Origin of the sequence: Brevundimonas mediterranea (genome assembly GCF_011064825.1) — a bacterium.
Lineage (GTDB): Bacteria > Pseudomonadota > Alphaproteobacteria > Caulobacterales > Caulobacteraceae > Brevundimonas > Brevundimonas mediterranea_A.
In genome coordinates, this window is record NZ_CP048751.1 from 1,570,775 (window position 1) to 1,681,051 (window position 110,277).

At 68.5% G+C, this 110,277-nt stretch carries 111 protein-coding genes and 1 riboswitch (2 of these 112 only partly in view); of the genes, 45 read left to right on the plus strand and 66 right to left on the minus strand.

Annotation, left to right across the window (positions count from 1 at the left end):
- From trhA to GYM46_RS07650, 3 genes are all read left to right on the plus strand, one after another.
- Positions 1-252, plus strand: partial view of a PAQR family membrane homeostasis protein TrhA gene (trhA, locus tag GYM46_RS07640; RefSeq protein ID WP_008261552.1) — the 3' portion only. The gene continues 462 nt to the left of window position 1, outside the view; 252 of the gene's 714 nt are visible here — the last part of the coding sequence; its start codon lies off the left edge, out of view; the stop codon is at positions 250-252.
- A gap of 103 nt (positions 253-355) precedes the next feature.
- Positions 356-991 (plus strand): polyhydroxyalkanoate synthesis repressor PhaR, encoded by a 636-nt coding sequence (gene phaR / locus GYM46_RS07645; RefSeq protein WP_008261903.1) that lies wholly within the window; start codon positions 356-358, stop codon positions 989-991.
- Positions 988-1,347, plus strand: a complete 360-nt coding sequence (locus tag GYM46_RS07650) for a hypothetical protein (RefSeq protein ID WP_008262355.1) — start codon at positions 988-990, stop codon at positions 1,345-1,347. Before phaR ends, GYM46_RS07650 begins: the two co-directional genes overlap by 4 nt.
- Positions 1,348-1,571: 224 nt before the next feature.
- Here the strand turns inward: GYM46_RS07650 and GYM46_RS07655 are convergent, their stop codons facing one another.
- From GYM46_RS07655 to GYM46_RS07665, 3 genes are all read right to left on the minus strand, one after another.
- Positions 1,572-1,994 (minus strand): hypothetical protein, encoded by a 423-nt coding sequence (locus tag GYM46_RS07655; RefSeq protein ID WP_008259054.1) that lies wholly within the window; start codon positions 1,992-1,994, stop codon positions 1,572-1,574.
- Between the two features lie 88 nt (positions 1,995-2,082).
- Positions 2,083-2,997, minus strand: coding sequence for a hydroxymethylglutaryl-CoA lyase (locus GYM46_RS07660; RefSeq protein WP_008260851.1), 915 nt, complete (start codon positions 2,995-2,997; stop codon positions 2,083-2,085).
- The gene (locus tag GYM46_RS07665) at positions 2,994-4,694 is read right to left on the minus strand and encodes an ArnT family glycosyltransferase (protein WP_008260170.1); all 1,701 of its coding nucleotides are present in this window, start codon (positions 4,692-4,694) and stop codon (positions 2,994-2,996) included. Before GYM46_RS07665 ends, GYM46_RS07660 begins: the two co-directional genes overlap by 4 nt.
- A 76-nt stretch (positions 4,695-4,770) precedes the next feature.
- Between GYM46_RS07665 and GYM46_RS07670 the strand changes: the two genes are divergently transcribed.
- On the plus strand, positions 4,771-5,508 hold the full coding sequence (locus GYM46_RS07670; protein ID WP_008260933.1) for a glycosyltransferase family 2 protein: 738 nt from the start codon (positions 4,771-4,773) through the stop codon (positions 5,506-5,508).
- 697 nt (positions 5,509-6,205) lie between these two features.
- Here GYM46_RS07670 and groL read toward each other — a convergent pair.
- Positions 6,206-7,849: a chaperonin GroEL gene (groL, locus tag GYM46_RS07675; protein ID WP_008264422.1), complete on the minus strand. Its 1,644-nt coding sequence runs from the start codon at positions 7,847-7,849 to the stop codon at positions 6,206-6,208.
- Between the two features lie 134 nt (positions 7,850-7,983).
- Positions 7,984-8,271 carry a co-chaperone GroES gene (gene groES, locus GYM46_RS07680; protein ID WP_008259448.1) on the minus strand — a complete coding sequence of 96 codons (288 nt, stop codon included), beginning with the start codon at positions 8,269-8,271 and terminating at the stop codon, positions 7,984-7,986.
- 304 nt (positions 8,272-8,575) lie between these two features.
- On the opposite strand from groES, the gene GYM46_RS07685 reads away from it, so the two are divergent.
- The gene (locus tag GYM46_RS07685; protein WP_008261117.1) at positions 8,576-9,010 is read left to right on the plus strand and encodes a hypothetical protein; all 435 of its coding nucleotides are present in this window, start codon (positions 8,576-8,578) and stop codon (positions 9,008-9,010) included.
- A 46-nt stretch (positions 9,011-9,056) separates the two neighbouring features.
- On the opposite strand, the gene zigA is transcribed toward GYM46_RS07685, so the two are convergent.
- The gene (zigA, locus tag GYM46_RS07690) at positions 9,057-10,277 is read right to left on the minus strand and encodes a zinc metallochaperone GTPase ZigA (protein WP_008259191.1); all 1,221 of its coding nucleotides are present in this window, start codon (positions 10,275-10,277) and stop codon (positions 9,057-9,059) included.
- A 96-nt stretch (positions 10,278-10,373) separates the two neighbouring features.
- On the opposite strand from zigA, the gene GYM46_RS07695 reads away from it, so the two are divergent.
- A complete protein-coding gene (locus tag GYM46_RS07695) occupies positions 10,374-10,943 on the plus strand; it encodes a DUF1826 domain-containing protein (RefSeq protein ID WP_008264383.1) in 570 nt (189 codons plus the stop codon).
- 3 nt (positions 10,944-10,946) lie between these two features.
- Here GYM46_RS07695 and pgi read toward each other — a convergent pair whose 3' ends face one another.
- The gene (gene pgi, locus GYM46_RS07700) at positions 10,947-12,554 is read right to left on the minus strand and encodes a glucose-6-phosphate isomerase (RefSeq protein ID WP_008262353.1); all 1,608 of its coding nucleotides are present in this window, start codon (positions 12,552-12,554) and stop codon (positions 10,947-10,949) included.
- Between the two features lie 101 nt (positions 12,555-12,655).
- On the opposite strand from pgi, the gene GYM46_RS07705 reads away from it, so the two are divergent.
- Entirely contained in the window at positions 12,656-13,132 is a 477-nt protein-coding gene (locus tag GYM46_RS07705) for a hypothetical protein (RefSeq protein ID WP_008259604.1), read from the plus strand.
- A 26-nt stretch (positions 13,133-13,158) separates the two neighbouring features.
- On the opposite strand, the gene GYM46_RS07710 is transcribed toward GYM46_RS07705, so the two are convergent.
- From GYM46_RS07710 to GYM46_RS07720, 3 genes are all read right to left on the minus strand, one after another.
- Positions 13,159-15,369, minus strand: coding sequence for a protein-disulfide reductase DsbD family protein (locus GYM46_RS07710; protein ID WP_008263353.1), 2,211 nt, complete (start codon positions 15,367-15,369; stop codon positions 13,159-13,161).
- 56 nt (positions 15,370-15,425) lie between these two features.
- Positions 15,426-15,872 carry an OmpA family protein gene (locus GYM46_RS07715; RefSeq protein ID WP_008263629.1) on the minus strand — a complete coding sequence of 149 codons (447 nt, stop codon included), beginning with the start codon at positions 15,870-15,872 and terminating at the stop codon, positions 15,426-15,428.
- 123 nt (positions 15,873-15,995) lie between these two features.
- A complete protein-coding gene (locus tag GYM46_RS07720; protein ID WP_008263428.1) occupies positions 15,996-16,337 on the minus strand; it encodes a YMGG-like glycine zipper-containing protein in 342 nt (113 codons plus the stop codon).
- Positions 16,338-16,477: 140 nt separating this feature from the next.
- Between GYM46_RS07720 and GYM46_RS07725 the strand changes: the two genes are divergently transcribed.
- Genes GYM46_RS07725 through GYM46_RS07735 form a run of 3 tightly spaced genes read left to right on the plus strand, consistent with a single transcriptional unit; the run spans position 16,478 to position 18,681 of the window.
- Complete coding sequence (locus GYM46_RS07725; protein WP_154726374.1) at positions 16,478-16,828, plus strand: hypothetical protein; 351 nt, start codon at positions 16,478-16,480, stop codon at positions 16,826-16,828.
- Between the two features lie 45 nt (positions 16,829-16,873).
- Positions 16,874-17,830, plus strand: coding sequence for a diacylglycerol/lipid kinase family protein (locus GYM46_RS07730; RefSeq protein ID WP_008263322.1), 957 nt, complete (start codon positions 16,874-16,876; stop codon positions 17,828-17,830).
- Positions 17,830-18,681: a metallophosphoesterase family protein gene (locus tag GYM46_RS07735; RefSeq protein ID WP_008258642.1), complete on the plus strand. Its 852-nt coding sequence runs from the start codon at positions 17,830-17,832 to the stop codon at positions 18,679-18,681. Before GYM46_RS07730 ends, GYM46_RS07735 begins: the two co-directional genes overlap by 1 nt.
- 93 nt (positions 18,682-18,774) lie before the next feature.
- On the opposite strand, the gene GYM46_RS07740 is transcribed toward GYM46_RS07735, so the two are convergent.
- The 3 genes from GYM46_RS07740 to GYM46_RS07750 all read right to left on the minus strand — a co-directional run bounded on the left by GYM46_RS07740 (position 18,775) and on the right by GYM46_RS07750 (position 19,822).
- Entirely contained in the window at positions 18,775-18,954 is a 180-nt protein-coding gene (locus GYM46_RS07740; protein ID WP_008262305.1) for a DUF1328 domain-containing protein, read from the minus strand.
- A gap of 110 nt (positions 18,955-19,064) precedes the next feature.
- Entirely contained in the window at positions 19,065-19,478 is a 414-nt protein-coding gene (locus tag GYM46_RS07745; RefSeq protein ID WP_008262661.1) for a hypothetical protein, read from the minus strand.
- On the minus strand, positions 19,478-19,822 hold the full coding sequence (locus GYM46_RS07750; RefSeq protein WP_008260669.1) for a glycine zipper domain-containing protein: 345 nt from the start codon (positions 19,820-19,822) through the stop codon (positions 19,478-19,480). Before GYM46_RS07750 ends, GYM46_RS07745 begins: the two co-directional genes overlap by 1 nt.
- A gap of 137 nt (positions 19,823-19,959) precedes the next feature.
- On the opposite strand from GYM46_RS07750, the gene GYM46_RS07755 reads away from it, so the two are divergent.
- The 3 genes from GYM46_RS07755 (at position 19,960) to GYM46_RS07765 (ending at position 22,253) form a co-directional block, all read left to right on the plus strand.
- Positions 19,960-20,613, plus strand: a complete 654-nt coding sequence (locus GYM46_RS07755; protein WP_008261151.1) for a fumarylacetoacetate hydrolase family protein — start codon at positions 19,960-19,962, stop codon at positions 20,611-20,613.
- Complete coding sequence (maiA, locus tag GYM46_RS07760) at positions 20,613-21,248, plus strand: maleylacetoacetate isomerase (protein WP_008263001.1); 636 nt, start codon at positions 20,613-20,615, stop codon at positions 21,246-21,248. Before GYM46_RS07755 ends, maiA begins: the two co-directional genes overlap by 1 nt.
- Positions 21,249-21,332: 84 nt before the next feature.
- Positions 21,333-22,253 (plus strand): aldo/keto reductase, encoded by a 921-nt coding sequence (locus GYM46_RS07765; protein ID WP_035308685.1) that lies wholly within the window; start codon positions 21,333-21,335, stop codon positions 22,251-22,253.
- On the opposite strand, the gene GYM46_RS07770 is transcribed toward GYM46_RS07765, so the two are convergent.
- Positions 22,237-24,057, minus strand: a complete 1,821-nt coding sequence (locus GYM46_RS07770) for a TonB-dependent receptor plug domain-containing protein (RefSeq protein WP_008262044.1) — start codon at positions 24,055-24,057, stop codon at positions 22,237-22,239. The genes GYM46_RS07765 and GYM46_RS07770 overlap by 17 nt on opposite strands.
- 148 nt (positions 24,058-24,205) lie before the next feature.
- A riboswitch (cobalamin riboswitch) is annotated at positions 24,206-24,389 on the minus strand.
- Between the two features lie 74 nt (positions 24,390-24,463).
- Here GYM46_RS07770 and mutS point away from each other — a divergent pair.
- Complete coding sequence (gene mutS / locus GYM46_RS07775; RefSeq protein WP_008260467.1) at positions 24,464-27,166, plus strand: DNA mismatch repair protein MutS; 2,703 nt, start codon at positions 24,464-24,466, stop codon at positions 27,164-27,166.
- 89 nt (positions 27,167-27,255) lie between these two features.
- Complete coding sequence (locus tag GYM46_RS07780; RefSeq protein WP_008261667.1) at positions 27,256-29,082, plus strand: methyl-accepting chemotaxis protein; 1,827 nt, start codon at positions 27,256-27,258, stop codon at positions 29,080-29,082.
- Between the two features lie 87 nt (positions 29,083-29,169).
- Here the strand turns inward: GYM46_RS07780 and lpdA are convergent, their stop codons facing one another.
- The 3 genes from lpdA to GYM46_RS07795 all read right to left on the minus strand — a co-directional run bounded on the left by lpdA (position 29,170) and on the right by GYM46_RS07795 (position 35,610).
- Positions 29,170-30,591 carry a dihydrolipoyl dehydrogenase gene (lpdA, locus tag GYM46_RS07785; protein WP_008258697.1) on the minus strand — a complete coding sequence of 474 codons (1,422 nt, stop codon included), beginning with the start codon at positions 30,589-30,591 and terminating at the stop codon, positions 29,170-29,172.
- Between the two features lie 123 nt (positions 30,592-30,714).
- On the minus strand, positions 30,715-32,607 hold the full coding sequence (locus GYM46_RS16945; protein ID WP_156796492.1) for a PAS domain-containing sensor histidine kinase: 1,893 nt from the start codon (positions 32,605-32,607) through the stop codon (positions 30,715-30,717).
- A 207-nt stretch (positions 32,608-32,814) separates the two neighbouring features.
- Positions 32,815-35,610, minus strand: coding sequence for a TonB-dependent receptor (locus GYM46_RS07795; protein ID WP_040349856.1), 2,796 nt, complete (start codon positions 35,608-35,610; stop codon positions 32,815-32,817).
- 239 nt (positions 35,611-35,849) lie between these two features.
- On the opposite strand from GYM46_RS07795, the gene GYM46_RS07800 reads away from it, so the two are divergent.
- A complete protein-coding gene (locus tag GYM46_RS07800; protein ID WP_008261731.1) occupies positions 35,850-36,953 on the plus strand; it encodes a phytase in 1,104 nt (367 codons plus the stop codon).
- An 18-nt stretch (positions 36,954-36,971) separates the two neighbouring features.
- On the opposite strand, the gene GYM46_RS07805 is transcribed toward GYM46_RS07800, so the two are convergent.
- From GYM46_RS07805 to GYM46_RS07825, 5 genes are all read right to left on the minus strand, one after another.
- Entirely contained in the window at positions 36,972-37,244 is a 273-nt protein-coding gene (locus GYM46_RS07805) for an HPr family phosphocarrier protein (RefSeq protein WP_008262858.1), read from the minus strand.
- Positions 37,241-37,645 carry a PTS sugar transporter subunit IIA gene (locus GYM46_RS07810; RefSeq protein WP_008262883.1) on the minus strand — a complete coding sequence of 135 codons (405 nt, stop codon included), beginning with the start codon at positions 37,643-37,645 and terminating at the stop codon, positions 37,241-37,243. Before GYM46_RS07810 ends, GYM46_RS07805 begins: the two co-directional genes overlap by 4 nt.
- Positions 37,646-37,764: 119 nt before the next feature.
- On the minus strand, positions 37,765-38,193 hold the full coding sequence (locus tag GYM46_RS07815; RefSeq protein WP_008258830.1) for an HPr kinase/phosphorylase: 429 nt from the start codon (positions 38,191-38,193) through the stop codon (positions 37,765-37,767).
- On the minus strand, positions 38,190-39,830 hold the full coding sequence (locus GYM46_RS07820; RefSeq protein WP_008264228.1) for a stimulus-sensing domain-containing protein: 1,641 nt from the start codon (positions 39,828-39,830) through the stop codon (positions 38,190-38,192). The genes GYM46_RS07815 and GYM46_RS07820 overlap by 4 nt, the downstream gene beginning before the upstream one ends.
- The gene (locus tag GYM46_RS07825; RefSeq protein ID WP_008261186.1) at positions 39,799-40,503 is read right to left on the minus strand and encodes a response regulator transcription factor; all 705 of its coding nucleotides are present in this window, start codon (positions 40,501-40,503) and stop codon (positions 39,799-39,801) included. The genes GYM46_RS07820 and GYM46_RS07825 overlap by 32 nt, the downstream gene beginning before the upstream one ends.
- 200 nt (positions 40,504-40,703) lie before the next feature.
- Here GYM46_RS07825 and GYM46_RS07830 point away from each other — a divergent pair, with 200 nt between their 5' ends.
- Positions 40,704-42,422, plus strand: coding sequence for a hypothetical protein (locus tag GYM46_RS07830; RefSeq protein WP_008261656.1), 1,719 nt, complete (start codon positions 40,704-40,706; stop codon positions 42,420-42,422).
- A 3-nt stretch (positions 42,423-42,425) separates the two neighbouring features.
- Here the strand turns inward: GYM46_RS07830 and GYM46_RS07835 are convergent, their stop codons facing one another.
- From GYM46_RS07835 to ahcY, 3 genes are all read right to left on the minus strand, one after another.
- Positions 42,426-42,788 (minus strand): zf-TFIIB domain-containing protein, encoded by a 363-nt coding sequence (locus GYM46_RS07835; protein WP_040349855.1) that lies wholly within the window; start codon positions 42,786-42,788, stop codon positions 42,426-42,428.
- 233 nt (positions 42,789-43,021) lie between these two features.
- Positions 43,022-44,230, minus strand: a complete 1,209-nt coding sequence (locus GYM46_RS07840; RefSeq protein WP_008263725.1) for an NAD(P)/FAD-dependent oxidoreductase — start codon at positions 44,228-44,230, stop codon at positions 43,022-43,024.
- 33 nt (positions 44,231-44,263) lie between these two features.
- Entirely contained in the window at positions 44,264-45,655 is a 1,392-nt protein-coding gene (ahcY, locus tag GYM46_RS07845) for an adenosylhomocysteinase (RefSeq protein WP_008261797.1), read from the minus strand.
- 146 nt (positions 45,656-45,801) lie between these two features.
- Here ahcY and GYM46_RS07850 point away from each other — a divergent pair, with 146 nt between their 5' ends.
- On the plus strand, positions 45,802-46,203 hold the full coding sequence (locus GYM46_RS07850; protein WP_008259905.1) for a Tat pathway signal sequence domain protein: 402 nt from the start codon (positions 45,802-45,804) through the stop codon (positions 46,201-46,203).
- A gap of 17 nt (positions 46,204-46,220) precedes the next feature.
- Here GYM46_RS07850 and GYM46_RS07855 read toward each other — a convergent pair whose 3' ends face one another.
- Positions 46,221-46,988 (minus strand): DUF6065 family protein, encoded by a 768-nt coding sequence (locus GYM46_RS07855; RefSeq protein ID WP_008263111.1) that lies wholly within the window; start codon positions 46,986-46,988, stop codon positions 46,221-46,223.
- A gap of 38 nt (positions 46,989-47,026) precedes the next feature.
- Here GYM46_RS07855 and GYM46_RS07860 point away from each other — a divergent pair, with 38 nt between their 5' ends.
- Entirely contained in the window at positions 47,027-47,554 is a 528-nt protein-coding gene (locus tag GYM46_RS07860) for a prolyl-tRNA synthetase associated domain-containing protein (protein ID WP_008259520.1), read from the plus strand.
- A 131-nt stretch (positions 47,555-47,685) separates the two neighbouring features.
- Positions 47,686-48,033 (plus strand): PilZ domain-containing protein, encoded by a 348-nt coding sequence (locus tag GYM46_RS07865; RefSeq protein ID WP_050771679.1) that lies wholly within the window; start codon positions 47,686-47,688, stop codon positions 48,031-48,033.
- Between the two features lie 6 nt (positions 48,034-48,039).
- Here GYM46_RS07865 and GYM46_RS07870 read toward each other — a convergent pair whose 3' ends face one another.
- Positions 48,040-48,903: an HAD family hydrolase gene (locus GYM46_RS07870; protein ID WP_008262232.1), complete on the minus strand. Its 864-nt coding sequence runs from the start codon at positions 48,901-48,903 to the stop codon at positions 48,040-48,042.
- Positions 48,904-48,944: 41 nt separating this feature from the next.
- On the minus strand, positions 48,945-49,478 hold the full coding sequence (locus GYM46_RS07875) for an S-type pyocin family protein (protein WP_156796491.1): 534 nt from the start codon (positions 49,476-49,478) through the stop codon (positions 48,945-48,947).
- 115 nt (positions 49,479-49,593) lie between these two features.
- Here GYM46_RS07875 and coaBC point away from each other — a divergent pair, with 115 nt between their 5' ends.
- Both coaBC and dut read left to right on the plus strand, forming a co-directional pair.
- Positions 49,594-50,823, plus strand: a complete 1,230-nt coding sequence (gene coaBC, locus GYM46_RS07880; protein ID WP_008262308.1) for a bifunctional phosphopantothenoylcysteine decarboxylase/phosphopantothenate--cysteine ligase CoaBC — start codon at positions 49,594-49,596, stop codon at positions 50,821-50,823.
- On the plus strand, positions 50,820-51,278 hold the full coding sequence (dut, locus tag GYM46_RS07885; protein ID WP_008261493.1) for a dUTP diphosphatase: 459 nt from the start codon (positions 50,820-50,822) through the stop codon (positions 51,276-51,278). Before coaBC ends, dut begins: the two co-directional genes overlap by 4 nt.
- A 10-nt stretch (positions 51,279-51,288) precedes the next feature.
- Here dut and GYM46_RS07890 read toward each other — a convergent pair whose 3' ends face one another.
- The gene (locus GYM46_RS07890) at positions 51,289-52,224 is read right to left on the minus strand and encodes a DMT family transporter (RefSeq protein WP_008263122.1); all 936 of its coding nucleotides are present in this window, start codon (positions 52,222-52,224) and stop codon (positions 51,289-51,291) included.
- A gap of 152 nt (positions 52,225-52,376) precedes the next feature.
- On the opposite strand from GYM46_RS07890, the gene GYM46_RS07895 reads away from it, so the two are divergent.
- Positions 52,377-52,745 carry a hypothetical protein gene (locus GYM46_RS07895; RefSeq protein ID WP_008261407.1) on the plus strand — a complete coding sequence of 123 codons (369 nt, stop codon included), beginning with the start codon at positions 52,377-52,379 and terminating at the stop codon, positions 52,743-52,745.
- Positions 52,746-52,861: 116 nt separating this feature from the next.
- On the opposite strand, the gene dapB is transcribed toward GYM46_RS07895, so the two are convergent.
- From dapB to dnaK, 3 genes are all read right to left on the minus strand, one after another.
- Positions 52,862-53,611: a 4-hydroxy-tetrahydrodipicolinate reductase gene (gene dapB / locus GYM46_RS07900; RefSeq protein WP_008261299.1), complete on the minus strand. Its 750-nt coding sequence runs from the start codon at positions 53,609-53,611 to the stop codon at positions 52,862-52,864.
- Positions 53,608-54,810 carry a molecular chaperone DnaJ gene (gene dnaJ / locus GYM46_RS07905; protein ID WP_008259508.1) on the minus strand — a complete coding sequence of 401 codons (1,203 nt, stop codon included), beginning with the start codon at positions 54,808-54,810 and terminating at the stop codon, positions 53,608-53,610. Before dnaJ ends, dapB begins: the two co-directional genes overlap by 4 nt.
- Positions 54,811-54,983: 173 nt before the next feature.
- Positions 54,984-56,885 carry a molecular chaperone DnaK gene (dnaK, locus tag GYM46_RS07910; RefSeq protein WP_008259910.1) on the minus strand — a complete coding sequence of 634 codons (1,902 nt, stop codon included), beginning with the start codon at positions 56,883-56,885 and terminating at the stop codon, positions 54,984-54,986.
- Between the two features lie 221 nt (positions 56,886-57,106).
- On the opposite strand from dnaK, the gene GYM46_RS07915 reads away from it, so the two are divergent.
- A complete protein-coding gene (locus GYM46_RS07915) occupies positions 57,107-57,736 on the plus strand; it encodes an alpha-ketoglutarate-dependent dioxygenase AlkB (protein WP_008262537.1) in 630 nt (209 codons plus the stop codon).
- Here GYM46_RS07915 and GYM46_RS07920 read toward each other — a convergent pair.
- Positions 57,723-58,532 (minus strand): siderophore-interacting protein, encoded by an 810-nt coding sequence (locus tag GYM46_RS07920; protein ID WP_035308049.1) that lies wholly within the window; start codon positions 58,530-58,532, stop codon positions 57,723-57,725. The genes GYM46_RS07915 and GYM46_RS07920 overlap by 14 nt on opposite strands.
- Positions 58,529-59,182, minus strand: coding sequence for a PadR family transcriptional regulator (locus GYM46_RS07925; protein ID WP_008263848.1), 654 nt, complete (start codon positions 59,180-59,182; stop codon positions 58,529-58,531). Before GYM46_RS07925 ends, GYM46_RS07920 begins: the two co-directional genes overlap by 4 nt.
- 108 nt (positions 59,183-59,290) lie before the next feature.
- On the opposite strand from GYM46_RS07925, the gene GYM46_RS07930 reads away from it, so the two are divergent.
- The 3 genes from GYM46_RS07930 to GYM46_RS07940 are packed head-to-tail and all read left to right on the plus strand — an operon-like array spanning position 59,291 to position 61,501.
- Entirely contained in the window at positions 59,291-60,040 is a 750-nt protein-coding gene (locus tag GYM46_RS07930; protein WP_008262482.1) for a dienelactone hydrolase family protein, read from the plus strand.
- Positions 60,041-60,096: 56 nt separating this feature from the next.
- The gene (locus GYM46_RS07935) at positions 60,097-60,585 is read left to right on the plus strand and encodes an Rrf2 family transcriptional regulator (RefSeq protein ID WP_008264260.1); all 489 of its coding nucleotides are present in this window, start codon (positions 60,097-60,099) and stop codon (positions 60,583-60,585) included.
- On the plus strand, positions 60,554-61,501 hold the full coding sequence (locus GYM46_RS07940; RefSeq protein ID WP_230307654.1) for an NAD(P)/FAD-dependent oxidoreductase: 948 nt from the start codon (positions 60,554-60,556) through the stop codon (positions 61,499-61,501). Before GYM46_RS07935 ends, GYM46_RS07940 begins: the two co-directional genes overlap by 32 nt.
- Here GYM46_RS07940 and GYM46_RS07945 read toward each other — a convergent pair.
- From GYM46_RS07945 to typA, 6 genes are all read right to left on the minus strand, one after another.
- On the minus strand, positions 61,498-61,962 hold the full coding sequence (locus GYM46_RS07945; RefSeq protein WP_008263054.1) for an OsmC family protein: 465 nt from the start codon (positions 61,960-61,962) through the stop codon (positions 61,498-61,500). The two genes, GYM46_RS07940 and GYM46_RS07945, sit on opposite strands and share 4 nt — an antisense overlap.
- A 14-nt stretch (positions 61,963-61,976) precedes the next feature.
- Complete coding sequence (locus GYM46_RS07950) at positions 61,977-62,672, minus strand: GNAT family N-acetyltransferase (RefSeq protein WP_008261766.1); 696 nt, start codon at positions 62,670-62,672, stop codon at positions 61,977-61,979.
- 75 nt (positions 62,673-62,747) lie between these two features.
- Positions 62,748-63,788, minus strand: a complete 1,041-nt coding sequence (gene trpS, locus GYM46_RS07955) for a tryptophan--tRNA ligase (RefSeq protein ID WP_008260406.1) — start codon at positions 63,786-63,788, stop codon at positions 62,748-62,750.
- 136 nt (positions 63,789-63,924) lie between these two features.
- Entirely contained in the window at positions 63,925-65,520 is a 1,596-nt protein-coding gene (murJ, locus tag GYM46_RS07960) for a murein biosynthesis integral membrane protein MurJ (RefSeq protein ID WP_008259524.1), read from the minus strand.
- 36 nt (positions 65,521-65,556) lie between these two features.
- Positions 65,557-68,259, minus strand: coding sequence for a [protein-PII] uridylyltransferase (glnD, locus tag GYM46_RS07965; RefSeq protein ID WP_008258990.1), 2,703 nt, complete (start codon positions 68,257-68,259; stop codon positions 65,557-65,559).
- 46 nt (positions 68,260-68,305) lie between these two features.
- A complete protein-coding gene (typA, locus tag GYM46_RS07970; RefSeq protein WP_008260875.1) occupies positions 68,306-70,138 on the minus strand; it encodes a translational GTPase TypA in 1,833 nt (610 codons plus the stop codon).
- Between the two features lie 225 nt (positions 70,139-70,363).
- Here typA and GYM46_RS07975 point away from each other — a divergent pair, with 225 nt between their 5' ends.
- Positions 70,364-70,669, plus strand: coding sequence for a UrcA family protein (locus GYM46_RS07975; protein ID WP_040349854.1), 306 nt, complete (start codon positions 70,364-70,366; stop codon positions 70,667-70,669).
- Here the strand turns inward: GYM46_RS07975 and GYM46_RS07980 are convergent.
- The 5 genes from GYM46_RS07980 to GYM46_RS08000 all read right to left on the minus strand — a co-directional run bounded on the left by GYM46_RS07980 (position 70,666) and on the right by GYM46_RS08000 (position 73,552).
- Positions 70,666-71,163, minus strand: coding sequence for a GNAT family N-acetyltransferase (locus GYM46_RS07980; protein ID WP_008260876.1), 498 nt, complete (start codon positions 71,161-71,163; stop codon positions 70,666-70,668). The two genes, GYM46_RS07975 and GYM46_RS07980, sit on opposite strands and share 4 nt — an antisense overlap.
- The gene (locus tag GYM46_RS07985) at positions 71,163-71,597 is read right to left on the minus strand and encodes a DUF1178 family protein (RefSeq protein WP_008261224.1); all 435 of its coding nucleotides are present in this window, start codon (positions 71,595-71,597) and stop codon (positions 71,163-71,165) included. Before GYM46_RS07985 ends, GYM46_RS07980 begins: the two co-directional genes overlap by 1 nt.
- Positions 71,594-72,433: a carbon-nitrogen hydrolase family protein gene (locus GYM46_RS07990; protein WP_008260759.1), complete on the minus strand. Its 840-nt coding sequence runs from the start codon at positions 72,431-72,433 to the stop codon at positions 71,594-71,596. Before GYM46_RS07990 ends, GYM46_RS07985 begins: the two co-directional genes overlap by 4 nt.
- Positions 72,434-72,437: 4 nt before the next feature.
- On the minus strand, positions 72,438-72,695 hold the full coding sequence (gene grxC, locus GYM46_RS07995; RefSeq protein ID WP_008262738.1) for a glutaredoxin 3: 258 nt from the start codon (positions 72,693-72,695) through the stop codon (positions 72,438-72,440).
- Between the two features lie 62 nt (positions 72,696-72,757).
- Entirely contained in the window at positions 72,758-73,552 is a 795-nt protein-coding gene (locus GYM46_RS08000; RefSeq protein WP_008259587.1) for a ComF family protein, read from the minus strand.
- On the opposite strand from GYM46_RS08000, the gene GYM46_RS08005 reads away from it, so the two are divergent.
- Complete coding sequence (locus GYM46_RS08005; RefSeq protein ID WP_008260493.1) at positions 73,551-74,465, plus strand: methyltransferase domain-containing protein; 915 nt, start codon at positions 73,551-73,553, stop codon at positions 74,463-74,465. The two genes, GYM46_RS08000 and GYM46_RS08005, sit on opposite strands and share 2 nt — an antisense overlap.
- Positions 74,466-74,485: 20 nt before the next feature.
- Here GYM46_RS08005 and GYM46_RS08010 read toward each other — a convergent pair whose 3' ends face one another.
- Genes GYM46_RS08010 through GYM46_RS08025 form a run of 4 tightly spaced genes read right to left on the minus strand, consistent with a single transcriptional unit; the run spans position 74,486 to position 77,425 of the window.
- Positions 74,486-74,665: a Flp family type IVb pilin gene (locus GYM46_RS08010; protein WP_008263592.1), complete on the minus strand. Its 180-nt coding sequence runs from the start codon at positions 74,663-74,665 to the stop codon at positions 74,486-74,488.
- A gap of 24 nt (positions 74,666-74,689) precedes the next feature.
- Positions 74,690-75,103, minus strand: a complete 414-nt coding sequence (locus tag GYM46_RS08015; protein ID WP_008263280.1) for a (deoxy)nucleoside triphosphate pyrophosphohydrolase — start codon at positions 75,101-75,103, stop codon at positions 74,690-74,692.
- Entirely contained in the window at positions 75,100-76,494 is a 1,395-nt protein-coding gene (gene argJ, locus GYM46_RS08020; RefSeq protein WP_008260229.1) for a bifunctional glutamate N-acetyltransferase/amino-acid acetyltransferase ArgJ, read from the minus strand. Before argJ ends, GYM46_RS08015 begins: the two co-directional genes overlap by 4 nt.
- 1 nt (position 76,495) lies before the next feature.
- Positions 76,496-77,425, minus strand: coding sequence for a peptidylprolyl isomerase (locus tag GYM46_RS08025; RefSeq protein WP_008264021.1), 930 nt, complete (start codon positions 77,423-77,425; stop codon positions 76,496-76,498).
- Positions 77,426-77,706: 281 nt separating this feature from the next.
- On the opposite strand from GYM46_RS08025, the gene secA reads away from it, so the two are divergent.
- Positions 77,707-80,556 carry a preprotein translocase subunit SecA gene (secA, locus tag GYM46_RS08030; RefSeq protein WP_164952638.1) on the plus strand — a complete coding sequence of 950 codons (2,850 nt, stop codon included), beginning with the start codon at positions 77,707-77,709 and terminating at the stop codon, positions 80,554-80,556.
- A 59-nt stretch (positions 80,557-80,615) separates the two neighbouring features.
- Here the strand turns inward: secA and hemW are convergent, their stop codons facing one another.
- Positions 80,616-81,788: a radical SAM family heme chaperone HemW gene (gene hemW, locus GYM46_RS08035; protein WP_008264295.1), complete on the minus strand. Its 1,173-nt coding sequence runs from the start codon at positions 81,786-81,788 to the stop codon at positions 80,616-80,618.
- On the minus strand, positions 81,781-82,383 hold the full coding sequence (rdgB, locus tag GYM46_RS08040) for an RdgB/HAM1 family non-canonical purine NTP pyrophosphatase (protein WP_040349853.1): 603 nt from the start codon (positions 82,381-82,383) through the stop codon (positions 81,781-81,783). Before rdgB ends, hemW begins: the two co-directional genes overlap by 8 nt.
- A gap of 460 nt (positions 82,384-82,843) precedes the next feature.
- Here rdgB and GYM46_RS08045 point away from each other — a divergent pair, with 460 nt between their 5' ends.
- The 3 genes from GYM46_RS08045 to GYM46_RS08055 are packed head-to-tail and all read left to right on the plus strand — an operon-like array spanning position 82,844 to position 84,359.
- Entirely contained in the window at positions 82,844-83,500 is a 657-nt protein-coding gene (locus tag GYM46_RS08045; protein WP_008263793.1) for a DUF2975 domain-containing protein, read from the plus strand.
- 23 nt (positions 83,501-83,523) lie between these two features.
- Positions 83,524-83,763, plus strand: a complete 240-nt coding sequence (locus tag GYM46_RS08050) for a helix-turn-helix domain-containing protein (RefSeq protein ID WP_008258757.1) — start codon at positions 83,524-83,526, stop codon at positions 83,761-83,763.
- Positions 83,760-84,359 (plus strand): Smr/MutS family protein, encoded by a 600-nt coding sequence (locus GYM46_RS08055; protein WP_008262312.1) that lies wholly within the window; start codon positions 83,760-83,762, stop codon positions 84,357-84,359. Before GYM46_RS08050 ends, GYM46_RS08055 begins: the two co-directional genes overlap by 4 nt.
- Positions 84,360-84,431: 72 nt before the next feature.
- Here the strand turns inward: GYM46_RS08055 and GYM46_RS08060 are convergent, their stop codons facing one another.
- Both GYM46_RS08060 and GYM46_RS08065 read right to left on the minus strand, forming a co-directional pair.
- A complete protein-coding gene (locus GYM46_RS08060; RefSeq protein WP_008261977.1) occupies positions 84,432-85,073 on the minus strand; it encodes a TetR/AcrR family transcriptional regulator in 642 nt (213 codons plus the stop codon).
- Positions 85,074-85,273: 200 nt separating this feature from the next.
- Positions 85,274-87,109 (minus strand): cation:proton antiporter, encoded by a 1,836-nt coding sequence (locus GYM46_RS08065; protein ID WP_008264369.1) that lies wholly within the window; start codon positions 87,107-87,109, stop codon positions 85,274-85,276.
- 155 nt (positions 87,110-87,264) lie between these two features.
- On the opposite strand from GYM46_RS08065, the gene GYM46_RS08070 reads away from it, so the two are divergent.
- Entirely contained in the window at positions 87,265-89,385 is a 2,121-nt protein-coding gene (locus GYM46_RS08070) for a M13 family metallopeptidase (protein WP_035310012.1), read from the plus strand.
- Between the two features lie 373 nt (positions 89,386-89,758).
- Here the strand turns inward: GYM46_RS08070 and hisS are convergent, their stop codons facing one another.
- Positions 89,759-91,249 carry a histidine--tRNA ligase gene (hisS, locus tag GYM46_RS08075; protein WP_008259771.1) on the minus strand — a complete coding sequence of 497 codons (1,491 nt, stop codon included), beginning with the start codon at positions 91,247-91,249 and terminating at the stop codon, positions 89,759-89,761.
- Positions 91,250-91,405: 156 nt separating this feature from the next.
- Between hisS and GYM46_RS08080 the strand changes: the two genes are divergently transcribed.
- Positions 91,406-91,639 (plus strand): hypothetical protein, encoded by a 234-nt coding sequence (locus GYM46_RS08080; RefSeq protein ID WP_035310016.1) that lies wholly within the window; start codon positions 91,406-91,408, stop codon positions 91,637-91,639.
- 21 nt (positions 91,640-91,660) lie between these two features.
- Here GYM46_RS08080 and hslV read toward each other — a convergent pair whose 3' ends face one another.
- Positions 91,661-92,215 (minus strand): ATP-dependent protease subunit HslV, encoded by a 555-nt coding sequence (gene hslV, locus GYM46_RS08085; protein WP_008259677.1) that lies wholly within the window; start codon positions 92,213-92,215, stop codon positions 91,661-91,663.
- A gap of 132 nt (positions 92,216-92,347) precedes the next feature.
- On the opposite strand from hslV, the gene GYM46_RS08090 reads away from it, so the two are divergent.
- The 3 genes from GYM46_RS08090 to GYM46_RS08100 all read left to right on the plus strand — a co-directional run bounded on the left by GYM46_RS08090 (position 92,348) and on the right by GYM46_RS08100 (position 94,027).
- Positions 92,348-92,758, plus strand: coding sequence for a BLUF domain-containing protein (locus tag GYM46_RS08090; RefSeq protein ID WP_155988159.1), 411 nt, complete (start codon positions 92,348-92,350; stop codon positions 92,756-92,758).
- Between the two features lie 82 nt (positions 92,759-92,840).
- Positions 92,841-93,251, plus strand: coding sequence for a BLUF domain-containing protein (locus GYM46_RS08095; protein WP_008261602.1), 411 nt, complete (start codon positions 92,841-92,843; stop codon positions 93,249-93,251).
- A 38-nt stretch (positions 93,252-93,289) separates the two neighbouring features.
- Entirely contained in the window at positions 93,290-94,027 is a 738-nt protein-coding gene (locus GYM46_RS08100) for a HesA/MoeB/ThiF family protein (protein ID WP_008259649.1), read from the plus strand.
- Between the two features lie 3 nt (positions 94,028-94,030).
- On the opposite strand, the gene GYM46_RS08105 is transcribed toward GYM46_RS08100, so the two are convergent.
- Positions 94,031-94,282, minus strand: a complete 252-nt coding sequence (locus tag GYM46_RS08105; protein WP_008262988.1) for a hypothetical protein — start codon at positions 94,280-94,282, stop codon at positions 94,031-94,033.
- 119 nt (positions 94,283-94,401) lie between these two features.
- Here GYM46_RS08105 and GYM46_RS08110 point away from each other — a divergent pair, with 119 nt between their 5' ends.
- Complete coding sequence (locus GYM46_RS08110; RefSeq protein ID WP_035308597.1) at positions 94,402-95,607, plus strand: DUF6880 family protein; 1,206 nt, start codon at positions 94,402-94,404, stop codon at positions 95,605-95,607.
- Here the strand turns inward: GYM46_RS08110 and GYM46_RS08115 are convergent.
- Positions 95,604-96,590: a 2-hydroxyacid dehydrogenase gene (locus GYM46_RS08115; protein ID WP_008262236.1), complete on the minus strand. Its 987-nt coding sequence runs from the start codon at positions 96,588-96,590 to the stop codon at positions 95,604-95,606. The two genes, GYM46_RS08110 and GYM46_RS08115, sit on opposite strands and share 4 nt — an antisense overlap.
- A 66-nt stretch (positions 96,591-96,656) precedes the next feature.
- On the opposite strand from GYM46_RS08115, the gene GYM46_RS08120 reads away from it, so the two are divergent.
- From GYM46_RS08120 to GYM46_RS08135, 4 genes are all read left to right on the plus strand, one after another.
- Positions 96,657-97,229, plus strand: a complete 573-nt coding sequence (locus GYM46_RS08120) for an SH3 domain-containing protein (RefSeq protein WP_008262295.1) — start codon at positions 96,657-96,659, stop codon at positions 97,227-97,229.
- Positions 97,230-97,306: 77 nt separating this feature from the next.
- Entirely contained in the window at positions 97,307-97,843 is a 537-nt protein-coding gene (gene fabA, locus GYM46_RS08125; protein ID WP_008263519.1) for a 3-hydroxyacyl-[acyl-carrier-protein] dehydratase FabA, read from the plus strand.
- Positions 97,844-97,920: 77 nt separating this feature from the next.
- A complete protein-coding gene (gene fabB, locus GYM46_RS08130) occupies positions 97,921-99,138 on the plus strand; it encodes a beta-ketoacyl-ACP synthase I (RefSeq protein ID WP_008262961.1) in 1,218 nt (405 codons plus the stop codon).
- Positions 99,139-99,478: 340 nt separating this feature from the next.
- Positions 99,479-100,522, plus strand: coding sequence for an aspartate-semialdehyde dehydrogenase (locus GYM46_RS08135; RefSeq protein ID WP_008262198.1), 1,044 nt, complete (start codon positions 99,479-99,481; stop codon positions 100,520-100,522).
- 18 nt (positions 100,523-100,540) lie between these two features.
- Here GYM46_RS08135 and truA read toward each other — a convergent pair whose 3' ends face one another.
- From truA to GYM46_RS08180, 9 genes are read right to left on the minus strand one after another with little or no spacing between them, the layout of a single operon-like run.
- A complete protein-coding gene (gene truA, locus GYM46_RS08140) occupies positions 100,541-101,284 on the minus strand; it encodes a tRNA pseudouridine(38-40) synthase TruA (protein ID WP_008259305.1) in 744 nt (247 codons plus the stop codon).
- Positions 101,284-102,207: a methionyl-tRNA formyltransferase gene (gene fmt / locus GYM46_RS08145; RefSeq protein WP_008264402.1), complete on the minus strand. Its 924-nt coding sequence runs from the start codon at positions 102,205-102,207 to the stop codon at positions 101,284-101,286. The genes truA and fmt overlap by 1 nt, the downstream gene beginning before the upstream one ends.
- A 27-nt stretch (positions 102,208-102,234) precedes the next feature.
- The gene (locus GYM46_RS08150; RefSeq protein ID WP_008262062.1) at positions 102,235-102,477 is read right to left on the minus strand and encodes a hypothetical protein; all 243 of its coding nucleotides are present in this window, start codon (positions 102,475-102,477) and stop codon (positions 102,235-102,237) included.
- Entirely contained in the window at positions 102,477-103,055 is a 579-nt protein-coding gene (def, locus tag GYM46_RS08155) for a peptide deformylase (protein WP_008262368.1), read from the minus strand. The genes GYM46_RS08150 and def overlap by 1 nt, the downstream gene beginning before the upstream one ends.
- 44 nt (positions 103,056-103,099) lie before the next feature.
- Positions 103,100-103,501 carry an acyl-CoA thioesterase gene (locus tag GYM46_RS08160; RefSeq protein ID WP_008260913.1) on the minus strand — a complete coding sequence of 134 codons (402 nt, stop codon included), beginning with the start codon at positions 103,499-103,501 and terminating at the stop codon, positions 103,100-103,102.
- A 33-nt stretch (positions 103,502-103,534) separates the two neighbouring features.
- Positions 103,535-104,155, minus strand: coding sequence for a hypothetical protein (locus tag GYM46_RS08165; RefSeq protein ID WP_008264269.1), 621 nt, complete (start codon positions 104,153-104,155; stop codon positions 103,535-103,537).
- A gap of 1 nt (position 104,156) precedes the next feature.
- Positions 104,157-105,329, minus strand: a complete 1,173-nt coding sequence (locus GYM46_RS08170; protein ID WP_008264281.1) for a polysaccharide biosynthesis/export family protein — start codon at positions 105,327-105,329, stop codon at positions 104,157-104,159.
- A gap of 30 nt (positions 105,330-105,359) precedes the next feature.
- Positions 105,360-106,643: a glycosyltransferase family 4 protein gene (locus GYM46_RS08175; RefSeq protein WP_008259324.1), complete on the minus strand. Its 1,284-nt coding sequence runs from the start codon at positions 106,641-106,643 to the stop codon at positions 105,360-105,362.
- 10 nt (positions 106,644-106,653) lie between these two features.
- Positions 106,654-107,646, minus strand: a complete 993-nt coding sequence (locus GYM46_RS08180; RefSeq protein ID WP_008263429.1) for a KpsF/GutQ family sugar-phosphate isomerase — start codon at positions 107,644-107,646, stop codon at positions 106,654-106,656.
- Between the two features lie 198 nt (positions 107,647-107,844).
- On the opposite strand from GYM46_RS08180, the gene otsB reads away from it, so the two are divergent.
- Positions 107,845-108,573, plus strand: a complete 729-nt coding sequence (gene otsB / locus GYM46_RS08185; RefSeq protein WP_008261823.1) for a trehalose-phosphatase — start codon at positions 107,845-107,847, stop codon at positions 108,571-108,573.
- 4 nt (positions 108,574-108,577) lie between these two features.
- Positions 108,578-110,277, plus strand: the 5' portion of a protein-coding gene (locus tag GYM46_RS08190) for a glycoside hydrolase family 15 protein (protein ID WP_008263767.1). 85 nt of this gene lie beyond the right edge of the window; the window shows 1,700 of its 1,785 coding nt (coding positions 1-1,700); it begins with the start codon at positions 108,578-108,580; the stop codon falls past the right edge of the window.

Below are 110,277 nucleotides of genomic sequence, written 5' to 3' on the forward strand. Positions count from 1 at the left end.
AGCGGCGTCTATGTGGTGTTCGGCTGGCTGGCCGTGGCCGCCCTCAAGCCCATGGTCGAGACGGTCCATCCGGTCGCCCTGGCTCTGCTGGTGATCGGCGGTCTGATCTACACCGCCGGGGTCCTGGTCTTCATCAGCCCCAAGGTGCGTTTCCGCCGGGCCATCTGGCACGGTTTCGTCGTCACCGGCGCGACCGTCCACTGGACGGCGGTACTGGTGGGCGTCGTCCTGGCCCCCGCGATGAGCCACTAGGATATCCGTCCGATCCCTGCGTGTTCAGGCCGCCGAATCCCCCCTCTGGCGCATCGCGTCGCAACGGAGGATAGTGACGCGTTGCAACATCGCGAGAACAAGCGTGGCTGACGAAAAGATCAAGGGCGGAAAACACGGTGACGGCGCCCAGGTCGTCATCAAGAAGTATGCGAACCGCAGACTCTATAATACGCGGACCAGCGCCTATGTGACGCTGGAGGACCTGGCCGCCATGGTGCGCGAGGGGACCGAGTTCGTCGTCTATGACGCCAAGACCAATGACGACCTGACCCGTCAGATCCTGACCCAGATCATCTTCGAGGAAGAGAGCCGGGGCGAAGCCCTGCTGCCGGTGCAGTTCCTGCGCCAGCTGATCGGTTTTTACGGCGGCTCCATGCAGGGGGTTCTGCCCTCCTACCTGGAGATGTCGCTGGCCAATTTCGGCCGCCAGCAGGAACAGTTCGCCAGTCAGATGAGCCGGGCCTTCGGCACGGGATCGGGCGCGACCCTGATGGAGGAGGCGGCCAAGGCGAACATGGCCATGTTCGAACGGGCCATGCAGATGTTCCCCGCCTTCGGCTATTCCCGGACCGAGTCCCAAACGGCGTCTCAGGCGGCGCCGACGGAAACCGGAGACGGGGCTCCGGCGGCGCCTGACGCCCTGGACGAGATGCGTCGCCAGATGGACGAGATGCGCGCCCAGATCGATCGTCTGGCGGGCGGGTCGAAGGCGAAATGACCGAGCGCATAGGAGCGGTCGGCGGGCCCGAGCGGATCGATCGCCGCGAAGGCGAGCGCCGGGAACGCGAGCGGCGGGCCGATCAGGAGAGGTCTCGCGCTCTGGTTCCGGTCGAACCCGCCGAACCCGAGTTCAAGCCCGAAACCGCCCCGGCAAGACCTGCCGTCCATGTGGCGGCCGACCCCGGCGCGGCGGCCTTTGTCGCCCAGCAGATGGGGCAGCGCGGACAGAAGCGCGGTCTGCGCGGCGGCCCGCCCGTGCTGGGCGCGGCCCGCGCCGCCTATATGGGCGCCGAGTATTCAGGCGAGGCGGAGCGGCGTCCTCCCGTGGGCCGGGCGGCCAAGACCGACATCTGACCGCCGCCGGGGCTGAGCGGCACGGGGTTTGCTGGGGCGGGGCCAGAACGCCTCTTTTCGGACCAGCCCATGCCCGCCCTTCATCTCGCCGCCAAGGTTTTCGACGTCGCCGTCGTCGCCCTGATCTTCACGGCTTTTTCTTAGGGGCCTATCGCCCTGTCGGGCTGCTTGAGGCCGCACGGGGTCCATCCCTCTGTCGGGCGGCCTGAGGCCTGATCAAGCCGTCAGTTCCCGAGATCGAAGTCCTTGCGGGACGAGATGATGGTGACGATGAAGCCGGCCAGGACGTCCAGCAGGATCATCACCACGATCAGGAAGAAGGTCGAGGTGGCGAAGCCGCGGATCAGCAGGAATTCGACCAGGACGACGATGAACAGGACCATCGACAGGGCGTGATTGACGATGGCGACCTTCTGGCTGGAGGTCGACTTGATCAGCTCGAAGAACAGCAGGATCAGGCCCAGGAACAGGATCAGGTCGCCCGAGCCGATATTCCACTGGGCGCCGGACGCCATCGGGATCGAGAACATCGGATCGCGCAGAATGGCGTCGGCCTGGGCCATGCCCATGTCGCCCGGCGCGCCGAACAGCACGACGATATTGTACAGGATCACCGGGATCAGCAGCAGGGGTATGGCGATCAGCATGGCGGTCCTCCCCGGCGCAACGGCTGCGCTTGTTAAGCTTGATTAACTCTATTTGTCCCGTTTCGCCACGACGGAGGTGACGGCGTGCTCAGGCGCGGGGAAATCCGCCCGCGCGGCTGAGGGCGGACGGGGCCGGGCGGCCGAGGACCTCGCCGATCCAGCGGGCCGTGGCGATCAGGGCGTCGAGGTCATAGCTGGTCTCGAACCCGCCGCGCGCCAGCATATAGACCAGGTCCTCGGTGGCGATATTGCCCGTCGCCCCGGGCGCGAAGGGACAGCCGCCGATGCCGCCGACCGAGGCGTCCAGAACGTCGATCCCGGCGTCGATCCCGGCGTAGGCGTTGGCCAGGCCGGTGTTGCGGGTGTCGTGGAAATGCAGGCGCAGCACAGCGTCGGGCGCGGCCTTGCGGGCGGCCTCGACCTTGCGGGTCACGGCCCAGGGATCGCCGGCGCCGATGGTGTCGGCCAGGCCGATCTCCGCCACGCCCAGGTCCGCCAGGGCCCCGACCATGTCCGTCACCTGATCCACCGAGACCTCGCCCTCGAACGGACAGCCCCAGACGCACGAGATCATGGCCGACAGGGACGGGGCGCCGTCCGACGCCGCCGCATTGTGCCGGCGGGCGACGATTTCGCCCAGCATGGCCAGCTGGTCCTTGACCGACAGGCCCTGGTTCTTCAGGCCGAAGCCGTCGGTGGCCGCGACCGAGACATTGACCTCGTCCACCCCCGTCGCCAGCGCCCGGTCATAGCCCTTGCCGTTCAGGACCAGGCCGATGCGGCTGCGGCCCGCCGCATGCGGCAGGGCGGCCATGACCGTTTCGGCGCCGGCCATCTGGGGCACATATCCGGGATGGACGAAGGAGACGGCCTCGATCCGGCGCGCGCCGGCCGCTTCCAGCCGCCGCACCAGATCGACGCGGACGGCGGGGTCCAGCACGGTTTTCTCGTTCTGCAGCCCGTCGCGGGGGCCGACCTCGACGATCTGGATGAACCGGCTCATGGGGCTTCGCCTGCGCCATCGCCTGCGTCATCGCCTGTTCCGGGCCGGGGCGGCGGCGCATAGACGGTCAGGGTCATCTCGTCCCCGCCCGAATAGTTGTAGCCCCGCACCACCCCGACGGCCCGGCCCGACACGCCCAGTCGTCCGGCGGCGGCGCGGAAGGCGTCGGCGTCGCGCCCTTCGACGATGGCGGGCCGGCCCTCGGCCAGGGCGCGGGCGGCGCCCTCGGCGTCGGTCAGGTCCGTATCCCGGCCGGTCAGGAAGACGAAGCTGGGCTCATGATAGGTGGTGATGGCGACGGGGCCGGGCGTGCGGCCCTGGCGCGGATGCAGGTCGGCGGCCTCCAGCGTCTTCTCCAGCTGGGGCGCGATGGCCAGGGGGCGCAGCTGGCGGATGGTCCCGGCCAGGGCGCCATGGGCCACGATGCCGAAGGCCAGGGACGCGACCAGGGCCGCGACCGGGGCCCGGTTCAGCAGCAGGAAGGCGCCCACGGCGGCTGCGGCCAGGGTGGTGACCACGGTCAGGGCGGCCCAGGTCTGGGCCGTCGAGGTGCCGTAGACCGTCAGTCCATAGACGGTGACGCCGATGATCAGCAGGGCGGCGAACAGGGCCAGAACGGCGCCGGTGATGCGCGACACCTTGCCGATGGGCCGCGCCAGGGCGGCGGCGGCCAGCAGGGCCAGCGCCCCGAAGGTCGGCAGGGTGTAGTGCCACAGCTTGGTCGGGGCCAGTTCGAACATCAGCCAGCCGGGAACCAGCCAGCAGACCAGGAAGCGGATGGCCGGCTCGGCCCGCCGGCTCCAGCCGGTCGAGACGGCCGCCGGAAGCAGCAGGGTCGAGGGGAAGAAGAGCAGGGGGGCCAGCAGCAGATACAGGCCGGGGAAGCCCGAATGGCTTTCGTGGGCGCCGGCGATCTTGGGGGCCAGGTCGCCGCCGATAGCCTCGCGCCAGAAGCCGCCGTCGGTGGCTATGGTGATGGCGATGGCCCAGGGTCCGACCATCAGGGCGACCAGGGGCAGGCCCCAGCCCCAGCCGAGGCGCGCCAGCCATTTGATGTTCCGGTCCCAGATCGACAGGGCGATGACGGCCAGGGCGATGACGAGAAGCCCGATCGGCCCCTTGATCAGGATCGACAGGCCGACCCCGATCCAGAACAGCAGCTTGTGCGGCCGGATCGGCCGTTCTCCGGCCCGTGTCGCCATATAGATCCGCGCCAGGGCCGCCATGGCCAGGGTGGTGGCGCCGCACAGCATGGCGTCGGTCTTGGCGATGCCCGCCTCGGTCGACAGCAGGAAGGTGGCCCCCATGATCGCGCCGCCGAAGAAGCCGACGCGGGCGCCCAACAGGGCCGACCCGGCCCAGGCCACGGCCCAGGCGGCCAGCATGGCCCCCAGCAGCGACGGAATCCGGTAAGGGGCGATGTCGCGATCCTCGACGTCCGAGGTCAGGGCGACGGCGGCGGCCTGCATCCAGTAGATGCCGACCGGCTTCTTCCAGCGTGGTTCGTCCTGGAAGCGGATGTCGACATAGTCGCCGCTCTCCAGCATCTGGGCCGTGGCCTGGGCGAAGCGGCTCTCGTCCCGGTCCAGTGGCGGCAGCAGCAGCAGGCCGGGCAGGCCGGCGATCAGCGTCAGCAGGGCCGCCAGGAGCGGACCCTTCCAGCCGGCGATGCGGCGATCCAGATCGAAAGTCTTCATGAGAGACTCCTTACACGGCGACCGGCCCGTCGTCAGCCGTCTCCCCTAAGCCGTCGATCTCGTCTATGGAGCGGCCATGACCGCCGAACACAATCCTGCGCCTCTGATCTCCGTCGTCGTGCCCGTCCATGACGAGGCGGGCGCCGCCGTCCCCCTGGCCCGCGAGATCGCGGCCGCCTTCGCCGGCCGATCCTATGAGATGATCTTCGTCGACGACGCCTCCAGGGACGCGACCCTGTCGGAGCTGAGGGCCGCCATGGCCGAACTGCCGGCCCTGCGGGTCCTGTCCCACGGGACCAATGCGGGCCAGAGCCGGGCGGTCCGCACCGGGGTGCTGGCCGCCCGCGCCCCCGTGGTCGTCACCATGGACGGCGACGGCCAGAACCCCCCGGCCGACGCCCCGCGCCTGGTCGACGCTCTGCTGGCCGCGCCGGCCGATGTGGGCCTGGTCGGCGGCCGGCGCGCCAAGCGCCAGGACAGCCAGGCCAAGCGCCAGGCCTCGATCTGGGCCAACCGCATCCGCCGCCGCCTGCTGGGCGACGACGCCGACGACACCGGCTGCGGCCTGAAGGCCTTCCGCCGCGACGTCTTCCTGCGCCTTCCCTATTTCGATCACATCCATCGCTATCTGCCGGCCCTGATGATCCGCGAGGGGTTCCGCAACCAGTATCTCGACGTCGACCACCGCCACCGCGAGACGGGCCAGTCGAAATACACCAACTGGGGCCGTCTGCGGGCCTCCTTCTCGGACCTGCTGGGCGTCATGTGGCTGAAGACCCGCTCGCGCCGTCCGGGCGCGATTTCGGAATTCTGACACGGCGAAACGCTCCGTCCCTTGGGCGGAGTTGGAGGCCCTTTGGAAGCGGAGGGCTGGGCGGGGCGCCGGGCCTTCGCCCGGAGTATGATCTAGAAATACCGTTTCGACGAAGGTTTGACGCCCCGCGCGGAAGGTTGGCCTGCAAGCTCGGGGCGCCGAGCGGTGGCGGTCTTATCGCCTAACCCCATAAGCCTGCGACGGGTCGGCGGTCCCTGCGAAGAACCGTCCCGAGTGCGGCCGAGTATCCCCCTCGACCCTCCGGCGACGTCCTGAGGCGCCGCCGGCGCGGGGGAGTTGCACCCCCGCTCCCGTTCCATCCGCTCCCGCCGCCGCAAGGTCGCAGGCCTTACGAGCCCTCCAAGCAACGAGACCGGGGAGGATTATAGGGGGCGGGGAAACCCTGGCGGGAAAGTCGGGGCGAGAAACTGACAAGCCCTTGGAAACGTTACGGCACGACCAGCGTCATTGTGACAGTTGGGGCCGTTCGGGCCCCCTCCGTCTCGCCGGCTTCGCCGGCGATCCACCTCCCCCAGGGGGGGAGGAATGGGATGACGGAGATCCTCCCCCCTTGGGGGAGGTGGCGCGGCGCAAAGCGCCGTGACGGAGGGGGCGCGTCACCCCTCGCCGTCGCAAACAAAAAGGGCGGGACCCTGCGGTCCCGCCCTTCTGCATTCTCAGCCGGGTTGGCTTGGACTTAGAAGTCCATGCCGCCCATGCCGCCCATTCCACCCATGTCGGGGGCCGAGGAGCCGCCCTTCTTGGGGGCGTCGGCGACGGCGGCTTCGGTCGTGATCAGGATCGAGGCCACCGAGGCGGCGTCGGTCAGGGCGGTGCGAACCACCTTGGCCGGGTCGATCACGCCCATGGCGACCAGGTCGCCGTACTCTTCCGTCTGGGCGTTGAAGCCGTAGGTGGCGGAGCTGTTTTCCAGCACCTTGCCCACGACGATCGAGCCTTCGACGCCGGCGTTTTCCACGATCTGACGGATCGGGGCCTGGATGGCGCGACGGATGATGGCGATGCCGGCGGTCTGGTCGGCGTTGTCGCCGGTCAGGCCGTCAAGCGCCTTGGTCGCCTTCAGCAGGGCGATGCCGCCGCCCGGGACGATGCCTTCTTCAACGGCTGCACGCGTGGCGTTCAGGGCGTCGTCGACGCGGTCCTTCTTTTCCTTCACTTCGACTTCGGTCGAGCCGCCGACGCGGATGACGGCGACGCCGCCGGCCAGCTTGGCCAGACGTTCCTGCAGCTTTTCCTTGTCGTAGTCCGAGGTGGTGTCCTCGATCTGGCGCTTGATCTGGCCGATGCGGGCCTCGATCTCTTCCTTGCCGCCAACGCCGTCCACGATGGTGGTGTCGTCCTTGGTGATCGTGACTTTCTTGGCCTTGCCGAGCATGTCGATCGTGACGTTCTCAAGCTTGATGCCCAGGTCTTCCGAGATGACCTGGCCGCCGGTCAGGATGGCGATGTCTTCCAGCATGGCCTTGCGGCGATCACCGAAGCCCGGAGCCTTGACGGCGGCGACGCGCAGGCCGCCCCGCAGCTTGTTGACCACCAGGGTGGCCAGGGCCTCGCCTTCGATGTCCTCGGCGATGATCACCAGCGGACGGCCCGATTGCACGACGGCTTCCAGGATCGGCAGCATGGCCTGCAGCGACGACAGCTTCTTCTCGAACAGCAGGATCAGGGGCTCTTCGAGTTGAACCTCCATCTTGTCGGCGTTGGTGATGAAGTAAGGGCTCAGGTAGCCGCGGTCGAACTGCATGCCTTCGACGACGTCCAGCTCGGTCTCGGCGGTCTTGGCTTCTTCAACCGTGATGACGCCTTCGTTGCCTACCTTGGCCATGGCCTTGGCGATCATTTCGCCGACTTCAGCGTCGCCGTTGGCCGAGATGGTGCCGACCTGGGCGATCTCGGAGTTGTTCTCGACCTTCTTGGCCGAGGCCTTGATGTCGGCGAGGACGGCGGTGACGGCCTTGTCGATGCCGCGCTTCAGATCCATCGGGTTCATGCCGGCGGCGACGGCCTTGAGGCCTTCCTGCACGATCGATTGCGCCAGGACGGTTGCGGTGGTGGTGCCGTCACCCGCCTTGTCGTTCGTCTTCGAAGCGACTTCGCGGATCATCTGGGCGCCCATGTTCTCGAAGGCGTCTTCCAGCTCGATCTCTTTGGCGACCGACACGCCGTCCTTGGTCGAGCGCGGGGCGCCGAAGGACTTCTGGATCACGACGTTGCGGCCCTTGGGACCGAGCGTCACCTTGACGGCGTTGGCGAGCACGTTGACGCCGCGCAGCATCTTGTCGCGCGCGTCGGTGTTGAACTGTACGATTTTAGCGGCCATGCGGGCAGCTCCTTGAATGAGTGGTTAGTGACGAGTGGCGAGTGGCGAGTGAAGTGCAGAGTCGCGGGACAATGAGCCGGTATCGGCTCCTCTCGTCACTCGCCACTCGTCACTCGCCACTGGCGTTCTGAGCGTCAGCTCAGGACGCCGAGGACGTCCGACTCTTTCATGATGATCAGGTCGTCGCCGTCGATCTTCACTTCCGTGCCCGACCACTTGCCGAACAGGATGCGGTCGCCGGCCTTCAATTCCAGAGCGTTGACCTTGCCGGATTCGTCACGAACGCCGGGGCCGACGGAGACGACTTCGCCTTCCTGCGGCTTTTCCTTGGCGGTGTCGGGGATGATGATCCCGCCCTTGGTCTTGGATTCTTCTTCAACGCGCTTGACCAGCACGCGGTCGCCGAGCGGACGAAACGCCATCGGTTCTCTCCTTATGTACCCCCCGGACGGGGGCGACTTGAAAACGGTGGGTCAGCCTCTCTTCGATCACCGTTTTGGCAGCCGACCGGTGAGAGTGCTAACGCGATCGGGAGTTAGTCAGAGCAGGGGCCAGCGTCAAGCGGGGCGGCCGGGGGGGTCTGCGAAACTTCCGCGACAAGTGAACCGAAAATGAATGGCGGGCTCCGAGGACGTTCAAGCGGGGGCTGGCAGAATCGTCTCGACGCTGGATGCATTTCCTTCCTCGGAAACGCGGACCCGGCCCGAAAAATAAAAGGAGACGACCATGTCCAAGATGTTGAAGATCACCGCCGCCGTCGCCGCTCCTGTCGTCGCCATGGGCCTGATGGCCGCCCCGGCCTCGGCGCAATCCCGTGACCGCGACCGCGACGACACCGCCCGCAACGCCCTGATCGGCGCGGCCGTCGGGGGCCTGGCCGGCGCCATCTACGGCAACGGCGACGGTCGTTATATCGCCGGCGGCGCCCTGGGCGGCGCGGCCATCGGCGCCGTGGCCTCCTCCTCGAACCGGGGTTCGGGCTGCGAATATTATCGCGGCGGCCAGTGCTACCGGAACCAGGGCCACTGGGAGCGGGAACACGGCATCAACAGCCGGGATCCGCGCTGGGAGCAGCGCCGCGACTATCGCGACTATCGTCGGGACCAGCGTTATGACCGCCGGGATGACCGTCGCGACTACCGCTACGACCGCCGCTGGTAGGCGACGGATCCGATGAAGAAGGGCGTCCTGCGGGGCGCCCTTTTTGTTAAGCCGCGTCCTGGCGCGCGCCCCAGTGCGGGAAGGGATCCTCCAGCCTGGACCAGCCCTTGGGCCCGCGCTCCATCTCGAACCGGGTCAGCAGGGCGGCGTCGAACATCGAGGTCAGCAGGTCGCGGTTCATGTCCTTGCCGATCAGGACGATCTCCTGACGGCGGTCGCCATAGGGCTGACGCCAGACCGCCTCGATCGCCTTCAGCCATTCGGGATTGTCGTCGGGCCAGCGATCGCGCGGGGCCGAGGCCCACCACAGGCCGCCCCATTCGTGTTCCGTCACCGCCCCGGCCTGGCTCCAGGACCCGACATAATCCATCCGGCTGGCCAGCCAGAAGAAGCCCTTGGAGCGCCAGACGCCGGGCCATTCGCGGTTCAGCAGGTCGTGGAAGCGCCGGGGGTGGAACGGTCTGCGCGCCCGATAGACGAAGGTGGAGACGCCGTATTCCTCGGTCTCGGGCGTCACCTCGCCGCGCAGGGCCTGGGACCAGCCGGCAGCCTGTTCCGCCTGCTCCATGTCGAACAGGCCCGTGCCGATCACCTGATCCAGAGGCACGGCGCCCCGCACCGCCTCAAGGATCCGGGCGCGGGGATTGAACTGGGTCATCATCGCCTTCAGCGTCCCGAGTTGGACCGCGTCGAGCAGATCGCACTTGTTCAGCACGATGACGTCGGCGAACTCGATCTGGTCGATCAGCAGATTGGCGACCGTGCGCTCGTCGTCCTCGCCCAGATGTTCGCCACGGGTCTTCAGTCGGTCGGTCGAGGGATAGTCGCGGTGGAAGTTGAAGGCGTCGACCACCGTGACCATGGTGTCGATCCGGGCCAGGTCCGACAGGCTGAAGCCGTCCTCGTCGCGGAAGTCGAAGGTGGCGGCGACCGGCATGGGTTCGGAAATTCCGGTGGATTCGATCAGCAGACAATCGAACCGACCCTCGCGCGCCAGCTTGCCGACCTCGATCAGCAGATCCTCGCGCAGGGTGCAGCAGATACAGCCGTTGGACATCTCCACCAGCCGTTCCTCGGTCCGCGACAGGTCCGCGCCGCCGCCGTCGCGCACCAGGGCGGCGTCGATGTTCACCTCGCTCATGTCATTGACGATCACCGCGACCCGCAGCCCGTCGCGGTTCGACAGGATGTGGTTGAGCAGGGTCGTCTTGCCGGCCCCCAGGAAGCCGGACAGGACGGTGACGGGCAATTTCTTGAACTCGGACACGAAGGCGCTCCACGGCTGCTACGCCGAGCTTGACCACAGCCGGGCGACTATGAGAGTTACGTTATAGTATAACATACGTAGTCAGCAAGGTTTTCCATGGCGGTCGGCGCTGTCGTCCAGGGGCTTGCGCCCACAGTCTTCACCACCCTGTTCGAGCCGCAGGTGCGGATGGCGATCTGGTCTAGGCCCAGCCCCATGCCGCCCGACGCCCCGCCCCCGGCCGACTTCACCGCCGAATGCGATGGGCGGTGGATCGCCCCATCGGGTCCAGCGCCCGAGTGGTTGCTGCGGGATATTCAGGGACTGGGGGAGATCGTGGCGGCGATCAGCGGATGCGAGACCTGGCGCGCGCGGTGCGAGACCGTGACCCGGCGCGCCTGCCCACGCTTCCATCAGGACGCGGTCCCGGTGCGCCTGATCGTCGCCTATGAGGGGCCGGGGCCGGAATGGGCCTTCGCCGGCGAGATCGGCGAGGATCTGGACGGGCGCTATATCGGCACGCGCCGTCGGATCCGCACCCTTCATCCCGGCGACATCGCCATCATGAAGGGCACGGCGCCGGGCTGGGAGGCCTGGCCGGAGTTTCCGGAGGTCCTGCATCGCTCGCCGCCGGCCGGGAAACGATCCCCCCGGCGCGTCTTGACGATCGACGCCGCGCCGATGTGAGCCTCAGCCCATCAACCGCGTCATCAGGCCGGCCGTCGAGGGGTCCAGATCGGCGGACGGTCCGCCGGCGTCCACGTCCTTCAGGATCGCCCTGGCCAGGACCTTGCCCAGTTCGACGCCCCACTGGTCGAAGCTGTTGATGTCCCAGATCACGCCCTCGACGAAGGTCTTGTGCTCATAGAGGGCCAGCAGGGCGCCCAGGGTCTCGGGCGTCAGACGGTCCATGACGATGGCGGTCGAGGGGCGGTTTCCGGTGAAGGTGCGGTGAGGCGCCAGACGGGCCGCCTCTTCCTCCGACAGGCCCTGGGCCAGGCCTTCCGCCTTGGCGGCTTCAGTGGTCTTGCCCAGCATCAGGGCCTGACCCTGGGCCAGGGCGTTGGACCAGAGGGGGGATTCCGGCGCGTCCGCATGGGTCTTGGCCACGATCACAAACTCGGCCGGGACGATCTGGGGCCCCTGGTGGATCTGCTGGAAGAAGGCGTGCTGACCATTGGTGCCCGGCTCGCCGAAGACGACGGGGCAGGTCTGGCGCGTGACGGGCGTGCCGTCGCGATGCACCCGCTTGCCGTTCGACTCCATCTCCAGCTGTTGCAGGAAGGACGGCAGGCGGCGCAGGGCGTGGGCGTAGGGGGCGACGGTGCGGGCGGGTCGGTTCAGACCGTCGACATTGAACACCTGGGCCAGGGCCAGCAGGATCGGCGCATTCTGCTCCAGCGGGGCCGAGACGAAATGGTCGTCCATGGCCGCAGCCCCGGCCAGCATGGCCTCGAACACATCCCAGCCCAGGGCGATGCCGCACGACAGGCTGACCGCCGACCACAGCGAATACCGACCGCCGACCCAGTCCCGGAAGGCGAAGGTGCGGCCGCAGCCGAAGGCCGCCGCCTTGTCCGGCGCCGCCGTCACGCCGATGAAGTGTTTGGTCATGCCTTCGGCCGGCAGGGCCGCGGTCAGCCAGGCCTTGGCGGCCTCGGCGTTGGCCAGGGTTTCCTGGGTGGTGAAGGTCTTGGACACGACCACGACCAGGGTGGTTTCGGGGTCCAGGCCGGTCAGGGCCTCGGCCATGTCGCGCGGATCGATATTGGCGACGAAGCGCAGGTCGATGGCGGGGTCCAGCGGGCGCAGGGCGTCCCAGACCACGCGCGGTCCCAGGTCTGACCCGCCGATGCCGACATGGACGATGGCCTCGAACTTGCGCCCTGTGGCCCCCGCCTCGGCGCCCGAGCGCACGGCGTCGGCATAGGTCTTCATGTCGGCGCGCACGGCGTCCACCTCGGCCGAGACCGGCTCGCCCAGGGCCTTGAAGTCGGCGCCGGCCGGGGCGCGCAGGGCCGGGTGCAGCACGGCCCGGCCCTCGGTCAGATTGACGGCCTCGCCGGCGAACAGGGCGGCGCGACGGCCCTCGACGTCGCTGGCGCGGGCCAGATCCAGACAGGCCTCGAAGCCGGCCTTGGTCCAGCTCTGTTTCGACAGGTCCAGATAAAGCCCCGCCGCCTCGACCGACATCCGCGCCAGCCGGTCGGGATCGGCGGCGAACTGCTGGTCGATACGGGTCGCGCCGGCCTCGGCGGCCGTGCGGTCGAAGGTCGTCCAGGCGTCGTCACGGGTCATCGGTCGTCCTCTGGGAGAGAGAAGAAGGTAAACACTCGTTTACGGGTCGGGCGTATGTCGGTTCAACGTCCTAGCCGACGCTGAAACAGGAAGTCACCCTCATGTCCTGCGGCCTTGCTCTCACGATCGCCCTGGCCCTGTCCAATCCCGCCGTGGCCCTGGCGGCCGAACAGCCCCCTGCGGCGGTCGGGGCGCCGGTGTCGGTGGCGACCGAGCCCCTGTTCGCCGACATCGTCGCCCGGTCCGGCGCGCTGAAGGCTCTGGTCGACGGCTGGGCGGCGGCCAAGGCGGCGGATCAGGCGGACTTCTTCACCAGCCAGGCCTTCACCGGCTTCAAGGCCCAGGCCGAACAGCTGGCCGCGCTCGACATGCAGGGCCACCTGATCCTGAAGGAACGCGGCACGGACGGCGATCTGAAATGCATCCTGCGCGGCATTTCCGAGGACATGCCAAAAAAGGTCCAGGCGGTTCAGGCGGCGGCCACGCCCGCCGACCGCGCCGTCGCCCTGTCGGACCTGTCCTATCTGCTGAACGACAATGTCGAGGTCATCACCGCCCCGCCGCAGCCGGAGGTCTAGGCTTCCTCGTCACCCGGCGAAGGCCGTCACGTCCCCTTCAGAGCCTCGATGACCACGCCTTCGGTCAACAGTTGCGGCAGAATGCGCGGTTCGCCGCCGTTCGCCGGATAGAGCAGATACAGGGGCACGCCCGACCGGCCGTGACGCTCCAGTTCGCGGGTGATGGCGTCGTCACGGCGGGTCCAGTCGCCGACCAGATAGACGGCGTTCGTCGCCTTCAGGGCCTCGGCGACGCGGGGCGAGGACAGGGCGGCGCGCTCGTTGATCTTGCAGGTCACGCACCAGTCAGCCGTGAAATTGACCAGGACCGGACGGCCTTCGGCCTGGGCGGCGCGGACGGATTCGGCGGACCAGGGCGCGGAGGCCATGGGACCGGACTCGGCGACCGACGCCGCCCCCAGAACCGGCGCGCGACCGGCGATCACGGCCAGGACCAGGGCGGCCCCGAGCGCGATCAGGCTGGATCCGCCGGACAGGCGGGCGGATCGGCCCAGGGCGCGCTGGGCCTGGGTCAGACCGAACAGCCACAGGGCGAAGGCGGTGGTCAGGGCGGCCGCCATCAGCAGGGCCAGTCCCTCCGCGCCGGTCTGGCGTGAGAAGACCCAGACCAGCCACAGGGCCGCGCCGTACATGGGGAAGGCCAGCAGGCCCTTCAGCCGATCCATCCATGGGCCGGGCCGGGGCAGGCGCCGCAGCAGGCCGGGCGACAGGCTGACGGCCAGATAGGGCAGGCCCAGGCCCAGGCCCAGCATCAGGAAGATCAGCAACGCCGCCGGCCAGGGCATGAGCAGGGCCGCGCCCAGGGCCGCCGCCATGAAGGGGGCGGTGCAAGGGGCGGCGACGACCACGGCCAGAATTCCGGTGAAGAAGGCGCCCGCGCCGCCCGGCAGGCGCGACAGGGGACCGGCGCCCGCGCCCTGAAGTCCGGCGCCGACATGGAAGACGCCAGACAGGTTCAGCCCCACCGCCAGCATCAGCAGGGCCAGGCCTGCGATCACCGCCGGCGACTGAAGCTGGAAGCCCCAGCCGACGGCCTCGCCCCCGGCGCGCAGGGTCAGCAGGACGCCGGCCAGGACCAGGAAGGTCGCCAGAACCCCGGCCAGGAACAACAGGCCGTCGCGCCGCGCCTCGCGCGGCTGATGGGCCGAGGCGGCCAGGGCGGCGGCCTTCATGGCCAGAATGGGAAAGACGCAGGGCATCAGGTTCAGGATCAGGCCGCCGATCAGGGCGAACAGGGCCGATTGCAGGATCAGGCCCAGGTTGAGCTGGGTTCCGGCGCTGGGGGCCTCGACCTCGCCGGACAGGGCCTTGCCGCCGGTGGTTCCGGCCAGGACCGGGCCGGGTTGGGCCGTGATCTCCCAGGCGCCGGCGTCGGTGGCCAGGACGCCCGAGATCGGACCGTTCAGACCCTTGGCCGTCAGGTCGCCGCCGGGGGTCAGGGTCAGGCTCAGCCCGTTCGGGCCGCTCTGGCCCGACTGGGGGGCGGCGTGGTCGATGATCCCGCCCTCGAACGGATAGAAATAGGCCCGGCTCAGGCCCGCGCCGGCCGTCAGGTCCGCCAGGGGGCCGCCCGTCGCCGACAGGGTCAGGACTCCGTTCTGCAGGGTCGCGCGGGCGTCCAGGCCCGCCGGTCGTGGCGCGGCCTCCAGCACGGCCTGGATGGCGGCGCCATGGTCGGGATCCAGCGGCGGGGCGCCCTCGCGGATCGGCAGGTCCAGACGCAGGCTCATCTGCACCGGCACGCACATCTGGTCGCTGCACACCAGGAACAGGGCGTCGACGGTCAGGGGCAGGGCGGTTCCCGGCCGGGCCGAGGCCGGAACCTCGATCGGGACGGGCAGATAGACGTCGCCGGAATAGCCGTAGTTGACCAGGCTCATCAGCCGCTGGCGCGTGGGCAGGGGCCAGACGATCTCGCCGGTCTGGACCCCGGGCGGCAGACGCCAGTCCAGGGTGGTCGGCCCTCCGGAATCGCCGGGATTGCGCCAATAGGTGTGCCAGCCGGGCGCGATGGTCTGATGCACCGCCACCACGACGGTCGACCCCGGCGCGGCCCAGCGCGACAGGGGAACCAGTTCCGCCTCGATATTGTCGGCCCGTCGCGGACCGGGCGGCACGGCCGCCGCCGCCTCGGCCGGACGGCTGACCGGCTGGGCTTCGGCGACGGACGGAACGCCCGGCAGGACGGACAGGCCGAGGCAAAACAGCAGGGCGTACAGGAAGGCGGTCGGGCGCATGACCTGCTTCTAGGCCCTGCGACCCGCTCTGTCAGCGTGTCCGATCAGCCGAGTTTTCAGCGGCGCGGGTGGGCGTCCACGACCACTTCGGTGCGCCGGCGCAGGGGCTCGGCCGCCCCGCCCGCCGTGGTCGCGCCCGCGTCCCCTGCGGCGTCCACATCGAACACCGGCGACGGCAGGCCCGCCGCGTTCAGGGCCTGGGCCACGGTCCGCGCGCGGCGCTGCGACAGGCTCAGATTGGCCTCGCTCGCTCCGGTCGCGTCCGCCAGACCCACCACCTGGATGCTGCGCACGTCGCAGGTGCGCAGCACGCCCGCCGCCGCATCGATGGCCTGATCGGCCGCGTCGGTCAGCCGCGCCTCGTTCTCGCGGAAATAGATGTCGAATTGCACCGGCATGCACAGGGAACCGCTGGTCACGATCTGATCCCGCCGCATCGGCGTCGCACAGGCCCCCACCGCCAGCAGCCCGCCAGCCAGAGCCAGAATTGTTATCGTTTTCATGACTATCCCCTGTGTCACACCATCGTCCTGCGCACGAAAAAGGCGGCCCGTCCACGACGAACCGCCCTTCCCGAAACTCAAACCGGTCTCGAACCGGACCAGGGCCCGGTTCGAAGTCACGGCTCAATAACGGCGTTGGCCGTTATCCCAGTAGCACTCGTCCTGGCGGTTGTCGTAGCAGTAGTAGGTGCGGCCTTGGCTGTCGCGGTAGCGCTGCTGGTTGTTGCGGTCCTGGCTCGAACCGCGGATCGCGCCCGCTGCGCCGCCCAGGGCGCCGCCGATCAGGGCGCCGGTGGCTGCGTTGCCGCCGCCGACATTGTTGCCGATGACGGCGCCGGCGACAGCGCCGAGGCCGGCGCCGATGGCGCCCTGGCGCACGGTCTGGTTCGAGTTGCCGTAAGGGTCGCTCGCGCAGGCCGAAGCCAAAAGACCGGCGCCGGCGATCGCGATGATGGCCTTGTTCATGATGAAATCCTCTATCCTGGGTTCGCCCCGAAGGCGATAACGCTGGAGTACGGCTCCGGTTCCCCTGTCTATCGTCGTTCTACCGAAACGACTATGCTTAACCGGCGTGGGTCAGCCTGCGCAGTCCTTGGGGGGAAATGATGCGGTTTTCTGATGTGACGCGCGCCACGGCCGGCGCTGAAGGCCCGATCTGGGCGCGCAGCAAGAAGCGCAAGGCCTCGGCCGCGCCGCTGGTCAATCTGCTGGTGACCCTGCTGGCCCTGATCGGCGCCCTGACCCTGGTCTTGTCCATCAAGGAAGGATCGGTCCAGGCGGCGGGCCGGATGATGGACGGCTGGATCATGACCGGCTGGACCGGGGCGCAGAGACTGGCGGGTCGCGCCCCGGAAGCCGCAGAGGTCGCGGCCGACAAGGCGGGTCAGGCGACCGAAAGAACCGGCGACGCCCTGAAGGCCGGCGCCTCGACCGCCCGCGACGAACTGAAGCAATAGTCACGCTTGTCGGGAACGGGCGGGCCGCCTGAACGTTCGGCGGCCATGACCGACACCCTGAGTTCAGAACCCGACGCCGACGCCGGCGAGCCGCGCGACGAGGCCGCGCGTCGTCTCACGCCCCATGCGTCGCTGGGCCGGGCGGTGATGCTGGTCAATCCCTTGTCCGGCAGCGTCGGCCCGCGCGCCGAGGCCGAAGCCGAGGCGATCCTGGCGGACTATGACCTGCAAACCCAGGTCGTGGTGCTGGAAGCCGGCAATTTCGACCAGGCCATCGCCGACGCCTTCGCCGCCGCGCCGGACGTGATCTTCGTCCTGGCCGGCGACGGCACGGCGCGGTCGGTGGCGGCGAAGGCCAGGCCGAATGGTCCGATGATCGCCCCCCTGCCGGGCGGCACGATGAACATGCTGCCCAGGGCCCTGTACGGCACGGCCGACTGGAAGCTGGCCCTGCGCCGCGCCCTGGAGGAGGGCGAGCCCCAATCGGTGTCCGGCGGCGAGGTGTCGGGGGAATATTTCTACTGCGCCGCCATCCTGGGCTCGCCGGCCCTGTGGGCGCCGGCGCGCGAGGCGATGCGGACCGGCAAGGTGCGACTGGCCTGGGCCTATGCGCGGCGGGCGTTGAAGCGGGCCTTCACCGGTCGGTTGAGGTTCAGTCTGGACGGCGGCCCCCGGCGTCGGGCCGAGGCCCTGGTGCTGATCAGCCCGATGATCTCCAAGGCCATGGAGGAGCCGGACGGGCTGGAAGCCGCGGCGATGGACCCGTCCGACGCCAGCCAGGCCTTCCGCCTGGCCGCCAACGCCCTGTTCAGCGACTGGCGCCATGATCCCGCCGTCTCGACCCGCCCGGCCAAGCGGATCGACGTCCGGGCGCGCTCCAAGATTCCCGCCGTGATAGACGGAGAGCCCGTCCTGTTGAAATCCGAGGCCACCGTGCGATTCATTCCCAAGGCGTTCCGCGCCCTTGCGCCCCGGCCCCCCGCGGCCGAGGACAGTCTCTGATGGGGCGTGTTCTCCAGTTTTCGGACGTTCATTTCGGATGCGAGCACAAGGGGGCGGTGGCGGCGGCGCTGGAGTACGCCCACGCCACGCCCAATGATCTGGTTCTGATCACCGGCGACATCACCCAGAAGGGCTATCCGGTCGAGTTCCGGGCGGCGGGGGAATGGATGCGGGCCATGCCGGAGCCGCGCTTCGTCATCGTCGGCAATCACGACGTCCCCTACTGGAGCCCGGTCGCCCGCCTGTTCCATCCATGGCGCGCCTTCGAGACGGCGACGGGTTTCCCCGCCCATGACGGTCAGTTCTGCAACGACACGGTGATGGTGCGGGGCGTCGTCACGGCGCGCGGCTGGCAGGCGCGGCCCAACTGGTCCAAGGGGGTCATCGATCTGGACCAGACCCGGCGTGCGGCCGAGGCCCTGCGTCAGGCGCCGATCGGGGCGTTGCGCATCCTGGCCTGTCATCATCCCCTGGTCGAGATGATCGGCACGCCGATGACCGGCGACGTCAAGCGCGGCGACGAGGCGGCCCTGATCTTCGCCGAGGCCGGGGTGGATCTGATCATGACGGGCCATGTCCATGTGCCTTTCGCCCTGCCCATCGATCTGGCGGACCGCTGCTCCTACGCCGTCGGGTGCGGGACCCTGTCGCACCGCGAGCGGGGCTCGCCGCCGGGCTTCAATCAGGTGGACTGGGACGCCAGGACCATTACGGTCACGGCCCTGGCCTGGGACGGGCGGGGCTACAGCCCGCATCAGGTCTGGCGGCTGCCGCGTCGTCAGGACACCCGCAAGGCCGCGACCGCGCCCAGCCCGAACAGGCCGGGCGAGCTGGAGAAGGCGGCGGTCTGAGCCGTCGCGTCTCTATTCCCGGGTGACGCCGCAAATAGAAAAGGGGCCGGAACTCGCGTTCCGGCCCTTCTGCATTTCGCCGGAGCGGCAGCCCTATAATCGAGGGGCGCCGCGTCCGCGAAGTCCGCCGGCCACGAGGGCGATGACGAACAGGATGATGGCGATCACGGCGATGAATTTGGCGATCTCGAACGAGAAGTTCGCGATGCCGCCGAAGCCGAGAACGGCTGCGATCAAGGCCACGACCAGGAAGATAATTGCCCAGCGAATCATGGGTTTAGCTCTCCTGCGTTGATGTTTCCGACGGCGGCCTTGCAGCCGTTCGTCCCGTCGGAAGATCAACGGTCCCGGACGCAGGGCGTTCCGTGGCCTTCGCAGAATCCTCAGCGCCGACGGCGCCTTTTGGCGTAGCCGCCCTGATCCATCTTTCGCTCGGCCACCATGCTGGCGACGATCGCGGCCAGGGCCGGATTGCGCAGCAACAGGAAGGCCGCGCCCAGTCCGCCGACCGCGCCGATGATCGGGCGTTCGCGAACGATGTGGATCAGCTTGCCGATCAGACCGTCCGGCGCATCCTCCTCGTCCTCCTCGTCGTGACTTTCGCCCTTCAGGAAGACGAGTGCGACGACCAGGGCGACCAGGGCGAACAGGGCGAAGGTGATGGCCGAGGCGCCCAGGGGCGTCGTGACCAGGCTGATGGCGTGGAAGATGGCGACGCCGAGAAACACCACGGCCAGAAAGACGCTCGCGGCGGCCACGCTGGTCGCCACGATGCGTTTGACGATGCCCTTGAACATCAGCGGCGACGGCCGGCCAGAAGCAGGCCGAGCACCACGCCGACGCCGAGGGCGATGGCGGTCGACTGGACCGGACGTTCCTGCACCCGCTCGACGATATAGCGCTGGGCCTCGTCCAGGCGTTCGGCGGCGTCGTCGTAATATTCGCGGCCGCGCACCCGGGCGGTGTCGTAATAGCCGCGCGCCTGGTCGCGCACTTCCTCGCTCTTGGCCCGCAGCTTGGCCTCGGCCTCCTCGGCCTTTTCGCGCAGACGCTGGGTTTCTTCGCGGGCGCCGATCTTCAGATCCTCCTTGAGGGTCTTCAGGTCGGCCTTGATGTCTTCTCTAGCCTTGGTGGTGGCCATGGTGCGCGCTCCGGTTTCAAGCTTGGCAATAGAATAGGGGACCCCGTTTCGGAACGCTACACCCGGCGCGAGGTTCCCTTCGCCCACCCGTGATCCCCGGCCTCGTCAGGCGCGTTTCGCCGTTCTAGATTGGGGAAATGACCGACCTGCTGTTCGCCCCCCGCCCCCTGCCGACCCTGCCGATCACCGGCGACGCCCGGCGCTTCCCGGTTCGCCGCATCCTGTGCGTCGGCCAGAACTACGCCGCCCATGCGCGCGAAATGGGGTCGGACCCGGACAAGCAGTCCCCCTTCTTCTTCTCTAAGCCCGGCGACGCCCTCGTGTCGGACGGGGCCGACCCGGCCTATCCGTCGGCGACGGACAATCTGCATTTCGAGGCCGAACTGGTGGCGGCCATCGGCGAGGACGGGCGGATCGTGGGCTGGGCGGTCGGCTGCGACCTGACCCGTCGCGATCTTCAGGCCGAGGCGAAGGCGGCCGGGCGGCCGTGGGATGCAGCCAAGGGGTTCGACCAGTCGGCCCCCTGCGGCGCCCTGACCCTGGGGCCGCTTCCGGCCCCGGCGGGGGTGATCGCCCTGAGCGTCAACGGCGAGACGAAACAGTCCAGCACCCTGGACGACATGATCCTGAACCCCGATCAGATCGTCGAGGCGGCCGGGAAACTGTGGTCGCTCCAGGCGGGCGACCTGATCTTCACCGGCACCCCGTCGGGCGTCGGACCCCTGGCGCGCGGCGACGCGGTGGTCGTGACCATCGACGGCCTGGCGCCCCTGAGCTTCAAGATCGTCTGATGATCCTGCACGGCTATTGGCGTTCGGGCGCCAGCTACCGGGTCCGCATCGCCCTGGGCCTCAAGGGCCTGGCCTATGAGACGGCGGCGCATGACCTGCGCAAGGGCGAGCAAAAGACGGCCGATTATCTGGCCCTGAACCCTCAGGGCATGGTGCCGGCCCTGCAGGACGGCGATCAGGTCGTCACCCAGAGCCCGGCCATTCTGGAATGGCTGGAGGAGGTTCATCCCGAGCCGGCCCTGTTGCCGAAGGGATCGGCCGACCGGGCCCGTGTCCGGGCCATGGCCGCCCTGATCGGCTGCGATATTCATCCGCTGAACAATCTGCGCGTCCTCAGGTCGTTGCGCGAGGATTTCGGGGCGGACCAGGCCGCCGTTGACGCCTGGGCCGCGCGCTGGATCGCGCCGGGTTTCGACGCCCTGGAGATCCTGGTGGGCCGCCACGGCCAGGGGTGGAGTTTCGGCGACCGGCCGGGCCTGGTCGACTGCTATCTGATGCCGCAGCTCTATTCCGCGCGGCGGTTCAACATGGCGCTCGAGGCCTGGCCGGGGCTTCTGGCGGTGGAGGCGCGGGCGCTGGACCACTCCGCCTTCGGGGCGGCGCACCCGGATCGGCAGCCCGACGCCGACGCCTGATCCGCCATACCGACGATCTCCAGGTAAGACTCGCGTAACGTCTCGCTCAACCTCCTTTAAGCTTTGGAGGTGCAAGATGGGAATGTGACGCATTCCCCCGCCACCCCTTCGGCGCCTTCGCCCATAGATCGCCTGGCTCTCGCCGTGGTGACAGAGCCGGGACGCGCCCTGAATCCGTTCATGGCCGCGCCGTCGGGCGCGCGCGAGGACGCCATGCGCTTCCTGTTGCAGACGGGCGCGGACGCCGGTGTCAAGATGATCGCGACCAAACCGGGCGGCGACGGCGAACGGCTGCTGGGCCAGGCCTGGCCCTTCCCCTCGCCCTTCCGCGTGACGGTTCAAACCGTGGCCCTGAGCGAAGGCCTGGATCGGGTCGAGGCGCGGGCGCGCCGGTCGCTGGAACGCATGGGCCTGCCGCGCGGCGAGGCCCTGCTGGTCAATAACGCCGCCGACCTGGCCGGGGCCGAGGGCCGCGCCCTGTGGGACCGGCTGCAATCCCTGAAGACCCGCGGCCTGTTCCGCAGCATCGGCTTCTGCGCCACGGTCGAGGACGGCCCGGCCCTGCTGGCGCGCCGGCTGGAGGCCGACGTGGTTCAGATTTCCTGCAATCTGCTGGACCAGCGGGCCGCCGCCGAGGGCGTGCTGGACGAGATCAAGGCCGGCGGCGCCGAGGTGCACCTGGCCTCGGTCTTCGCCGGCGGGCTTCTGTTCGCGGTCGGCGATGAATTGCCGCCCCATCTGGCCAACTACGCCCAGGCCCTGTCGCGGACGCGCCGGCGTCTGGCCGAACGGCGCTGCGATCCGATGCAGGCGGCCCTGGCCTATGCGTTTTCGCTGAAGGCGGTGGACCGGGTGGTCGCCAGCGTGGCCTCGGCGGCCGAACTGCGCGCCATCCTGGCCGCCGCCCACGCGCCCGGCCCCGATCTGAGCTGGCCGGAGCTGGCGCTCGAGGCGCCGGCGGCCTTCACCGCCGACGCCCGCGCGCGGATCAGTAGCGCAGCCTGACCCCGACATAGGCCGACCGGCCGGGCTCGCCGTAGCCCAGCACCTGCTGATACCGCTCGTCGGCCAGGTTCTCGATCCGGGCCGTCAGGGCGACCTGATCGGTCAGCTGATAGGCCGTGTTCAGGTTGGCGGTGACGAAGCTGTCGCGCACCCCGCCGGAATCATCCTGGTCGCCCTCGGCGCGGACGGTCAGGGCGCCCGAAATCCGATCACCCGTCCAGCCCAGGGTGGCCGATCCCGCATGTTCAGGCACGCGCAGCAGGCGCGCGCCGGTCGAGCGGTCTTCGGCGTCGGTCCAGGCATAGGCCAGGGTCAGATCGAAGCCGGCCCCCAGCAGGGCGCGGCCTTCCAGTTCGACGCCGTCGGAGCGGGTCCGATCGACGTTGTCGTAGTAGATATCGAAAGTATCTTCATTGAAGAAGTAAATGATCTGATCCTCGACATTCAGGCGATACAGGGTGGCGCGGCCGTCGAAACGACCGTCGGCCGAGGCCCAACCCAGTGCCACTTCGATGCTGTCGGCCGTTTCCGGCTTCAGGGTCGGATAGGGAGTCGACGAGAAGCAGAAGTCGCAAACCGCCTGGCTGACTGACGGGGCCTTGAAGCCCGTGCCATAGGCGCCCGACAGGATGAAACCGCCGGTCAATTCATAGGCGGCGGAGATCCGGCCGGTGGTCTTGGAGCCGAAGTCGTCCGTATCGTCGAACCGCAGGCCGCTGGTGATGCTGAGGGCGTCGCTGACTTCATAACGGGCCGTGCCGAACACCGAGCTCGTGCCCAGGCTGACCTTGTCACCTGTCGAGATACTGCCTTCGCTTTCCTCGCGTTCGGCGCCGAAGGCGTAGGTGGCTGCGCCGGCCTCGCCATTCGCCTGCCAACGATAGGCCTGACGGTCGGCTTTGAAGGTCGAGGGGAAGGCGCTGAAGGTCTGGCGCTCGATGTCCGAGGTCGAGACGCTGAACTGGTGGTCTAGCCCGAAGCCTTCGACGCTCGCGCGAGCAAAGCCCGACCATTGTTCGGATTCTGACGTGTCGTCATTGTCGGAGACCGGGAAACCGTTATCCATATCGGCATCGCTCTTGGACCAGCGGGCCGATCCGTCGAACTTGACGTTGTCGGAGACGGCGTAACGTCCCTTCACGCCTGCGGTGGTGGTGGTGAAGCCGTCAGCCTCGGGATTGCCGTTGGCTTCGTCGGCGGCGGAGATTCCATCGGTGTCGAAATGCGATACATAGGCGCTGACGGCATAGGTCTCATTGGCGACGCCGGCGGCCAGACGCCCGCGCACCGTGTCATAGCTGCCGGCCTCGGCTTCGGCGCGCAGACCGTCGATCTCCTTGGTGGTGAAGGAGATCACCCCGCCGATGGCGTCGGACCCCCACAGCGACGACTGGGGACCGGACAGGACTTCGATCCGGTCGATGTCGCCCAGTTCGAAGCCAGAGAAATCATAGGCGCCGTTTGGTTCAGCCGCGTCGTTGACAGGCGCGCCGTCGACCAGGACCAGGGTCTTGCCGGGCGTGGCGCCGCGCATCCGAACCTGAGCGAGGCCGCCGAAGGCGCCCGTGCGCGTCACCGACAGGCCCGGCACGTCGGACAGGATGTCGGCGGCGAAGACGGCGCCGCGCTGTTCGATCGTCTTGGCGTCGATGACGCGGGCGCCGGGCGTGTCGGCGACAATCGCCGAGATACGGGTGGCGGTGATGACGACGTCGTCCAGCTGGGTCGCCTCGTCAAAGGCGAAGGCGGGCGCGGCGAAGGCGGCGGACAGGGCCGCCGTGGAGAGAAGAATGGAGCGCTTCATTGAGCGAGAATCCCCGATGTCGGCTCCGCGAGTGCGCGCGAGGAACCGGTATGAGCGAGCCGATCCGCCGGGCCTGAAAGGTCCGGACGGCGCAAGATCGGGTCGCTACGACGAGAATCCCCGCGCCTCTGTCTGGTCCCGGACAGCGGACGAGCGACGTCAGGCGGCCAGGTCTCCTGGCTTGCGGGTCATAAACCGCCGTCCTCGCCTTCCCAGTCACCCAGTGGCGCCGGGGTCGAGACCCCGGACGGACGACGCTCTCGCCGCCTACAGTTGCGGGCACAGCCACGGTGTCTCACCGTGTTCCCTTAACCGCCTGACACGGCCTATCGCAGGGGTGACAAGCCTGTGCAAGAGCCGTTAACGGGCTTGAGCGGTCGGCTGCGATCCGTCACCCTGACGGCACATGAACGCGCCCGCTTTTCCCTCCCCCGAACATTCGCCCGAAGTCGCCGCCTCTCTGGAGGGCGCGACGCCCTTCATGGCCCAGTATCTGACGGCCAAGGCCGGACAGCCGGACGCCATACTCTTCTTCCGCATGGGGGATTTCTACGAGCTGTTCTTCAAGGACGCCGAGGTGGCGGCCGCCGCCCTGGGCATCACCCTGACCAAGCGGGGCAAGCACCAGGGCGAGGACATCCCCATGGCCGGTGTGCCGGTTCACGCCATGGAGGGCTATCTGGCCCGACTGATCCGCCTGGGCCACAAGGTCGCCATCTGCGAACAGCTGGAAGATCCCGCCGAGGCCAAGAAGCGCGGCGGCAAGGCCGTGGTCCATCGCGGCGTGGTGCGGGTGGTGACGCCGGGCACGCTGACCGAGGACAGTCTGCTGGATGCGCGGGGCGCCAATCGTCTGGCGGCCGTGGCGGTGCGCAAGGGGCGGGCGGCGGTGGCGGTGGTGGAGCTGTCGTCCGGCGCCGTGGATAGCGTCGCCTGTGCGCTGGAGGATCTGGGTGCGGCCCTGGCGGCGTTTCGTCCGTCCGAGGTTCTGGTCACGGACCGGATGTACTCGGACCCGACGACGCGGGACGCCCTGGACGGGTCCGGCGGCGTGGTCCAGGCCCTGGCCAGCGCCATCGCCGAGCCCCAGGCGGCCCAGGCGCGGGTCGAGCGGCTGTATGGCGTCGCGGCCCTGGACGGATTCGGCGCCTTCGAGGAGGCCGAGATATCGGCTCTGGGCCTGATCGCCGCCTATCTGGAGACGACCCAGGCCGGCAAGGTCCCGGCCCTGGCCCCGCCGCGCCGGTTGGGCGAGAGCGGTTTTCTGGCCATCGACCCCGCGACGCGGACCAGTCTGGAGATCGACCGGACCCAGAGGGGCGAGCGCGAAGGCTCGCTGCTGGCCTGTATCGACCGGACCGTCACCTCGGGCGGGGCGCGGGCCCTGGCGGAACGGATCGCCCGGCCGCTGCGCGATCCGCTGGCGATCAACGAACAGCTCGACGCGGTCGAATGGCTGCTGGAGCGGCGCGATCTGCGCCGCAACCTGCGCGAGGGGCTGAAGGCCTCCTCGGACATCGCCCGCGCGGTCGGGCGGCTGGCCTTGGGACGCGGCGGTCCGCGCGATCTGGCGGCGGTGCGTGTCGGCCTGACCATAGCGGAGGAGGTGGCCGGCCTGTTCATCGGCCAGGTGGATCCGATCACCGGTCAGCCGCGCCGCATCGCCCTGGCCCTGGATCGTCTCAGCCTGTCGCCCGAGGTGTCGCGGCTGAAGGCGGATCTGATCGACGGCCTGGTGGACGAGCCGTCCCACCTGGCGCGCGACGGCGGTTTCGTGCGCCCCGACTATCGCCCCGAACTGGACGCCGCCCGCACCCTGCGCGACGACAGCCGCCGGGTGGTGGCGGATCTGGAGGCGCGCGCCGTCGCCGAATCCGGCGTGGCCTTCAAGGTCAAGCACAACGCCGTCCTGGGCTATTTCCTCGAGACCTCGGCCAAGGCGGCGGAAGGCCTGCTGCGGGCCGGGCCGGACAGCCCCTTCATCCACCGCCAGACCCTGGCCAGCCAGGTGCGGTTCACCACGGTCGAACTGTCCGAGCTGGACGCCAAGATCAGCCAGGCCGGCCACCGCGCCCTGGCCATCGAGGCCGAGACCTTCGAGACCTGGCGGCGCGAGGTCGCCCGTCTGGCCCAGCCGCTGCAGGCGGTCGCCGAGGCCCTGGCCGAACTGGACGCCCATGCGGCCCTGGCGGAATGGGCGCAGGAAGTCGGGGCGACCCGGCCGGTGGTGGACGACACCCTGGTCTTTTCCGTCGAGGCCGGGCGGCATCCGGTCGTGGAGGCGGCGGTCAAGGCGGCGGGCGATCCCTATACGCCCAACAATGCGCGGCTGGACGGCTCCGGATCCGATTGCGCCCGCCTGGCCATCGTCACCGGGCCGAACATGGCCGGTAAATCCACCTTCCTGCGCCAGAACGCCCTGCTGGTGATCCTGGCCCAGGCCGGGGCTTTCGTGCCGGCGCGGTCGATGCGCCTGGGCGTGGTGGACCGGCTGTTCAGCCGCGTCGGGGCCGGCGATGACCTGGCGCGGGGGCGGTCCACCTTCATGATGGAGATGGTCGAGACCGCCGCCATCCTGACCCAGGCCACGCCGCGCAGCTTTGTCGTGCTGGACGAGATCGGGCGCGGCACGGCGACCTATGACGGCCTGGCCATCGCCTGGGCCACGGCGGAGGCCCTGCACGAGACCAACCGCGCCCGCACCCTGTTCGCCACCCACTATCACGAGCTGGCCCAGCTGGAGACGCGGCTGGACCATGTCTGCAACCTGTCCATGGTGGCCAAGGAGTGGAACGGCGATCTCGTCTTCCTGCACGAGGCGGCGCCGGGGGCGGCGGACCGGTCCTATGGGGTGCAGGTGGCCAAACTGGCGGGCGTGCCGGGCGCCGTGGTCGCCCGCGCGAGATCCGTGCTCGAACGGCTGGAAGGGGAGAAGGCGGCGACCGCCCGTCTGGACGACCTGCCGCTGTTCGCCCTGGCGGAACCGGCGCCGGTCCTTGCGCCCTCGCCGGTCGAGACGGCGCTCGGGGCCGTGGACCCCGACGCCCTGACCCCGCGCGAGGCGCTGGAGGCCCTCTACAGGCTCAAGGGAATGCTCACATCGAGATGAGATAGAGTATTGCCGTTGGGGAAGGTTCTTAACCTTGCTCATGTCAGGGATGCTTGACTGAAGACCCGAAGCCTCCACTGGATACGGCGATGAAACCCAGCGCGCTTTCCCTTTCGGCCAAGATCGCCCTCATGGTGATCGGCGCCCTGGCCGCCCTGACCGCGATCCTGCTGGCGGTGGCCGTGGTGCTGCTGACCCGGGATGCAGAGGCCAGCGCCGCCGAACGCCAGGAGGCCAATATGCGCGTCGCCTGGGACGTGCTGGCCGACTACGGCGACGGGTTTTCGGCGCGGGACGGCCGACTGTATGTCGGCTCCACGCCGATGAACGACTTCGTCGAACCGGTCGATCGGATCAAGGCCCTGGTGGGGGGCACGGCGACGGTCTTCATGGACGACCTGCGGGTCACGACCAATGTGGTCAAGGACGACGGTTCGCGCGCTGTCGGCACCAAACTCAAGCCCGGCCCCGTCTATGACGCGGTGCTGAAGTCCGGCAAACCCTATCGTGGTCAGGCCGACATCCTGGGCAAGCCCTATTTCGTCGCCTACGACCCGATCAAGAACGCCGCCGGCCAGACCATCGGCGTGCTGTATGTCGGCATTCCCAAGGCCGACTTCATGGCCTCGGTGAACCATATGATGGCCGGCCTGCTGATCTGCGGCGTCGTCGTCACCTTGCTGGTGGTGGGCGGCTGTCTGGTCGCCTCGCGCCGCATGTTCTCGCCGCTGCAGGCCCTGTGCGAGCGGATGGAGGCCCTGCGTCAGGGCCGCACCGATTTCGACGCCCCCTGGGTCTCGCGCGGCGACGACATCGGTCAGATCGCGCGCGCCGTCATCGCCTTCCGCGACGCCGCCGTGCGTCAGAAGGCGACCGAGACCGAGGCCGAGGCGATGCGCGAAACCGCCCGCGCCACCCACGCCGCCAGCGAGGCCGAGCGCGAACGCCTGGCCGAGGAAGACGCCGTCGTGGTCGGGGCCCTGGGCCAGGGTCTGGCGGCCCTGGCGCGCGGCGACCTGAACCACCGCATCACCGCCAGCTTCGCCGAGCGCAGCCGCAAGCTGAAGGACGATTACAACACCGCCGCCGACACCCTGGCCGCCACCATGGCCGATATCGTCGATCTGGTCGGGGCGATGCGCGCCGGAACCGCCGAGGTGTCCACGGCCACCGACGACCTGTCGCGCCGCACCGAACGCCAGGCCGCCGCCCTGGAACAGACCGCCGCCGCCCTGGATCAGATCACCGTCACTGTCCGCAAGACGGCCGAGGGCGCCCGGTCCGCCGCCGAGATCACCGCCCAGGCGCGCGGCGGGGCCGGAACGCGCGAGCGGATCATCGCCGACACCACCGCCGCCATGGGCGAGATCGAGGCGACCTCGGGCAGGATCGGCGAGATCATCGGCGTCATCGACGAGATCGCCTTCCAGACCAATCTTCTGGCCCTGAACGCGGGCGTCGAGGCGGCGCGGGCCGGCGAGGCCGGCCGCGGCTTCGCCGTGGTGGCGTCGGAAGTGCGCGCCCTGGCCCAGCGTTCCGCCGACGCCGCGCGCGAGATCAAGGGCCTGATCGCCGCCTCGGGCGCCAGCGTCGGCGAAGGCGCCCGGCTGGTGTCCCAGACCGGCGGCGCCCTGACCGCCCTGATCAACCAGGTGGCCGAGATCAACCAGCTGGCGGGCGAAATCGCCGCCTCGGCCCAGGAACAGGCCGTGGGTCTGGCCGAGATCAATGTCGCCGTGAACCAGATGGACCAGACGACCCAGCAGAACGCCGCCATGGTCGAACAGACCACCGCCGCCAACCAGGCGCTGAGCCAGGAGGCGGAAAAACTGGCCGAGCTGGTGTCGCGCTTCCGCATCGGCGAGCCGGGTGTGGACAGCCAGTCTCAGGACGCCCGGACCGTCTGGGCCGCCTAAGCCCAAGCCGGACAAGATCAAAAAAGCCCGCTCGGCGACTGCCGAGCGGGCCTTTTTCATGTCAGACGCCCGTCGGGGCGCGGCGGATCAGGCCTGCATCATCCAGCCTTCGACGTCCATGGCCGCCTGGCGGACGGCTTCCGAACGGGTCGGGTGGGCGTGGCAGGTGCGGGCGATGTCTTCCGAGGCGCCGCCGAAGCTCATGGTGATGGCGGCCTCGTGGATCATCTCGCCGGCCTGCGGACCCATGATGTGGACGCCCAGAACCTTGTCGGTGGCGGCGTCGGCCAGAACCTTCACGAAGCCGTCGGTCTCGTGGTTGATCTTGGCGCGGCTGTTGGCGGTGAAGGGGAATTTGCCCTTCTTGTACGCGATGCCGGCGGCCTTCAGCTGGTCCTCGGTCTGGCCGACCCAGGCCACTTCGGGGAAGGTGTAGACGACGCTGGGCACCAGAGCGTAGTCGACGTGGCCGTATTTGCCGGCGATGGTGTCGATCACGGCGACCGCGTCTTCTTCCGCCTTGTGCGCCAGCATCGGGCCGTGGGTCACGTCGCCGATCACCCAGACGCCGCCCTCGTTGACTTGGCCGGCGACCTTGAAGTGGTCATGGTCGATGAAGCCGCGCTTGTCCGGCGTGACGCCGATGGTCTCCAGACCCAGGCCCTCGGTGTAGGGGCGGCGGCCGATGGCGACCAGGACGACGTCGCCCTTCAGGGTTTCGGCGGCGCCGCCGGCCGACGGTTCGACCGTCAGTTCGACCCCGTCCTTGACCGGCTTGGCGCCCGTGACCTTGGCGCCCAGTTTGAAGACCATGCCCTGTTTGGTCAGGGTGCGCTGGAAGGCGGTGGCGACTTCGGTGTCCATGCCGGGGGTGATCCGGTCCAGGAATTCGACCACCGTCACCTCGGCGCCCAGGCGGCGCCAGACCGAACCCAGCTCCAGGCCGATGATGCCGGCGCCGATGACGATCAGCTTCTTCGGCACGGCCGGAAGGGACAGGGCGCCGGTGGAATCGATCACCTTGCCCGCCTCGAAGGCGACGCCCGGCAGGGGGGTGGGCTCCGAGCCGGTGGCGATGACGATGTTCCTGGCCTCAAGCGTCTGGACCGAACCGTCGGCGGCGGTCACCTCGACCTTGCCTTTGGCGACGATCTTGCCGCGGCCCTTGATCCAGTCGGCCTTGTTCTTCTTGAACAGGAACTCGATCCCCTTGGTCAGGGCGGTGACGCTGTCGTCTTTGGCCTTGTGCATCTGGCCCAGGTTCAGCTTGGGCTGGACCTCGATGCCGATCTTGGCGAACTCGCTGTTGGCGGCGTCGAACATTTCCGAGGCGTGGAGCAGGGCCTTGGACGGCATGCAGCCGACGTTCAGGCAGGTGCCCCCCAGGGTGGCGCGCATCTCGACGCAGGCGACCTTCAGGCCCAGCTGGCCGGCGCGGATCGCGGCGTTATAGCCGCCGGGCCCTCCGCCGATGATGACGACGTCGTAGGGAACGGGGGCTTCGGCCATGATATCCTCTGGTCTTCTGGCGCGTGGGGGCAGGCGGGCGGACACTAGCGCCGACCCCGCAGGGGTCAACCGCCGGGCGACATATGGGACGCCGGAATCGACCTTTGCAGGGGTAGGAAGCCGTCAGGAGACGATTTCAGGCGCCGGTTCGTCCGTCTGGCCCGTATTTTCGCTCGCGTCCGCGTCCTGCTGCTCCGCGCGGGGCAGGGTGACGGAGACCTCCGCCCCTTCGCCCGGTGTGCTGTCGATCGCCAGGGCGCCCGAGGACTGGCGCGCAAAGGCGAAGGCCTGCGACAGGCCCAGGCCGGCCGCGTCCGGCCGGGTGGTGAAGAAGGGCTCGGCCGCGCGGCGCAGGGTGTCGGCGTCCATGCCGGGGCCGGAATCGCGCACGCTCAGTCTCAGGCTGTCGTCGGCCATCACCGCCAGCCGCACCGCGACCGACCCGACGCCGTTCGACGCCTCGACCGCGTTTCGCGTCAGGGCCAGCACCGCCGCCTCGAAGGCCGCCGGATCGATCCGGGCGAAGGCCGGTTGGGCCGGGGTTTCGATCATCAGGTCGATCGACGGCCCCGACAGCAGACGCAGCTTGGTCTCCAGGCCCGCCAGGAAGATCCCGACGTCCAGCCGCTGAAGATTGGTGCGGTCCTCGTCCTGCGAGAAGGCGCTGAGGCGGCGGGTCAGGCGTTCGCCGCGCTGACCGGCGGCCAGGGCCGCCTGGCCCAGGCGGCGGATGCGCTCGGGCTCGTCGGCATGGCGCAGCATCATGTCCAGGGCCGAGGTCATGACTCCCAGAAGGGCGTTGAAATCATGGGTCACGCCGCCGGCCAGACGGCCGACATTGGCCATGCGCCGTTCGGCCTCCAGCTCGGCGCGAACCGCCTGTTCGGCGCGCGCGGCCTCGGCGACCGTGTCCAGCAGGGCCTGATTATGGGCGGCCAGGATTTCGCTCTCGCGGCGGGCGAAGTCCGCCTGCGCCGTTTGAAGGGCCTCGGCGACGGGATCGCGCGGATCGTCCTGGCCGGCGTCGTCTTCCGGCGCATCGGACAGAGGGGCCGGTTCTGCGGTTTCAGAGCCGGTCTCCATCGGGGCGATGTCGGCCAAGGGGGCGCCGGCCAGCAGGACGGCGTCCGGACGATCCGCCTCGTCGGCCAGGGGCGTCAGGGTCCAGCGGATCCCCGCGCCGTCCGCGTCCACCGTCTCGATCGGCGCAGCCTCGCCGTCATCGGCGTTCAGGGCGGCGCGCAAGGCCTGGCGGCCCTCGGTGCGACGGTCCAGCGGCAGGAACAGGTCGGCGAAGTCGGAACCCGTCACCCCCTCGCCGCGCCCCAGCATGATCAGGGCGGTGCGGTTGGCCTGGCGGATGCGGCCGTCGGCGTCGACCACCACCAAGGCGCCGGAGGCGGCGTCGAACACCCGGTCGGCCAGGCTGGGCCGGGCGGCGGGCGGCGGCGGGGGCGGCGCCGGTTCGATGGCGGGGGTGGTCAGGACGTCGGTCTCGACGATGGCGGCGATGGAGCCGGTGATCTGGCCCCGTTCGTTCTCGATCGGCATGGCCGTGACCGAAACCAGCATCTTCTTGCGGGTCGCGGCGTTCATCATCAGATGCTGGAAGCCCCGCACCGTCTGGCCGCGCAGGGCCCGGGCGCTGGGCAGCAGGTCGGCGGGGATCGGCTTGCCGTCCGGGAAGGTGATGCCCCAGGTCGCGGAATGGAAGCGCAGGCCCAGCAGTTCGGCGTCGCGACGGCCCAGCAGCTGATGGGCGGCGCGGTTGGCGAAGACGAACTTGCCCGTGCTGTCGGTCTCGACCATGGCCACGGGCACGGCGTTCATCGTCTCGAACAGGCGTCTGTCGGAGGATTCGGCCACCTTCTGGACGATGTCGAGCTGGTCGCTTGCGCTGGCGTGGCGGGCGCCGTGGGTCACGGCGAACCAGAGGGCGACGGCCGCGAGGGCGTAGCCGACGACGGCCATGATGCCGAAGATCAGCGTCCAGTTGACCTCGCCTTCGAGAAACATTCGGTCGATCCGTTTCAATCTGGGGCGTCCGCCGCCCAGGTTCGCCAGGATCTGCAAGGGGCGAACCAGCGGAGCGGGGGTGGTCTCCGATACCCAGACCTCATGACGAGGCCCGTCGTCAAGCCGCCCGGAAGCGCGGCGCGCATCGCCCATGAAAAAGGGCCGGACGTCGCCGTCCGGCCCTTTCTGCGTCTAGGTTTCGGGGGCCTAGAGCTTGAAGCGGACGCCGACGAAGATATTGTAGCCGAACTTCTCGTACTCGTAGGTGCGCTCGCGCGAGCCATAGTAGCGAACACCGGCCGAGTCGGTCAGGTTCTTGGCCTCGCCGAACAGTTCGACCCCGTTGCCGAACTCATAGCTGGTGGTGAAGTCCAGCTGTTCGCGGCCCTCGACATAGAGGTCCAGATCGGCGTCGTCGGCGTTGATCTCGTCCAGATAATCGCCGCGCTTGGTGTAGGACAGCCGGGCGCTGAACCCGGCCATTTCGTAGAAGAGGGCCGCATTGTAGTTGCTGTCCGACTGGCCGGGCAGGGAGAAGGTGTCGCGCCCCGCATACAGTCGATCGGTTTTGATCTCGGCGTCCGTCCAGGTGTAGTTGGCGAAGACGCCGAAGCCGGACAGAAGACCAGGCAGGAAGTCGAACTTCTGCTGCAGGTTCAGCTCAAGACCGGCCAGGTGACCGTCCGGCGCATTGACCGGAGTCTCGAAGTCCGCCTCGCCGTCGGCGCCGAAGGGCTCGGTGTACTTCAGAACATAGCGGTAGTCCGTCAGGTCCTTGTAGAAGGCGTTGGCCGAGACGACCCCCAGGCTGTTGAAATAGTATTCGAGACCGGCGTCGATGTTGTTCGACAGGGTCGGCTGGAGATCGGGGTTGCCGATTTCGTAGGAAATGTTCGACCCGTCGGTTTCCTCGATGCGGCGGGGAACGATCTGATCGAACTCCGGCCGTGAGATGGACCGCGTCAGGGCGAAGCGACCGATCAGATTGTCGGAGAAGCTATGGCGCACGGTCAGGTTCGGGAAGAACTCCGTGTCGTCGCGGCTGACGGAGGTCGGGCTGACGGCGCCATCGACCACCTTGGCGGCGTCGCCGTCGAACTTGGTGTTCTCGACCCGGACGCCGACGATGACATTGGTGGCGCCAAGGTCGAACCGCGCCTGGGCGTAGCCGGCGAGGATGTCTTCCCGAGCCGTGTAGTCCGCAGTGATGGAGTCAGGCTCGCGGATCGGGGACGCGGCGCGCGCGCTGGCGAAATAGGCGTCGGCCAGGTCAGCGTCGAACTTGAAGCCGAGGTCATAGTCGTAGTTGCGCGACTCACGGTCGCTCAGCACCGACGCCAGCGTGCCCGGGCTCGCCGAAGAGGCGCGGTTACGGTAGCGCTGCTCGTCCGCATTGATCTCGCGGCTGTTGAACTTGGCGCCGAACTTCCACGTCACGTCGCGACCGGCGAACTGGCTGGGCAGCTCGAAGTTGGTCTTGAAGGCGACGTCTTCCTGCGAGGTGGTGTTTTCGCGGAAGGTGTTTTCGCGGAAAGTGAACTTGGTCGGGTCACGGTAGAAGCCGGTCGGATCGCTGAACACCGAATAGCTCGGCATATAGTGATCCGCGGTGTTGTAGCTCAGCGTTGTCGCGCTGGAGCGATACAGCAGTTCATTGCGGTTCGGGTAGCTCTGTTCGCTCTTCGCCCAAGACAGGCTGGCGTCCCAGACGCCGCCGTTGCCGAATGTCTTTTCGCCGCCGGCCACCAGGGTGGTGATATCGTTCTTTTGGGTGCGGTGACGGATTTGGCGGGTGATACGCGCCCCGGTGTAGGTCGCGGTGGTGTCGGTGGCCCCGGGTTGCAGCTTACCGTCCGAATAGATGAGGCCCAGGGTGTTGCGGTATTCGTCGTCTTCGAACTGGGCGAACGATCCGCGCAGATAGGCGCGGAAGTCGTCGGTCGGGCGCCATTCGAGGGCGCCGGTCACGGCCTGGCGGGTGCGCTTGGTCTCGTAGTCCTTGAACAGGCTCTCTTCGAGCACGAAGATCTCGGCGCCGTTCTGCTCTTCCTTGACCCAGGCGTTCTCGACATTGTCAGGGCGGCGGTTGGTTTCGGAATAGCTGACCGACAGCAGGGCGCCGAAGGTCTCATTGGCGAAGACGTTGGACGCCGTGGCGGCGGCGCGGGTGTCGGAACCGCCGTAGTCGTTATAGCTGCCGCCGGCGTAGCCGCTGACGGCCAGGCGGCGCTTGTCGAAGGGCGAACGGGTCTTGATGTTGACGGCGCCGGCGATGGAATCGGCTTCCTGGCTGGGCAGGAGCGTCTTTGAGACCTCGACATTGGCGACGATGTCGCTGGGCAGGGTGTCCAGATCGACGGCGCGGGTGCCCGGATCGACAGCGGGAACCTGGACCCCGTCCACCGAGACGGCGGTGAAGGCCGAGGGCGCGCCGCGGACGTTGATGTAGCGGCCTTCGCCCTGGTCGCGCTGGATGGCGATGCCTTGCACGCGCTGCAGGGATTCGGCGACGTTGGGGTCGGGATAGCGGCCGATGGCGTCGGCGGACAGGACATTGACCGTGCCGTCGGCGTTCTTCTGCTGGTTCAGCGACCGCGCCACACCGTCGGTGATGACGCCGGTGACGATGACGTCGCTGACGGTCGCGGCCTCGCCTGCGCCCAGCATGATCGACACTTCGGTTCCGCCCTGGACCACGCTGACGGTCTGGGTCGCCGAGGGCTGGCCGATATAGCGGACGTCCAGCACGGCCGTGCCGGTCGGCAGGACGAGATCGAACTCGCCCTGGGTGTTGGTCACGGCGCGTTGTCCGGTGGCTCGCACGATCACCTCGGCGCCCGGAAGCGCGTCCCCGGCGGCGTTGGTGACCCGGCCGTGAACGACTTCGCCTGCGACGGCGACCGAGGCGGCCAGGGCGGAGGCTTCATAGGCGTGGGCCGGCAGGGCGGCGGTCACAGCGGCGAGCGACGCGAGCGAAGCGCCCGCGAGGAGATGGAATTTCATGACGAGGTCCCCAATGTCGGGTTTGCTCCCGACGAATACAGCCGCGCTTACCCCCAGGCGGCAAAAAGATCGCGACGTTTTGGCGACGCTTGCCGCTCGTTTCCTTGTCAGTGAGATTGCGAATGATCCGACAACGGCCGAAATCATGCGATTTCGTCGTGCAAACGTCACAATATGTCCATTGACGCGCCGCGGAGCCTTGCCGATCAGGACGCAGCAGATTCTGTCGGGGGCCAGTCATGACGTTCAAGCCAGCCAAGATTCTAGCGGGCGTCTCGCTCGCGGCCCTGATGCTGACCGCCTGCGCGACCCGCGAGGTCGATTTCCAGGGCGAGGGCGAAGGCTTCGTCGGGCCGGGCGCGCCGGTCCAGGCCGTGCTGGAAACCCCCTCGGTCGGCACGGCCGGCCAGGACGCGGCGGACGATCCGGCCGTCTGGGCCTCGGCTGAGCCGGTCATGGTGATGGGCCAGGCCACGCAGGGCTTCGTGGCCGGGACGGACAAGAAGTCGGGCCTCTACATCTACGGTTTCGACGGCCGGATCCTTCAGTTCCTGCCGGAAGGCCTGCTGAACAATGTCGACCTGATCGAGGGATTGAACATCGACGGCCGGCCGCAGCTGGTGCTGGGCGCCAGCGACCGCACGCCGGGCAAGACGGGAATCTCGCTGTATCTGTTCGATCCGGCCGGGACCGGCCAGAACGCCGTCCGCCCCTGGGGCGCGGTCGCCACCGACGTGATCGAACCCTACGGCTTCTGTTTCGCGCGCCGGGGAGCCGAGGTTCACGCCGTCCTGGTGGGGCATGAGGGCGAACTGCGACAGTTCGTGCTGAGCGTCGATGCGGCCGGTCAGCCGGTCTCGCGCGAGGTGCGTCGCGCCGAGATCGGAACCATTTCCGAAGGCTGCGCCGCCGACGAGGCCACGAACGCCCTCTATATCAACGAGGAGAATGTCGGCCTGTGGCGCTATGGCCTCGACCCGGCGTCGGGCGCGGCGCGGACCCTGGTCCAGCCCATCGCCAAGGACGTCCTGGTCGCCGACGCCGAGGGGCTGACCACGCTGACGGATGGCGACAAACGCTATCTGATCGCGTCCAGCCAGGGCGATTCGACCTTCCCGGTCTGGCGCATCGACGGCGCCACGCCGCAGTACAAGGGCCGGTTCAAGATCGTGGACGGCGTGGTGGACGGCGTCACCGGCACGGACGGCCTGGCCGCCGCCAGCGGCGCGGTCGGCCCCTTCCCCGAAGGTCTGGTGGTGATCCAGGACGACGTGAACGACGTGGGCACCCAGAACTTCAAATATGTGGACTGGCGCGACATCCGCCGCGCCCTGGGCCTGTAATCCGGGGGCGGAAGCCCCCTACTGATCCTCGTCGAACTTGCGCGCGACGAGGTCCGTCAGGGCCTCGATCGCCTCTTCGGCGTCTGCGCCCTCGGCCGAGACTTCGATGCTGCAGCCGATGCCGGCGCCCAGCATCAGCAGGCCCATGATCGAACGGGCGTCCACCGAGACGCCGTCGCGGGTGACATGGATCTCGCTGTCGAAACTGGAGGCCAGTTTGACGAACTTGGCCGAGGCGCGGGCGTGCAGGCCCCGCGTATTGCAGATGTCGAGAGTCGTCTTCACGCTCATTTTTCGCCCGCGAGCACCCAGGACGCCACCGAGATGTATTTGCGCCCGGCGTCCTGGGCGTGGGCCACGCAGGCCTCCAGGGTCTCGCGCCCGCGCACGCTGGCCAGCTTGATCAGCATGGGCAGGTTCAGGCCGGCGATGACCTCGGCGTGGGTCTGTTCCATCACCGATATCGCCAGGTTGGACGGGGTGCCGCCGAACATGTCGGTCAACAGGATCACCCCATCGCCGTCGTTCACGGCGGCGGCGGCGTCGACGATGTCGCGACGGCGCCGCTCCATGTCGTCATCCGGCCCGATGCATATGGCCGCGACGCCGCGCTGCGGCCCGACCACATGCTCCATCGCCGAAAGAAACTCCGAGGCCAGTCCCCCATGGGTGACGATAACCAGGCCAATCATGAGAACTTCACTCGCATCCCGCCCTGAACCGTCCCCGGACCTCCCCGCGCCCGCCAGGGAGGCCGGACGCATCCGTTTTGGACCGCAAGGGGCGTGTCATAGACCCGTTATGCGCGGGTTCAAAGCGTCTGAAGCGCGACTGCGACCATCTCGACGGCCGAGGCGGGGCGGGGGTCCAGCGCCAGCAGGGGCAGGTCGATCCCGCAGAAGCGCCGCGTCTGCGGCTCCGGAAGCCGTTCGACCGCTTCGGGAACACAGGCGACGGCCAGGACGACTCTGGCGACCAGCCGTGTCCTGACGGACACGATTCCGACCCCGCGCGCCTCGATCCGACCGGCGATGGCGGCCGGGGCGGTCGCATGAAGCGCGCCGCCGGACGCCCAGACCCGGGTATAGTCGTCGCTGACCAGTCGCCAGCCCCGCCCGATCAGCCGCAGGGCCAGATCGCTCTTGCCGGCGCCCGACGGACCCAGGATCATCACCGCCGTCCAGGCCCCGTCCCGGCGGACGGCGACCGTGGTGGCGTGAACGGGCGACGGGTCGGTCATGAGCGACGACCGGGCGACGCGGCGGACGGCAGGCCGATCTCGAACCGGGCGCCGATCACCTGGCCGTCTGCGCCGATCCGGTTGTCGGCCGTGACGCGGCCGCCATGCGCCTCGACGATCTGGCGGACGATGGACAGGCCCAGGCCCGAGTTGGAGCCGAAGGCCGCCCCCTTGGGCCGCGAGGTGTAGAAGCGCTCGAACACGGTCTCCAGGTTTTCGGGCGGGATCCCGGGCCCCTGATCCTCGACGCGGATGCGGATGGGCAGGTCGCCCTCGACCTCTTCCAGCACGACCCGAACCTCGCCGCCGGCGGGGCTGAAGGAGCGGGCGTTGTCGATCAGGTTGCGGAACACCTGTCCCAGGGGACCGTCGCGGCCGGCGACCCGGAGGCTCTGGGGCGGAGGCTCGAACCGGACGGGAATATCGTCCGGCCGGGGGGTGGTCTCATAGACGCCGACGATATCGGCCAGCAAACGGTTCAGTTCGATGGCGCGAGGCCGGTCGCGCGACAGTTCGGCGTCCAGACGCGAGGCGTTGGAGATGTCGGTGATCAGCCGGTCCAGGCGGCGCACGTCCTGTTGCAGCAGACTGGTCAGCTTCTCCCTCTGGGCGTCGGTCTTGACCAGGGGCAGGGTCTCCAGCGCCGAACGGATCGAGGTCAGGGGGTTCTTGATCTCGTGCGACACGTCGGCGGCGAACCGTTCGATGGCGTCCATCCGGGTGGACAGGGTGTCGGTCATCGACTCCAGCGACCGGGCCAGGTCGCCGATCTCGTCCTTGCGCTCCTCCAGGTCGGGCAGGGAGATGGCGCGGGCGCGCTGAAGCCGGACCTGGTCCGCCGCCGCCGCCAGCCTCAAGACCGGCCGCGCCACGAACAGATGCAGCAAGAGGGAGGCCAGCAGGTTCACGGCCAGGGCCACCAGGGCGAAAGGCACCAGGGCGCGTCTCTGATCGTCCAGGATCTCATCGACATTGCCGGCTTCCAGGGTCAGGACGCCCAGCACCTGGCGGACATGCCGGATGGGGATGGAGACCGAGACGACGCGGTCGCCGGATTCGTTGCGCCGGACGGTCGTCTGCGGCTCTCCGGCCAGGGCGCGCTCGACCTCGGCGGCGACCTCGGCCTCGACGGCCTTCTTGTGTTCGGCGTCGCGAAGGGTCTTCTGGGCGATCTCCCCGGAGGGGGGCGTGCCGGCGGGACGCGCAGGCGGGAGGACCTGGCCAGGGATGTTCTCGGTCACCTCGTAGCTGTCGATGACCGGCAGGCCGTTGATGTCGTAGAGTCGAACCCGCTGGCCGTTCGGGACGAAATTGTCACGCAGCCATTTCGCCGCCTCGCCCACGTCCAGCTCCGGGGTTGGCACGCCCCGGCTGATGCCCAGTTCGCCCAGGACATTGCCCAGCAGTTCGGCCTGGACGGTCAGCGATTCCTGACGCGCCTGGATCAGCCCCTGACGCCATTCGTTCAGAACGAGGGCTCCGCCGAACAGGATCAGCAGGCTGAGAAGGTTGAGCGCCAGGATGAAGCCGCCCAGCCGCGAGCCGCCGAAGCGGAACCTCGGCCGGCGGACAGGCTCCTCGTCGGGCTCGCGCCCGACGGGAAGATCAGCTTTCGCGGTAGCGGTAGCCGACGCCATACAGGGTCTCGATCGCGTCGAACTCATTGTCCACGGCGCGGAATTTCTTGCGCATCCGCTTCACGTGGCTGTCGATGGTGCGGTCGTCGACATAGACCTGGTCGTCGTAGGCGGCGTCCATCAGGTTGTCGCGGCTCTTCACGAAGCCGGGGCGCTGGGCCAGGGCCTGGAGCAGCAGGAATTCGGTGACGGTCAGCTTCACCGGCTTGCCGTCCCAGGTGGATTCGTGACGGGCCGGGTCCATGCTCAGCTTGCCGCGCTTGATTGCCTTGCCGGAAACTTCGGCCGAGGGTTCGGGATCGACGCCGTCGGCGCCGGTGCGGCGCAGAAGGGCCTTGACCCGTTCGATCAGCAGCCGCTGGCTGAAGGGTTTGTGGATATAGTCGTCGGCGCCGAGGTTGAAGCCGAGGATTTCGTCGATCTCCTCGTCCTTGGACGTCAGCATGATGACGGGAATCTGCGAGGTCTGACGCAGGCGGCGCAGCACCTCCATCCCGTCCATGCGCGGCATCTTCACGTCGAGGATGACCAGGTCGGGCGGCGCGCTTTCCAGCGCGGCGAGACCCGAGGCTCCGTCGTGATAGGCCGTGATCTTGTGGCCATGGCTTTCCAGCGCCAGCGAGACGGACGCCACGATGTTCTCGTCGTCATCGACCAGGGTGATGTTGGCCAAGGTTGTCTTCTCCTGAACTTCCCGTTCCCGCGAACGAGAACGCACGGCAAGCGTAACCGTTCGATCACGGTCACATTAGGGCTAATGCAAATGGGCCGCCAACCCGGATGTTTCAACGATAGCCGGGTTCGTTTCCAACGGCGCGATGAAAATTCGTCGTGAAAACCCCCCTTTAAAGCCTTGGGCCTCAATGATCCCGGATGGCCGGTCCGATCCACTACGAAGTCTATGTCCGAAAGACCGCTCCGGCGGGCTGGACCCTGTTGATCGCCACCGAGGACCGCAAACACGCCCTGGAAACGGCCGAGGACCAGCTGCGCGACCGGCTGGCCGCCGCCGCCCGCGTCACCAAGGAGACGCTGGATCCGGACACGATGGAGTTCAACAGCCTCAACATCCTGACGATCGGCGCGCCCGAAGAGAAGAAGAAGCCCAAGAGTGTCGAGGCCGCTCGCCCGGCGTGCAGCGCCCCGGCCGAACTCTATACGCCCCACGCCCGCGCCCTGATCGGCCGTGTTCTGGAGGACTGGCTGAAGCGCCAGGGGGCGACGGCGTTCGAACTCCTGCACCGGCCAGACCTGGCCGAGCGACTCGACGCCTCCGGCGTGGAGCTTCAGCACGCCGTCCAGAAGGTCGCCGTGCCGGAGAGCCAGGCCAGCGGCCAGGACCTGCACAGCGTCGTGCGCCACTACCAGCGGCTGTCGGAAGATGCGGTCGCACGGTTGCTGAAGGCGGGCCGCTCGGGCCTGTTTCCGTCCCTGGAAAAACGGTCGATCGCCGAGCTGGCGCAGGGGTTGAGCGGATCGGCGGACCGCGCCTTCGTCATGGGCGGCGTCGTCGCCCAGGCCCTGGCCGACCGCAAGGGGGCGCGGGACCGGCTGGACGGCCTGATGGACATGATCGACGCCGCGCCGCCGGCCGGGCCGGCGCGCGGGCTCGTCGTGGGCGCCGTCGAACAGATCGCGGCCGAAATGCTGGCGGTGCGCGCGAACCTGGCGGAAATCCTGGGCCCGTCTCTGGACCACGGCGCCAGCCTGGCCGCGGTGGTGCGCATGGTGGCCCCCCGAGAGGTCGAACGGCTGATCGGTCTGGATTCCCGCATGGCGCTGATGACGCCGGCGGTCGAAGGTCCCGCCGCGCGACTGGGCGCGCGTCTGGCGGGGGGCGAGCTCCCGCAGCTGTCGGCGTCCCTGGCGCGGATGGTGACGCGCGAACTGGCCAGCCCGCGGCGGCTGCGGCCCAATGACCCGGTGGGGGAGATCGACATCCTGCGCACCCTCGCCATGGCCCTGACGGCGGCGGCGGGCCGGCTTCTGACCCTGGAAGAGGTGCAGAACGCCTTCGTCGACCGATCCAAGAGCCTGGTCACGCCCGATTTCGTCGGCGCCTATGTCCGCCAATGCCCGACCGCCCTGTCCGAGGCCGAACTGCTGACGCGGCTGTGCGAGAACGTCACCGGAGGGGCCAACAAGCGGGCGGCGGCGCGCTGGCTCAGCGCCTGCGTGGCCTCCGTCCGGCTGGAAAGCGAGATGCGCCAGTCGGCGCCGGGCGGCCCCAGCGTGTCGCAGAAGCTGCTGGTCCTGGCGCGACTGCAGCGGTCGGTGCGGGCCGTACAGCTGGGCGAACTGGATGAAAGACAGATTTCGACGGCCATCGGCGCCCTCGGCGGAACCCTGGAGGCGGACGCCGGGCTGCTGGCCCAGATCGGCCGGGCCCAGGCCACGCCGGTTCAGAAGCTGACGGCCCTGATGAAGATGACCAATGGCGAGACCGCGCCCCTGGGGCCGGCCGCGGATCGCGCCCGCGCCGAAGCGGTCAAGATGCTGCGGATCCCCGAAGTCCGCCAGGCGGCGGACGCCGATACCGAAGCGTCTGCGGCGCTGCAGAGCCTGATGCAGGCGGCCCGGCTGAAGGTCTGAGCCTCAGTCGAAGATGTCGAAGATGCTGTCGCGCTTCTTCTTCTTGTAGCGATAGTCGTCGTCCCGATGGCGATCATCGCCGCGCCGGTCGTCCCTGTAGCCCCGGTCGTCGGCATAGGGACGCCCTCCGCCCCAGGGTTGGGACTGGGGCTGAGAATGGGGCTGGGGCTGGGACGGGGACTGGGACGGGGGCGCGGCGGGCGTCGCAGAGGCGCGACCGTCCTCGGCCGCCGAAGCCATCAGCTTCTCCAGTTCGCCGCGGTCCAGCCAGACGCCCCGGCAGGCGGGGCACATGTCGAACTGCACGCCGTCCCGATCCAGCGTCTGCATGGCGGAATTGTCGTTCGGGCACATCAGAAGAGGCATCGGGGCTCCAGATCAGTCAGGAATCGGGTCGGTTCGGGCGTCGGCGCGACCGGCCGGGAGGGGGACAGACCTGTCGCGCCGACGCATCCGTGCGGTCCGACATCGCGTCGATACGATGCGGCGAAGGGATACGCCGGATCGCGAAGACGCCAGAGGGGCCCGTTCCGCAGGATCCAAGCTAGGCGCCCGGCCGGCTCGCCGCCATGCGTCGTGGCGCCACAGGCCTTCCCCGCTCAGCAGACCTGACCGGCCGCCCAGCCGGAGGACCAGGCCCACTGGAAATTATAGCCGCCCAGCCAGCCGGTGACATCGACCGCCTCGCCGATGAAATAGAGGCCGGGAACCGCCTTGGCGGCCATCGTCTGCTGGTCCAGGGCGGCGGTGTCGATCCCGCCCAGGGTCACCTCGGCGGTGCGATAGCCTTCGGACCCGACCGGCTTGACGCTCCAGGCGTTGACCGCCTGATCCAGCCGCCGCAGCGTCGCATCCGACAGATCAGCCAGATTGCCCGCCGCGCCCTCCCGCTCGCACAGGCTTTCCGCCAGTCGCCGCGGCACGATATGGCCCAGGGCCGTGTGCACGGCCTGGCGGCCGTTTGCCGCCCTGGCGGCCTTGAGCTCATCGAAGACATTACGGCCCGGCGCCATGGCCGCGACGATGGCCTCGCCTTCGCGCCAGTAGGAGCTGATCTGCAGAATGGCCGGTCCGCTGAGGCCGCGATGGGTGAACAGCATGGCCTCGCTGAAACTGGCCTTGCGCGCCTTGGCCCCTTCGGGCGCCGAGGCCACAGTGGCGTCCACCGCCACGCCCGCCAGCGGGATCAGGGTTTCGAGCAGGCCGGCCTCGAACGTCAGGGGGACCAGGGCCGGTCGGGTTTCGGTGACGCGAATGTCGAACTGGCGCGCGACCTCGTAGGCCCAGCCGGTGGCGCCCATCTTGGGGATGGATTTACCGCCCGTCGCCACGACCAGGGCGGTCGCCGTGACCTGGGTTCCGTCGGACAGGACGACGCTCCAGCCGTCGCCGGACCGGTCCAGGCGGTCCACGCCCGTCTTCATCTTCAGGGTCACGCCCGCCGCCGCCATGTCGTCGGTCAGCATGCGGACGATCTGTTTGGCGCTGTCGTCGCAGAACAGCTGGCCCAGCGTCTTCTCGTGCCAGGCGATGCCGGCCCGGTCCACGCGCTTGACGAAGTCGTGCTGGGTGTAGCGACGCAGGGCCGAGGTGGCGAACCGGGGGTTCTCGCCCAGGAAATTCGCCGGCCCGCAGCCCAGATTGGTGAAGTTGCACCGACCGCCGCCGGAGATGCGGATCTTCTCGCCGGGGTTGGCGGCGTGATCGACCACCAGAACCCGACGTCCGCGACGCCCGGCCTCGATCGCGGCCGTCATCCCGGCCGCGCCGGCCCCGACGACGAGGACGTCATAAGACGCCCTCGTCACTTGGAACCTCGCGGTTCCGGCCTCGGGGAGAGCTTAGTAACGGTAGTGGTCCGCCTTGAACGGGCCTTCGACCGGCACGTTGATATAGTCGGCCTGGTCCTGGGTCAGGACGGTCAGCTTGGCGCCCAGCTTGGCCAGGTGCAGCAGGGCGACCTTTTCATCCAGGTGCTTGGGCAGGGTGTAGACCTGGTTCTGATAGGACTTGGCGTTGGTCCACAGCTCGATCTGGGCCAGGGTCTGGTTGGTGAAGGAGGCCGACATCACGAAGGACGGGTGGCCCGTGGCGTTGCCCAGGTTCACCAGACGGCCTTCCGACAGCAGGATGATCTTCTTGCCGTCCGGGAATTCGATGTGGTGGACCTGAGGCTTGATCTCGTCCCACTTGAAGTTCTTCAGGCCGGCGACCTGAATCTCCGAGTCGAAGTGGCCGATGTTGCAGACGATGGCGTTGTTCTTCATCTGCCGCATGTGTTCGACCGTGATGACGTCCTTGTTGCCGGTCGTCGTCACATAGATGTCGGCGCGGCCGGCGCTGTCGTCCAGGGTCTGGACCTCATAGCCTTCCATCGCGGCCTGAAGCGCGCAGATCGGGTCGATCTCGGTCACGATCACGCGGGCGCCGCCCTGGCGCAGCGAGGCGGCCGAGCCCTTGCCCACGTCGCCGTAGCCGCAGACCACGGCGACCTTGCCCGACAGCATGACGTCGGTGCCGCGACGGATGGCGTCGACCAGGGATTCACGGCAGCCGTACAGGTTGTCGAACTTGGACTTGGTGACGCTGTCGTTGACGTTGATGGCGGGGAAGGGCAGCTCGCCCTTTTCGGCCATCTGATACAGGCGGTGAACGCCCGTGGTCGTCTCTTCCGACACGCCGCCGATGGCGTCGCGGATGGCCGAGTAGAAGCCGGGCTTTTCGGCGATGTAGCGTTTCATCACCTTGAAGAGGGCTTCTTCCTCTTCGTTCTGGGGATTGGCCAGGACCGAGATGTCCTTCTCGGCCTTGGGACCGAGCACGCAGAGCAGGGTCGCGTCGCCGCCGTCGTCGAGGATCAGGTTCGGATAGCCGCCGTCAGCCCATTCGAAGATCTTGTGCGCGTAGTCCCAGTATTCCTCCAGGGTCTCGCCCTTGGTGGCGAACACCGGCGTGCCCGAGGCGGCGATGGCGGCGGCGGCGTGGTCCTGGGTCGAGAAGATGTTGCACGAGGCCCAGCGGACTTCGGCGCCCAGGGCTTCCAGCGTCTGGATCAGAACGGCCGTCTGGATGGTCATGTGCAGGCTGCCGGCGATCCGGGCGCCCTTCAGCGGCTGGCTGGCGCCGAACTCTTCGCGCAGGGCCATCAGGCCCGGCATTTCCGTTTCGGCGATCGCGATTTCCTTCTTGCCCCAATCGGCCAGAGAAATGTCGCGGATGATGTAGTCGGTCATGGGGGCTCCTGGCCGCAGGGGATTTTCCAGCCCTCATAGCCTGTGGAGCATGAAGGAGCAATAAACACATAAGGATATCCTTATATGCACTATGACCGATGTCGGGCTCAGCAGTTTCTTAAGCCATCCCCGTTAGGCAGGGCGGAATGGAACGCCGCGCCCTTCTCGGTCTCGCCCTCGTCGCGACGGCCGCCGCCTCGACCCCCGCCCGCGCCTCATCGAGCGGCGGCGCCGCTCCGTCGGCCGACACCTATTTCCGCCTGCCGGTGGTCACGGGCTCGATCCCGCGTCCCGGCGGCCGGCGCGGCGTCCTGTCGGTCGAAGTCGGCGTGGATGTGCCCGACGCGGCCCTGCGCACCCGGGCCCAGCAGTCGGCGCCGCGTCTGCGCGCCGCCTACAACACCGCCGTCCAGCGGTTCGCCACCGGCCTGCGTCCGGGCGCCGCGCCGAACATCGACCAGCTGGCCGCAGATCTGCAGGCCGCCACCAACGCCACCCTGGGCCGGGCCGGGGCCCGGGTCCTGCTCGGCACGGTGATGGCGCTCTAGGCCGCGGCTGACCGGCCTCAGCCGACGCGCGGCGACTTCAGGCGGCGCTTGTTAGAATGGGTCGGCGGCGCCGCGCCCAGATCCTCGGGCACCTCGCCCTTGAAATAGTAGCGCTGCCAGGCCTCCTTGGCCGCGTCGGGGTCGCCGCCGGCCAGACGCTGGTTGAAGTCGGTGCGGGCGCGGTTCCAGGCCTCGAACTGGCCCTTCATGACCGGGTTGGACTCCAGCGTCCGGATCACCGGCTGGAACTGTTCCACCTTCTTGTGCTCGATCAGATTGATGAAGCAGAAGGGCTCGCCCTTCTCGAACTTCACCCGGCCCGGCCGCGTGAAGATCCAGTTCATGGTGAAGGGGAAGGGCAGCCAGTCGGTCTCGATCAGGCCGACCAGGGGCTGGATCCCGTCCTTCAGGTGGTTGGGCGAACCGGAGCACATCATCCCCCAGCCCGGCGGCGTGCGGAACAGATACTGCGGGTGCATGGTCAGGACCCCGCGCGAAAAGTGCGAGGTGACGAAATGGTCCAGGTCATGCTGGGGCCGGTCGGGGGTGATGACGATGTCTTCCTGGCGCGGCCCGCCGTTCCACTCGGCCGTGAAACCGAACGGGCACAGGATCTCCCACCCCGTGGTGTTGGCCATGTTCAGCGGCAGGCAGCGATAGGGGTGGCGGCTGATGAAGGCGTCCATCCAATTGCGCGACTGGCGGCCGGGCACCAGGTCCGGCGGCCGGGCCGTCATCGGATAGCATTCCAGTTCCAGCGGGCGCGTCTGCACGGTATCGACCATGGAACCGTTCCTAACGCCGCAAACGCGACTGCTCAACCATGACCCCAGACCTTGCGCCTGAACCCGCTTTCGACCGCGAGACCCTGACCGCCTGGCTGGCCGAACACGGCGTGGCCCACACGACCCACGACCACCCGGCCGTCTTCCGCGTCGAGGAAGGCCTGGACCTCAAGGCCGGCCTGCCCGGCGCCCACACCAAGAACCTGTTTCTCAAGGATCACAAAGGCCGGCTCTGGCTGATCTCGGCCCGCCAGGACACGGTCATCGACCTGAAGCGCGCTGCGGCCGCGATGGGGGCGGGCCGGCTGTCGTTTGGCAATGAGGCCCTGATGTGGGAGACGCTGGGCGTCCGCCCGGGTTCGGTCACGGCCCTGGGTCTGATCAACGACGTCGAGCGCCGCGTGACCTTCGTCCTGGACCGGCGGCTGTGGGACGCCGACATCGTCAACTTCCACCCCCTGACCAATACGGCGACCACGTCTCTGGAACAGGCGGCCTTCCGCCGGGTGCTGGCGGTCTGGGAGCGAGAGCCGATCGTGGTGGATTTCGGCGCCCTGGCGGGGTGAAGCCCGGTTCCGGGGCGGAGCGTGCGTCGAAAGGCGGGAACCGACGTTCGATGACCCGCCTCTCTTCCTGACCGGCTCGAAGTCCGCTACCGGCACAGAGGATCGCACGGCGATACTGTGCGTCCTGAGGCATGCGTATGTTTGGACCCAAGCCCGTTTCTCAACCGGACCGACGCGGCCAACCGCGTCGGGCGGTCAATGCGCGGGGCGTCGTCTGTGCGCCGGGTGTGGAGACGGCCTGCGTGATCGTCGATCTGTCGGACGGCGGCCTGAAGCTCAGGCTCGACCGGGGCGCGGCCCTGCCGCCCGAGGTGGTGGTGGTGGATATTGCGGAGGCGGTGGCCTATCCGGCGACGGTGGTCTGGCAGAAGGGACAGGAGGCCGGGCTGAGGCAGACCGGCGCCAAATCCCTGCGCGGCCTAGCCCCCGCGCGGCTGATCGGGGCGCGCGACGCCTGGATCAGGGCCGGCGGGCGCTGAGGATCGCTACAGACCCGCCGGCATGGAGCCGGCGTTGATGGCGATGCGGCCGACCAGGCCCTTGACGATCAGGTCCAGGGCCGAACCCTCGCTATAGTCGGCGGCGGCGACGAAATTGACCCGGTCCTCGGAGATCAGGGAATAGACCTTCTTCTGGTCCTTCTCGTTCGAGCGGGGGTCATAGACGGCGATCGAGAAGCCGCCCTTGGTGTGCATCATCTTCATGGTCGGCACGTCGGTGTCGCCGTCGCCGATGAAGATCATCCGCTCGAACGGCACCGGCCGCTGGTCGTCGGGGATGAAGTGGTTGATCCGCTCGTGCTCCCAGTGGTTCTTCACCCCCTTGTTGATGCGGAACAGATACTGGGTCTTGGTGGTGTAGTTGACGCCGACCGCGGGCCAGGCCGCCTCGCCCTTGTCGTCATAGACATAGTGGGAGGCGAAGACATGGGTCAGGGCGGGGCGGATCGGCGTGCCGTCGATCATCTCCTCCAGGCCGGCCGAGACGATATAGTGTTCGATCTCAAGTCCGTAGCGCGCGCCGAAGGCGTTCATCCGGTCGAACCAGCTGAGGTCCTTCAGACCTTCGAACAGGGCCACCGCCTCGCCGTGCCGGCGCAGGGTCTCGCGCGTCACCGGCGAACCGTTCTGGCGCGCGTGATGCAGCATCAGCTGCATGTACATCAGGATGCCGTCGCCGTCGGCCTCCTTGGTCAGGCGTTCCGCCTCGCCCCAGAAGGCGCCGATATCCATGCCGACGGACGGGATGAAGCTGACCTCCTGCATGTTGCCGCGCGCCAGGGTGCCGTCGAAATCATAGATCAGGGCGGTCTTCAGCAAGGGCTTGTCGCCGGAAGGGGCGTCGGACATCGGGCGGGCTCCAGAGCGTCGGTCGGACCCCGCCCTCTATATCAGCCCGCCGTCGGCGTCGATTGTCGCCTCTGGCCGAAGCGGGGCGCCGCCGTCTTCTGCTCGGCCCAGTAGTCGGCGCCCGTGGTCGGCTTGAACATGGTGCGCGGCGTGCCGTCGCGCGCCACCACGGCGAAGGTGTTGGTCGAGGCCTGATAGATCAGGGTGTCGCCGTTCGGCCGTTTCACCGTCTCGGCGTCGCGCGGAGGCTTGGCCGTAAAGGCGGTGACCTTGTCCAGATAGTCTTCGGCCGACCCCGCGCCGAAGTCTGCGCCGTTGCGCTGGTACAGGCGGGCGATCTTGTCATCCACCGTCTCGCGACGGCTGGCCGTCAGCGCCGGCTTGGGCTGGGCGGCGGCGGGGGCGTCGCCGCCGCCCGTCCCGGTCGCCGCCAGGGCCAGCGGCGTCGCCTCGGCCGTTCGGTCGCGCGTCTGCACCGCCGAGGCGTTGTCGCACCCCGCCAGCGCCATCACCGCCAAACCGACCATCATCAGCCCCAGTCCTGTGGCCGCACCCTGTCGCTTGTCAGACGTCATCCTCGCCTCCCCCTTTGGACACCCGCTCGCCGCGAGATAAGCACAACCTTCATGTTCCTGCAATGTTCTTTTCGGCCGTCTCGACGGCGTCGCCTTGGGCGGCTAGACGAAGGCCATGGACAGCCGCCCTCTCGCAAATCGCAAAATCCTGCTGATCGTCGGCGGCGGCATAGCGGCCTACAAGGCGCTGGAGCTGGTGCGGCTGATCGCCAAGGCGGGGGGCCAGACGCGGGTGATCCTGACCGAATCCGGGGCCGAGTTCGTGACGCCCCTGTCGCTGGCGGCGCTGAGCGGCCATCCGGTGCGGTCGGGCCTGTTCCACCCCGACGACGAGACCAGCATGGGCCATATCGAGCTGTCGCGCTGGGCCGATCTGGTGGTCGTGGCGCCGGCGACGGCGGGGCTGATCGCCAAGGCGGCCAACGGTTTAGCCGACGACCTGGCCTCGACCACCTTGATCGCGACGGACAAGCGGGTGCTGCTGGCCCCGGCCATGAATGTGCGGATGTGGGAGCATCCGGCGGTCCAGGCCAATATGGAGCGGCTGAAGGCCTTCCCCGGCTTCCACGGCGTGGCCGTGGTGGGGCCGGACGACGGCGAGATGGCCTGCGGCGAATACGGACCCGGCCGGATGGCCGAGCCGGCGGCGATCCTGGACGCGATCCTGGGGCTGCTGGCGGGCGCGGCCGGGCGGCCCCTTGCGGGTCGCAAGGCGGTGGTCACGGCCGGGCCGACCTTCGAGCCGATCGACCCGGTGCGGGGCCTGACCAATCGCTCCAGCGGCAAACAGGGCTACGCCATCGCCGCCGCCCTGGTCGAACTGGGGGCGGAGGTGACCCTGGTGTCGGGGCCGACCGCCCTGGGCGCGCCTGTCGGGGTGACGCGGATCGACGTGGAGAGCGCGCTGGAGATGCAGGCGGCGACGCAAAACGCCCTGCCCGCCGACATCGCCGTGCTGTCGGCCGCCGTGGCCGACTGGCGCGTGGACACCATCGCCGGCGGCAAGATCAAGAAGGGGCCGGGCGGCCCGCCGACCCTGGCCCTGATCGAGAACCCCGACATCCTGGCCGGGATCGCCGCGCCGGGTCCGAACCGGCCGGCCCTGGTGATCGGCTTCGCGGCCGAGACCACGGACCTGGAGGCCAACGCCCGGGCCAAGCTGTCGCGCAAGGGCTGTGACTGGATCATCGGCAACGACGTGTCCGACGACGTCTTCGGCTCGGACGGCAACGCCGTCCTGCTGGTCACCGCCGACAGGACCGAAACCTGGCCGCGCCAGTCCAAATCCGCCATCGCCCGGGCGGTCGCCGCCCGTATCGCCGACCATTTCAAGAGCGCCCAATGACCCAGCCCGTCGCCGTCCAGATCCTGCGCCTGCCCCATGCCGAGGGCCTGCCCCTGCCGGCCTATGAGACGGCGGGATCGGCCGGGATGGACCTGCGCGCCGCCGTGCCCGAGGACCAGCCGATGACCCTGGCGCCCGGCCAGCGCGCCCTGGTGCCCACAGGACTGAAGATCGCCCTGCCGCTGGGGTTCGAGGCCCAGGTGCGGGCGCGCTCGGGCCTGGCGTTGAAACACGGCATCATCTGCCCCAATGCGCCGGGCACGATCGACAGCGATTATCGCGGCGAGTGCGGCGTGATCCTGGCCAATATCGGCGCCGACCCCTTCGTAATTCGCCGCGGGGAGCGGATCGCCCAGCTGGTGATCGCCAAGCATGAGCGTGCGGACTGGGTCGAGGTCGAGACGCTGGACGAGACCGCACGCGGGGCCGGCGGGTTCGGCTCGACGGGGCGGTAGAAAGACGCGCCTAAACCGGCGGCGCGGTCGTCTGGATCAGGGCGGCCTTGCGGCGGACGTGTTCGCGCCAGGCGGTGTAGAGGCCGCTGGCGGCGATCAGGGCGCCGCCGGCCAGGGTGTTGGCGGTGGGCGTGGCGTGCATCAGCCACCAGCCGAAGATTACAGCGCCGACGATCTGGAGATAGTCGAAGGGCGCGACCACGGCGACCGGGGCCTTTTGCAGCGAGGCGGTCATGAACAATTGGGCCAGGCCGCCGGCGACGCCTGAGCTGATCAGCAGGGCGAAGGTCAGGGGCGAGTGCCAATGGCCGACGAAGGGCAGCAGGATCGCCCCCACCCCGGATGAACCGACGAAGAACCAGAAGACGATGGCGGCGACATGCTCGGTGTCGCGCAACTGGCGCAGGGTGATGGTGACGCTGGCCGTCAGCAGGGCCGCCATCAGGCCGAAACCTATGCCCTCGAGCGGCATGGCGTGACCGCCCCCCGAGACGAACGAAAGGGGACGCATGACGATGACGACGCCGATGAAGCCCACCGCCACGGCGGCCCAGCGGCGCGGCCCCACCGCCTCCTTCAGGATGAAGAAGGACAGGATGGTGGCGAAGATGGGGGCGGTGAAGCTGAGGGTGGTGGCGTCGGCCAGGGGCAGCAGGGTCAGGGTCTGGAAGAGGCACAGGATGGAGACGACGCCCAGGGCGCTGCGTCCCGCATGGGCCCAGGGCCGGCGCGTGGTCAGACCGGCGAGGCCGCCCGGCTGGGTCAGCACCCAGGCCAGGACCACGGGCAGGCCGAAGAAGGCGCGGTAGAACAGCATCTCGGGGGCGACCACGCCGTCCAGAGAGGCCAGTTTCAGCACCGCCGACATGACGGAAAAGGCGCCTGCCGCCGCGATCCTGAGCGCGATGCCGCGGGCGATGTCCTCGCCGCCGATCCGTCCCGTCATGACGTCCTTTCGATGTTGCGGCGCACTCATAGGCCCGCGTCGCCTTCACGCCCACCCCCGAGGGAGCCTTTCCGCGCGAGCGGCGTTAACCGTGTCGAACCGGCCAAGCTTGACCGGCGCCTTATTGTTTTTGACCTTTCAGGAGAGACGACGTGGAAAATCTGATCGATCAGATCGGCGATTTCCTGAGCGGAATCGCGGGTCTGGCCAGCGCCGGCTTCGACGGCGTCAACCAGGTGATGGGGCTGATCATCGCCATCATCGCCGCCCTGCTGATGGTGGACTGGCGCGCCCTGGCCTCTACCGCCCTGGGCGCGACCCTGGTGCATCTGATCGTGCTGGCAGTCTTGCCGGTGCTGAACGGCGGCGAATTCGTCCTGCCGGCGCTTCTGACCGTCGGCTTCTGGATGACGGCCCTGGCCCTGTTCCTGGGCTACGCCATCGTCATCGCCATCTTCTTCTTCATCAAGACCCTGCTGACCGGGACCGCGTTCCGTGGGCGGCGCAGGGTGGTGCACTGATCTTGGTGGGCCTGCTACCCCCAGGTTTCGTCACCCTCGGACTGGGTAATGGCTTCCGCGCTCAAGCCGCGAGCGACCGCGTCGCGAGCGTAGCGCGGCGCGAAGCGCCCTAGACGTCAGGCTTGGCGAAAGCCAAGCACGTCCTGCATGTCGTACAGGCCGGGTCCGCGGGTGCGGACCCAGGCGGCGGCGGCGACCGCGCCCTTGGCGAACAGGGACCGGTCGATGGCCGAGTGGCTGAGGGTCAGGACCTCGTCTTCCGAGGCGAACAGGACCGTGTGTTCGCCGATGATGCCGCCGGCGCGGATCGAGGAGAAGCCGATCTTGCCGCTCTCGCGCTCGCCCTGGACCCCGTCATAGGGTTTGGAGCGGATCTCGGCCAGGTCGGTGAACCGGCCCTCGGCCGCGGCCTCGCCCAGCATCAGGGCGGTGCCGGACGGGGAATCGACTTTGCGGCGGTGGTGGGCCTCGGTGATCTCGATGTCCCAGTCCTGGGCGTCCAGCCGCTGGGCTGCGTGCTGGACCAGGCCGATCAGGATGTTCACGCCCAGGGAGAAGTTGCCGCTCTTGACGATGGCGATCTTCTCGGCGGCCTTCATCAGCTCGGCCTCCTGCTCCGGGGTGAAGCCGGTCGAGCCGATGACCAGGCTGGGGCCGCCGCGCTCGGCCGCACTCTGCGCCAGGGCGACCGAGGCGTCCGGAGTCGAAAAGTCGATGATCACGTCGCACAGGGAGATGTCGGCGGTTTCGCCCCAGTCGAACCGGGCGGCGACGACCACGTCCTCGCGCGCATCGAGAACCTGGGACACGGCGCGACCCATCCGGCCGCGATAGCCGGAAATGCCGGCGTGGAAGATTGCGCTCAAACCACGTTTTCTTTCGACCCGTCCGCATCCTGATTGCCCAGGATGTCAGCCCAGAAGCGCTTCGCCTTGCCCGCGAAGCTGGAGTTGCGGGGGTTCTGCCCCTCTCCGAACGACAGGGCAAGCTCTTGCAGCAGTTCCTTCTGGCGGGCGGTCAGGTCGGTGGGGGTCTCGACGAACAGCTCGACCACCAGGTCGCCGCGCGCGCGGCCGTTCAGATGGGGCATGCCCTTGCCCTTGATCCGGACGGTCTTGCCGGTCTGGGCCCCCGCCGGCACGGCGACGGCGGCCTTGCACTTGCCGTCGCAGGCGTCGGACACCAGGCAGGGGGCGTCGATCTCGCCGCCCAGGGCCGCGACGGTCATGGGAACCGGCACGGTGACCAGCAGGTCCAGGTTGTCGCGCTCGAACAGGTCGTGCGGCGTCACCGACAGGAAGACGTACAGGTCGCCGCGCGGGCCGCCGCGCTGACCGGCGTCGCCCTCGCCCGACAGGCGGATGCGCGAGCCGTCGTCGACGCCGGCGGGGATCTTCAGGTTCAGGGTGCGGGTCTTGCGGACCTGGCCGTGGCCGTGACAGGTCGTGCAGGGGTCGGCGATCATCTGGCCCGCGCCGTGGCAGCGGGGGCAGGTCCGCTCGACCTGGAAGAAGCCGTTGGCCTGGCGTACGCGGCCGGCGCCGTTGCAGGTGGTGCAGGTGACGGGCTTGGTGCCGGGCCTGGCCCCCGAGCCTTCGCAGGTCTCGCAGGTCATGGTGGCGGGGATGTCGATCTCGACCTCGGCGCCCTTGTAGGCCTGTTCCAGGCTGATCTCGAGATCATAGCGCAGGTCCGAGCCGCGACGCGGTCCGCCCTGCTGGCCCCGGCCCGCCTGGCGACCGCCGAAGGCGTCTCCGAAGGCGTCGCCGAAGACCTGGGAGAAGATGTCGTTGATGTCGGAGAAGCCCTGCTGGCCCTGGCCGAAGCCGCCGCCCCCGCCGCCGTTCACGCCGGCGTGGCCGAACCGGTCGTAGGCCGCGCGCTTCTGATCGTCCGAAAGGACCGTATAGGCCTCGGAAATTTCCTTGAACTGGGCCATCGACTCTTCCGAGCCGCCGTTGCGATCCGGGTGATGGATCATGGCCAGCTTGCGATAGGCCGATTTCAGACCGGGTGCGTCGATTGTCCGTTCGACGCCCAAAACCTCATAATAGTCACGCGCCATAGGGCGTTGGTCCTCATACTTCCCCTGCGGCTCCGTCACGCCTCTGCGGGCGTCAGCGAAGCTGTGGTGTCCCGGCTGACATGGGGGCCGGAACGACTGATGCAAGTTTCATGAAAAGGCCCCGCCTATCGCAAGACAAGCGGGGCCTTATCATTTCGCCGACCTGTTGCCGATCAGGCGCTCTTCTTCTCGTCCGTGTCCGAGACGTCCTCGAACTCGGCGTCGACCACGCCGTCGTCGGCCGGGGCCGCATCGCCTTCGCCGGCGCCCTGCTGCTGGGCGTACATGGCCTCGCCCAGCTTCATCGAGGCCTGGACCAGGCTGTTGGTCTTGGTGCGGATGTCCTCGGCGTCCGTGCCTTCACGGGCGGTCTTCAGCTCGGCCAGACCGGCCTCGATCGCCGTCTTGACGTCGGCCTCGACCTTGTCGCCGTGTTCGGCCAGGGCCTTCTCGGTCGAGTTGATCAGGCTGTCGGCGGCGTTCTGGGCCTCGACCAGGTCCTTGCGGACCTTGTCGGCGGCGGCGTTGGCCTCGGCTTCCTTGACCATCTTGTCGATGTCGGCGTCCGACAGGCCGCCGTTGGCCTGGATGCGGATCGACTGTTCCTTGTTGGTCGCCTTGTCCTTGGCCGAGACGTTGACGATGCCGTTGGCGTCGATGTCGAAGGCGACCTCGATCTGCGGCATGCCGCGCGGCGCCGGCGGGATGCCCATCAGGTCGAACTGACCCAGCATCTTGTTGTCCGACGCCATCGGACGCTCGCCCTGGAAGACCCGGATCGTCACGGCCGACTGGTTGTCGTCGGCGGTCGAGAAGGTCTGGCTCTTCTTGGTCGGGATGGTCGTGTTGCGCTCGATCAGGGGCGTGAAGACGCCGCCCAGGGTCTCGATGCCCAGGGTCAGGGGCGTCACGTCCAGCAGCAGCACGTCCTTGACATCGCCTTGCAGAACCCCGGCCTGAACCGCGGCGCCCAGGGCCACGACTTCGTCAGGGTTGACGCCCTTGTGCGGCTCCTTGCCGAAGAAGGCCTTCACGGCCTCCTGCACCTTGGGCATGCGGGTCATGCCGCCGACCAGGACGACTTCGTCGATGTCCGAGGCCTTCAGGCCGGCGTCGGCCAGGGCCTTCTTGCACGGCTCGATCGTGCGGGCGACCAGGTCGTCGACCAGGGCTTCCAGCTTGGCGCGCGACAGTTTGATGTTCAGGTGCAGCGGACCCGAGGCGTTCATGGTGATGAACGGCAGGTTGACCTCGTACTGGGTCGTGGAGCTGAGCTCCTTCTTGGCCTTTTCGGCTTCTTCGCGCAGGCGCTGCAGGGCCAGCTTGTCCTGACGCAGGTCGACGCCCTGTTCCTTCTTGAACTCGTCGGCCAGATAGTCGGCCAGTCGCACGTCGAAGTCCTCGCCGCCCAGGAAGGTGTCGCCGTTGGTCGACTTCACCTCGAAGACGCCGTCGCCGATCTCCAGGATCGAGACGTCGAAGGTGCCGCCGCCCAGGTCATAGACGGCGATCTTCTGGCCGTCGTTCTTTTCCAGGCCATAGGCGAGGGCGGCCGCGGTCGGCTCGTTGATGATGCGCAGGACTTCCAGCCCGGCGATCTTGCCGGCGTCCTTGGTGGCCTGGCGCTGGCTGTCGTTGAAATAGGCCGGGACGGTGATGACGGCTTGCGTCACCTTCTCGCCCAGATAGGCCTCGGCGGCTTCCTTCATCTTGATGAGGGTGAAGGCCGAGATCTGTTGGGGCGAATAGTCCTTGCCGTGGGCGCGGACCCAGGCGTCGCCGTTCGGGCCCTTGACGATCTCATAGGGCACCATGCCCTTGTCCTTCGCCACGACGGGATCGTCGAAGTTGCGGCCGATCAGGCGCTTGATGGCGAAGAAGGTGTTGGCGGGGTTGGTGACGGCCTGACGCTTGGCGGGCTGACCCACCAGGGTCTCGCCGCCGTCCTGAAGGGCGACCACCGACGGGGTGGTGCGGGCGCCTTCGGCGTTTTCGATGACCTTGGGGTTCTTGCCGTCCATGACGGCCACGCACGAGTTGGTGGTGCCGAGGTCGATGCCGATGATCTTGGCCATGGGCGTTCTATTTCTCTCCGTATCGGCGGGCGATGCGGCGGCCTTCGACGAAGCGCCGCGCGTGACCGCCCCCTGTGGGTTGGCGTGGTTGGTGTCGGATAGCCCCAAACTTCGCGGGGTTTCTCCGAAGCTGGCCCCGATATGGGAAAGTCCCATACGGCTGCAAGGGCGTTCTGCGATTCAGCGATGCGGCGGAACCGGTTTTCGCGCAGGATGAGGCCATGTCCGCGATTTTAGAGGTCAAAACCGCCGTTGAAGGCTTTCGCCTGTGGCCGGGGGCCCTGGACGCATCGGCCCAGGCCGATCTGGTCGATGCGGTGTTCGCCCGGCTGGAAGCAGCGCCCCTGTACCGGCCGCAGACGCCGGGCGGACGGCCGTTCTCGGTGCGGATGAGCAATTTCGGGCCGCTGGGCTGGGTCTCGGACCGGGGCGGCTATCGCTATCAGGCGACCCACCCGGAGACGGGGCGGGCCTGGCCGGATATTCCGCCGGTGCTGCTGGACCTGTGGGAGGCGACGGTCGGCGGGCCCCGGCGGCCGGACGCCTGTCTGGTCAACCTGTATCGCGAGGGGGCCAAGATGGGCCTGCACCAGGATAAGGACGAGGCCGACCTGGGCGCGCCCGTCCTGTCGGTGTCGCTGGGCGATGCGGCCATGTTCCGTATCGGCGCCGCCGAGGGCGGGCGCACCACGACGCTGCGGCTGGACAGCGGCGACGTCTGCGCCCTGACGGGACCGGCGCGACTGGCCCGGCACGGGATCGACCGCGTGCTGGAGGGGTCGTCGCGCCTGATCCCCGGCGGCGGGCGGCTGAACCTGACGCTGCGCGCAGCGGGGGTCAGCCTTCGATGACCTCGTGGGCGCCCGGGTCGCCGAGGCGCCAGTAGCCGGCGGCTTTCATCGCCTTGGGCGAGAAGCCAAGCCCTAGCGTCTTTGTCCGCAGGGCCTTGGCCACGGCGGATTCGGCGGCGATCCAGACATAGGCGTCTTTCGGGCTGACCCCGGTCAGGGCCGTGTCGAGCGCCGCCAGCAGGGTCTCGGTCCCGCCGCGCGGGGCGCCGTCGCGGACGGCCCAGGTGACGGCGACCTCGGCGGCGCTGTCGAAGGTCCATGTCGAGTCCAGGTCCGCGACCTCGACCACCACATGGGCGCGGACGCGGGCGGGCAGTTCCTCCAGACGGCGGGCGATGGCCGGCAGGGCGGTCTCGTCGCCGATCAGCACATGGTCGGCGAAGGCCGTGGGGACGATGAACGACCCGCGGGGACCCCCGACGCCCAGGACCGAGCCCACCTTGGCCGCCATGGCCCATTCGGTCGCCGGACCGCCGTGGCCGGTGATGAAATCCAGCGTCAGCCGACGCGCAGCGGCGTCATAGGCGCGGGGCGTGTAGTCGCGCGCCACGGGGCGGGGAGCTGGGAAGACCGGACCCTCCGGCCCCAGCGTCGGCATGACCGGCGCCTGGCCCTCGGCGACCGGGAAGATCTTCACATGGTCGTCGAAGCCCAGGGAGACGAAGCCCTCCAGGTCCGCGCCTTCCAGAACGATGCGGCGATAGGCCGGCGTCAGGTCCTGGACCGAGGCCACGGTCAGGGTGCGGAACTTCAGCTCGTGCCGCACGCGCCGGGGAATGCGCAGGAGCCCGGTCATGCCTGTTCCACCTTGTCGGCGGCCTCGGCCAGGATGGCGGCGATGGCCTGGACCTGGGCCTCGGTCAGGGCGGTCTCACCCGTCAGACGGGCGTGGATCGTGTGGCGCAGGCGGCCGATGGCGTCCTGGATGGCGGTCGGCCGCAGGGCGCGGGCGGCGAACTTGTCCATCGTCGCCTCGGCGGCGCGCAGGATCGCCTCGTTCTCGGCCAGCAGGGCGCGGCCGGCCTCTGTGATCGAGTACAGTTTCTTGCCGCCTTCGGTCTGGGACTCCAGCGCGCCCATCTCCTCAAGCAGGGTCAGGCTGGGGTAGATGACGCCGGGGCTGGGCGAATAGGCGCCGCCCAGCCGGGTCTCGACCGCCTTGATCAGCTCGTAGCCGTGGCTGGGTTTCTCCGCGATCAGCGACAGCAGGACCCAGCGCAAGGTGCCGTGGTCGAACAGTCGGCCGCCGCCGCGCCGGCCATGGCCGTGACCACGTCCGCGCGCCTCGCCGCCGTCCCAGCCAGGACCGAAGTCCGCGCCGCGTCCGCCGCGCATCCCGCGCCCGAAGGCGTGGCCGAAACCATGCCCGAAGCCGAAGCTGCCGGGACGACCGTGTTTCTCGCCGCATCCGTTGCTGCGGCCTTGGAAAATCCCCTTGGATCTCATGATCGATTCCTTTTCGATATATCTATTCTCGGGCAGTTAGATATATCTGAATGACGAAATGCGCAAGAGGGGCTGGCGTTCGGGCGAAAGCTGCGGCGTAGATCGCGGATGGACGATCTGAAGCGCCGCTGGGCCCGCCTCGAACCCCATCTCACCATTGTCGGGCCCGACGACGACCGGCCCCGGCCGGCGGTGCTGCTGTTCCACGGCTGCGGCGGTCTGCGCGACCACCTGCCCCGCTACGCCGAGGCGGCCAAGGCGGCGGGCTGGCGCGCCTTCATCGTCGATTCCTACGGCCCGCGCGGCTGGGGCCGGGCCTTCACCCTGACGGCGGTCTGCACCGGCCTGGCCTTTCGGGGATACGAGCGGGGCGGCGACGTCCTGGCGGCCATCAAGGGGATTTCGGCCCGGTCCGATGTGGACGCGACCCGGCTGACCCTGGCCGGATGGAGCCACGGCGGCTGGTCGATCATGGAGATGATGAGCGCCGATCCCGCGCCCAACACCCTGGGCGTAGCCGATCCCGGTGCGGCCGACCTGTCGGGCGTTCGGGCCGTCTGGCTGGCCTATCCCTATATCGGCCCGTTCGCATTCAACCGGATGAAGCCCTGGCGGCACTGTCCCAAGGTGCTGGCCGTGACCTGCAGGCGCGACCACCTGACCACGGTGCGCAACGCCGAAATGATCAACGCCATGATCCGCGACTGCGGCGCCGAGGTCGAAAGCTGGGTCGCCGCCGGCACCCACGCCTTCGACGAACCGACCAATAACGGCCCGATGCGCCACGACCCGGACCTGACCGAGGACTCCCTGCGGCGGTTCAGGGCCTTCCTGACGGACGTCGCGCCCCACGTCTGAAATGAATCCCAGCCCCCGTCTTGACGTCGGGCTCATCACGTAACAATTGAAGTTACATGAAAAGAGACTCCCGCCTCTCGAACATCCTTCACGCCCTGCTGCACATGGCAGAGCATGAGGCGCGAACCGGCGCGCCCATGACCTCGGACCAGCTGGCCGTCTGCCTGTCGACAAATCCGGTCGTGGTGCGCCGGACCATGGCGGGCCTGCGCGAACAGGGGCTGGTGGCTTCGGAAAAGGGGCATGGCGGCGGCTGGCGGCTGGCCCGGCCGCTGGACCAGGTGACCCTGGGCCAGGTCAACACGGCTCTGGGCGAGCCCGGCCTGTTTCCCGAAGCCCCGCCGGTCGAGGCCGACGGCTGTCTGGTCGAGGCGGCGGTCAACGACGCCCTGGCCGGAACCTATGCCGCCGCCCGCGCCCTGCTGGTCGCGCGGCTGAACGAGATCACCCTGGCCGATCTGGCGGCGGACTTCGCGCGCCGGATGGCCGAACATCCGAAAAGGGATCTGCTGAATGCCCGTCTCAACGCCCATCGCCCCGAGTGAACCCATGCCGCACGACGCCCTGATCATCGGCGGCTCCTACGCCGGCCTGTCCGCCGCCCAGCAGTTGGTTCGCGCCCGGCGCAGGGTGCTGGTCATCGACGACGGACGCCCCCGCAACCGGTTCGCCGCCCGCGCCCACGGCTTTCTGACCAACGACGGCCGACCGGGGGCCGAGATCGCGGCGACGGCCCGGTCTCAGGTCGCCGCCTATCCCACCGCCGCCTTCCGCATGGCCGAGGCGATCACGATCGAGCGGATCGACGGCGGCTTCTCGGTCGCCTTCGCCGACGGCACGCGGACGCGGGGGCGCCGCCTTCTGCTGTCGCACGGGGTCGAGGATGTGCTGCCCGATATTCCGGGCGTCAAGGAACGCTGGGGCCGCACGGCCCTGCACTGTCCCTGGTGCCACGGCTATGAGATCGGCGGCGGTCCGATCGGGGTGCTGGGGCGGGGCGACCATGCGGTCCAGTACGCCGCCACGGTGGCGGAGTGGGGCCAGGTCACCCTGTTCATGGGGTTGGACGTCGGCCTGTCGCCGGAGGACGCCCATCTGCTGTACCGGCGCGGTGTTACCATCGAGACGACGCCCATCGCCCGGCTGGAGGGCGAGGCGCCGACCTTGACCGGCGCACGACTGACCGACGGCCGTTTCGTGGACCTGAAGGCCATCTTCGTCGGCGCCAGCGTCCGCGTCGCCAGCCCCTTCGCCGAGCGGCTGGGCTGCGAGATGACCGACACGCCGATGGGGCGGGTGATCAAGGTGGACGCCATGCAGGCGACGACCCAGCCGGGCGTGTTCGCCGCCGGCGACCTGGCGCGAGCCGCGTCCAACATCACCCTGGCCACCTCGGACGGCATGATCGCCGCCCACGGCCTGTTCCGCTCGCTGGTCGAGGAGGAGACGGCCCCCGCCTAGCCGATGGTCGCCTCGATGGTGATTTCGGCGCGGACCGAATGGGCCATTTCGCAGTGTTCGTGGGCGGAATGGTGCAGGGCGTCCAGCTCGGCCTGGTCCGGCTGACGGCCGGAGAAGGCGGTCACGGGGCGAAGGGCGACACGGGCGAGATACCGGGCGCCCGCCGCGTTCTTGTCCAGTTCGCCGGAGGCCGCGTCGCGATAGGAATCGACCACCAGACCGGCGTTGGCGGCGAAGGCCAGGAACCACAGCATGTGGCAGCTGGACAGGGAGGCGACCATCGCCTCCTCCGGATCGACCGCCGAGGCGTCCGACAGGGGCACGGGCACGCCGGCGGGCGACGACGATCCGGGAACCACCGCCCCGCCGTCGAAGGTCCAGCTGTGGGCGCGGCTGTAGCGCTTGTCGGTGAAGGGCTGATCGCCCCGCATCCATTCGATGGTCGCCCCGTGCGCGCTCATGGCCCGTCTCCCTGTCAGTCGGCCAGGATTGTATAGACCATCGGCGCGCGAACCTCGAAGCCCAGGGACCGGTAAAAGGCGATGGTCGCCTCATGATCGGCGAAGGCGTGCAGGAAGGCGGCCTCGCCCGAGGCATGGATTTCGCCGACCACCGCCCGCGACAGGGCGGCGGCATAGCCCTTCCCCCGGTGGTCGGGGTGGGTGCAGACCCCGCTCAGTTCGGTGAAGCCGTGCACCCGCAGCCGCCGCCCGGCCATGGCGACCAGTTCGCCGTCGTGCTTGATCCCGATGAAGGGGCCGAGTTCGCGGGTTCTCGAGCGGAAGGGGCCGGGCCGGGTCAGGGTCGCCAGGGCCAGCATGGCCGGGGCGTCGGCCTCGGTCAGGGTCTCGAAGGCGGGGCTCAGCGCCTTGGACGGGGTCAGGGCGCTGGCGGTCATCTGCACCAGGGCGATGCGGCGATCCACGGCGACCCCGTCCGGCAGGACGTCGGCCATGGGTCCGTCGGAATGCTCGACCATTCCCGCGCCGGGGTGTCGCCGGGCCAGTTCGGTCAGCCGGGCGCGGCTCTGGGGCGAGGCGTCGGCGGCCGACAGGAAGACCCCGATCTCGGGGTCGATGCGCACGGCGTGGGCGTCGGACTCCGGCGTCGTGAAGGATGACAGACGGGTGGTCAGGGCGTTCCAGACGGCGCGGTCGAGGGGATGGTTCATGGTCGCGCTTCTAGCCCCGACGGCGCGGCGGCGGAACCGGTCGCCGCGACGCCGCGTCCGAAAACCGCCAGCGGCCTACCCCCGCCAGAAGCCGACGATCGTCTTGACCTCGTCCACCACCGGATCGGCGACCTCGGCGGCGCGGTCGGCGCCGTCCTTCAGCACGCGGTCGATCTCGGCCGGATCGTCCATCAGGCGGCGCATTTCGGCCGTGACGGGGGCCAGGGAGGCCACCGCCAGGTCCGCCAGGGCCGGCTTGAAGGCGCCGAAGCCCTGGCCGCCGAACTGTGCGATCACCTGTTCACGCGTCAGGCCGGCCAGGGCGGCGTAGATGGCCACCAGGTTCTTGGCCTCGGGCCGGTCGTTCAGCCCGTCCAGGGTTTCCGGCAGGGGCTCGGGATCGGTCTTGGCCTTGCGGATCTTGGACGCGATCGTGTCGGCGTCGTCGGTCAGATTGATGCGGCTGTTGTCGGACGGGTCCGACTTGGACATCTTGGCCGCCCCGTCGCGCAGGGACATGACGCGCGTCGCCGGCCCCTGGATGATCGGCTCGGGCACCGGGAAATAGCCGGGCACGCCGAAGTCGTTGTTGAACTTGGCGGCGATGTCGCGGGTCAGTTCCAGATGCTGTTTCTGGTCCTCGCCGACCGGCACCTCGGTCGCCTTGTAGAGCAGGATGTCGGCGGCCTGGAGCACGGGATAGGTGTAGAGGCCGACCGAGGCCCGCTCCTTGTGCTTGCCGGACTTCTCCTTGAACTGGGTCATCCGGTCCAGCCAGCCGAGGCGGGCGACGCAGTTGAAGATCCAGGCCAGTTCGGCATGGGCGCGGACGGCGGACTGCGGGAAGATGATCGCCTTGGCCGGATCCAGACCCGAGGCCAGATAGGCGGCGGCGATCTCGCGCGTCTGGGCGGCCAGCTTGTCCGGCTCCTGCCAGACGGTGATGGCGTGCATGTCGGCGACGAAGACGAAGACGGGCGCGCCCTGGTCCTGCAGTTCGACGAACCGCTTCAGGGCGCCGAGATAGTTGCCCAGGTGAAGCGCGCCGGAGGCCTGGATGCCGGACAGGATGCGGCGCGGGCCGGTGTAGAGGGCCGGGGGAGTTTGGTCGGTCATGGATTCGGGTCTCGAAAAGGCAGGGTCAGGCGTGGTGAAGGGTGCGGCGGTTCAGCCGCGCCATCGCCAGGTGGAGATCAGGCCCGAAAGGATCATGGCCCCGCGCTTATCGCCTCGCGGTCCAGCCGTCCAGACCTCAATCCAGGCCGGATACGGGTCCCGCGCCCGGCTCGCGCCGCAACGTCCCCTTGAGCTCCGACAGGGTGACGGCGCGGAACAGCAGAAGACAGACGCCGTAGGCCGCCGCGCCGGCCGCGCAGACGATCAGCACCGCCGCCTCCTTGGCCAGGAACAGGCGGCTGAGAACCGGATAGCCGAGGCTGGCGGCGAACAGCAGGCCCGCCATGATCAGGCTGGCGGCGAAGATGCGCGACAGGCGCGACAGGAAGGCCGCAGACGGCCGCCAGCTGTCCTCGCGGATCAGCGTCCCGGCCAGAAGCGCGACGTTCACCCAGGCGGAAATGCTGGTGGCGATGGCCAGGCCCAGCACCCCGTCCCAGCCCTGCGATCCGAACCAGAAGAACAGGGCCGATCCCAGCACCACGGTCAGGATCACCGAGGTCACGGCGAAGATCATCGGCCTTCGCGTATCCTGACGCGCAAAGAACGGCGGGGTCAGGACCTTGACCAGGACGAAGGCCGGCACGCCCCAGGCGAACTGGCGCAGCACGTCGGCGGTCCGCGCCGCATCGGCCGAGGTGAAGGCGGCGCGCGTCACCGTGGCGTCGATGATGAAGAAGGGAATGACGAACAGAGCCACGCCCGCCGGCAGGGCGAAGGCCAGGGCGAGGCCCAGTCCATCGTCCATCGTCCGCCGTCCGCCCTCGTGGTCGCCCGAGACGAAGGCGCGCGTCAGGCGGGGCACCAGAGCGAGGCCCAGCGCCACCCCGACCAGGCCCAGCGGCAGCTGGTACAGCCGGTCGGCGTTGTACAGCACCGACCGCGCCCCTTCGTTCGATCCGGCCAGAAACTGGCTGACCAGGGAGTTGATCTGGAAGGCGCCCCCGGCCAGCACGCCGGGAATGGCCAGGGCCAGCGTCTTTCTGACCCCGGTCGTCAGGCGCGGCCACGACAGGCTGATCCCCACCCCGAGACGTCGCACGCCCCACCACAGCAGCGCCGCCTGGATAACCCCGGACACGGTCACCGCCGCGCTGACGGCGATCAGGATCTGGGGCTGGGCCATCGGCACGACGCTGGGCGCCATCAGCGGGACCAGGGTGCACAGGTTCAGGAACACCGGCACGCCCGCCGACAGGGCGAACCGGCCCCCGGTGTTCAGCACGCCCGACAGCAGCGACGCTATGGTCATGCAGGCCAGATACGGCATGGTCAGCTGCGCCGCCGTCACTGCGGCGCGCATCACCGCGTCGTCGTCGCGCCAGGCCGACAGCAGCCACGGCATGATCCATGGCATGGCGACCTGCAACAGGATGCAGAAGGCCGCCACCACGGCGAAGATGAAGCTCAGCGCTTCTGACGCCGTGACGGCCGCCGCCGCCTCCCCTTCGCGCGCCCGCACGCCGCCGTAGATCGGCACGAAGGCCTGGGCGAAGGCGCCCTCGGCGAACAGGCGGCGGAACATGTTGGGCAGCATCAGCGCGGTGGTGAAGGCGTCCATCATCGGGCCCTGACCGAACCGCGCCGAAAGGAACAGGTCGCGGGCGAAACCCAGTATGCGGCTTCCCAGGGTCAAGGTGGCTTGCACCAGGGTGTTGCGGGCGAGACTCATGCGGACATTCGGCGAGGAGCGACGGATGGTCTTCGCTTAGCGCGCTTCCGACGGCGGCGATACGGGCTTGGCGCGGGTCCGGCGGCCCAGGTCCGAGACGTCGCGCGCGCTGGCGCGGGCCGAGGCGACCTTGCGGCCCTCGGGGGCCGGGGCGCGGCTGTCCAGCACGGCCTCCAGGGCGGTGCGCAACTCGGCGATCCGCTGTTCGGACGTGATCTTGCGCCCCTTGCCATCGACCACATAGAAGCTGTCCACCGCCCGTTCGCCATAGCTGGCGACATGGGCGGAGCGGATGTTCAGCCCCTCGTCGCTGAAGACCCGCGAAAGCGCCGCCAGCAGGCCCGGACGGTCGGCCCCCGAAACCTCGACCACCGTGGCCGTCTCGCTGGCGTGGTGATCGACCATGACCACGGGCCGGACCTCGAAGGCGGCCTTTCTGGCGTTGCCGGCGGGGGCGGGCGCCTTGCTGATGCGGCCCTCGCCGCGCGCGGCCTTCTCCAGGGCGTCCACCAGGGCCTTGAGCCGGCGCGGTTCGGCCTGGCCGTAAGGCAGGCCCGCCCCGTCCTGAACCCGGAAGACGTCCAAGACCACGCCCTCGCTGGTGGTCGCCACCCGGGCGTCGGTGACGTCGGCGCCCAGGGCGGCCATGGTCTGGGCCAGGTCGGCGAACAGGCCGGGCCGGTCGGCGGCGGCGATGGAGATCTCGGTGGCCTGGACCGGCAGGCCCTCGACCGGGGTCAGGGGCGCGGCCTGGGCGGCGGCGCCGGTCTGGCGGGCCCGCTGCACCAGGGCCGGATGCGCCGCCAGCGGATCCTCGCGCGCCACGTCCTCGCCCCGGAACAGGGCGGCGACCTGATCATAGAGGGTGCGCATCAGCTGCCCCTTCCAGCCGTTCCAGACGCCCGGCCCCACGGCGCGGATGTCGGCCACGGTCAGGACCAGCAGCATGCGCAGCCGCTCGGGGTCGCCGACCAGTTCGGCGAAGGCGCGGATCGTGGCCGGATCGGACAGGTCGCGCTTCTGGGCGTAGTCGGACAGGGCCAGATGGCTGCGCACCAGCCAGACCACCAGTTCGATCCGGCGCGGATCGACACCCAGGCGTTCGCAGGCGCGGCGCGCGGCGATGGCCCCGTCCTCCAGCTGGCCCCGCTCGCCGCCCTTGCCGACGTCGTGCAGCAGCATGCCCAGCATCAGGGCCTCCATGTCCGAGATCAGATGCACGATCTCGGTCGCCATCGGATGGTCGGCCTTCAGCTTGCCGCGGGCGATGTCGTTGATGATGCCGATGGCCTGCAGCGTGTGCTCGTCCACCGTATAGGCGTGGTACATGTTGAACTGGGTCTGGCCGACGATCCGCCCCCATTCGGGCAGGAACCGGCCCAAGAGGCCCGTCTCGTTCATGATGGTCAGGGTGCGATACGGCCGCTGGCCGTGCGTCAGGACGTTCAGGAAGGCGCGCGTCGCCTCCGGATCACGACGCAGCCTGGGCGTCACCAGCGACAGGCTCCTGCTGACGGCCGAGAAGGCGTCGGGGTGCAGATCCAGGTCGTGGCGGTCGGCGCAGACGAACAGGGTCAGAAGCTTGACCGGATCGGCGGTGAAGACCTCGGGCCCCTCGACCGACAGACGCCCCTGGTCGACCCAGAAGCCCTCGACCTCCAGCTTGCGGCGGTTGGGCCGGAACGGGGTCATCAGGCGCGACAGGCCCTGGGTGGGCTTCTGGTGGCGGGCCTCCAGCTTGGCCGACATGGCGCGGGTCAGGGCGCCGACGTCGCGGGCGACCAGGAAATAGCGGCGCATGAACCGTTCCACCGCCGGCTCGTCACCGCGCCCGCGCCACCCCATCCGCCGGGCCACCTCGGGCTGCATGTCGAAGGTCAGCTTCTCCTCGGCCCGCCCCGCGACCAGATGCAGATGGATCCGCACCCGCCACAGAAAATCGAAGGCCTCGTCCGAGGTGCGGCGTTCGCGCGGGGTGAACATCTCGTCCATCACCGTCGCGCCCAGCCGGCTTTCCGGCGCCAGGGAGCGGGCGATCCAGTACAGGGTGTTCAGGTCGCGCAGCCCCCCCTTGCCGTCCTTGACGTTGGGCTCGACCTTGTAGCGGGTCACGCCCGCCTTCTGGTGGCGGAGGGCGCGCTCCTCCAGTTTTGCGGCGATGAAGGGGCGGGGGTCGGACTTGGCCACCATGTCGCGGAAACGGCCGATCATCAGGTCCGAAAGCCGGGCGTCCCCGGCCAGCGGCCGGGCCTCCAGCAAGGCGGTGCGCACCGTCATGTCGGTGCGCGACAGGGCCAGACAGTCTTCGACCGACCGCACCGAAGGCCCCACCTTCGCCCCCAGATCCCACAGGACATAGAGGATGAACTCGATCACCCGCTCGCCGCGCGGCGTCGGCTTGCCGGGCCGCAGGAACAGCAGGTCCAGGTCGGAATAGGGCGCTAGGACGCCGCGGCCGTAACCGCCCACCGCCACCAGCGACAGGCGTTCGCATTCCACGGGCGATACGGGATGAAGGGTCTGGGTCGCCACCCGCCACAGGGCCGCCAGCATGTCGTCGGCGGCCGTGGCGTACAGGCGGGCGACCTCGCGCCCGTTCAGCCCCCCGTCCAGCTTGCGTTCGGCGCGGGCGCGGGCGGCGTCGTAACTGTCCCTCAGAACGGACGCGACCGCCGCGCGCGGATCTCCCGCGCGGGCGGCCTCGTCAAGGCGGTCATCCAGACTGGGCGAAGCGGTCATGTCAGCCACCTATAGGCCGCATCCCCCCTCGCGTCAGTGGAGGATATTACTCCGGGCGAACGCGCTTCTTGCGGAACGACGGGTTCAGCGTCTGCTTGCGCAGGCGGATGGACTTCGGCGTCACCTCGACCAGTTCGTCGTCGTCGATATAGGCGATGGCCTGTTCCAGCGACATCTGGCGCGGCGGGGTCAGGCGCACGGCCTCGTCCTTGCCGGAGGCGCGGACGTTGGTCAGTTGCTTGCCCTTGATCGGGTTGACGTCCAGGTCGTCCCAGCGCGCGTTCTCGCCGATGATCATGCCCTGATAGGTCTTTTCGCCGGCGCCGACGAACATGACGCCGCGATCTTCCAGGTTCCACAGGGCGAAGGCCGCCGTGTCGCCGTCCGAGTTCGAGATCAGCACGCCCTTCAGACGGCCGGCGATCGCGCCCTTGTATTCTTCGTAGTGGCTGAAGACCCGGTTCAGCACGCCCGAACCGCGCGTGTCGGTCAGGAACTCGCCCTGATAGCCGATCAGCGAGCGCGACGGGCATTTCAGGCTGATGCGGGTCTTGCCGGCGCCCGACGGACCCATGTCGGTCATTTCGGCCTTACGGGCCGACAGCTTCTCGATGACGATGCCCGAGAACTCGTCGTCCACGTCGATCATGACGTCTTCGATGGGCTCCATCTTCTCGCCGTTGGGGCCTTCCTGGAAGACCACGCGGGGACGCGAGATCGAGACCTCGAAGCCTTCGCGACGCATGTTCTCGATCAGAACGCCCAGCTGCAGTTCGCCGCGGCCGGCGACCTCATAGGCGTCGCCGCCTTCGGTCGTGGTCACGCGGATGGCGACGTTGGCCTCGGCTTCCTTCAGCAGACGGTCGCGGATGACGCGCGACTGAACCTTGTCGCCTTCGCGACCGGCCAGCGGGCTGTCGTTGACCGAGACGGTCATGGAGATGGTCGGCGGATCGATGGGTTGAGCGGGAAGCGCGTCGACGACTTCCATGGCGCACAGGGTGTCGGCCACGGTCGCCTTGGACATGCCGGCGATGGCGACGATGTCGCCCGCTTCCGAACCCTCGTCCAGAGCCTGACGCTTCAGGCCGCGGAAGGCCAGGACCTTGGTGATGCGGCCGCGTTCGATTTCCTTGCCTTCGCGGTCCAGGGCGTGGATCGCCATGCCGGGGATCGCCTTGCCGCTCTCGATGCGGCCGGTCAGGATCCGGCCCAGGAAGGGGTCGGACTCGATCAGCACGTTCAGCATCTGGAACGGCTTGTCCTTGTTCTCCTGAACCTTCGGCGGCGGAACGTGGTCGACGATCAGGTCGAACAGGGGGGCCAGGTTGTCGTTGGGCTGGTTCAGATCCATCGTCGCCCAGCCGTTGCGGCCCGAGGCGTAGATGTGCGGGAAGTCCAGCTGCTCGTCCGTCGCGCCGATGGCGGCGAACAGGTCGAAGGTCTCGTTGTGGACGCGGTCCGGATCGGCGTGGGCGCGGTCGACCTTGTTGATGCACAGGATCGGACGCAGGCCCATCTTCAGGGCCTTGGTCAGGACGAACTTGGTCTGGGGCATGACGCCCTCTTCGGCGTCAACCAGGATGACGCAGCCGTCCACCATGCCGAGGATGCGCTCGACCTCGCCGCCGAAGTCGGCGTGGCCGGGGGTGTCGATGATGTTGATGCGGGTTTCGCCGGCCTTGCCGTTCCAGAGCACCGAGGTGCACTTGGCCAGGATGGTGATGCCACGCTCCTTTTCCTGGTCGTTCGAGTCCATGGCGCGCTCTGTCGTCGCCTCATTGGCTCGGAAGACGCCGGACTGGGCCAGCAGTTGGTCCACCAGGGTCGTCTTCCCGTGGTCGACGTGGGCGATGATGGCGACGTTGCGCAGGTTCATTTGATAATCGCGAAAAGGCGCGGCCGGGATGCAGGCGGCCGCTGGTCATGAAAAGGCATGCAGGGAGCGCGCGCCTCTTACAGGCATGTGGACGGAAAGACCAGAGCAGGCGTTCAGACGCCCGCCGCCGCCTTACCGATATTTCATTCACGACGCCGCATCCGCGAGGGATGACGGCCCCCTCTACTCCCGTGACGGCATGACCGTTCGGGAATGGAGAAGACGATGTCGGCCTTGATGGGAATGATGATGGCGGGTCTGCTGGCGACAGGGACTGCGCCGGATATGCGGGTGGACGCCGGCGATCTCGCCATGGCCCGCCCGGGCGACGCTGCGGTCCTGGCTGAGCGTATTCAGGCGGCGAGCCGAAGCTGGTGCGCCCGCTATCGCAGCCTTCTGACGCCGAACGACGTGGGCATGCCCAGCGTCTGCGAGCATGAGATGAAGCGTCGCGCCTTCTATCAGCTGCCCCGGGCCCAGCGTCGTCTCTTCGTACAGGCAGGGGGACGGCGAACCCTGAACCGGCCCTAGAGGCGGCGGATCATGTAGCGGGCGTCGGCGCCATAGCTGGCCAGCTTGGCCGCCATGCCCGGCGCCGCGTGTTCTGCAAACCCGTGGCGACGCCAGAAATTCACGGCGTCGTTGACGGCGACCAGGGCTATGGCGGGCCAGCCGTCCCCGGCCGCCTGTTCCGCCAGCCGCTCGACGATGGCCCCGGTAACCCCGCCGCCGCGCGCCTGGGGGTGCAGGGCCAGGTCGTGCAGATAGATCAGGGCCGGTTCCGCCGGCAGGCCCTCGATCACCGTATTCAGCGGCGGCGCATTGTCGGCCCGCCACGGATAGGCGATCAGATAGCCTTTCGCCGTAGCCTCGCCGTCCGCCAGCACGAAACAGCCGCGCGGATAAAGCGCCAGCCGGTTCTGGAAACAGGCGCGGTCCTCGAAATGGTCCGGGAAGGACAGGCGGGCGACCTCGACCACGGCGTCGATGTCGGTCGGCCGCATGGGCCGCCATTGCAGGGTCATCAGTTCACCTTGGACGGATCCGGCGGGGCGTCGGGCAGGGCCGAGACGGGCACGCCGTCCTCCTTCAGCTTCTTGACCTCGGCGGGGGTGGCCTCGCCGTAGATTTCGCGCTTCTCGGACCGGCCTTCATGGATGTCGCGGGCTTCGCGGGCGAAGGCGTCGCCGACATAGTCGAAGTTGGCCTCGACGTGGGCGCGGACTTCCCGGGCGGCGGCCATCATGACGGTCTGCATCCTGACGGCCATGTCCGAGGCCGGATCGGCCTGGCGTGCGCCGCCGACGGCGGGGGCCATCACGGCCTTCTCCACCCTGTTGGAGCCGCAGAACGGGCATTCCACCAGGCCGCGCGCGGCCTGGTCGTCATAGTCGGACGAGGAGCCGAACCAGGCCTCGAACCCGTGGGTCTGGTCGCATTTCAGGGCGTATCGGATCATTGGGCGGGCTGGAAGTCGCGGTCATGGGTCAGGGCGGGCACCGCCGCGCGGGCCTTGGCCACCGCCTCCATGTCCAGTTTCGCCGTCAGTATGCAAGGGTCGTCGTGATCCGCCCGGGCCAGGATCTCGCCCCAGGGTCCGATCACGGTCGACCGCCCCCAGGTGCGACGCCCGTCCTCATGCAGGCCGCCCTGGGCCGGGGCCAGGACGAAGGCGCCGGTCTCGATGGCGCGGGCGCGCAACAGGGTCTCCCAGTGCGCCTGGCCCGTCGGCGCCGTGAAGGCGGCCGGGACTGCGATCATCGCCGCTCCGGCCTTGGCCAGGTGACGATACAGGTAAGGAAAGCGGATATCATAGCAGATGCTCAGGCCCAGCCGACCCCAGGGGGTGTCGGCGACCGCCGCCGCATCGCCGGGCCGCACCGTCGCGCTTTCGCGGTAGCGCTCGCCGTTCGGCAGATCGACGTCGAAGACATGCAGCTTGTCATAGCGGGCGACGATCCCGCCGGCCGCGTCGATCAGCAGCGACCGGTTGGCGGCGCGGCTGTCGCCGACATGGCCGGAGCGGACGATGGCCGAGCCGATCAGCAGCCAGACGCCCAGTTCCGCCGCCAGACGACGCAGGCCCAGGACGACGAGGTCGGCGTCCTCGTCCGTGACGACGGCGTCGCGGCGGTCGCGGCGCTGCTCCAGGACGTTGGTGCCTTCGGGCGTCAGGATGAATTTCGCCCCGCCGGCCGCCGCCTCGCGGATCAGGGGCTCGACATGGGCCAGGGCCGCGGGCGCCGTCGCCGGCGTGCGGGTCTGGATCAGGGCGATGTCGAGCCCGCCGCTCATGGGATCAGGCCGCCAGAAGCGGGTCGAGCTTGCCCTCGCGGTCCAGGGCGTGGATGTCGTCGGATCCGCCGACGTGGTTCCCGGCGATGAAGATCTGCGGGAAGGTCATGCGGCCGCCGGATTTCTCGACCATCTCGGCCTTCTTGGCCGGGTCGTTCGAGGCGACGATCTCGGTATAGTCGGCGCCCTTCTTCTTCAGCAGCGCCATCGCGCTGTAGCAATAGGGGCAACCGGGTTTGGTGTAGATGACGACGTCGGCCAATTCGGATCTCCAGAATGATGCGCCAAGGGGCGTCGGGCGGCCGCGCCGCCCGTATTTGAGGTCTACATAGTCAGTTCACGGGCGTTTCGCACCCGGGCGATGACGGCGAGATCCACCGCCCTGGCCCCGGCGTCGATCAGGGCGCGGGCGCAGGCCTCTCCGGTCGCGCCCGTGGTCAACACGTCGTCGATCAGAAGGATGCGCCGGCCCTTGATCCGCCGCCGACCGATCTCGCTGACGATGAAGGCCTTCTTGACGTTCAGCCGCCGTCCGCGCCGGCTCTTGCCGCCCTGGCTGGTCGTGTGGGTCCTGCGCGTCAGGGCGTCGGGCAGATAGTCGAGCCGGGCGTGGCCGGCCAGAGGCCTGGCGATCTCCGCCGCCTGGTTGAACCGCCGCGACAACAGGCGAAACGGGTGCAGCGGGACGGGGACCACGGCGTCGGCGTCCTGGATCAGATCCGTGGCGGCCCGGCCGATCCAGCGTGCGAACAGAGAGGCGAACTGCTGCTGGTCGCCGTGTTTGTAGCGCAGGATCAGACTTCGCGAGTGGTCGTCATAGACACAGGCCGCCCTGGCCCGAGCAAAGACATAGGGTTGGGCGATGCAGGCGGCGCAGCGGGTTTCGGCGAAGGCGCCGCCGTCGAATTCGAAGGCCGCGCCGCAGCCGTCGCAGACCGGCGCGTCGAGGAATTTGATCCGGCTCCAGGCGTCGGGCGTCAGACCGGCCGCCGCCGTCGCCTCGCGGCTGTCGTGAGCCAGGGGCGGCAGGACGAGATCCGCCAAACCGCGCCCCATGTCGCGCAACTGACGCCCCGCCCCTTCCCAGGCGCGGCGCCAGCCCCCATCCTGCATCATCATGACCGCCTCCCCCGAAGCAACGTCCGCATCCTCCAGCGCCCCGCCCCGCATCTTCGACGCCCGGCGACGCGAGGCCCGTCTGGCCCGTGCGGCCCATCGACTGGGGCAGGCCGACTTCCTGCACGTCCGGGCGGCCGAGAATGCGGCGGGCAGCCTGGAGGCCATCCTGCGCGACTTTCCGGTCGCCGTCGATCTCTCGGCCCATTCCGGCCCGTTCGCCCAGGCCCTCGCCGCCAGCGACGCCGCCGGCCGGGTGGGCGTCGTCGCCAGCCCCACGTCGCGCGCCGAGCGGGCCGCGCCGGGCGCCGCCGCCCTGCCGCTGGACGAGGGATCGACCGATCTGATCGTCTCCCTGCTCAGCCTGCACTGGGCCAACGACCTGCCCGGCGCCCTGGCCCAGATCCGCAAGGCCCTGAAGCCGGACGGCCTGTTCATCGGCACCCTGTTCGGGGCCGGTACGCTGAAGGAGTTGCGGTCTGTCCTGACCGAGGCGGAGCTGGCCGAGCGCGGCGGGGCCCAGGCGCGGGTCTCGCCCTTCGCCGACGGCTATGACGGCGCCGCCCTGTTGCAGCGCGCCGGCTTCGCCCTGCCGGTCTCGGACGTGGATCGGTTCACCGTTCGCTATCCCGACCTGTTCGCCCTGGTCCGCGACCTGCGGGCCATGGGCGAGACCAATGTGCTGGACGGGCCGATCCGCCCGCTCAGCCGCGCCGTGATCGCCCGCGCCGCGTCCCTGTACGCCGAACGCCACGGCGACGCCGACGGCCGCATCCCCGCCACCTTCGAGATCATCCATCTGGCCGGCTGGAAGCCCCACGAGAGCCAGCAGAAGCCGCTGGCGCGCGGCTCCGCCAAGGTCAGGCTGGCGGATGCGCTGGGCGTGAAGGAGATGACCGGCGACGAGATCGACTGACGAACGTCTCCGGGTTTGCTTCAGCGGTTCAGGGCGTCCGCGATCTTTTGCATGGTCTGATTATAGAGACCGCCGTTCGATGCGCCCAGCGCATTCAGCCCGCCGAGAATGGCGACGAAGATCAGGCCGCAGATGAGGCCGTATTCGATGGCGGTCGCGCCCCTGTCGTCATTCAGGAACCGGGCGGTGAAACGTCGCATGGCCGGCCTCCTGGTCGGCGGTGATCAGAGCAGGTCGCGCAACCAGGCGACCAGGGGTTCGTCCGCCGGCGGCATGGGATAGGCCGACAGCTTGTCCGGCTTCACCCAGGCCAGGGCGTCGTGTTCGCGCGCGGCGACCACGCCGTCCCAGCGGCGGCACAGATACAGTGGCATCAACAGGTGAAAGGAATCGTAAGCGTGGCTGGCGAAGACGAAGGGCGCCAGGCAGGATTCGCTGACCTCTATGCCCAGCTCCTCGCGCAGCTCGCGGATCAGGGCCGCCTCGGGCCGCTCGCCCGGCTCGACCTTGCCGCCGGGAAACTCCCACAGCCCCGCAAGGGACTTGCCCTGCGGCCGTTTGGCGATCAGCACCCGCCCATCGACATCGATCAGGGCGACGGCGACGACGAGGACGGTAGGGAGAGGCGTATCAGTCACGAACGATAATCGCCGTTGATCTCGATATAGCCCTTGGTCAGGTCGCAGGTCCAAACCGTGGCCGAGGCCCGGCCCGCGCCCACGTCGACGGTGATGTCGATCTCGGGGTTCTTCATGTAGGCGGTCATTTTGGCCTCGTCGTAGGTCGGGGACGGGGCGCCGTCGACGGCGGCGACATTGGGGCCGAACCGGATGCCCAGCCGGTCGCGGTCCACCGGCTCCTCGGTCTTGCCCACGGCCATGACCACCCGGCCCCAGTTGGCGTCCTGACCGGCGATGGCGGTCTTGACCAGGGGGCTGTCGGCGATGGACTTGGCCAATTTTCTGGCTGATGCGGGGCTGGCGGCGCCGTCCACCGTCACCTTGACGAACTTGGTCGCTCCCTCGCCGTCGCGCACCAGCTGGTGCGCCAGGTCCAGCATCACCTTGTCCAGGGCGACCGAGAAGCTCTTCAGGCGACGATCCCCGACTCGGCCGATGCGCGGCGCGCCCGAGGTTCCGGTGGCGAACAGCAGGGCGGTGTCGTTGGTCGAGGTGTCGCCGTCCACCGTCACGCTGTTGAAGGTGGTGCGGACATGCAGGCCCAGCAGGGCCTGAAGCACGTTCGGATGGATGTCGGCGTCGGTGACGATGAAGGCCAGCATGGTCGCCATGTCCGGCGCGATCATGCCCGACCCCTTGGCGATCCCCGCGATCCGGACCTTGTAGCCCTCGATTTCGGCCTCGGCGTAGGAGCCCTTGGGGAAGGTGTCCGTGGTCATGACGCCGCGCCCGGCCCGCGCCCATTGTTCGGACGGGTGGATGTCGGCGTCCAGGCGGCTTTCGATGTCGGGCAGTTTGGAGACGATCTTCTTTTCGTCCAGCACCACGCCGATGACCCCGGTCGAGGCCAGCATGACGTCGCGCTGGCGACAGCCGAACCGTTTGGCGACCTCCGAGGCGGTGCGGCGGGCGGCGTCGGCGCCGGCCTTGCCGGTGAAGGCGTTGGCGCAACCGGCGTTGACCACCAGGGCGCGCACGTCCTTGCCGCCGTCCGCCCCGCCCAGCGCCTTCTTGCACCAATCAACCGGGGCGGAGCCGATCTTGTGACGGGTGAAGACGCCGGCGCAGCTGGTGCCCCGCGCGAACCGGAACACCACCAGGTCGTCGCGTTCATGCTTGTAGAAGCCGGCTCGGGCGGTGGCGATCTCGACCCCGCCGATGGGCGGGATGGTGGGGAAGGGCACGGCCAGGGGCGACACGGCCAGACCCGGCTTTCCGGCGGCGGGCGCGGGGGCTGAGGCGGGCTCGGCCGGGCGGGTGGCGCGTTTCAGGGCCGTGGCGAACGGATCCAGGGCTTTTTCGAACGCCTGTTCGATCTTCTGGCCGGTGGTCGAGGGGGGCTTGTTCATGTCAGGCGGCCGGGGCGGAGGCGGAAGTCGGGGAGGGGGCGTCGGCGGGCGGAGGGGCGCTGGGAGCGGCGGGCGGCGGGGCGGAGGCCGGCTCCTCGTTTCGCCCGGCGGTTTCGCCCGCCAGCAGGACGTCGACCTTCGCCTTGCCGCGCAACTGCTCCAGCAACTGCCGCACGCCCTCATAGGTCAGGTAGCGGACGATCTGGGGCCGGGCCTGCTCCAGGGTCGGCGGGCTTTCCTTGCGCCGGTCCTCGACCCGCAGCACGGCCCAGCCGCCTTCGGTCTGGAACGGACCGACGGTGGACCCCGCCGGTTTGTCGCGCAGGGCGCCGGCATAGGCCTGGGGCATGACGTCCAGGGTCGAATAGCCCAGGTCGCCGCCCGAGAAGCGCGTCGCCTCGTCCACCGACCGCTCCATGGCCACGGCCTCGAAACTGGCGCCCTGGCCCAGGATGCCGATGACCGCCTCGGCCTCCGGCTTGGTGCGCGACAGGATCAGGCGGACGCGAATCTCCTCCGACGTCTTCGCCAGCCGCAATTGCTCATTGTACAGGGTCTGGACCGCCTGGTCGGAAATGGCGCCGTTGACCACGCTCTCCACCAGCATGTCGCCCAGGATTCGTTCGCGGGTCGCCTCAAGGCGACGCTGGGCCAGGGGCGAGGCGTCCAGGCGACGGCGCTCGGCCTCCCTGGCGAGCAGTTTCTGATCGATCACCTCGTCCAGCACGCGCCGGAACAGGTCCGAGGTCACGTCCAGCGGCTCGCCCTCGCCCACCAGGCCCTGGGCCACCGCCTCGCGCTTGACGTCCGAGGCCCAGACGGTCTCGTCCTGGACCCGGGCCACCGGCCGGTCGCCCGGCTCCGGGGCCTTGTCGTCCCCGCCGCCGCGCGAACAGGCGGCGACCGTCAGGACCGCAGCCAGAAGCGCCATGGAAAACAGGCCGAAAGGTCGCCGAAATGGGGTCAAGAGGGCGCTCCGTAGAAGGCGGCCGAAAGCCCCTCGCGTTGACAGGGGTTAGGCCGGTGCTTAAGTCCCGCCTGCGCCCAAGTCGAGGGGTTTTGATCGTCTGCGCGGCCCTTCGCGCGCGCCAGTTCCGGCGCATCGGGGTCGCCACCGGTTCGGGCCCTTCTCGCGGCGTCCGTATCGCCGCCCCTCACGGGATTTCCAGAGCCGCTCAGCTCGCAGACGCTCGACCGCTTACCGGATCCAATATGCTCGGCTTCGCCAAGAAACTTTTCGGCTCTTCCAACGACCGCAAGGTCAAGGCCTTCCAGGAGCATGCCCAGCGCATCAATGCGCTGGAGCCCAAGTTCGCCGCCCTGTCCGACGACGAACTGCGGATGATGACCGACGCCTTCCGCGACCGGGTGGCGAACGGCGAGACCCTGGACAAGATCCTGCCCGAGGCCTTCGCCGTGGTGCGCGAGGCGTCCAAGCGGGTGCTGGGCCAGCGTCAGTATGACGTCCAGCTGGCCGGCGGCATGATCCTGCATGAAGGCGGCATTGCGGAAATGCGAACCGGCGAGGGCAAGACCCTGGTCGCCGTGGCCCCCGTCTATCTGAACGCCCTGCCGGGCAAGGGCGTCCACGTCATCACCGTCAACGACTACCTGGCCCGCCGCGACGCCGAGACCATGGGCAAGGTCTATCGCTTCCTGGGTCTTGAGGTCGGGGTCATCGTCAACGGCCTGAGCCAGGGCCAGCGCCAGGCGGCCTACGCCGCCGACGTCACCTACGGCACCAACAACGAGTTCGGCTTCGACTATCTGCGCGACAACCTGGTCTATGACCGGCGCGAGATGGTGCAGCGCCCGCACAACTTCGCCATCGTCGATGAAGTCGATTCCATCCTGATCGACGAAGCGCGGACGCCTCTGATCATCTCGGGCCCGACCGAGGACCGTTCGGACCTGTACAAGATCCTCGACGGCCTGGTGAAGGAGCTGATCAAGGACAAGGACACCTTCGAGCTCGACGAGAAGCAGAAACAGGTCCTGCTGACCGAATTGGGCTCGGAGCGGATGGAAGAGGCGCTGGAAAGCGGCGGCCACTTCGCCGCCGACACCACCGGCCTGTACGACGCCGCCAACATCAGCCTGGTCCACCACACCAACCAGGCCCTGCGCGCCAACACCCTGTATCAGCGCGACAAGGACTATATCATCAAGGGCGGCGAGATCGTCCTGATCGACGAATTCACCGGCCGGATGATGACCGGCCGCCGCCTGTCCGAAGGTCTGCACCAGGCCATCGAGGCCAAGGAAGATGTCAAGATCCAGCCCGAGAACCAGACCTTGGCCTCGGTGACGATCCAGAACTATTTCCGCCTGTACCAGAAGCTGTCGGGCATGACCGGCACCGCCGCGACTGAGGCCCAGGAGTTCGGCGACATCTACAAGATGGACGTGCTGGAGGTGCCGACCAACCGGCCGATCCAGCGCAAGGACTATGACGACGAGGTCTATCGGACCCACGCCGAGAAGAACCAGGCCATCGCCAAACAGATCGCCGAATGCCACCTGGCGGGTCAGCCCATCCTGGTCGGCACCGTATCGATCGAGCGTTCGGAACAGCTGTCGGATCTGCTGAGCAAGTTCGAATACAAGGTCGAGGTCTCGCGTAAGCTGAAGCCCCAGTACGAGGGCAAGGCGAAAGAAGCCGAGAAGATCGGCGACGCCGCCTATGACATCCAATACGAGACGAAGCTGCGCGGCATCCCGCACTCCGTCCTGAACGCCCGCCAGCACGAGCAGGAGGCCTATATCGTCGCCGACGCCGGTCTGCCGGGCGTGGTGACCATCGCCACCAACATGGCCGGCCGCGGCACCGACATCCAGCTCGGGGGCAACCTCGAGATGAAGATGCAGAAGTGGCTGCTGGAACAGCGCAACATGGCCGTCGAGGTCACGCCCGAGATGGAGAAGGCGCAGGAGGCCCAGTACAAGGCCGACATCGCCGTCCAGCGCGAGATCGCGCTCGCCGCCGGCGGTCTGTTCGTCCTGGGCACCGAACGCCACGAGAGCCGCCGGATCGACAACCAGCTGCGCGGCCGCACCGGCCGTCAGGGCGACCCCGGCACCTCGAAATTCTACCTGTCCTGCGAGGACGACCTGCTGCGCATCTTCGCCGGCGACCGTCTTGACTCGATCATGAAGACCTTTGGCGTGGCCGAGGGCGAGGCCATCACCCACCCCTGGCTGAACCGCGCCATCGAGACCGCCCAGAAGCGGGTCGAGACCCGCAACTACGACATCCGCAAGAACCTGCTGAAATACGACGACGTCGTGAACGACCAGCGCAAGGCCGTGTTCGAGCAGCGCCAGGAGTTCATGGACTCCGAGGACCTGTCGGAACTGGTCGGCGACTTCCGCCGCGACGTGGTCTCCGACCTGGTCGAACGCTACATGCCGCCCAAGGCCTATGCCGAACAGTGGGACATCGACGGCCTGGACGAAAAGGTCCGCACGACCCTGGGCCTGGAGCTGCCGCTGCATGACTGGGCGGCCGAGGAAGGCGTGTCGAACGAGGAGATCGAGGAGCGGCTGCTGGCCGCCGCCGACGCCCGCGCCGCCGAACGGCTGGAGCAGATCGGCGCCGACCAGACGCGCGGTCTGGAGAAACAGTTCATGCTGCAGATGATCGACATGCAGTGGCGCGAGCACCTGGTCCATCTGGATCATCTGCGCGGCGTGATCGGCCTGCGCGGCTACGGCCAGCGCGATCCGCTGAACGAATACAAGACCGAGGCCTTCGCCTTGTTCGAGAACCTGCTGTACGACCTGCGCCACAACGTCACCCGCTGGCTGATGACGGTCGAGTTCCGCTTCCAGGCGCCGCCGGAAATGCCCGAGTTCCAGGAAATCCACCTGAACCCCGGCACCGGCGAGAACAAGATGGTCAATCCGGCCGCGCAAAATCCGGAAGGCCAGTTGATCGGCGACGACCGCGCCAAGCTTCCGGTCGAGGCCCTGCCGCCCGGCTGGGAAATGACTGGCCGTAACTCCCCCTGCCCCTGCGGCTCGGGCCGCAAGTTCAAACACTGCCACGGGGCGCTGGTCTAAGCGCACCGTCCCGATGTGACGCCAGAGCGGCCCCGGATTTCGATCCGGGGCCGTTTTGTTTAGGTCAGCAAAGCCTTCAGCACCCCGTCCAGCACCGGCCGACCGCGCGGCGTCGCCACCAGTCGGCCGCCGCTGAGCCTCAGAAATCCGTCGGTGATCAGGTCGGCTGTCGGCGCCGCGTCCGCGTCCAACCCCAGGTCCGCCAGCAGCCCGACCGGCGCGCCCTCGACTGTGCGCAGGCCCAGCAGCAGCTTTTCTTCGGCCGCCCCGGCGGCGTCCAGCCGTTCCGTCTCCATCCAGGGTGATCCCGCCCCGACCCCGGCCACATAGTCGGCGATCCGGCGATGGGCGACAGTGGCGGTGCGGGTCCCGTCCAGCGTCAGCCGCCCGTGGGCGCCGGGGCCCAGGCCCAGATAGTCGCCGCCGCGCCAGACGTGCAGATTGTGCGCCGAGCGCGCCGACACGCCCCGCGCATGATTGGACACCTCATAGGCGTCGAACCCGGCGGCCTCCAGCACGGTCTGGGTGGTCTCGTACAGGGCTGCGGCCTGGTCTTCATCGGGCGGGATCAGGGTTCCGCGCGCCAGGGCCCGTCCGAACGCCGTCGTCGGCTCCAGGGTCAGCTGGTAGGGCGAGACGTGCTCAAACCCCATGTCCAGGGCCGCGCCCAGCTCCGTCGCCCAATCGGCCGGGGTCTGGCCCGGCCGGGCGTAGATCAGGTCGATGGACAGGCGCGAAAAGGCCCGCCCGGCCAGATCGACCGCGCGCCGCGCCTCGGCCGCCGAATGATCCCGCCCCAGGAACCGCAGCGCGGCGTCGTCCAGCGCCTGCACCCCCATCGACAGCCGGTTGACCCCCGCCCCCGCCAGGGCGGCGAACCGGGCCGCCTCGGCGTCGGTCGGATTGGCCTCCAGCGAAATCTCGATCGCACCCGCCGGGGGGAACAGATCGTACGCCTGGGCGATGATCCGGGCTGCGGCCTCGGGCGCCATCAGCGACGGCGTGCCCCCGCCGAAGAAGATCGAGGCCAGCCGGCGCGACCCCGTCAGGGCCCGCTGCGCCCGCATGTCGGCCAGGATCGCCTCGACCAGCGCCGCCTGTTCCTCGACCCGCCCCCGGTCGCGCACGACGTTGAAGTCGCAATAGGGGCAGATGCGCGAACAATAGGGCCAGTGGACATACAGGCCGACGTCCGAACCGGGGTTCGCCCAGGTCTCTGAGGAATCAGTCAATCAACGCGGCCCGCAGCTTGGCGAAGGCGCGGGTGCGGTGGCTGATCGCCTCCTTGGCCGCCGGCTCCATCTCGCCGAAGGTCAGGTCGCCGCCTTCAGGAATGAAGATGGGGTCATAGCCGAAGCCCCGGTCGCCGCGCGGCGGGAAGGTCAGACGGCCGTGCACCTCGCCCTCGACCACGACGCACGGCCCGTCCGGCCAGGCCACGGCCAGGGCCGAGGTGAACCAGGCGGCGCGGTCCGTCGCCCCGATCTCCTCCAGCCGGTCTTCGACCTTCTTCATGGCCACAGCGAAATCCTTGCCCGGTCCGGCCCAGCGGGCGGAGAATATGCCCGGCGCCCCGTCCAGGGCCGCCACCGACATTCCCGAGTCGTCGGCCAGGGCGACCTCGCCTGACAAGGCGGCCGCATGACGAGCCTTCAGCATGGCGTTGCCGGCGAAGGTGGTCTCGGTCTCGTCCGGCTCGGACAGATTCAACTGGCCGGCGGTGAGGATCTCGTAATCTTCACCCAGCAGGGCGGCGATCTCCGGAACCTTCCCGGGGTTGTGGGTGGCGGCGACGATCCGCATCCCTTTGAAAAGCTTGAGAGTCATCGATTGTCACGGCCCTGAAACAGTCTATTGCCAAAGTTTAATATCGTTAAACGATATGTAACGTGCTTTTTAGCAGCGCACGGCCTATCTATTGATTGTCAGGAACGGGGCCGCACCGTTCAGGACTTCCGGTAAATCCGGAACGATCATGCGGATAATAAATCAAACGGGTGATTATCACCCAAACAGGAACAACGGAGAACCCTGATGCATACGATGAACATGTCGCTCTGGCTGGACAAGGTCTGCGCCGCTTTCGTCAACACGGTCCTGATCGCCGCCCTGCCGACCGCCCTGGTCGCCATTCTGGTTCAAGCCCTCTGATCGCGCCCAAGTCCAGCCCTGTATCGATCACGAGAGCTTTGACGACCTTGACGAAGACCGCGATGTATAGAGCTGCGCGCGGGTTCGCCGGACCCCGCGCAGCCGTCGCGCCCTTCCCTCCGGCCTGAGACCGACCATGCGCCTGCTCCCGCCGCGACATCCGCTGAAGCGAGGCGAGGCGCTGAGTCCAAAATGGCTGACCCCGAAATGGCCCGCTCCTCGCTGGCTGCGCGCCATGACCGCGCCGCTGAAGGCCCCGTTCCGCGCCCTGGGCCCGGGTTCGGTCTCCAGCGTGCTGAAGGTGGCGCTGGACGTCGCCTATATCCTGCTCTGGCTCATCACCGGCCTGCTGTTGTTGCTGCTGGTCGCCGCCGTCTTCATTCCCCTGGACAATGTGAACATCACCGTCAGCGGCGAGTCCGGCGGGCGACAGCTGCCGCTGACCCGTATGCTTCTGCTGTTCGGCCTGGGGGCGGCCACCGCCTATTTCGGCGGCTTCATGCTGATCCTGCGCAGCCTGCGTCGGATCTTCCGCACCTTGACCATGGGCGATCCCTTCCATCCCGACAATGTCCGCCGTCTGCGCCAGATCGGTCTGACCCTGGCGGTCGTGACCGGCGGCGTCTGGCTGGCCCAGGGCTTCGTGGCCGCGCGCCTGGCGCCGGGCGTCATGGACCCCCAGGGGCTGGGTGAACTGCTGACCCCGATCTTCTCCGTCCTGATCGTCTTCGTCCTGGCGGAGGTTTTCCGCGAGGGGGCGCGCCTGCGCCGCGAATCCGAACTGACGATCTGAGCCGTTTCCAGTAGGACTTCCCCATGGCCATCCGCGTCCAGCTTGATCGCGTCCTCGTCGAACGCCGCATGTCGCTGACCGAACTCGCCGACCGGGTCGGGGTGACGGTGGCGAATCTGTCGATCCTGAAGACGGGCAAGGCGCGCGCCGTGCGGTTCTCGACCCTCGACGCCCTGTGTCGCGAATTGGACTGTCAGCCCGGCGATCTGCTGGTTCACGAACCCGGGCCGGGCGACGCCTTCGACGACGACGCCGAGGCATGAAGCGCAAGGGCCCCGGCCGTGACGAGAACGGGCTGACGCCCGAGGACCGTCGCATCTGGAGCCGCATCACCGGCACGGTCGCCGCCCCGCGCAGCCGCAAGGCCGCCCGCGTCACCCCCGGCGCCGAGGCTCCGGCCCATGTCGTGGTCGCCCCGCCGGAGCATCCGCGCCGCCTGCCCAAGGTCTCGCCGCAACGCAACCTCCCGACCGCCCCGCCGGTCGACTCTCGCCCCCCGGCGTCCCGCGCCGCCGCCTCGCGTGTCCGCTCCGCGCCCGAGGATCTGGAGCCGCGCCGCAAACACCGGCTGTCGCGCGAGCGGGACCCCATCGAGGCCCGCATCGACCTGCACGGCTTCGGCCGGTTCGAGGCCGAGGATCAGCTGCAGGCCTTTCTGACGTCGTGCCAGGCGCGGGGCATGCGGGCGGTCCTGGTCATCACCGGCCAGGGACGGCTGGGCGGCGGGGTGATCCGCGCCTCGTTCGGGGAATGGATGCAGTCGCCGGGCCTGCGCGGCGTCGTGTCCGGCTTCACCGTCGCCCACCAGAGGCACGGCGGCAACGGCGCCTTCTACGTCACCCTGAAGCGTAAGGCCTGAGCGCGGAACGCCGGGCATGAAAAAGGCCGGGACCGCGCGGCGGCCCCGACCTTTTCAGGCGCTTTGATTGGATTATTTGGCGGACAGCGCGCCAGCCAGGATCACGTCGATCTGCTTGCCCATATGGTCGGACAGGGCTTGAGCGTCCCATTCGTCATAGGCGGCGCGGCGGTAGTTCGACAGATAGGCGTCCCAGATCAGCTCGACCAGCAGGCGGATGTCGGCGTCCTTGTTCACCTCGCCCTTGGCGACGGCTTCCTGGAGGATGCCGCCGATCGCCAGCAGCAGGTTCTTGGTCGCGGCGCGGGCGCGCATCTCGGCGGCCAGGGGCTGGAACCACGACCGGGCGACGATAGCCTGGAACAAGGGCAACTGGTCCAGCGAGGAGTGATAGCCGGCGCTGAGGGCGCCCAGCAGTCGCTGGCGAACGGGTTCGCCCTGGGGCGCGCCCGCCTCGACCACCTCGGCCAGGCGGGTCATGTCCTCGGTCAGGACGGCTTCGAACAGTTCGGCCTTGTCCTGGAAGTTGGCGAAGACCGCCCCGGTGGACATGCCGGCGCCCTTGGCGATGTCGCGGATCGTGGCTGGCTCATAGCCGCGCTCGGCGAACAGGGAGCGGGCGGCGTCCAGAACCTTCTGGCGCGTCCGGACCTTGGCGGCCTGACGGCGGTTCAGGCGGGGAGCGGCTTCGGTCGAGAGAACGGTATCGGTCATGAAATCAGGCTTTTACTCTACGCATTTCGGAAGCCCTGACGGCCCGAAGTTGACTGGGTCAGTCGCTTAGACCGCGAGGCGAGACGTTATGTTGCTTCGCCCGCCAACCGCGCGATGCTGAAGCAGGGCTTGCATCACGGAACCATGACGAAAATGGGTCGCAAAAGCTAATGTCGCGGTTAACAGCCCGATTTCTAAGCTTAACTGTTATGGTTACCTGTCCCAATCTGAGGCATTCTCAACGCGCGGGTGGTTCTACTGCGTCCTCCGGCGGGTATGGCGGCCTGGAAGGTCCGGCGGAACTGATCCCGCTTCTCGTGGATCGAGGCCAGAACCAAGCCCATGGGCACGCCCAGATCGACCAGGGTGTTCTCCGCCAGCTGCAGGCTGGCCTCGGTCGTTTCGGGCACCGCGTCGGTGACGCCCAAGGCATAGAGGCGCGCCGCATGTTGGTCGTCGCGGGCGCGGGCGATGATGATCAGGTCGTCGCGCAAGGCGCGAGCCGTGGTCACCACCTCGTCCACCTTGGTCGGGGCGTCCATGGTGACGATCAGGGCGCGGGTGGACAGGACGCCGCAATGCGCCAGCATCTCGGCGCGACCCGCGTCGCCGTAGAAGACGTCGAATCCGTCGCGACGTCCCGCCGCCACGGCGGCGGCGTCGGTGTCCAGGGCGATGAAGGCCTGGTCGTGTTCCTTCAGCAGCTCCCCGATCAGTCGTCCAACCCGGCCGAAGCCGACGATGATGACGGCGCCGTCGGCCTGTTCCGGCGGGGCTGCGCCCTCGGGCGTGGTCGGCAGGGCCGGCGCCTTTTCGCGCGACAGCCTCTGGCCCAGCAGGGCCAGGAGGGGAATGGAGAAGATGCTCAGGGTCGCCGACAGGGCCACGGTGCTGGTCAGGGCCGGCGGGGCGATCCCCTCGACCATGCCGGTGGCGAAGACCACGAAGGCGAACTCGCCCGCCGGCGCCAGGACCAGGGCGGTCTCCAGCGCCGGGCGCGCGCCCAGGCCCCACAGGCGCGCCAGGCCGAAGATGACGCCGGTCTTGACCACGGTGATGGCCAGGGCCAGGCCGAACAGCAGGACCGGATTGGCCGCGACCGCGCCCAGGTCCAGGCCCAGGCCGACCCCGACGAAGAAGACCCCCAGCAAAAGACCCTTGAACGGTTCGATGGAGACCTCGACCTCGCGCCTGAACTCGGTCTCGGCCAGAAGCACCCCGGCGACCAGGGCGCCGATGCTCATCGACAGGCCGCTGGCCTGGGCCGCCAGTCCGGCGACCACCACGACCAGCAGGCTGGCGGCGACGAACAGCTCGCCGCCCTGCGCCGACTTGCGCGCCTGGGCCACCGAGCGGAACATCGGCCGCAGCACCACACGACCCATAAGAACCAGCAGGCCCAGGCCGATGGCGGCCGGCACCAGGGTGAACAGCGACCGTCCCAGAACCGCCGGATCCAGCGACCCGCCCGCCTGGGCGACCGCAGCCATCACGCTGACGGTGATCAGGATGGGCGCGACCGACAGATCCTGGGCCAGCAGAATGGCGAAGGTCGACCGACCGACCGTACCCTTCAGCCGCCCGCTTTCGGCCAGGACCGGCATGACGACCGCCGTCGAGGACAGGGCCAGGCCCATGCCCAGCACCGCGGCGCTGACCAGGCTCTGGCCCAGCAGCACGAACAGGCCCGCCAGCACGAGGGTGCAGACGACGACCTGCATCAGCCCCAGGCCGAAGACGAGCCGCCGCATGGCGCGCAGCCGCTCCCACGACAGCTCCAGCCCGATCATGAACAGCAGGAAGGCGACGCCCAGTTCCGACAACTGCGCCAGCTGAACCGGATCGCTGATGGTGAAATAGGAGAGCCAGGGAAGCGTGTCCGAAAACCGCGCCAGCCCGCTGGGGCCCAACACCACCCCGGCGGCCAGAAAGCCCAGAACCGGACTGATCTTCAGTCGGTTGACCAGGGGTACGATCACCCCCGCCGCCGCCAGGAAGACCACCAGATCCTTGTAGTCTGCGCCGTGCCCCTGCATTCGCCCTCCGTATCCCCGGCATGTGACCCGGAACCGCCGTCCCTGGCGAGACGTCGCGACCGTTTCATGAACTTTTTTTAAGGCGACAGCCCCAACCTCGGGTCTAGGGTCCGCTCCAACCTGCCCGCTTCAGGGGTGGAACCTAGGATACAGTGATGAAAAGACTGCTTATCGGCGCCGCTGTCGGCGCCCTTTTGGCGCCTGCCGCCGCCTTCGCCCAGGACATCGACCACGACCACGCCTGTATCGACGAGACCTGCTCGATCGTCTCGCTGTTCTCGGGCGAGGAGACCGCAGCCGGCTGGCAGGGCGTGGACGCCCCCCGCTACGGAACCTGGGGCTTCGATCTGAACGGCCGCGACACCTCGGTGAACCCGGGCGACGACTTCTTCCGCTACGCCAACGGCGCGGCCTTCGACAAGCTGGTCATCCCCTCGGACCGCACCAGCTACGGCTCCTTCGCCCTGCTGCGCGAACTGTCGGATAACCGGATGAAGGAACTGGTCACGGGTCTGGCCGCACGCACCGACCTGACGCCCGGCTCGGATGAGGCCAAGGTGGCCGACGCCTATCGGTCCTATATCGACCAGGCGCGCATCGATCAGCTGGACGCCCAGCCGCTGCAGCCCTATCTGGCCGCCATCCGCGCCGCCGACAGCCATGATAAGATGGCCGTCTACATGGGCCAGACGGTCGGCCGTTTCGGCGGCTCCTTCTTCGGCACCGGCATCACCATCGACGCGAAACAACCGACCCGCTACGTTGTCTCGACCGGTCAGTCGGGCATCGGCCTGCCCAACCGCGACTATTATCTGGACGCCCGCTACGCCGACAAGAAAGAGAAGTATCAGGCCTATGTCGCCGACATGCTGGGCATGATCGGCTGGGCGAACCCGGTCGAGACCGCCGCCCAGATCGTCGCTCTGGAGACCAAGATCGCCGGGGCGCACTGGACGCCGGTCGAGAACCGCAACCGCGACAAGACCTATAACGAGGTCACCATCGCAAAACTGACCCAGGATGCGCCCGGCTTCGATTGGCAGGCCTATTATGATGCGGCCGAACTGGGCGGCGTGCCCCGCCTGATCGTGCGTCAGGACACGGCCATGCCCAAGATCGCGGCCCTCTACGCCGAGACGCCGATCGAACTGCTCCAGGCGTGGGAAGCCTTCCACACCGCCGACGACATGGCCCCCCTGCTGTCGCAACGGTTCTCGGACGCCCAGTGGGGCTTCCGCTCGCGTGACCTGTCGGGCCAGCCGGAACAGCGCACCCGCGAGAAGCGCGCCATCTCCTTCGCCGAGGGTTCGCTGGGCGAGGCGACGGGCCGGCTCTATGTCGCCCAGTATTTCCCGGCCGAGTCCAAGGCCAAGATGGAAGACCTGGTCGCCAATCTGCGCACCGCCCTGTCGCACCGCATCGACAACCTCAGCTGGATGGGCGACGAGACCAAGGCGGCGGCCCAGGAGAAGCTGCGGAAATTCACCGTCAAGATCGGCTATCCGGACAAGTGGCGCGACTATTCCGGCCTTGATATCCGTGCAGACGACCTGGTCGGCAACGCCGAGCGGCGCGGTCTGTTCGAGTGGAACTACGACCTCGCCCGTCTGAACGACCCGGTCGACAAGACCGAATGGGGCATGACGCCGCAGACGGTGAACGCCTACTACAACTCGGCCAATAACGAGATCGTCTTCCCGGCCGCCATCCTGCAACCGCCCTTCTTCGATCCGAACGGCGACCCGGCGGTCAACTACGGCGGCATCGGCGGCGTGATCGGCCACGAGATCGGCCACGGCTTCGACGACCAGGGCTCCAAGTCCGACGGCGACGGCGTGCTTCGCAACTGGTGGACGCCTGCGGACAAGGCCAATTTCGAGGCCCTGACCGCCCGTCTGGGCGCGCAATACGCTACCTACGAACCGATCGCCGGCTACACCATCAACCCCGGTCTGACGATGGGCGAGAACATCGGCGACGCCTCGGGCGTGGCCGTGGGTCTTGAGGCCTATCATCTGTCGCTGGCCGGAAAGCCCGCCCCGGTGCTGGATGGAACGACCGGCGACCAGCGCTTCTTCTACGGCTGGGCCCAGGTCTGGCAGTCGAAATATCGCGACGAGGCCCTGAAGCAGCAGGTCGCCACCGATCCGCACTCGGCCGCCCAGTTCCGGGTCATCGGCCCGCTGCGCAACGTCGACGCCTGGTACGACGCCTTCGACGTCGAGCCGGGGACCAAATACTATCTGACGCCGGAAGAGCGCGTCCGCATCTGGTAGGCGGCGCCCATTCGAGAACGGAAAAGGCCGGGGTTCGCCCCGGCCTTTTTCATGGGCGGACGCCTCGACAAATCGCCCCGGAAACCTCGAGACCACATCGAAATAGTCTACATATTGTCCATGGCGCGGGCGGCTCCAGGCGCGAAAAAGCCCGCTGCGGGGGATACATCGCAGCGGGCTTTCGCGCTCTTTGAAGAGCGGACGTTTCCTCCCCGAAACGCCTTCGAGTGCTGCGCGCTTGAGCAACGCTTGCCCTCGAGTGAGTTCATTTGGCCTATCGGACCCTGCGGCGTCAACGCACGTATCGGGCGGAGTCGAACTTTCTTCGACTTATCATTGATAAGTCATATTTCGTGCAAGATATTCTCGAAGCTTATTCGATAATGGCTTGGATCGCAGCGATCAGGCCCTCCCGAGGGATCTTCATCTGGCCCGGACGCTCGGCCTTCCAGGCGTCGTTGTCGGTGATCCCGGCGGCGGCGGCGCGGCCGGCGTCCAGGTCCTTGATGGTGACTTCGCCCGCCGCAATCTCATCGCCGCCCAGGATGACGACGGCCGGAGAACCGCGACGGTCGGCGTATTTCATCTGGGCCTTCATGCCCGCACGGCCCAGATAGAGCTCGGCGGCGATCCCGGCGGCGCGCAGTTCGGCGACCGCGGCCAGATAATGAGCCATGTCGTCATCGGAAAAGACGATGACGACGACGGGGCCGCGCACGGCGTCTTCCGCCCCGCGGCCAGCGGCGCGCAGGGCCGAGGCCAGGCGCGAGACGCCGAAGGAGAAGCCGGTGGCGGGCACGCTCTGGCCGGTGAAGCGGGCGACCAGATCGTCATACCGCCCGCCGCCGCCGATGGAGCCGAACCGGACCGGACGGCCCTTGTCGTCCGTGGTCTCCAGCAGCAGTTCGGCCTCGAACACGGCACCGGTGTAATATTCCAGCCCACGCACGATGGTGGGATCGAACTTCACCGCCTCCTGGCCGACCCGCATGGCGCCCAGCGCCCGGTCGATGGCGGCCAGTTCGTTCAGCGCCGCTTCGCCCGCCGCGCCCAGGTCGCCCGAACGGGCGACGGCGTCCAGGGTCTCGGCTCGTGACAGGCCCGGCGTATTGGCCGAGGCCAGGAAGGCCTCGATGGCGCCGGTCACCCTGGCCGGAAGGCTTGCGCCCTTGGTGTAGTCGCCGGAGTCGTCCAGCCGGCCTTCGCCCAGCAGTTGGACGACGCCGTCCCAGCCCAGCCGGTCGAACTTGTCGATGGCGCGCAGGGCCGTCAGCCGCTGGCCCGCCTCGGTCACGCCGCCGGCGTCGAACAGACCGTCGAACAGCTTGCGGTTCGAGACGCGGATCTGGGCCTGGCCCGCATCAAGGCCGGCGGCGCCCAGACCCTCGCAGGCCATGGCGATGATCTCGGCGTCGGCCTCGGGCCGGTCCGAACCCACGGTGTCGGCGTCGCACTGCCAGAACTCGCGGAACCGGCCCGGCCCTGGCTTCTCGTTGCGCCACACCGGCCCATAGGCGTAGCGGCGGAACGGCTTGGGCAGGGTCTCCCAGGTCTGGGCCGCGAACCGGGCCAGAGGGGCGGTGTGGTCGTAGCGCAGGGCCATCCACTCGCCCGGCTCGTCCGAACCCGCATCGTCCTGGAGCGCGAACACGCCTTCATTGGGCCGGTCGGCGTCGGGCAGGAATTTGCCCAGGGCGTCGGCGTATTCGAAGGCCGGGGTCTCCAGCGGCTCGAAGCCCCAGCGCTCATAGACCTCCGACACGCGCGCCACGATGCGGCGTTCGGCGGTCAGGTCGCGGCCGCGCTTGTCGGCGAAGCCGCGCGGATTGCGGGCGAGGGGTCGAAGGGGGGCGTCATCGGTCATGGCGCGCGCTTAAGCCAAGGGGGAGATGATCGCAACGTATCGCCGGCGGCCATGCAGGGCGCATACGCCTGTGAATTGCAGGCAGCCTGTTGTTCCTGCAAAGAAAAACCGGACCGCGAAGGAACAAAGGCGAAACGCTGTCCGTTGTTTCGCGCCATGACCCCACACGCCGTCCTCGTCTCCAAGACCTGCATCACCTCCGATCACCGGACCATCCGGTGGTGGGAATGCGAATTGGTCGATGAGGACGGCGCCCGACGCATCCGCGAACAGGCCTTCTTCTCCATCGGCGAAGCTCGATCCTGGGCGTCGTCCCAGGGCTATCCGGTCGAGGAGGCGTCTTTGCCCGGGGGGCGGACGTCAAGGCCTTGGGTCCCGTCGCCGACGTGATCTGAGCCCGTCGCGGGCCGATCAGGGCTCCAGCGTCTCCACCGTCAGATTGCCGTTCGTATAGACGCAGATCTCGGCGGCGATCTTCATGGCCTTGCGGGCGACGGCCTCTGCGTCGAGGTCGGTCTCCTCGATCAGGGCGCGGGCGGCCGACAGGGCGTAGTTGCCGCCCGAGCCGACGGCGGCGACCCCGTGTTCAGGCTCCAGCACGTCGCCGACGCCGGTGACGGTGAAGATCGACGACTTGTCGGCGACCAGAAGCATGGCCTCCAGCCGGCGCAGATAGCGGTCGGTGCGCCAGTCCTTGGCCAGGTCGACGCAGGCCCGCGCCAACTGGTCCGGATACTGCTCCAGCTTGGCCTCCAGCCGTTCGATCAGGGTGAAGGCGTCGGCTGTGGCGCCCGCGAAGCCGGCCAGCACCTTGCCGCCCGCCAGGGTCCGCACCTTGCGCGCCGCGCCCTTGACGATGGTGGGCCCCATGGAGACCTGACCGTCGCCCGCGATGACGGTGCGGCCGTTCTTGCGCACCGCCAGAATGGTGGTGCCGTGCCAGTCGGGAAAATTCGATTGAGTCATGATCCGCAGATGGCGCGACGGGCCTCGTCGATCAAGAGCGCGCGACGCCGGATAACGTCGTCATATTTATACCCATGTTTCTCTTATAACGCGCCATCCTTGACCGGAAGATCCGACATGGGAGATCGAAAATTGCTCTATCGCGTGCTTCTCGTGAGTGAAACAGTCGCGGCGGTTGAACGCTCGCCCTTGATGCTGGCTGACATTCTCGGCGCGTCTGAACGCAACAACCGTCGCGACATGATCGGCAGCGCCATGATGTTTCATGAGGGTCAGGCCGCCATGATGCTGGAAGGCATGCGCGCGGACCTCGATCGGTTGATCGCGCGCCTTCTTTCGGACGGTCGTCACCGAAATCTCAAGATCGTCGAGGATCGCCCCATCGTGCACCGTCGTGTGGCCGAGCCGGTCAAGCTCAACGCCATGTCGCCTCATCAGGCGGGCGAATATCTGGGCGGTCGCCGACTGGACCAGCTCGCCGCCTCGGTGCTGGAGCGGCTGTTGTCCTGCGACGGATTGCGTGTCTCGAGCTGTGCGGTCTGACGCCTTTGCTGCGTGTTTCGTTAACTCTATGGCCTTACTTCGGTCCTTGTGGCTGTAAATTGTAAAAGCGTAAGAGTAATCAATGAGTTTGTTCCGTATTGTCTATGTCAGCGACGCCGTGGGCGACGCGGGCGTGGGCCTGCTGCCCCTGATCGACATCATCGGCGCGTCGGACCGGAACAATCGCCGGGATCATGTGACCGGGGTGCTGATGCGCCACGACGGCCGGTTCTTTCAGGCCATTGAGGGCGCGCGGGTCGACCTGGATCGGTTGATGGGCCGGCTGCGCGCCGATCGACGCCACACCAATATCCGCATCCTCGCCGAGCTTGTGATCGATCAGCGCCTGTTCCCGGGGTGGGCCATGGCCCAGACGGACGCGTCGCCGGGGCTGGAGCGCCTGCTGGCCGAGGGGCTGGATCATACGAGCGTGAGCGCGAGCGCCGACAGGATCGTGTCGGAGGCGAGCCGGAGCCTGGCCGCCGTCTCCTGAGGCCTCGCGCCCAAGCCTGCCGCTCGCTAGAGAAGGGCATGGTTTTCTCTGAAGACGAAGTCGAACGCTACGCCCGGCATCTGGTCCTGTCCGAGATCGGGGGGCCGGGCCAGCAGGCCCTGAAGCGTGCGCGGGTGCTGATCGTCGGGGCCGGCGGCGTGGGCGCACCGGCGGCCCTCTATCTGGCCGCAGCCGGCGTCGGGACGTTGGGTCTGATCGACGACGACGTGGTGGGTTTGTCGAACCTGCAGCGCCAGATCGCCTTTTCCACGCCCGAGGTGGGCCGGCCCAAGGTCGAAGCGGCCGCCGAACGCCTGGGCGGGCTGAACCCGCATGTGACGATCCAGACCTTCGCCGAACGGCTGACGCCGGACAACGCCGCCGATCGGATCGGCGGTTTCGACATCGTGCTGGACGGGACCGATGATTTCGAGACCCGGCTGATCGTCAACGCCGCCTGTGTGGCGGCCGACAAGCCTCTGGTCTCGGGCGCCCTGGGGAGATGGAGCGGCCAGGTGGGGGTGTTCGCCGGTCGGCCCTGTTACCAGTGCCTAGTGCCCGAGGTTCCGCCGGACGCCGAGACCTGCGCCCGTGTCGGCGTGGTCGGCGCCCTGGCGGGCGTGGTCGGGTCGATGGCGGCGCTGGAGACGATCAAGCTGATCACCGGGGCGGGCGAGGCTCTGGCCGGGCGGCTGATGCTGTACGACGGTCTGGCGGCGACGGCGCGGACGGTGCGGGTGACAGCCGACCCCCAGTGCCCGGTTTGCGGCGGCTGAACCTCAGGCGGCCGTGGCGAAACGGACGTCGGCCAGATCCAGATCCGGGATGGGCGGGGCGAAGCCCAGGGCGGGGTTGCTGAGCACCGTCACCAGCCGCTCGCCGCAGTACAGATAGAGGGTCTCGAACCCGACCCAGGTCCGGGCGAGCTCGGCCAGAGCCTGATTCGCCGCCGAGTCGTCGGTCGCGCCCAGAACACAGATGTCACGCACCGGAACGCCCGGCAGGTTGACGATACAATAGTAGGAGTCCAACGCACGCTTCCTCAGACAGGTCGCCGGAAACGAAGCTCGCTCGCGGCGGTTCCTCCCCTGCCCGTGGTTTTCGACAGCCGTGTGAGTCCGGTCCGACAGACTTGTGAAAAGGAGACCTGATGGCCCGACGCCCCGCCTCGCCCAAACGTCTGAACGCCGCCAGCCTGGCGTCCCTGGGGGCGGAGCGGCTGGGCGAGCTTTTGATGCAGGCGGCGGACGGCGACGCCTTGTTGAAGCGGCGTCTGCGGCTGGTGCTGGCGGCCGAGGCGGGGGTCGAGCCCCTGACGGTCGAGCTGGACAAGCGGCTGACGGCCCTGGCGTCTGCACGGGCGCGGGTGTCCTGGCGCAAACGGCCGGACCTGCTGCGCGACCTCGACATGCTGCGCCGCGCGGTGGTGGAGGATCTGGCCCCGACGGCGCCCGTCGCCGGGCTGGATCGGTTGATTGCCTGGTTCGACCTGTTTCGTGGGCTGACCTTGCGGGTCAAGGATCCGCGCGGCGAGATGACGGCGGCGTTCGAGGCGGCGGCTCCCGATCTCTGGACCGTCGCTCAGACGGCGCTGATGGATCAGGCCGCTATGGAACGTCTGGCCGCCGCCATCGAACGCCATCCGCTCGACTACGCCCGCTGGATCGGCGCGGCGGGCGAGGCCCTGACGCCGGAACTGGCGCGGGCCGTGCTGGCGGGGCTGGACACCAGTTCGGGCGTCCGCGGCGCGCGCACGGCGATCCGGCGACTGGCGGACCGGGCTGAGGATCTGGATCTGTGGCTGTGGTTGGTCACGCCCGATGAACAGGGCTCGCCGGATTTCGCGGCGGCGGCGGCGCGGCGGTTGCTGACGGCGGGCCGGGTGGTCGAGGCGCGGCAGGCCCTGGAGGCGGCGTTGAAGCCGTCGGCCGCGAACCGGCGCTTCACCTTCGGCCGGTCGCCCGCGGCGGGTCCGCCGCCCCTGACCCCGGCCTGGGAGGCGGCCTCCATCGACCTGCTGGAGGCAGAGGGGCGCAAGGCCGAGGCCCAGGACCTGCGCTGGGTCCTGTTCGAACGCGACCTGTCGGCGCCGGCATTGCGTGACTATCTCGCCCGTCTGCCCGACTTCGACGATGTCGAGGCCCTGGACCGCGCCCTGGCCCATGCCGCGACCTATGCGGACTTCGAGACCGCCCTGGGCTTCCTGATGGACTGGCCCGCCCACCGCGAGGCCGCCGCCCTGGTCGAACGCCGCGTCCGCGAGGTCCGGTCGCCCTTGGCGATGAAGGCCGACTGGGCGGCGCGGCTGGCGCAGAAATATCCGGATGCGGCCGAACGACTGCTGGCCGCGCCCTAAAGCATGGCTGGAATCACCCGGTCCGGCGGGCGGTGGCCGTTCTGGTAGGTCATGACATTGGCGATGACCCGGTCGCCCATGTCCTGGCGCGCCTCCAGCGTCGCCGAGCCCAGATGGGGCAGCAGCACGACATTGGGCTGGCCCAGCAGGCCGGGGTGGATGGCCGGCTCGTTCTCGAACACGTCCAGGCCGACGCCGGACAGGGACCGGGTCGCCACGGCCTGGGACAGGGCCGCCTCGTCGATCAGATCGCCCCGCGCGGTGTTGATCAATATGGCGTGGGGCTGAAGCCGGGCCAGGCGTTCGGCGGACAGCAGATGATGCGTGTCTTTCGTCGCCGGGCAGTTCAGCGAGACGATGTCCATCCGCGCCAGCATCTGGTCCAGATCGTCCCAGTAGGTGGCGCCCAGTTCCTCCTCGATCAGGGCGGAGACGGGCTTCCTGTTGTGGTAATGGACCTGCAGGCCGAAGGCCCTGGCGCGACGAGCCAGGGCCTGGCCGATCCGGCCCATGCCGACGATCCCCAGCCGCTTGCCCCACAGTTTGCGGCCGCACATCCAGGTCGGGGTCCAGCCCTCGAACCGCCCCTCGGCCACCACCTGGGCGCCCTCGACGATGCGGCGGCTGACGGCCAGGATCAGGCTCATGGCCAGGTCGGCGGTGTCCTCGGTCAGGACGCCGGGGGTGTTGGTGACGATGATCCCGCGCGCCACGGCCGCGTCGATGTCGATATGGTCCACCCCGGCGCCGAAGTTGGCGATCATCTTCAGCTGGTCGCCGGCGCCATTGATCAGGTCGGCGTCGATGACGTCGGTGATGGTGGGGACCAGAACCTCGGCGCGCTGAACCGCCGCCTGAAGCGCCGCCCGGTCCATCGGCTGGTCCTTCAGGTTCAGCTCGGCGTCGAAAAGCTCGCGCATCCGCGTCTCGACCGCGTCGGGCAGGCGTCTGGTTAATACGACCTTAAGCTTGCGGACGGACATTGCGGGCCTTGGTTAGCGGGCGGCGATTTCAGGATCGAAAGCCCGCGCGACGGGTCGTTCCATCCAGTGTCTAGCAAAGCCTCCGCCATCTTCCAAAGCCTGCGACGCCGCAGCGCCCTCGCCCTGGCCATTCTGGGCGTGGGCCTCATGGCCGGCGCGGGCGCGACCATGCCCGACGGCCGGCCCACGCCGACGGGGCTGGAGGTGCCGCGCTGGATCTCGCTGAAGTCGTCGCACGTGCGCGCGCGTCAGGGACCGGGGCTGGACTATCCGATCCTGTGGGAATACCGCGCCGCCGGCCTGCCGGTGCAGGTGGTCGCCGAGACGACGGAATGGCGCAAGATCTGCGACCCGGACGGGGCCGTGGCCTGGATCCACCGCACGGTGTCGTCGGGCCGCCGGTCCGTCTTCAACACCTCGCCCGAAGAAGTGATGATCCACGCCGGCAAGTCCCAGGCCTCGGCCGTGCGGGCGCGCCTGTCGCCCCGTTCGCTGGTGTCGCTGGACGAGTGCGAGGACGGCTGGTGCCAGGTTCGGGCGCGCCGCCTGCGCGGCTGGGTCCAGGAACGGGCGGTGTTCGGAACCCAGCAGAGGGCGCTGTGCAACGCCAACCGCCCCGCCGGGACCGGTCGGGACTGACCGCCGTAACCCTTGGTGTTGAGCGAAGTCGCGCGGTCGTGTAACCCGCCAGCAACAGCAGACGTAACGGAACCGCCTTGACCCAGTCCCAATATCCCTCGTCCTTCGATCACGAGGCCCTGCTCGCCTCCGGGCGCGGCGAACTGTTCGGTCCCGGCAATGCGCAACTGCCCGCCCCGCCGATGCTGATGTTCGACCGGATCACCCAGATCTCGGCTGACGGCGGCGCGCACGGCAAGGGCTATGTCGAGGCCGAACTCGACATCAATCCCGAGCTCTGGTTCTTCCAGTGCCACTTCATCGGCGACCCGGTCATGCCGGGCTGCCTGGGCCTGGACGCCATGTGGCAACTGGTCGGCTTCTATCTGGGCTGGATCGGCGGCCCGGGCCGCGGCCGCGCCCTGGGCGTCGGCGAGGTCAAGTTCACGGGCCAGGTCACCCCGGACATCAAGAAGGTGGTCTACAAGATCAACCTGAAGCGGGTCATCAATCGCAAACTGGTCATGGGCATCGCCGATGGCGTGCTGGAGGCCGACGGCGAGGTGATCTACACCTGCAATGACATGCGGGTGGGACTCTTTGGCGCCGCCAAGGATGAGCAAGCGGGCGCCTAAACGCCTATATAACCGCGGACAGCGCGGAAGGCCCCCGCTCGAGAAGCTCGGGTCGAGAAGCTTAAGAAGGAAACACCATGCGTCGTGTCGTCGTCACCGGCCTGGGCATCGTCTCTTCCATCGGCCACGGCGCCGAAGAGGTGACCCAGTCCCTGCGCGAAGCCCGTTCGGGCGTAGTCCATGCGCCCGATCACGCCAAATACGGCTTCCGCAGCCAAGTCTGGGCCCCGCCCAAGATCGGCCCGTGGGAAGAACTGATCGACCGCCGCGCCGCCCGCTTCCTGGCCAACGGCACGGCCTGGGCCCACATCGCCTTTGAAGAGGCGCTGAAGTCGTCGGGCATGACGGCCGAAGAGATTCGCGACGACCGCATCGGCCTGATCGTCGGCGAGGGCGGCCCCTCGACCCAGGTGATCCTCCAGGCGGCGGCGACCACCATCGAGAAGACCTCGCCCAAGCGGATCGGCCCGTTCGCCGTGCCGAAAGCCATGGCGTCCGGCCCCTCGGCCGTCCTGTCCACCTGGTTCCAGATGCGCGGCGTCAACTATTCGATCAGCTCTGCCTGCGCGACCTCCGCCCACTGCATCGGCGCCGGGGTCGAACAGATCCAGTGGGGCAAGCAGGACGTGGTCTTCGCCGGCGGCTGCGAGGACATCGACTGGTCCATGTCGAACATGTTCGACGCCATGGGCGCCATGTCATCCGACTTCAACGAGACCCCGTCCGTCGCCTCGCGGGCCTATGACGTCAACCGCGACGGCTTCGTCATCGCCGGCGGCGCCGGCGTCGTGGTGCTGGAAGAATACGAGCGGGCCAAGGCGCGCGGCGCGACCATCTATGCCGAAGTCACCGGCTATGGCGCCAATTCCGACGGCTACGACATGGTCGCCCCCTCAGGCGAGGGCGCCCAGCGCTGCATGAAGATCGCGCTGGAACAGGCCGGCAATCCGAAGATCGACTATCTGAACCCGCACGGCACCTCGACCCCGGTCGGCGACTCCAAGGAAATGGAGGCCGTCCGCGCCATCTTCGGCGACCAGATGCCGATGATCTCCTCGACCAAGTCGCTGACGGGCCACTCGCTCGGCGCGGCGGGCGCTCAAGAGGCCATCTACTGCCTGCTGATGATGCAGAACGGTTTTGCGGCCGAGAGCGCCCATATCGAGACCCTGGATCCGGCCTTCGAGGGCATGCCCATCCTGCGTCAACGCCACGAGGGCGAACTGACCCACGTCATGTCCAACAGCTTCGGCTTCGGCGGCACCAACGGCACGCTGATCCTGTCCAAGGTCTGAGCCGCGACGCCCAGCCACGTCATCCTCGGGCTTGACTCGAGGATGACGTGAGAACGGCAGGGGCCGATGCTTTATTGCGTGCACGAGCCACTGACGCCCGCCTTCACGCCATTTTTTTTTCGCGTTAGCCAGTTTACAGTGACAAGTCTCGCCCTTAGAGAGCGTCGCCGTGACCCGCGCCCTGACCAATGCGATTACCTCGAAAACCACCGGCTTCGGCGGGGCGGTTTCGGGTGTGCGCGAGGTCTGAAGCGCCGAACCCCGATCCCAAGCCCCGCCGATGCGCGGGGCGGTCGATCCGGCTGAACCCCGCGCCTCCATCCTTCCAGGAGACGCCTGAATGTCCTTTTCCCCGTCCAATCCTCCTCACGTCGGCATCGTCGGCGCCACCGGCCTCGTCGGCGAGATGATGCGCGGCCTTCTGGCCGAGCGGAACTTCCCGCTGGCCTCGCTGCGCCTGTTCGCCTCGGCCCGGTCGGCAGGCAAGACCATCCACTTCGGCGAGACCGAGATCGTGGTCGAGGACGCGGCGAGCGCCGACTACGCCGGGTTGGACATCGTCTTCTTCTCGGCCGGCGGCGATACCTCCAAGGCCCTGGCGCCCAAGGTGGCCGCCGCCGGGGCGGTGGTGATCGACAACTCCTCCGCCTGGCGCAGCGACCCCGAGGTGCCGCTGGTCGTCGCCGAGGTGAACCCCCACGCCCTGGCGCACCTGCCCAAGGGGATCATCGCCAACCCCAACTGCACCACCATGGCCGCCATGCCGGTGCTGAAGCCCCTGCACGATGCGGCGGGGCTGAAGCGTCTGACGGTCTCGACCTATCAGGCCGTCTCGGGCGGCGGGGTCGAGGGAATTCGCGTACTGGAGGACCAGGCGCGCGCGGCCGTGGGGCAGGGCGCGGCCCTGGCCCGCGACGGCGGGGCAGTGGACTTCGGCGCGCCCGAGAAGTGGGTCGTGCCGATCGCCGCGAACGTCGTGGCCCTGAACTATACGCTCGGCGAGGACGGCTATACCGACGAGGAGCTGAAGCTGCGCGACGAGAGCCGCAAGATCCTGGAGATCCCCGGCCTGCCGGTCTCGGGCACCTGTGTGCGGGTGCCGGTCTTCACCGGCCACTCCCTGTCGATCAATGTCGAGTTCGATCGGGCGCTGTCGGCGGCCCAAGCGCTGGAGCTGCTGGCCCAGGCGCCGGGCGTGGTCGTCACCGCCGTGCCGAACCCGCTGGAGGCGGCGGGCCAGGACCCGGTCTTCGTCGGCCGGGTGCGCTCCGATCCGACGGTCGAGCACGGCCTGGCCCTGTTCGTCTCGAACGACAATCTGAGGAAGGGCGCGGCCCTGAACGCGGTGCAGATCGCCGAGGTTCTGGTTCAGCAGCGCGGTTGACCCGGCCCCAGGCGGGGTTCAGTCGTAGCGCACGCCGCTGAGATAGAGCCCCGCCGAGGGGGCGACGGGGCCGCACCGGGCGCGGTCCTTCGCCTCCAGCGCCGCCTTGACGTCATGGGCGGTCCAGCGGCCCAGACCCACCTCGACCAGGGTGCCGGCCATCGACCGGACCTGGCGGTGCAGGAAGCTGCGCGCCTGGAAGACCAGATGCACCTCCTCGCCGAACCGGCTGACGCGGGCCACGTCCAGGGTCTTGACCGGCGACTTGGACTGGCAGCCCACGTCGCGGAAGGTGGTGAAGTCGTGCAGGCCGACCAGGACCTGGGCCGCCTGGTGCATGGCCTCGGCGTCCAGGCTCTTCTTGACGTGCCAGACCCGGTCGCGCTCCAGCACCGGCTGGGGGCGGCGGTTCAGGATCCGGTACAGATAGCCCCGGCCGGTGGCGGAGAAGCGGGCGTGCCAGTCGGGATCGGGCGCGTATTCGGCCGACAGGACGCAGACGTCCTGTTTGATCAGATGGGCGTTGACGGCGTTCAGGACGGTGTCCACCGGCCAGTCGCGCTCCAGATCGGCATGGATCACCTGGGCCGTCGCATGGACGCCGGTGTCGGTGCGGCCCGCAGCGGCGATGCGGATACGCTCGCCTGAAAAGGCCAGTATGGCGGCCTCGACCGCGCCCTGAACCGTCGGCTGGTCCGCCTGGGCCTGAAAGCCGTTATAGGCCGTGCCGTCGTATTCGAGGGTCAGCTTGTAGCGCGGCATCAGCCGAGCACGGTCCCGGCCGGCAGGGCGAAGCCGCGCAGCATCTCCTCGGCCGATTGCGCCGCCTTGCCCTCGCGCTGAACCCGGATCAGGCGCACGGCGCCGGTTCCGCAGGCGACAGTCAGGGCGTCGTCCAGCACCGCGCCGGGCGCGCCGGATCCGTCGGCCAGGGCCGACAGCAGGGCCTTGATCCGAACCGGCCCCGCTTCTGACGGGGCTTCGAACCAGGCGCCGGGGAAGGGCGACAGGCCGCGGATATGGGCGTCCACCTCGGCCGCCGGACGGGTCCAGTCGATGCGGGCCTCGGCGGGGGTGATCTTGCGGGCATAGGTCGGCTCGCCGACCTGTTCGGTGGGGGTGACGCCGCCGCGATCTATGGCGGCCAGGGCGCGGGGCCACAGGCCGGCGCCGACATGGGCCATGCGTTCGGACAGGCTGGCGGCCGTGTCGTCGGGCCGGATGTCCATCACCTCGCCCAGCAGGATCGGTCCTTCGTCCAGGCCCAGGCTCATCTGCATGATCTGGACCCCGGTCTCGGCGTCGCCGGCCATGATCGCCCTCTGGATCGGCGCCGCGCCGCGCCAGCGGGGCAGCAGCGAGCCGTGCAGGTTCAGACAGCCCAGCCGGGGCGCGGCCAGCACCTCGGCGTTCAGGATCTGGCCGTAGGCGACGACGCAGGCGGCGTCGAGGTCCAGGCTCTGGAAGTCGGCGACGGCCTCGGGGGCCTTCATGCTGTCGGGCGTGAAGACCGGCAGACCCATGGTCTCGGCGAAGGCGTGAACCGGCGACGGCGTCAGCTTCTGGCCCCGGCCCCTGGGGCGCGGCGGCTGCGAATAGACGGCGACGATCTCGTGGCCCGAGGCGAGAAGCTCGGCCAGAGACGGCACGGCGAAATCGGGAGTTCCCATGAAGGCAAGGCGCATGGGCACGCCTTTAGAACTTTAGGTCGCCTACTGCCAGCGGGTGAAGACGCCGCCGCCCTCATCCCACTCGCCGCCGGCGTCCAGGGCGTCGTCGAAGTCCAGCAGCCGGTCCAGCAGCAGGCCCGCCACCACGCCCAGCAGGGCGACGCCGGCCAGGGTCGCGACCCCGGCGACGCCGATCTTCTGGCTGCGGGTCAGGCGACGGCGGCCTTGGGTGTCGATGACCAGGGACTGGCCGCGGCGGGGCAGGCGTGAGGTGCGTTTGGTCATCAGGCGGCGATCCTGTCGCGGGCGGCCTTCTTGACCTTGGTCACGGCGCGATCCCGCTTGAGCCGCGACAGATGGTCGATGAAGAGCACGCCGTTAAGGTGGTCCATCTCGTGCTGGATGCAGACGGCGTAGAGGCCTTCGGCCTCTTCCTCCACCGACTGACCGTCACGGTTCAGATAGCGAATGCGGACGCGGGCGGGGCGTTCCACCTTGTCGAAATACTCGGGGATCGACAGGCAGCCCTCTTCGTAGGTGTAGAGCTCGTCCGAGGTCCACAGGATTTCCGGATTGGCGAAGAAGCGCGGGTTCTTGCGCGCCTCGGCCGCTTCCGGCGTGTCTTCTTCCTCGGTTTCGCAGATCGTGCCGTCGCGATCGCCCAGGTCCATGACGATGACCCGGTCCAGCGCCCCGACCTGAACGGCGGCCAGACCGATGCCCGGCGCTGCGTACATGGTCTCCAGCATGTCATCCATCAGCGCACGCACGGCGTCGTCCACGGCGGCGACGGGCTTGGAGACCTGTTTCAGAATCGCCAGGTCGGCGGGGATGTCGATGGTGAGGATACGTCGGATGGCCATGGCCGGGACGTAGGCGCGCCCCGGCGTCAGGTCAAGATTTGCGCCTATTCCTTGCCCGGCAGCGGGCGCGGCTTGCGGTTCTCGTCGATGGCCACATAGGTGAAGACGCCCTGGGTCACGCGGACCGAGGTCGCCAGGGGCTGACCGCGCGCGCGTTTCCAGGCCTCGACATGGATGCGGATCGAGGTGCGGCCGGTGCTGATGACGTCGGCGTAGATGCTGACCTCGTCGCCGACGGCGACCGGCTGGTGGAACACCATGCCGTCCAGGGCCACTGTGGCGCAGCGGCCCTGGGCCAGTTCGAAGGCCGGGGTGGCGCCCGCGACGTCCATCTGGGCCAGCAGCCAGCCGCCGAAGATGTCGCCTTCGGGGTTGGTGTCCGCCGGCATGGCGATGATGCGTCCGACCGGACGGGTCTCGGGCGGATATTCGGGCGCGTCGGACATGGGCAGACTCTGGCGTTCGGGAAGGCGGCGTTCCTAGCGCGCCTCGGACGACTTGTCGCGCTTCGCACGGGGTTTCCGGGGCGTCTTAGCGGCCTTGGGCGGTTCGGATCGGGGAGGCGTCCGGGTCAGGCGCGACGCGGTTACGGCCTTTGAGTCCCTGAGCGCGCGCCAGGCGCCGCCCAATTCCAGCGCGATCAACAGATGATCTTCTTTGAGAACTCCGCGACGGGCGGCCCGCAGATCAGCGATCTCGTTCAGCAGACGGGACGCCGCGCGAAGGTCCGCCCGGCCGGACCTCGCGCCCAGGTCCTGCAGGCGGGCGAAGCGCCAACCCATCTCTGAGGGGTGGTCCAGCGTCAGGGCGAAGCGCGCCTCTGGCGACAGCGTGGCGGCGATGAAGGTCCAGGCCTCCGTGCCCGGCGCCTTGCGGTAATGGCCCGGCTTAGTCGGGAGTCCGGCGCGGGCATAGACTTCCAGCGCGCCGGTCTCGATCTCGACGAGCGCGATCTCCAGAGGGTCTGGCGCAGACGGCTCGAGATCGGACGGACGGTCGAAGGGAGCCGCCGCCGCGCTGTCGTCGTCTGTCCTTCGAAGGCGACCGGACGCGGCGGGGCCGCTCAGTTGGGACAGCAGGATCCGCCAGCGCCCCAGCACCTCAGTCGATGTTGACGGCGCTGGTCACCGACACGTCATAGACCACGCGAGTGACAGTCTGAACGAACTCGAAGAATTTCCGCGCCTCGGCGGCGCCGGCCAGGGGCACATAGATCACGTCTTCCGGCATGATCTGCATATTGGTGGCGGCGAAGACGTTGGCCGCCTCGTTGAAGTTCAGCTCATAGACCACGGGCACGCCCCGCGGGGTAGCGGGCTGGTTGATCCCCAGGGCTTGCGCCACTTCCGGACGCTCGAAGCGGAAGACCATCACGCGACGGGCGTTGGCTGTATTGGTGTTCAGTCCGCCGACCTTCGACATGGCGCCGGTCAGGGTCATGACCCCGGCGGGCATGTCGACCTGCGTCACCGCATTCAGGGCGCCGAAGGTCGAGAAGCGGCGCGGCTTGTACTGGACATTGATCACGTCGCCGCGTTGCAGGCGGACGTTCTCGCCGAACTCCGTCGTCACGGCGGTCATGGGGGCCGTATAGGTCTGGCCGCCGCGTTGGACGCTGATGGTCAGGTCGTCGGTCTCACGCGCGGAGCCGCCGGCGGCGGCGATCACGTCCAGAATCCGGTCGCTGTTGACGCCCAGCGGCGCGCGACCGGGCCGGCGCACGTCGCCGAAGACATTGACCGTATTGGAGGCGTTGTCGGCGATGCCGACCAGAACCTGGGGATTGGCGACCTTGCCGACCAGGGCGCGCCGAACGGCCGCCGCCGCCTGGGGCGCCGTCAGACCCTGGACGCGGACCTGGCCGGCGAAGGGCACGGCGACCGAGCCGCTGCGGTCGACGGTCACGCCCGGCAGGGCCTGGGACCCGCCGGACAGGGTCGACAGAGAGCGATTGGCGCTGGAGCCGCTGCCGAGCGCGCCGCCGAACAGGGAGCCCGAGGGATCGTAGATCGAGATGGCCAGGGTGTCGCCAATGCCGATCACATCGGCCGGCTGCTCGCTGGAGGCGGCGACCAGGGTGCCGAAGAACTGGGGCGGCACCGCCTTCATCCGTTCGGTGGCTTCATAGGTGAGGGGCACCAGAGCGTAGCTGCCCAGACCCTGGGGCGTCGTGGCGCCGGCGTTGATCGAGGCGCCTGAAGGTCCGTCACGCGGCAGGGTGGAGCACCCGCCCAGAATGGCGACGATGGCGAGGGGGAGGATGGTGCGAGTCATGAAGCAGGACGGCCCTTGTTCGCGGACTGATTACAAGTCTTTGGAGACGCCCGCCAGAGGCGAAGCCGGCGTTAGACCGATGGCCTCGGCGACGATGTCGAAATGTCCCGCCCAGGACGGCGCCGACTGAGGCGTCGGCGGCGCGGGTCTTTCCTGGGCGGCGCGTTCGACCGCCGCCAGCCAGCCGAGCCCATCCAGCGGATCGATCAGCACCGCATTGGGCGTGAGTTCGCGGTGGGCCGGAATGTCCGAAGCGAACAGGGACAGCCCCATGGCGCGGGCCTCGACCGCCGGGAGGTCGAAGCCTTCGACCGAAGACGGCGCCAGAACCGCCCGCGCCCCCCGCATCAACCGCGCCAGCAGGACGTCGGAGAGGTTGGACGCCTGGTGCACGACGCCTTGCAGGTTCGGCGACCGTTCCAGATGATCCAGCACCGCCTCATTCTCCCAACCGTAGCGCCCGACCAGCACAAGGGACGGCGTCCTCTCGCCCAGCCGTTCTTCCAGCCGCCGCCAGACGGTCAGTAGAAGCGCCAGATTCTTGCGGGCCTCGATCGTGCCGACATGAACGAAATACGGTCGGGTCGTCTCTACGATGTCGCCGTCGATGAAGACGGGCTCCAACCCAAGGTGCGCGACATGGACGGGCGGTTGAGGCAGGCCTTCGCGAGAGGCGAAGGCGCGCAGCTCGTCGCCTGTGGAGGCCGAGTTGACGATGACGCGGCTGGCGTATCGCAGGGTGTTGGCGACCCGGGCGTGATGTTTGGCGCCGTCGCCGGCACGGCAGAATTCCGGATGGGTGATCGGAATCAGGTCGTGGAGCAGAACAACCCGTTCCACACCCGCCGCCTCCAGCTCAATCAAGGCCGTCGGCTCGTGCAGCGTGGTGTGGCCCACGTTGAGATAGAGATCGGCGGCCGGCGGCGCGACGACATGGCGCGAGCGGAAAAACTGTTTGAGCACCCGGCTTCTGTCCGCCGGCTTTTTGAGCGACGGCGCGGGCGGCGGGCTGATCACCGACAGGTTCGGGCGAACCGATGCGGTCAGCGCGGCCAGCAGCCGCGCCTCGTGCGCCGGATCGCCCGACGCATCGGCAGCCCCATTCCACCGCGCCCGTAGTTCGCCGACGAACCGGCGGAACCACTCGGTATCGACCGCCACCAGTCGGTTCTTGCGGCCCCTCACCGGTATGGTGACGACGTCGGGGCGGGACAGCAGCCATTCGGCATAGGCCAGACAGACCCGATCGACTCCCGTGGGGGCTGAACGGTCGGCCCGGCTCATCAGCCGGCTGGCGTCGTAGAGGATTCGCATGTTCGAGGCGTCAGGCGACGTAGCCGGCCTGCATCAGTTCGGCGATGTGGACGATGGCGGTCGGCCGGCCTTCCTCGACGACAAACAGGTTGGCGATCTTGTTCGCGGTCAGCAGATCGACGACGTCGCTCATCCGCGCGTCCGGATCGACGGTGATGGGATTGGGACCCATGATGTCGGCCGCCGTCAGATTGGTGGTGTCGCGCTGGAAGGCGCGGCGGAGGTCGCCGTCGGTGACGATCCCCGCCAGCGTCCCGTCCAGGTCAAGCACGGCGACGGCGCCCTTTCGTCCCTCGGTTATGGCTGAAACGACTTCACTGAAGTTGGCGTTCAGGGGCACGCTGGCCGGGGCCGCTGCATTGTCTCCCATCCATTCGCGCACGCTTTGCAGGCTCATGCCCAGGGCGCCGCCGGGGTGGTGCAGGCCGAAGTCCATGGCGCTGAAGGCGCGGCGGTCCATCAGCACCATGGCCAGGGCGTCGCCGAGGGCCAGGGTCATCAGGGTCGAAGTCGTCGGCGCCAGGCCGTTGGGGCAGGCCTCGGCCACCTTGGGCATGGTCAGGCAGACGGCGGCGTTGCGGCCCAGGAAACTGGCGGGCCGCTGGGTGATGGCGATGACCGGTATGCCGTTGCGATGGCAAAATATCAGCGGATCACGCAGTTCGCGGCTCTCGCCCGAGTTTGAAATGGCCAGGACGGTAACGTCCGGGCGCAACATGCCCAGGTCGCCATGGCTCATTTCGGCGGGATGGACGAAGAAGGCGCTGGTGCCGGTCGAGGCCAGGGTGGCGGCGATCTTTCCGCCGATATGGCCCGACTTGCCCATGCCGGTGACGATCACATAGCCCGGCCGGCTCATGATGACATCGACGGCGCGAGCCATCGAAACGTCGATCGACCGCTCCAAGGCCTCCAGCGCCTCGATGTTCAGCCGCATCACGTCGCGGGCGCGATCGGTCATGGCGGCGATGTCATCGGGAGACGAGTGGGCGATCTCGGTCATGGTCTGTCAGGCCCCTTGTGGGCTCTCCTTGGTGCGAGGCGCGCGATCTGCCCCATCCCAAGGCCGCGCGCAACGTGTCCTTTCAGACGACTTTGTCGCTTTCGGGTCAACCTTTGCCGGAGTGGCGCGTTACGAGGTGCTGGGGAAGTCAAAATGAGTGCACGCCACATGCCGTCTCACGCCGGAGCAGAAGCTCTATTGCTGCCGCCGCCGCCTGTCGTCGCGGACGGGATCGCCCTGTTCCTGGATATGGACGGCGTTCTGGCGCCCATGGCGCCGACGCCGGACGGCGTTGGACCGGTCGCGCGTCGAACGGCCGCGCTGAAGGCGGTCGAAGCGCGACTGACGGGCCGTGTCGCTATCATCAGTGGCCGGACAATAGCCGAGATCGACCGGATTTCCGATCACGCCCTGACCTCGGCTTCCGGCGTGCATGGGCTGGAGCGTCGTCTGAAAGACAAGTCCATCCGCCGCAGCGCGCCTGACGCCGGCGTCGCCGTGGCCATGGCCGGCTTCAAGGCCTTCGCCGCAGATCGACCGGGCGTCATCGTCGAGGACAAGGGTGTCTCGGCCGGGCTGCACTATCGCCAGGCGCCGGATCAGACGGACGCGGCCAAGGCCTTGGTCAAACGCTTGCAGGCCGAAACAGGCCTGAGCCTGCAACCCGGCCATATGGTGCTGGAACTCAAGACGCCCGGCGCCGACAAGGGCACGGCCGTGACCGATTTCATGCAGGACGCCCCGTTCAAGGACGCTATCCCTGTCATGCTGGGCGACGACCTGACCGACGAACACGGGTTCGAGGCTGCGGCGGCTCTGGGTGGATATGGCGTGCTGGTGGGGCCGCAACGCGAGACGGCCGCCCGCTATCGACTGGACGACGTAGACGCCGTCCTGACCTGGCTCGAAGCCGTGGCGAAGGCCTGAACCGATGAAACCCAATCTTGATCTCTTCCCCATCGGCAACTGCGCCATCAGCGCCCTGATCGATCGTCAGGGCCGGTTCGTCTGGGCCTGTGCGCCGCGCGTGGACGGCGATCCGGTCTTCTCGTCCCTGATGAACGGCGAGGATCCGGCGCACGGCTACTGGTCCGTCGAACTGGAGGGGCTGGAGCACGTCAGCCAAGCCTATATCCGCAACACGCCGGTGCTGCGCACGGTGTTGACGGCGGAAGACGGCGCTGCGGTCGAGATCATCGACTTCGCCCCGCGCCATCCGAAACACTCACGCACCTATCGGCCCCTGGCCTTCGGACGGATCGTGCGGCCGCTGAAAGGCACGCCGCGCATTCGCATCCGGCTGCGGCCGTCCGCCGACTGGGGCGCCCGGCCGGCGCCTTGCACGTCCGGTTCGAACCATATCCGCTTCATGTGTCCCGACGTGACCTTCCGCCTGACCACCGACTGTCCGGTGTCGCATGTGCTGGAAGAGCGGGTGTTCCGCCTGGAAAGGCCGCACGCCTTCTTCATGGGGCCGGACGAGGGCTATGATCAGGACGTCGGTCCCGGGGTTCAGGCGGCGCTGGATCGCACCGTGGCCTATTGGCAGGACTGGGTGCGCAAACTGTATCTGCCGCTGGATTATCAGGAGGCGGTCATCCGCGCGGCCATCACCCTGAAACTGTGCGCCTATGAGGAGACGGGGGCCATCGTCGCCGCCATGACCACCTCGGTGCCCGAGTTCAAGGAGAGCGGCCGCAACTGGGACTATCGCTACTGCTGGATCCGCGACGCCTACTATACGGTGCGGGCGCTGAACCGGCTGGGCGCGGTCGACATCCTGGAAAACTATCTCGGCTATCTGCGCAATCTGGTCGATGACGCTGCGGGCGGCCATGTGCAGCCGGTGTATGGGGTGGGTCTGGAGCCCGGCATCGGCGAGAGCATCGTCGATACGGTCGAGGGCTATCGCGGCATGAAGCCGGTGCGGATCGGCAATCAGGCGCACGAGCATCTGCAACACGACGTGTACGGACAGATCGTCCTGCCTCTGGTCCAGGCCTTCTATGACCAGCGTCTGCTGCGTCCCGGCACGGTCGAGGATTTCCACGCCCTGGAGAAGGTCGGCGAGCGGGCCTTCGCCATGCATGACCAGACCGACGCCGGCCTGTGGGAGTTCCGCACCATCGCCCGCGTCCACACCTATTCGTCGGTCATGTGCTGGGCGGCGTGCGACCGTCTGGCCAAGGCGGCGGACCATCTGGGCCTCAGCGCGCGGGGCGAAGTCTGGCGTGAACGGGCCACGATCATCCGCGAGCGGGTCGAGAGCGAGACCTTCCTGCCGGACGAGGGGCGGTTCGCCGCCAGTTTCGGCGGTCGCGAACTGGACGCCTCGTTGTTGCAGCTGACGGATCTGGGTTTCCTCGACGCCCACGACCCGCGTCAGGTCGCCACCTTCGACGCCATCGAACGCGATCTGAAGAAGGGCGCCTTCCTGTTCCGCTATGTCGAACCGGACGATTTCGGCGAACCGGAGACGGCGTTCAACTTCTGCACCTTCTGGTTCATCGAAGCCCTGCACCAGAACGGCCGGGTCGAAGAAGCCCGGGAAATTTTCCAGGAAATGCTGAGCCGTCGCACCGAGGCGGGCTTGCTGAGCGAAGATATTTCGGTCGAGGACGGCGAACTGTG

Bases quoted from the DNA above. Each gene is read 5' to 3' on its own strand.
- GYM46_RS07650 (WP_008262355.1), top strand. From the start codon at position 988: ATGACCGAGCGCATAGGAGCGGTCGGCGGGCCCGAGCGGATCGATCGC.
- GYM46_RS07655 (WP_008259054.1), bottom strand. From the start codon at position 1,994: ATGCTGATCGCCATACCCCTGCTGCTGATCCCGGTGATCCTGTACAAT.
- GYM46_RS07660 (WP_008260851.1), bottom strand. From the start codon at position 2,997: ATGAGCCGGTTCATCCAGATCGTCGAGGTCGGCCCCCGCGACGGGCTG.
- GYM46_RS07665 (WP_008260170.1), bottom strand. From the start codon at position 4,694: ATGAAGACTTTCGATCTGGATCGCCGCATCGCCGGCTGGAAGGGTCCG.
- GYM46_RS07670 (WP_008260933.1), top strand. From the start codon at position 4,771: ATGACCGCCGAACACAATCCTGCGCCTCTGATCTCCGTCGTCGTGCCC.
- groL (WP_008264422.1), bottom strand. From the start codon at position 7,849: ATGGCCGCTAAAATCGTACAGTTCAACACCGACGCGCGCGACAAGATG.
- groES (WP_008259448.1), bottom strand. From the start codon at position 8,271: ATGGCGTTTCGTCCGCTCGGCGACCGCGTGCTGGTCAAGCGCGTTGAA.
- GYM46_RS07685 (WP_008261117.1), top strand. From the start codon at position 8,576: ATGTCCAAGATGTTGAAGATCACCGCCGCCGTCGCCGCTCCTGTCGTC.
- GYM46_RS07695 (WP_008264383.1), top strand. From the start codon at position 10,374: ATGGCGGTCGGCGCTGTCGTCCAGGGGCTTGCGCCCACAGTCTTCACC.
- pgi (WP_008262353.1), bottom strand. From the start codon at position 12,554: ATGACCCGTGACGACGCCTGGACGACCTTCGACCGCACGGCCGCCGAG.
- GYM46_RS07705 (WP_008259604.1), top strand. From the start codon at position 12,656: ATGTCCTGCGGCCTTGCTCTCACGATCGCCCTGGCCCTGTCCAATCCC.
- GYM46_RS07710 (WP_008263353.1), bottom strand. From the start codon at position 15,369: ATGCGCCCGACCGCCTTCCTGTACGCCCTGCTGTTTTGCCTCGGCCTG.
- GYM46_RS07715 (WP_008263629.1), bottom strand. From the start codon at position 15,872: ATGAAAACGATAACAATTCTGGCTCTGGCTGGCGGGCTGCTGGCGGTG.
- GYM46_RS07720 (WP_008263428.1), bottom strand. From the start codon at position 16,337: ATGAACAAGGCCATCATCGCGATCGCCGGCGCCGGTCTTTTGGCTTCG.
- GYM46_RS07725 (WP_154726374.1), top strand. From the start codon at position 16,478: ATGCGGTTTTCTGATGTGACGCGCGCCACGGCCGGCGCTGAAGGCCCG.
- GYM46_RS07730 (WP_008263322.1), top strand. From the start codon at position 16,874: ATGACCGACACCCTGAGTTCAGAACCCGACGCCGACGCCGGCGAGCCG.
- GYM46_RS07735 (WP_008258642.1), top strand. From the start codon at position 17,830: ATGGGGCGTGTTCTCCAGTTTTCGGACGTTCATTTCGGATGCGAGCAC.
- GYM46_RS07740 (WP_008262305.1), bottom strand. From the start codon at position 18,954: ATGATTCGCTGGGCAATTATCTTCCTGGTCGTGGCCTTGATCGCAGCC.
- GYM46_RS07745 (WP_008262661.1), bottom strand. From the start codon at position 19,478: ATGTTCAAGGGCATCGTCAAACGCATCGTGGCGACCAGCGTGGCCGCC.
- GYM46_RS07750 (WP_008260669.1), bottom strand. From the start codon at position 19,822: ATGGCCACCACCAAGGCTAGAGAAGACATCAAGGCCGACCTGAAGACC.
- GYM46_RS07755 (WP_008261151.1), top strand. From the start codon at position 19,960: ATGACCGACCTGCTGTTCGCCCCCCGCCCCCTGCCGACCCTGCCGATC.
- maiA (WP_008263001.1), top strand. From the start codon at position 20,613: ATGATCCTGCACGGCTATTGGCGTTCGGGCGCCAGCTACCGGGTCCGC.
- GYM46_RS07770 (WP_008262044.1), bottom strand. From the start codon at position 24,057: ATGAAGCGCTCCATTCTTCTCTCCACGGCGGCCCTGTCCGCCGCCTTC.
- mutS (WP_008260467.1), top strand. From the start codon at position 24,464: ATGAACGCGCCCGCTTTTCCCTCCCCCGAACATTCGCCCGAAGTCGCC.
- GYM46_RS07780 (WP_008261667.1), top strand. From the start codon at position 27,256: ATGAAACCCAGCGCGCTTTCCCTTTCGGCCAAGATCGCCCTCATGGTG.
- lpdA (WP_008258697.1), bottom strand. From the start codon at position 30,591: ATGGCCGAAGCCCCCGTTCCCTACGACGTCGTCATCATCGGCGGAGGG.
- GYM46_RS16945 (WP_156796492.1), bottom strand. From the start codon at position 32,607: ATGTTTCTCGAAGGCGAGGTCAACTGGACGCTGATCTTCGGCATCATG.
- GYM46_RS07795 (WP_040349856.1), bottom strand. From the start codon at position 35,610: ATGAAATTCCATCTCCTCGCGGGCGCTTCGCTCGCGTCGCTCGCCGCT.
- GYM46_RS07800 (WP_008261731.1), top strand. From the start codon at position 35,850: ATGACGTTCAAGCCAGCCAAGATTCTAGCGGGCGTCTCGCTCGCGGCC.
- GYM46_RS07805 (WP_008262858.1), bottom strand. From the start codon at position 37,244: ATGAGCGTGAAGACGACTCTCGACATCTGCAATACGCGGGGCCTGCAC.
- GYM46_RS07810 (WP_008262883.1), bottom strand. From the start codon at position 37,645: ATGATTGGCCTGGTTATCGTCACCCATGGGGGACTGGCCTCGGAGTTT.
- GYM46_RS07815 (WP_008258830.1), bottom strand. From the start codon at position 38,193: ATGACCGACCCGTCGCCCGTTCACGCCACCACGGTCGCCGTCCGCCGG.
- GYM46_RS07820 (WP_008264228.1), bottom strand. From the start codon at position 39,830: ATGGCGTCGGCTACCGCTACCGCGAAAGCTGATCTTCCCGTCGGGCGC.
- GYM46_RS07830 (WP_008261656.1), top strand. From the start codon at position 40,704: ATGGCCGGTCCGATCCACTACGAAGTCTATGTCCGAAAGACCGCTCCG.
- GYM46_RS07835 (WP_040349855.1), bottom strand. From the start codon at position 42,788: ATGCCTCTTCTGATGTGCCCGAACGACAATTCCGCCATGCAGACGCTG.
- ahcY (WP_008261797.1), bottom strand. From the start codon at position 45,655: ATGACCGACTACATCATCCGCGACATTTCTCTGGCCGATTGGGGCAAG.
- GYM46_RS07850 (WP_008259905.1), top strand. From the start codon at position 45,802: ATGGAACGCCGCGCCCTTCTCGGTCTCGCCCTCGTCGCGACGGCCGCC.
- GYM46_RS07855 (WP_008263111.1), bottom strand. From the start codon at position 46,988: ATGGTCGATACCGTGCAGACGCGCCCGCTGGAACTGGAATGCTATCCG.
- GYM46_RS07860 (WP_008259520.1), top strand. From the start codon at position 47,027: ATGACCCCAGACCTTGCGCCTGAACCCGCTTTCGACCGCGAGACCCTG.
- GYM46_RS07865 (WP_050771679.1), top strand. From the start codon at position 47,686: ATGCGTATGTTTGGACCCAAGCCCGTTTCTCAACCGGACCGACGCGGC.
- GYM46_RS07870 (WP_008262232.1), bottom strand. From the start codon at position 48,903: ATGTCCGACGCCCCTTCCGGCGACAAGCCCTTGCTGAAGACCGCCCTG.
- GYM46_RS07875 (WP_156796491.1), bottom strand. From the start codon at position 49,478: ATGACGTCTGACAAGCGACAGGGTGCGGCCACAGGACTGGGGCTGATG.
- coaBC (WP_008262308.1), top strand. From the start codon at position 49,594: ATGGACAGCCGCCCTCTCGCAAATCGCAAAATCCTGCTGATCGTCGGC.
- dut (WP_008261493.1), top strand. From the start codon at position 50,820: ATGACCCAGCCCGTCGCCGTCCAGATCCTGCGCCTGCCCCATGCCGAG.
- GYM46_RS07890 (WP_008263122.1), bottom strand. From the start codon at position 52,224: ATGACGGGACGGATCGGCGGCGAGGACATCGCCCGCGGCATCGCGCTC.
- dnaJ (WP_008259508.1), bottom strand. From the start codon at position 54,810: ATGGCGCGTGACTATTATGAGGTTTTGGGCGTCGAACGGACAATCGAC.
- dnaK (WP_008259910.1), bottom strand. From the start codon at position 56,885: ATGGCCAAGATCATCGGCATCGACCTCGGCACCACCAACTCGTGCGTG.
- GYM46_RS07915 (WP_008262537.1), top strand. From the start codon at position 57,107: ATGTCCGCGATTTTAGAGGTCAAAACCGCCGTTGAAGGCTTTCGCCTG.
- GYM46_RS07920 (WP_035308049.1), bottom strand. From the start codon at position 58,532: ATGACCGGGCTCCTGCGCATTCCCCGGCGCGTGCGGCACGAGCTGAAG.
- GYM46_RS07925 (WP_008263848.1), bottom strand. From the start codon at position 59,182: ATGAGATCCAAGGGGATTTTCCAAGGCCGCAGCAACGGATGCGGCGAG.
- GYM46_RS07930 (WP_008262482.1), top strand. From the start codon at position 59,291: ATGGACGATCTGAAGCGCCGCTGGGCCCGCCTCGAACCCCATCTCACC.
- GYM46_RS07935 (WP_008264260.1), top strand. From the start codon at position 60,097: ATGAAAAGAGACTCCCGCCTCTCGAACATCCTTCACGCCCTGCTGCAC.
- GYM46_RS07940 (WP_230307654.1), top strand. From the start codon at position 60,554: ATGCCCGTCTCAACGCCCATCGCCCCGAGTGAACCCATGCCGCACGAC.
- GYM46_RS07945 (WP_008263054.1), bottom strand. From the start codon at position 61,962: ATGAGCGCGCACGGGGCGACCATCGAATGGATGCGGGGCGATCAGCCC.
- GYM46_RS07950 (WP_008261766.1), bottom strand. From the start codon at position 62,672: ATGAACCATCCCCTCGACCGCGCCGTCTGGAACGCCCTGACCACCCGT.
- trpS (WP_008260406.1), bottom strand. From the start codon at position 63,788: ATGACCGACCAAACTCCCCCGGCCCTCTACACCGGCCCGCGCCGCATC.
- murJ (WP_008259524.1), bottom strand. From the start codon at position 65,520: ATGAGTCTCGCCCGCAACACCCTGGTGCAAGCCACCTTGACCCTGGGA.
- glnD (WP_008258990.1), bottom strand. From the start codon at position 68,259: ATGACCGCTTCGCCCAGTCTGGATGACCGCCTTGACGAGGCCGCCCGC.
- typA (WP_008260875.1), bottom strand. From the start codon at position 70,138: ATGAACCTGCGCAACGTCGCCATCATCGCCCACGTCGACCACGGGAAG.
- GYM46_RS07975 (WP_040349854.1), top strand. From the start codon at position 70,364: ATGTCGGCCTTGATGGGAATGATGATGGCGGGTCTGCTGGCGACAGGG.
- GYM46_RS07980 (WP_008260876.1), bottom strand. From the start codon at position 71,163: ATGACCCTGCAATGGCGGCCCATGCGGCCGACCGACATCGACGCCGTG.
- GYM46_RS07985 (WP_008261224.1), bottom strand. From the start codon at position 71,597: ATGATCCGATACGCCCTGAAATGCGACCAGACCCACGGGTTCGAGGCC.
- GYM46_RS07990 (WP_008260759.1), bottom strand. From the start codon at position 72,433: ATGAGCGGCGGGCTCGACATCGCCCTGATCCAGACCCGCACGCCGGCG.
- GYM46_RS08005 (WP_008260493.1), top strand. From the start codon at position 73,551: ATGACCGCCTCCCCCGAAGCAACGTCCGCATCCTCCAGCGCCCCGCCC.
- GYM46_RS08000 (WP_008259587.1), bottom strand. From the start codon at position 73,552: ATGATGATGCAGGATGGGGGCTGGCGCCGCGCCTGGGAAGGGGCGGGG.
- GYM46_RS08010 (WP_008263592.1), bottom strand. From the start codon at position 74,665: ATGCGACGTTTCACCGCCCGGTTCCTGAATGACGACAGGGGCGCGACC.
- argJ (WP_008260229.1), bottom strand. From the start codon at position 76,494: ATGAACAAGCCCCCCTCGACCACCGGCCAGAAGATCGAACAGGCGTTC.
- GYM46_RS08025 (WP_008264021.1), bottom strand. From the start codon at position 77,425: ATGGCGCTTCTGGCTGCGGTCCTGACGGTCGCCGCCTGTTCGCGCGGC.
- secA (WP_164952638.1), top strand. From the start codon at position 77,707: ATGCTCGGCTTCGCCAAGAAACTTTTCGGCTCTTCCAACGACCGCAAG.
- rdgB (WP_040349853.1), bottom strand. From the start codon at position 82,383: ATGACTCTCAAGCTTTTCAAAGGGATGCGGATCGTCGCCGCCACCCAC.
- GYM46_RS08045 (WP_008263793.1), top strand. From the start codon at position 82,844: ATGCGCCTGCTCCCGCCGCGACATCCGCTGAAGCGAGGCGAGGCGCTG.
- GYM46_RS08050 (WP_008258757.1), top strand. From the start codon at position 83,524: ATGGCCATCCGCGTCCAGCTTGATCGCGTCCTCGTCGAACGCCGCATG.
- GYM46_RS08055 (WP_008262312.1), top strand. From the start codon at position 83,760: ATGAAGCGCAAGGGCCCCGGCCGTGACGAGAACGGGCTGACGCCCGAG.
- GYM46_RS08060 (WP_008261977.1), bottom strand. From the start codon at position 85,073: ATGACCGATACCGTTCTCTCGACCGAAGCCGCTCCCCGCCTGAACCGC.
- GYM46_RS08065 (WP_008264369.1), bottom strand. From the start codon at position 87,109: ATGCAGGGGCACGGCGCAGACTACAAGGATCTGGTGGTCTTCCTGGCG.
- GYM46_RS08070 (WP_035310012.1), top strand. From the start codon at position 87,265: ATGAAAAGACTGCTTATCGGCGCCGCTGTCGGCGCCCTTTTGGCGCCT.
- hisS (WP_008259771.1), bottom strand. From the start codon at position 91,249: ATGACCGATGACGCCCCCCTTCGACCCCTCGCCCGCAATCCGCGCGGC.
- GYM46_RS08080 (WP_035310016.1), top strand. From the start codon at position 91,406: ATGACCCCACACGCCGTCCTCGTCTCCAAGACCTGCATCACCTCCGAT.
- hslV (WP_008259677.1), bottom strand. From the start codon at position 92,215: ATGACTCAATCGAATTTTCCCGACTGGCACGGCACCACCATTCTGGCG.
- GYM46_RS08095 (WP_008261602.1), top strand. From the start codon at position 92,841: ATGAGTTTGTTCCGTATTGTCTATGTCAGCGACGCCGTGGGCGACGCG.
- GYM46_RS08100 (WP_008259649.1), top strand. From the start codon at position 93,290: ATGGTTTTCTCTGAAGACGAAGTCGAACGCTACGCCCGGCATCTGGTC.
- GYM46_RS08110 (WP_035308597.1), top strand. From the start codon at position 94,402: ATGGCCCGACGCCCCGCCTCGCCCAAACGTCTGAACGCCGCCAGCCTG.
- GYM46_RS08115 (WP_008262236.1), bottom strand. From the start codon at position 96,590: ATGTCCGTCCGCAAGCTTAAGGTCGTATTAACCAGACGCCTGCCCGAC.
- fabB (WP_008262961.1), top strand. From the start codon at position 97,921: ATGCGTCGTGTCGTCGTCACCGGCCTGGGCATCGTCTCTTCCATCGGC.
- GYM46_RS08135 (WP_008262198.1), top strand. From the start codon at position 99,479: ATGTCCTTTTCCCCGTCCAATCCTCCTCACGTCGGCATCGTCGGCGCC.
- truA (WP_008259305.1), bottom strand. From the start codon at position 101,284: ATGCCGCGCTACAAGCTGACCCTCGAATACGACGGCACGGCCTATAAC.
- fmt (WP_008264402.1), bottom strand. From the start codon at position 102,207: ATGCGCCTTGCCTTCATGGGAACTCCCGATTTCGCCGTGCCGTCTCTG.
- GYM46_RS08150 (WP_008262062.1), bottom strand. From the start codon at position 102,477: ATGACCAAACGCACCTCACGCCTGCCCCGCCGCGGCCAGTCCCTGGTC.
- def (WP_008262368.1), bottom strand. From the start codon at position 103,055: ATGGCCATCCGACGTATCCTCACCATCGACATCCCCGCCGACCTGGCG.
- GYM46_RS08160 (WP_008260913.1), bottom strand. From the start codon at position 103,501: ATGTCCGACGCGCCCGAATATCCGCCCGAGACCCGTCCGGTCGGACGC.
- GYM46_RS08170 (WP_008264281.1), bottom strand. From the start codon at position 105,329: ATGACTCGCACCATCCTCCCCCTCGCCATCGTCGCCATTCTGGGCGGG.
- GYM46_RS08175 (WP_008259324.1), bottom strand. From the start codon at position 106,643: ATGCGAATCCTCTACGACGCCAGCCGGCTGATGAGCCGGGCCGACCGT.
- GYM46_RS08180 (WP_008263429.1), bottom strand. From the start codon at position 107,646: ATGACCGAGATCGCCCACTCGTCTCCCGATGACATCGCCGCCATGACC.